The sequence below is a fragment of the Pseudomonas sp. MTM4 genome (assembly GCF_019355055.1).
Classification (GTDB): domain Bacteria; phylum Pseudomonadota; class Gammaproteobacteria; order Pseudomonadales; family Pseudomonadaceae; genus Stutzerimonas.
In genome coordinates this window covers 4470473-4585815 of record NZ_CP048411.1, presented here as the reverse complement: position 1 = coordinate 4585815, position 115343 = coordinate 4470473, and the positions used below count along the sequence as shown (strand labels likewise).

The window sequence follows — 115343 nt, the reverse complement described above, 5'->3', positions numbered from 1 at the left end:
ACGAACTGCAGCGCGTCGTTGAACATCGGCAGGGTTTTTTCGAGGTTGATGATATGGATCTTGTTGCGCGCACCGAAGATGAACTTGTTCATTTTCGGGTTCCAGTAACGGGTCTGGTGGCCGAAGTGCACACCGGCCTTCAGCATGTCGCGCATGGTGACTTGAGTCATGATACTTCCTCGGATAAGTCGGGTTAGGCCTCCACGCGCCCCGATATCCAACTCTTGCGAGCACCCAGGATACCGTGTCGACACGTGTGTGGGGTTAAGCGCAACGGGCCTCCCCGTTGAGCGGCGCGTTTTATAGCACAAAGACAGTCTGGAAGGCTAGACGGAATTCTCGAGCGCCCTGTTCGTTGAGCCCTCTAGCCTCCAGCGCTTTTATCAGCTTCTCATTCATTTGGTTTATCATTTGCGCTTTCGTTTTTCGCAGCGCTCCCCGGCGCCAATGAGGTTTGCATGACTGTCACCATCAAGACGCCCGAAGATATCGAGAAGATGCGCATTGCTGGGCGGCTCGCCGCCGAGGTGCTCGAGATGATCGGCGAGCACGTCAAGCCGGGCGTCACCACCGACGAGCTGGATCGCCTCTGTCACGACCATATCGTCAACGTGCAGCAGGCCGTACCTGCCCCGCTCAACTACAAGGGCTTCCCTAAGTCGATCTGCACTTCGATCAACCACGTGGTCTGTCATGGGATTCCCAACGACAAGCCTTTGAAGGATGGCGACATTCTCAATATCGACATCACGGTCATCAAGGATGGTTACCACGGCGACACCAGCAGGATGTTCATCGTCGGCAAAGCGCCGGAATGGGCCGAGCGCCTGTGCAAGGTGACTCAAGAGTGCCTCTATAAAGGTATCGAGATCGTCCGTCCCGGCACGCGTCTAGGCGATATTGGCGAAGTGATCCAAAAGCACGCCGAGAAAAATGGATTCTCCGTGGTCCGTGAATACTGTGGTCATGGCATCGGCAAGGTTTTTCACGAGGAACCCCAGGTGCTTCACTATGGCCGCGCGGGAACCGGTCTTGAACTTAAGGAAGGCATGACCTTCACGATCGAGCCAATGATCAATCAAGGCCGTTCGGAAACCCGCCTGCTCGGCGATGGTTGGACAGCCATCACCAAGGACCGCAAGCTGTCCGCTCAATGGGAACACACGATCGTGGTCACCGCTGACGGCTATGAAATTTTCACACTGCGCAGCGATGACACCATAGCTCGCACATCGCCATGATTGCTTACCGATTTGATGTTTGACGGAGGGCGGCGGCATGCCTCAGGTTGATCCGGAGTTATTCGACCGCAGCCAGTTCCAAGCAGAACTGGCACTCAAGGCCAGCCCCATCGCCGCCTTCAAAAAGGCCATTCGCAATGCGCGAGAAGTGCTTGATGCACGCTTCCTGGCTGGCCGTGATATCCGCCGTCTGATCGAAGACCGTGCATGGTTCGTGGACCAGATCCTCAGGGCCGCCTGGGGCCGCTTCGACTGGAGCAGCGATGCCGAAATCGCACTGGTTGCCGTTGGGGGCTATGGCCGCGGCGAGCTACACCCCTATTCCGATATCGATTTGCTGATCCTGCTCGAAGATAACAGTCACGAGAAATTTCGTGATTCCATCGAAGGCCTTCTGACCCTGCTCTGGGATATCGGGCTCGAGGTCGGCCAGAGCGTGCGCTCGGTCCGGGAGTGCGCCGAAGAGGCACGTGCGGACCTGACGGTTATAACCAATCTCATGGAAAGCCGCACCATCGCCGGCCCCGAGCACCTACGGCAAAACATGCTGAAGGTCACCAGCCCGTCGGAAATGTGGCCGAGCAAGGAATTCTTTCTCGCCAAGCGTAACGAGCAGGCGGCACGCCACTCCAAATACAACAACACCGAGTACAACCTGGAGCCGAACGTCAAAGGCTCACCTGGCGGGTTGCGCGATATTCAGACGATCCTGTGGATCGCACGCCGGCAGTTCGGCAGCCTGAACCTGAATGCGATCGTGGACCAGGGGTTCTTGACCGAAGGTGAATTCGCATTGCTGGTTTCCGGCCAGGAGTTCATCTGGCGTGTCCGTTACGGGCTGCACATGCTGGCTGGCCGCGCGGAGGATCGCCTGCTATTCGACCATCAGCGCAGCCTCGCCGCCCTCCTCGGCTATAAGGATAGCGACGCCAAGCTGGCGATCGAACGCTTCATGCAAAAGTACTACCGCGTGGTCATGAGCATTTCCGAGCTCAGCGATCTGGTGGGGCAGCACTTTGCGGAAGTTATTCTTTGGGAAGGCGACAGCGGTGATGCCGTACCGCTCAATAGCCGCTTTCTGGTACGCGACGGTTATCTCGAAGTAACTGACGACTCGGTGTTTCAACGCAGGCCCTTCGCGATTCTCGAAATCTTCGTACTACTGGCGCAGCACCCTGAAATTCAAGGTGTTCGGGCCGAAACCATTCGTCTGTTGCGTGACCATCGTCACCTCATCGATGACGAGTTCCGCAGCGACATTCGCAACACCAGCCTGTTCGTCGAGCTGTTCAAGTGCAAGGAAGGCATCCACCGCAACCTGCGTCGAATGAACCGCTACGGCATCCTGGGGCGTTATCTGCCCGAGTTCGGCCATATCGTCGGGCAGATGCAACATGACCTGTTCCATATCTATACGGTCGATGCCCACACGCTCAACGTGATCAAATACCTGCGCAAGCTCAGCAAGCCCGGCGTGGCGGAGAAGTACCCGCTGGCCAGCAAGCTGGTCGAGCGTCTGCCCAAGCCTGAACTCATCTACATCGCAGGGCTTTATCACGATATTGCTAAAGGCCGCGGCGGCGACCATTCGGAACTTGGCGCAGTGGACGCCCAGGCATTCTGTGAGCGCCACAAGCTTCCCGCCTGGGATACACGCTTGGTGGTCTGGCTGGTAGAAAACCATCTGGTCATGTCCACCACCGCTCAGCGCAAGGACCTATCAGACCCGCAGGTCATCAATGATTTCGCCCAGCTGGTCGGCGATGAGACCCACCTCGATTACCTGTACGTGTTGACGGTGGCGGACATCAACGCAACCAACCCGACCCTCTGGAATTCCTGGCGCGCCAGTCTGCTGCGCCAGCTATATACCGAAACCAAACGAGCCCTCAAACGTGGCCTGGAAAACCCACTAGGTCGCGAAGAGCAGATTCGCCAGACCCAGCGCGCCGCACTCGACAACCTGGTGCGCAACGGCACCGATCCCGACGACGCAGAACAGCTGTGGTCGCAGCTGGGCGACGATTACTTCATGCGCCACAGCTCCACGGATGTCGCCTGGCATACCGAAGCCATCATCGAGCACCCAAGCGACGGCGGTCCGCTGGTTTTAATCAAGGAAACCACTCAGCGCGAGTTCGAAGGCGGCACGCAGATTTTCATTTACGCACCGGATCAACACGACTTCTTCGCGGTGACCGTAGCGGCTATGGATCAATTGAATCTGAACATTCACGACGCCCGCATCATCACTTCAAGCAGCCAGTTCACCCTGGACACCTACATCGTGCTGGATGCCGATGGCACACCTATCGGCAACGATCCGAAGCGCACCGAAGAAATCCGCCAAGGCCTGATCGATGCGCTGCGCAATCCGGACGATTACCTGACGATCATCAAGAAGCGCGTACCTCGTCAGCTGAAGCATTTTGCATTTCCGCCGCAGGTCACCATCCATAACGATATGCAACGCCCGCAGACTATTATCGAAGTGATTGCGCCCGACCGCCCCGGCCTGCTGGCACGTATCGGCCAGCTGTTCCAGGACTTCGATCTGTCCGTGCAAAACGCCAAGATCGCCACGCTCGGCGAGCGCGTCGAGGACGTGTTCTTCGTCACCAACGCAGACAATCAGCCACTATCGGATCTGAAACTTTGCGTTCAGCTACAACAGGCGATGATCAAGCAGCTGTCCCAGGAAAATGAGCACCAGCCCTCCCCAAGCAGCATCGTCATCTGACGTGCCGCTTGAGTAAATGAAAGCTCAAGCACGCGACAAAGAGCGAGGCCCTACGCAGAGGCCGGACTCAATGCATAACGCCTTCAGTCCCAAGGCTTGCCACGGGTTCGCTCGGTGCAGCTCAGCTTCTGCTGCATGGCAGCCTTCGCCAGTATGTGCGCGCTGACCGGAGCGGTGATGAAGAGAAACATGGTGATCAGCAATTCATGCAGGCTCAGGCCGTCGTTCCTGCTGCTGAAGAAAATCATCGAGGCGATGACGATGCCGCCAACGCCGAGCGTCGTAGCCTTGGTCGGCCCATGCAGGCGCGTATAGAAATCGGGTAGACGATACAGGCCTATCGCACCGATCAATGCAAAGATACTTCCGATGATCAGGCAGGCGCTGACCAGCAACTCAATCCAGAACGGCATGCGCTTTCCCTCAATCGATGATGTCGCCATGCAGCAAATGCTTGCCCACCGCGACGGTACTGACGAATCCCATCACCGCAATCAGCAGTGCGGCTTCGAAGAACAGATCGGAAGCCAGCCAGATACCGAACAGCACGATCAGCGCCAGGCCGTTAATGTACAGCGTATCCAGCGCCAGTACCCGATCAGGCATGTCCGGCCCCTTGATCAGACGAATGACATTGAGCAAAGCCGCCACACCCAACAGGCCCATACAAAGCGGAATTACATAGGCTAGCATTCAAAAATCTCCAGCAGCGGCGCCTCGTAGCTGCTCTTCACATCAGCGACCAGCGTCTCGATATCGGGTACGTCCAGCGCATGCAGAATCAATACTTTGTGGTCCTCACTAAGGCCGGCTGACACCGTGCCAGGCGTCAGCGAGATAATGCTCGTCAACATTGCCAGCACGAAGTCGTTCTCGATCACCATCGGCACCTCGATGAATGCGGGCCGCAAGTTCTCTCTTGGCCCAAGTACCAGCTTGGCCACATGCATATTGGCGATGACGATGTCATAGAACACTTTCAGCATGAACAGGCACAGCTTGACGGGCTTGCGTACAGGCGGCACCTCAATCAGAAAACCAGAGATCAGCAGCGGAATCGCCCAGCCAAGGAAGAGGCCCAGCAGGATATGGCCCACTCCTAAGGTGTTGTTAAGCAAAAGCCATAGCGCGGTCAGCAACAATGTAAGAGCAGGATTCGGCAACAGGCGGGACTTCTTCATGCACCAGCTCCCTGAATAATCTCCAGATAAGGCCCAAGGTCGAACAGCTGGGCGGCTGTGGCCTGGACGTAGGCCTGGATCGGTTGCGCGGCAATAACCAGCAGCACACTACCCAGCAACAGCCCGAAGGTTGCGAGCATGCGCAGCGAATCGGCTGGCACGGCCACGACTGCCGCCTCGCCCGATCTCCAGAAAACCAGACTTCCAGCGCGGCTCAGCGCTATCACCATACCCAACCCACCAATCAGCACCACCGACCAGAGCAGCGAGGCACCGCTACCGGGAGAGACCGCCTGCAGCAGCATCACCTTGCCCAAAAAACCGGAAAACGGTGGCAATCCCGCGACTGAAATCGCGCCGGCAAAAAACAGCGCACCCAGCATAAGAGGCTGCCTCAATGCTGGCGCCGAAACCAGATCCGACGCCATCTCGCCCCGCTGACGAGCAATCACATCCGCCAGTAAGAACAGACCACCTGTCACCAATGTGCTGTGCAGCAGGTAATAAAGCGCAGCGCTCAGCCCTTGTTCAGTGCCCAGTGCAACACCTGCCAGTAGGGTGCCCACCGAAACCACCACCAGATAAGACAGGAGTATCTGCAGGTTACGGGCTGCCAGCGCGCCCAGCACGCCGGCTGCGAGCGTGAGCATTGACAATGGCCATAGCCAGTCGAGCACCATGTTATTCAGGATGCCCGCTTCGCTGCCGTAAATGAGCGTGAATACTCGGACAATTGCATAGAGACCGAGCTTGGTCATGATCGCAAACAGGGCCGCAACCGGTGCCGTCGCTGATGCATAAGCACGCGGAAGCCAAAAGTACAGTGGCAGGATTGCACCCTTGAGGCCGAACACCACCAGTAGCAGATAACCCGCCGCCGCGAGAAGCGGTGCATCGGCAGATTCAGCCGCACCGACTCGGATGGCCAGATCGGCCATGTTCAGCGTCCCGGTGAGCCCATAAAGCATGCTGACGCCAACCAGGAACAGTGCTGAGCCCAGCAGATTCAGCACGACATAGTGAATACCGGCCTGTACGCGCTTGGCACCATTGCCGTGCAACAACAGCGCATAGGATGAAATCAGCAGAATTTCAAAGAACACGAAAAGGTTGAACAGATCACCGGTCAGAAACGCACCGTTGATCCCGGCCAGTTGGAACTGAAACAACGCATGGAAATTCGGCCCGCGCTCATCATCACCGCGCGACGCGTAAAGCACTACAAAACCGGCAAGCACCGCCGTCACCAGCAACATCAGTGCGCTCAGGCGGTCGAGCAGCAATATGATGCCGAACGGCGGCAGCCAATCTCCCAGCTGGTAAACGAACAGAGTGCCAGTGTTTGCCTGTAGCAGAAGCCATAGGGCCAGCGGCACCAGCAGCCAAGTCGCCAGCAAAGACACCAGACGTTTGAAGGGCAACGCCTGCCTGTGGGTCAGCAGCAACAAACTACCGACGAACAGCGGAAGCAAGATCGGGAGGATCAACGCATGATTCATTCGCGCGGCTCCCTGCCATCCACATGGTCGGTGCGCAACTCACCCAGGCCGCGCAGTGACAGCACCACAATGAACGCAGTCATGGCGAAGCCGATGACAATGGCGGTTAGCACCAGAGCCTGCGGAAGCGGATCACCGTACTCGGCGCTTCTGCCTATTACGGCCGGCACGCCCGTGGCAAGCCTACCCATGGAGAAAATGAACAAGTTCACCGCGTAAGAAATTAGCGTCAGCCCCATCACCACAGGAAATATTCGCGCGCGAAGCAGCAGGTACACACCACTTGCCATCATGACTCCCAGCGTTATCGCCAGTACAGCTTCCATCAGAGCACCTCCTTGCACGATTGATCCTGACTGACGTGGCCGATGTTGGACAAAATCAACAAAGTCGCGCCTACCACCGTCAGATACACGCCCAGGTCGAACAGCATGGCCGTAGCCAGCTCGAACTCACCAATCAGCGGAAGATGGAAATGACCGAAAGCCGAGGTCAGGAACGGCCGTCCGAACAACCAACTACCCAGCCCGGTCAGCCCGGCGATCAGGACACCCAGTCCCGCGATGCCGTGGTAGCTGAACGGCTGCCGCTGTTGTGCCCAGATAACACCGTGTGAAATGTATTGCAGGATTAGTGCGACTGCGGTGATCAGGCCGGCAATGAAGCCTCCCCCCGGCAGGTTGTGGCCACGCAGGAAGATGAAAACAGAAATCAGCAAGGCCATCGGGAGCAGCGTACGTGACAGCGTATCCAGAACCATCGGATGACTATCGGTACTCCATAAACGTCCACGGTAATCCCGAAGCGGATGAGGCAGATGCAGCCCATAGAGCAACCCATAGATGCCCACCGCAGCGATGGCCAGCACCGCTATCTCCCCAAAGGTGTCGAAGCCGCGGAAGTCGACCAGTATGACATTGACCACGTTGGTTCCACCGCCGCCGGAAACGCTATTCTCTAGGAAGAACGATGCGATGCTGTCGTAAGGACGCGTCAACACTGCATAAGCGAGCAAGGCGATCATGGTGCCGAAGCTGCCGGCCAGAACCAGATCACGGAAGCTGCGCAGGCTGCTCGACTCTGTGGGCGTGCGGTCAGGCATGAAGAACAGCGCCAAGATCAACAAGATAATGGTCACCACTTCGACCGAAAGCTGTGTCAGCGCCAGGTCGGGTGCCGAGTAGCGGGCGAACGCCAGCGCTACCATCAGGCCGACGACGCTCAGTACCATCAACGCCACCAGACGCCGGCGGTGGAAAAATACCGTCAGCAGCGACGCCAGGCAAAGGACCAGCATCCCAAAAACAGTGATAGCGTCCGGCGGAGTGAGCGCAACCGGACCGCTCAACGCTTTCAATGGCGTCAGGGCATACACCACCAGCAACAGGGAACTAAATAGAACCAGCATCAGATAGCGTTGCAATGAGCCAGTTTCCAAGCGCTCGGTTAACCAGCGCGCGCTCCCGGCAAGATCGCTGATCACTCGCGTGAAGACCTGCAGCGAATCCACTCGGGGAAGCCCCTCGTACCAGCGGAACGCCCACTTGCGTAGCGAATAAATGAGCAATCCACCCGCCAGCGCGACAAAGCTCATCAGCAACGGCAGGTTGAAACCGTGCCAGATCGACAGACTGTATTCAGGAACCGGGCCATTCAGGCTTCCGGCAACCGCAGCCGCCAGCAGCGGCGCTACGGTGTAGGCCGGCAACATTCCAACCAACAGGCAGAGCAGTACCAGAATCTCCACCGGAATCTTCATGTAGCGAGCCGGTTCGTGTGGAGGATATTTAGGCAGGTCGATCGGCTCGCCGTTGAAGAAGACGTCATGTACGAAGCGCAGCGAATAAGCCACCGAAAAAGCACTTGCTAGGGTCGCCAGTGCCGGGATCGTCCAATAGAAGCTGCCCAGCAGGTGCTGGTCGAGGGTTTCGGCGAAAAACATTTCCTTGCTGAGGAATCCATTGAGCAAGGGCACCCCGGCCATGGCCAGCGAGGCGATCATCGCCAGCGCCGCCGTGTGCGGCATGTATTTCAGCATGCCGTTGATGCGCCGCATGTCGCGGGTCCCGGTTTCATGGTCGATGATGCCGGCAGCCATGAACAGCGACGCCTTGAAGGTGGCGTGGTTGATGATGTGGAAGATCGCCGCCACTGCACCCAGCCGCGAATCCAGACCGAACAGCAAAGTGATCAACCCCAGGTGGCTGATGGTCGAGTAGGCAAGCAGGCCCTTGAGGTCGTGCTGGAACAGCGCCATGACCGCGCCGATCAACAGTGTTGCCAGCCCGGTCAAGCTGACCAGATAGAACCACCACTCCGAATCCGAAAGTGCCGGATACAGCCGCGCCAGCAGAAACACCCCGGCCTTGACCATAGTTGCCGAATGCAGAAAGGCCGAAACTGGCGTCGGTGCCGCCATCGCCTGCGGCAGCCAGAAGTGAAACGGAAACTGTGCGGATTTGGTGAAAACCCCAAGCAGCACCAGGATCAGCGTCAGCGGATATAGCGAATGCGCCCGAATCAGGTCGCCCGAAGCCAACACAGTGGTCAGCTCATAGCTACCGACGATATGTCCGATCAGCAGGATGCCCGCCAGCAGCGCCAACCCGCCCCCGCCAGTCACCGCCAACGCCATGCGCGCGCCCTGACGGGCTTCGGTCCGATGATTCCAGAAGCCGATCAGGAGAAACGACGAGAGGCTGGTCAGCTCCCAGAACATCAGCATCAGCAACAGGTTTTCAGCCAGCACCACGCCGAGCATCGCACCCATGAAAAGCAGGAAAAATCCATAAAAGCGCCCCATCGGCTCATGCTTGGATAGGTAATAACGCGCATAAAGGATGACCAGCAGACCAATGCCTAGAATCAGCAACGCAAACAAAAAGCCGAGTCCGTCGAGCCTCAGGCTCAGGTTCAACCCGAGTTCTGGCAGCCAGGGCATCATCTGTACGTCTATTTCGCCACCAAAGACAGCGGCACGTTTGGATAACAGAAGAACCAGAGCCGCCAACGGAGCCAACCCAGCACCAAACGCACAGGCGGATCTACCAAAACGTTCGAGCAGTAGCGGTAGACAAATCCCTAAAAATGGCAGAGCGATTATCAGCGCAAGCGCCATGAGCAAAAACCCCTTAAGCCGCGCATGCGCGCGGCAGTTATGTTCCCTGTCACGGATCTAAGCCCGAAGAGACATGGCGGTGTGGGCCGATTATCCATACCGGTCGAAGCAACGTCATGGACTCAAGTATTTCGAAAAACAAAAGGCGCAGCCCAACACCGAGCCAGACGCTGCTCAGCTTGGGCGCTAAAAGCCCACGCAACGCGCATAGCTTCAGGCCGGCATGCTTATAGCAAAATCACGATGCGCGGCGACAGCGATCGTTCAGCCACAGCAGATTGCCTACTTCAAGGTGCAATGCGACTCGTGCCATTGACCGTCATGATGCGTACGCGCTGACCGACACGAAAGACTTGGTTGGGCTCAACTTCCTGTACATAGGCGCGCATGTTCCCATCGTCCTCCCGTACCGTGATTTCAACCCCCTGTGCACGGGTGATGCCCTCCTCCGCCGCGGCGCCGAGCATGCCGCCTGCCACCGCGCCGATTACCGCTGCAACCGCACTGCCACGGCCACCGCCGACGCCACTGCCGGCAATACCGCCCACCACGGCACCCGCACCGCTACCGATAGGCGTTTTGGTGCCCTCGAGCTTGACTGGACGTAGTGATTCGATAGTTCCGTAACGGACGGTCTGAACCGTTCGTGCTTCGTCGCGGGAATAGGAATCCCCGGTGAGGTTCGATGTACAACCGCCGATGGTCAGCGCTATGGCGGTAAACGAAGCAACAAAGATGGAGTTGCGCATGAAGTACTCTCCTCGAAACGGGTTGGCATTCCCGACCGCATCGCCTGAGTGCCTGCGACGAACAGACACTTGGCAGCGGTCTCGACCTTACTCAGCATTCCTGAACTAAGACCTTACTTTACCCGAGGCGATCCCGCCCCGCATGTAAGCTGCTGTTCAAGCTGTTTCACGAGACGATCCAATGGATTATTTCATCATCACCGTTGTCACGCTCGCCGGACTGGTTTTTCATGCCTGGCTGTTTGTGCGCTTCAGGCGCTGGGCGGACCGGGATCTGGCGTTATCCCTGGCGGGAAACGATCCAAAAAAGCGAGAGTGGGCATTGCAGCGCCTCGCAGCAGCGAAGGGTGCCGTGTGAAAAGGAAGGATTTGCAGATTTGGCTGGAGCGAGAAATGGGGCGCTACGATGCCGAATGACTCATGGTGGAGCCGGTTATACCGGCCTCCGCCATAGTCGCAGTCATGCTCCGAATGTAACAGCGGTCAGGGCGCCAGACGCTCGCGCTGCCAGTTATTGGAGACGCACCGATAGTTGAGACGATCATGCAGACGGCTGGGCCGCCCCTGCCAGAATTCCATCCGCTCCGGCAGCAAACGGTAACCTCCCCAATGGGGAGGACAATGAGGCGCCTGATCGAGAAAACGTTGCTCGGTCTCGGCGAGCAGCCGCTCGAGCTCGGCCCGATCACGAATCGCTCGACTTTGCGGTGAAGCCCAGGCCCCCAAGCGGCTCCCCAGCGGCCGCACCTGGTAATAGGCGTCCGACTCGGCAGCACTGACTTTCTCGACCCGCCCCTCGATTCGCACCTGACGTTCCAGGCTAGGCCAGAAGAAGGTCATTGCAGCAAACGGACGAGCCGCCAGCTGCTCGGCCTTGGCACTGTCATAGTTGGTGAAGAACGTGAAACCCCGACCATCCAGCGCCTTGAGCAAGAGCACACGGCAATGCGGGCGACCTTCGGCATCGACCGTAGCCAGCGTCATGGCGTTCGGCTCGACTGGCAACTGCTCCGTCTGCACCGCGTCAGCGAACCACTGGCGAAAGAGTGCAAAAGGTTCGTCCGGCGCATTCGCTTCGCTGAGCCCTTCGCGCGTGTAGTCGCGCCGCATGTCGGCCAAGGTCTGGGTCATCTCGGAATCCTGGAAACAGTCGAAGCTAAAAGTTTATCGATTTGCTATTGGGTCCCGCTTGATTCAACACAACAAGGCCAAACAAGAACTCGCTTTAGCGGCTTGGTTATTTGGCCTTGGTCACTTCTGCAACCGCAACCTGGGTCTCTTTGGTGGGCGCCTCGCTGTACTGGGCGACCAGCGACAGCAACGTCGGCTGAGGTGCCAGCACCATTTCGACTCGACGATTCAGAGCACGGCCTTCCTCGTTTTCATTGGACGCGCGCGGCATATCCGAGCCCAGCCCTCGAATGCGCAGACGGTCGTGCTTCAAGCCGCTGAGACGAAAGATCGCCGCAACGGCACCGGCACGCTGGCGGCTGATGTCGCGATTGATTTCTAGCGATCCGGTGCTATCAGCATGACCAAGCACGATGACGGCGGTTTTCTCGTCACCTTCGACCAGTTTCGCCACGCGGCTAAGGGGGCCAAGTGTCACAGGCAGCAACATGCCAGGGCGGTCGGGGTTGAACGATGCATCGACCGGCGCAGTGACCACCAGCACACCCTCACGCCGCTCGAGTTCGAAGCGACTGTCTTTCAATGCATCGCGTAGCCGCGGCTCGTAGCCATCCAGCCAGGCATGATCGATAACAGTCTCCGGCACAACGACCGTCTCTTTTGGTTTCTCGCTGTTGGAGCTACAGCCACCAATGACCATGCAGAGAATGAGGAAGGTGCTTTTCGGCAAGTTCATGAGCCAGGTTCCGTGAGGTGAGTTGGCGAATACAGGTTGCGTTGGATCTACACGTAGCTTAAGCAAGGATTTGTCTTAAATTGTGGACGCAGGTCATTGTTATGAAAAGCTCTGGCATGGCGAACAGACGAGCGGTTCAAGCCAAACAAGCGTTCACGGCACGAGCCAAGGTCTGCGCACGTGGGTCCATCAAGACATAGGGACCTAGCGTATTGGTGACATAGCCGAACGCCAAGTCGCGTTGCGGGTCGGCGAAACCGACGCAGCCACCCGCACCCGGATGGCCAAAGGCGCCGGCCCCCGTGCCGAACGTTGCGTTCTCCACATCCGGCTGATCCAGCCAGCAACCCAGGCCGAAACGGGTGCGACTCAGCAGCGTACGGTCTTCACCGATGCAATGCTCGCGGGTCATCTCGGTCAACAACTCATAATCGAGCAGCTCACCTCGCAGCAATCCGTCATAAAAGCCGGCCAGTGCCCGAGCATTGCCGTGTCCGTTAGCGGCGGGCTGAACCATTCGGCGCCACTCCGGCTTGTTGGCACTGTTCATGATCGATGGCGGGTTGGTGAACGCGCGGGCGGTCAGCGACTGCGGATCGCCCGTCAACGCCTTGAGCATGCGCTGAGCAGCCGCATCGCCGAAATTGTTCTTCTGCCTGGTCAAGTAACCGACCCGGTCGAATTCGGCGTCGGCCAGTCCCAGATGAAAATCCAGCTCCAAAGGTCGGGCAGTACGCGCGACGATCGCTTCGCCCGGCTCACGGCCGTCGGCGCGGCGGATCACCTCGCCGAGCAGCCAGCCGTAGGTAATCGCGGCATATCCATGACCATCACCTGGCGTCCACCACGGTGCCTCCGCCGCCAAAGCCTTGATCATCGCCTCCCAGTCGTACAACGCCTCTGGGGGCAGCGACTGTCGGATAGCAGGCAGCCCGGCCTGATGGCTGAGCAGCTGCCGCAAGGTGATTGCCTGCTTGCCGTTGGCGGCGAACTCCGGCCAAACACGTGCGATAGGTTCGTCCAGCTGCAGCTTGCCTTCGCCTACCAGTTGCAGGGCGGCGACCGCAGTAAAGGTCTTGGTGCAGGAAAACAGATTGACCAGGGTGTCGCTTTGCCAGACTTGCTCACCGGCATTGTCGGCTACGCCGGCCCAGAGATCCACGACGGTTTCGCCGCCAACCTTCACACAAACCGCCGCTCCGCGCTGCTGGGTCTGCTCGAACAGATCGCTGAACGCGTCTTTGACGGCCTCGAAACGAAGATCGAAATATCCTTGAACCTGCACGTTCGCGCCCCTTGGTTATTAACTATCCGGCGCATTGTTCCAGCCGCGCCGACGCAAGAAAACAGACTCGACGTCGATTACCGAACCATCAGCCGTTTGAATAAGCCCCCATGCGGCGTACCGGATCGCCGCGAAAGGAGTTAGCTGATTTCTCTTCGAAACGGGGGCAATGCATTGAGGATGGCCTTGCCGTAGCGTTGAGTGACGACCCGACGGTCAAGCAAAGTAATCGTGCCGCGGTCCTCTTCGGTTCGCAGCAATCGGCCACAGGCCTGGACCAGTCGCAATGACGCATCGGGCACGGCAATTTCCATGAAGGGATTGCCGCCCCGCGCCTCGATCCATTCGGCAAGTGCAGCTTCTACCGGATCATCGGGAACGGCAAACGGGATCTTGGCGATCACCACCTGCTCGCAATAGGCGCCCGGCAGATCGACGCCTTCGGCAAAGCTCGCCAGCCCGAACAGCACACTTTTCTCCCCGTCATCTACGCGCGCTTTGTGCTTGTTCAGCGTTTCCTGCTTGGACAAATTCCCTTGGATCAGTACCCGACGGCGCCAGTCACGGTCCAGCCCATCGAATACGTCCTGCATCTGCTTGCGTGACGAGAACAGCACCAGCGTTCCGCGCGAGGCTTCTACCTGCGCCGGCAGGTCACGCACGATCGCGGCCGTATGCGCGGTCGCATCACGAGGGTCGGCGTTGAGGTTGGGAACGCGCAGCACGCCGGCATCGGCATGATGAAACGGGCTCGGCACCACCGCAGTCACTGCGCAACGCGGCAGACCGGCACGCATGCGGTATCGATCGAAACTGTTCAGTGCAGTGAGGGTTGCCGAGGTCACCAGCGCGCCGTAGCAGACATTCCACAGATTACGCCGCAGCGTCTCGGCGGCCAGGATCGGGCTGGCGTTGACCTCGATATCGAATAGCGCGCCGCCTTCGGCCAGCGTCAGCCAACGTGCCATTGGCGGGCTATCTTCCGGGTCGTCGACAGTAAATGCCGTCCATAGCTCCCAGTTGCCTTGAGCGCGGGTCAACAGGCTGCCGAATAACGGGTACCATTCTTCGGCCTGATGACTGGCGATGCCGACACCCGCCTCGCCATCCATCGCTTCCTTCAGCAGCTCGGTCAACCGCGTGAACAGATCGTTAAGCTTGGCGAAGCCCTTTTTCAGCTCGATGCCCAGTTCGATCAGGTGTTCTGGCACCACGCCCCCGACGAAACGGTGTCTCGGCCGTTCGCGCCCTTCCATGTCTTCGCCCGCCTTGAAATCCGCCAATTGCTCGCAGGCGCTGAACATGAATTGCTGCTGACTGCGCAGGTCCCGGGCGATCTCCGGCACCGCCTCGATCAACCGACCCAGATCACCCGGTAGCGGATGCTGGGCGAGCAATTTGGTCAGGTTCTTTTCGATCTGCGCGAGCCAGTCGGCGGTGGAGCGCAGACGGGTAAAGTGTGCGAAATGGCCGATGGCCTTGTCTGGCAGATGATGACCTTCATCGAAGACATAAAGCGTGTCACGCGGGTCCGGCAGCACCGCACCGCCACCCAACGCCAAGTCGGCAAGCACCATGTCGTGGTTTGTAACGATGACGTCGACCTTGGTCATGCCTTCCCGCGCCTTGTAAAACGCGCACTGCTGGAAATTGGGGCAGTGACGACCGGTGCACTGGCTGTGGTCTGTGGTCAAGCGCGCCCAGTCCGGATCGGCCAGCTCTTCCGGCCAGCTGTCGCGATCACCGTCCCAGCGATTGCCGGCCAGCTTCTCGATCATGCTGCCGAATAGCTTCTCGCTGCGCTCATCCACGTCGATGCGAAAGCCTTCTTCCTCGAAGAGCTGAGCGGTAGCGCTCTGCGCCTGGCCTTCCTGAAGCAGGACGTCGAGCTTGGATAAACACAGGTAACGGCCCCGCCCCTTTGCGAGCGCGAAGGAGAAATTCAAACCACTGTTGCGCAGCAGGTCCGGTAGATCCTTGTTTACGATTTGCTCCTGCAACGCGACGGTAGCGGTCGCGATCACCAAACGCTTGCCCGCTGCCTTCGCCGTCGGAATGGTCGCCAGACTGTAGGCAACCGTCTTGCCGGTACCCGTTCCAGCCTCGACCGCGACGACCGCAGGCTCACCGTCCCGGCGACCCTCGTCATCAACCTTGATCGCGCCCAGAACCTTCGCCACTTCGGCGATCATCAGGCGCTGGCCGTAGCGGGGCTTGAGGCCTTTGGCTTCGAGGAATCGCGAGTAGGCGCCCTGGATCTGGGACTTGAGTTCGGTGCTGAGCATGGGCGCGTGAGCTGTATATATTTTCAGTATTTCGGAGAGGTGGCTATGATAGCGCGCGTTTCTTCAATCGCCACCGGAGATTTACCGTGACCGCCTTCGCCCTACCCTATTCGCTCCACGTTCTGGCCGCCATGATCTGGGTTGGCGGTATGTTTTTCGCCTGGATGATAGTGCGCCCTGCCGCTGTCTCCGAACTGCAGGCTCCCGAGCGGTTGAAGTTATGGGCAGAACTATTTCGCCGCTTCTTCAAATGGGTCTGGATTACGGTACTGGTATTGCCGATCAGCGGTATCGGCATGTGGCACATGCGCTTCGACGGGCTGGCGGCGGCGCCCCGCTATGTACACATCATGGCTGGCATTTTTCTGGTGATGCTGGCGCTGTTTCTGCGTATCCAGTTGTTGCAGCTGCCTGAACTCAAGCGCGCTATCGCCGCTCAAAACTGGCCGGAGGGTGGCGCGGCGCTCGGAAGAATCCGCCGGCTGGTGGGTATCAATCTGCTGCTGGGACTGCTGGTCATCGCGCTGGCCAGCGCTCGTCCATTGTTCTGAACCAGACGAATCGACTCGACGGCATGAAAAAGCCGGGCGCAGTGCCCGGCTTTTTCATTTCAGCCGCGCCTCAAGGGCGTGCTTCTACTTCCGCTTCTACACGGCGGTTGATGGCCCGCCCTTCATCGGTCGAGTTGTCGGCGACCGGACGAGACTCTCCATAACCCACTGCGTCGACTCGACTACCATCCAGGCCATGCTGATTGACCAGCACGTCGCGCACGGCGTTAGCACGGCGCTCGGACAGACGCTGGTTGTACGCATCGGTACCAACCGAGTCGGTATGCCCCTCGACAACGGTCGAGGTCTGACCGTACTGCTTCATGAAGTCAGCCAGATCCTTGATGTCGGCCATGCTGTCCTGCTTGACTTGCGCACGGTCGAAGTCGAACTTGACGTCCAGCTCGACACGCACGGGCTCGGCCATGGGCTCTGGTTCAGGCTCGGCAACCGGCGTTGGCTCGACGGTCTCGACCACGGCGACTGTTTCCTGTTCGGTACCGTTGGCCCAGCAGTACGCCGCAGCCACACCGCCACCGATCAAGGCACCGTACCCAGCGTAAGTGCTGCTTTCTATCGCACCCAACGCAGCACCGGTGACACCGCCGACCGCCGCACAGCTAGGCCAATCCTGCTTTTGCACCCCTGCACAGCCGGCCAGGAAGGTGGTCATTACAATCACGGGTACTGCTGTCCGTAAGCTACTCATCGGTAAAACCTCCTAGTTTGGAATCGGCCAGAGCGCCATGCGGGATGGCAAAGCGGCTCCAGTTATAACGAGACTAGGACGGCGCACGCCGTCGCGCTAGTCTTTACACCTTGGCAAAACATACGAACCGCAATCTGCAGCGTGCAGTACGTAACTTCGAGGATCCCGGCTTGATCGCATCCGGCTCACTACAATCGCCGCAACAGGCACTGGCCGCACTGCTTGAGCAGTACGTGCCGATGCGGCTCCTGCAGGTTGGCCGTAGCGCCATGCCAGCAGTCGATGCGTTCAGCCGCAGCCATCTGAACAGCCACATCGACCACGCCCCGACCGCTCCGCTGCCCGTGGAACTGGCGAGCCAACGTTATGATCTGGCGATCGTCGCCGATTGCCTCGAACATTTGCCCAAGCACGAAGGTCTGCAACTGCTCGGTGGCATCCGCAATCTCAACGCCAACCGAATCGCGGTTCTGATCGACCTCAATGCATGCGACTGGCAGGCCACCGACTTCTTTGCCCTCGCCCTGCAGATCAGCGCGCACTTCGAACGTGACCGCCAGACCCTGACCCTCTTCACCTACGACCTGCTTGCTTACAAGCAGGTTCCGGATTGGCTGAATGCGAAGTTTTGGGCCAATCCCCAGATGTTCGGTAAATATTGGTGGTGAATCGATGATCAGCGACACACAACATGACGCCAATTGCCCTTGCGGCAGCGGCGACTCGCTCAGCGAGTGCTGCGGGCGATACCACGGCGGCCAGCCGGCGCCGAGTGCGGAACAGCTGATGCGTTCACGCTATAGCGCCTACGTCTTAGGGCTCGTCGATTATCTCAAGGCCACGACGCTGCCCGTGCAGCAGCAGTCGCTAGACGTGCAATCGATGAGAGACTGGAGCGCCACAAGCACCTGGCTCGGGCTGGAAGTGGAAGACAGCCAACTCATTGGTGGGCAACCGGAACACGCGTTGGTGACGTTCACCGCTCGCTGGCACGATCCGGCGGGACAGCATGCGCAGCATGAACGTTCGGCTTTCGTTCAGCACGACGGGAAATGGTATTTCATCGATCCGACCGTCCCACTGAAAGCCGGTCGCAACGATCCCTGCCCTTGCCGCAGCGGCCAGAAATTCAAAAAGTGCTGCGCTGCCTATATATGAAAAAGGCCGGCAAACGCATCGCGCCAGCCGGCCTTCTTTCACGATTTCACTGAGCTTACTTCTCGACGAAAGCACGCTCGATCAGATAATGCCCCGGGTCGCCCATGCGCGGCGAAGCCTTGAGGCCGAAACTGTTCAGCACCTCGCTGGTTTCAGTCAGCATGCTCGGACTTCCGCAGATCATGGCGCGATCATCTTCGGGATTTATTGGGGGCAGACCAATGTCAGTGAACAACTTGCCGCTGCGCATCAGGTCGGTCAGGCGTCCCTGATTTTCGAACGGCTCGCGCGTCACGGTCGGATAGTAGATCAGCTTTTCTTTCAGCGCTTCGCCGAAGAATTCGTTCTGCGGCAGGTGCTCGGTAATGAATTCCCGATAAGCGACTTCGTTCACGTAGCGCACGCCATGAATCAGCACGACCTTTTCGAAACGCTCATAGGTTTCCGGATCCTGAATCACGCTCATGAAAGGCGCCAAACCGGTACCCGTGCTCAGCAAATAAAGATGCTTGCCTGGCAGCAGGTCGTCCAGGACGAGCGTACCGGTAGGCTTACGGCTGATCATCAGCGAGTCGCCTTCCTTGAGGTGCTGCAGGCGCGACGTCAGGGGGCCATCCGGAACCTTGATGCTGAAGAACTCTAGATGCTCTTCATAATTCGGGCTGGCGATGCTGTAGGCACGCATCAATGGTCGGCCCTCGACTTCGAGACCGATCATCACGAACTGGCCATTTTCAAAGCGCAGCCCCGGATTACGGGTGGTTTTGAAACTGAACAGCGTGTCGTTCCAATGATGAACACTGAGGACTCGCTCGACGTTCAGGTTACTCATGTTACGGATTCCCCTTCTAGCTCGCGAAGAGCACGCTTTGATATTTACGAGAGTTTACCGGCATCGTTAATATCCGCTAAGTGAATATTAACGATATATGTTATCGGTTATATAGATATGCATTTTACGCTGCGTCAGCTTCAGGTATTTGTCTCCATCGCCCGCCAGGAAAGCGTTTCCCGCGCAGCGCAAAGCCTCGCGCTGTCCCAATCGGCTACTAGTACTTCGTTGGCCGAACTGGAGCGGCAATCGGGCTGCCAGTTGTTCGACCGCGCCGGCAAGCGCTTGTGGCTCAATTCACTAGGTCATCAACTGCTGCCGCAAGCGGTGAGCCTGCTGGATCAGGCCAAGGCCATCGAGGACCTGCTGGCCGGCAAGACCGGATTCGGCTCACTCAACGTCGGCGCAACCCTTACGATTGGCAACTATCTCGCCACCTTGCTGATTGGCAGTTTCATGCAGCGTCACCCCGAGTGCCGAGTGAAGCTGCATGTGCAAAATACGGCGCATATTGTCCATCAGGTCGCACAACATGAACTTGACCTGGGTCTGATCGAAGGCGATTGCCAGCACCCCGATATCGAGGTGTTGCCTTGGGTAGAAGATGAGCTTGTGGTCTTCTGCGCACCGCAACATGTCCTGGCGGGACGCACCGAAGTAAGCATGGAAGAGCTTTCGCGTGAGGCGTGGATCCTTCGTGAACAGGGTTCTGGCACTCGGCGGACATTCGACCACGCGATGCGCCATCATCCCGCCAAACTGAATATCCGACTCGAACTGGAACATACCGAAGCGATCAAGCGCGCCGTCGAATCAGGTTTGGGGATCGGCTGCATATCACGGTTGGCACTGCGCGATGCGTTTCGGCGCGGCAGTCTGGTTGCGGTGGAAACACGCGAGCTGGATCTGACTAGGCAGTTTTATTTCATCTGGCATTCGCTGAAATACCAGACTGCCGCGATGCGCGAGTTCATCGAACAATGCCGGGCACTGACTGCGGGAGTGCAGCGCAGTGACGAGATCGTCCTGCCATCGATCGCCTGATACGTAGATCGTCTCGGTATAGATCCGTTACGGCCTGCCTCTCTTCGGCGAACCGTGACGTAGCCAGCCCTGTATCAGCTGCCCGGAATCGAACCCATCTGTTGCAACAGCAACGCCGCCTGTGTCCGGGTACGAACGCCTAGCTTGCGGAAGATCGCTGTGACATGCGCTTTGATGGTCGCCTCGGACACGCTCAGCTCATAGGCGATTTGCTTGTTCAGCAGGCCGTCACACACCATGGTCAATACCCGGAACTGCTGAGGCGTGAGGCTGGCGAGACCCTCACTGGCCGCCTTGGCCTCGGGGCTAACATGGGCGACGTCCTGAATATTGCTGGGCCACCAGACGTCGCCGTCCAGCACCATTCGCACCGCTTCCTGAATGGTTTCCAGCGAGCTGGATTTAGGAATGAAGCCACTGGCACCGAATTCGCGAGAACGGGCGACAACCGCCGCGTCTTCCTGAGCGGAAATCATCACTACCGGCAGCTGAGGATACTGCCCTCTGAGCAGGACCAGTCCTGAAAAGCCATAAGCGCCCGGCATATTCAGATCCAGCAGGACCAAATCCCAATCTACGGCCCGGGTCAGCTGAGCTTCCAGCTCGGCGATGCTCGCCGCTTCGGACAAATGCACGCCGTCGCCCAGACCAAGCGTCAAGGCTTGCTGGAGCGCACTGCGGAATAGGGGATGATCGTCAGCGATAAGGATTTCGTAAGCAGCCATGGCAGACCTATGATTTTTTTATTGGCGCTTTCACCGGCCTGAGCCGGATGCCGACTTCAGGTCGAAGAACCCGAGGCGTTCCTGATGGACCGCGGTGATGATATCGCGCCACCACTCGAAATTCGATCACCGTTCCGCATTTAATCAAGGCCCCAGCCTAGTGGGCCGATGAATCTATGGCCAATCGCATCGCTTTGATGCACAGTTCGCAGGTTTCCCCAGACGAACTCAAACATGCGTAACCAAGCCCTTCGCGCTGATTTCCTGATGCTCATTACGGCCATGATCTGGGGCAGCGCTTTCGTCGCACAGCGGGTCGGAATGGATAACATCGGCCCCTTCCTTTTTACCGGCCTGCGCTTCGCCCTGGGCGCCATCGTTCTTTTGCCTCTGCTACTGCATCAGGGCCGTGGAGCGGCTCGGCACGAGCCTTTCTTTCAGCGCAGCCTGCTGTTGGGCGGCCTCTGCATGGGGCTTGCGCTAACACTGGGCATCAATCTGCAACAGGTCGGCCTGCTCTTCACCAGCGTGACCAATTCCGGCTTTATCACCGGCCTGTACGTCATCGTCGTACCTCTGCTGGGGCTGATCATCGGCCAGCGAACCGGGGCAGGCACTTGGTTAGGTGCGATTCTGGCAGTGTTCGGCATGGCCCTGCTCAGTATTGGCGAAAACTTCCAGGTCGCCTCAGGCGACTGGATACAGCTGGCCGGCGCTTTCGTCTGGGGCGTACACGTATTACTGGTGAGTTTTTTCGTCGGGCGCCACGACGCCATCCGCCTGGCCTTTCTGCAATTCGCCACCTGCGCGGTGGTCAGCCTGGTGCTGGCGGCGGTCTTCGAGGAAGCCAGTCTGAACAGCATCTGGCTGGCGGCCCCCGCGTTGATCTATGGCGGTCTATTTGCAGTGGGTGTGGGCTACACCTTGCAAGTAGTGGCGCAGAAGCACGCAATTGCCTCGCATGCGGCCATCATTCTGTCGCTCGAAGCGGTATTCGCCGCGATCGCCGGTGCGGTGTTTCTCGATGAAAGCCTCAGTATGCGCGGCTATCTCGGTTGCGCGCTGATGTTCGTCGGCATGCTCGCCGCGCAGCTTTGGCCGCGTAAGCCCCTGTCTATGGCTGTCGATAATGAAACTCCACAGACAGCCAGGCACTGATCGCAGCGACCCGATCAGCGCTCCCCGAACGCCGCCAGTGTTCGATGCGTGGCGTCATCCGGATCGGGCGTACGGTGATGCTTGGCACCCAGATAATGATCGGTGAATGCATCGAGCCAGACATCCAGTGCACAAGCGGCCTGAGCATCACCCGCCAGGCCCAGGCACAAAGCGGCAACTTCGGCAGTGCAAAGGTGTTCGCTACGCGTCGAGCGGCGCAAACGATAGCGTGACACCACTTCGGCCTGCAGACTCAACACGGGCAGGCCATTCAGATAAGGACTCTTGCGAAACATCTTGCGCGCTTCAGTCCAGGTCGCATCGAGCAGGATGAACAGCGGGCGCTTGCCTGAGGCCACTTCCACTTCTGAAACCACCCGCTCGGGCTCGGCATATTCGCCGGGAAATGCCACGATCGGCTGGTAGCGGGGATCGGCGAGCAGCGTCAGCAGGGCTGGATCCACCCCGACCCGCTGCCAGGTGAAGGCGTAGGTATCGGCGACGATATCGGCGATCAGCCAGCCGGTATTGCTCGGTTTCAGAGGCTCGATGTCATGCATGATCAGACACATTGCACTGTTCGCCGCCACTTGCGGAAGCCAGTCGCATAGGCAATGGCTACTAGCGACACGACAACGCGGACAGCGCGACGTACGCGATCCACGCGCGACGAAAGGCTTGGCGCTACGGGCCAGGCGCGCTTCGCGCAAACGGGCTACAGCATGTGGCATGAGCGTTTCGATCTGTCTGGGCGGGGCGGCAGTTTAGCAGCCTGGCCGGAAACCATGGCAGCAGCTGAACCGTGCCGGCGGAGACCGGTCGAACGACGGCAGTCACCAGGAGATCACCATGCACCGTCTGACCACTCTATTCACGCTCTGCCTCGCCCTACCCTTCGCTCACGCCGCCACGGCACAGGATCCGGCACTCGGCCCGTTACTCGAGAAAGTTGCGAGCGAAAGCAGCGTCGGAACACCGCGGGCAATCAACTCCGACCTCCTCGACGAAGGGTACAGCGTCGACGGCAATGAGCTGGTCAACCATTTGAGCGTCCAGCCCCGCCATGCCGCGCAGATGCGTGACAATCCCGAGCAGGTCCGCACGCAGCTGGCTGCAAGTGTTTGCAGCAATGATGGCCTACGTCAGCTGATGGATCAGGGCGCGGTGTTGCGCTTCGAATTCAGCGAATACGAAAACAAGAAGCCGATCACAACCGAAAGGTACCGTGCTAGCGATTGCTGAAAGCCCCTAAATTGCTGAAAGCTCCTTAAAAGGGCAACTGCATGCTGCCCTGCCGCCTGGCAAAAAAATCGTGCTCGCTTGCTTGTTACTGCTATGTCTTTATTCGATGAACAAGGCGGTTCGCAGCACCAAGCAAGCACGCGGCTGATATCGATCTCCGCGATGGGCTACCGTTAACATCAAAGGCACAAAGCATCGCCCAATCTTGGTCTGTTCCAAAGATTACTGGCAAGCTTAAGCACACCGCGCGAACCCCTCGCGCAAGGCGGCCTAGAGCAACGCCGCAGGAATGCAAGGGAGACGTAGTATGCCTTTCGAACCGAACGACGACTTATCACAACATTTCGCGACCAGCGGTGCCGGGCTGTCGAAAAGGGTTGATGACTTGGTAGCCTCGGTTGTACCGGCAGACAGCCCGAACCTCCCCCTTTACCGCGAAATGCTGATCACCGTTATGCGCATGGCGCAAGCGGATCGAAGCCGTTGGGATGCCAAGATAATGCTGCAGACCATGCGCGAAATGGAGCATGCCTTCAGCCGACTCGAACCGTTCAAACGGCGCCGCAAGGTCACGGTGTTCGGCTCGGCACGTACGCCCGTCGAGCATCCGCTGTATGCGCTGGCACGCGAACTGGGTGAAACCCTGGCGCGCTACGACCTGATGGTCATTACTGGAGCCGGCGGTGGCATCATGGCGGCTGCCCATGAGGGCGCCGGTACAGACAACAGCCTCGGGCTGAATATCACCCTACCCTTCGAGCAACGCGCCAACCCCACGGTGGACGGTACTGAGCATTTGCTGTCCTTCCACTTCTTTTTCGTGCGCAAGCTGTTCTTCATCAAGGAAGCCGATGCCTTGGTCCTGTGCCCCGGTGGTTTCGGCACGCTGGACGAAACATTGGAAGTACTGACGCTGATACAGACGGGAAAGAGCCCATTGGTCCCTGTCGTTCTGCTGGACGAGCCCGGCGGCTCCTTCTGGAAGGACGCGCTGGACTTCATGCGCCGCCAACTTGAAGGCAATCGCTACATACTGCCTACCGATATGCGCCTGATGCGGCTGGTTGATAACGCCGAAGACGCCGCCGTGGAAATTGACAAGTTCTACAGCAACTTCCATTCGAGCCGCTGGTGGAAAGACCGCTTCGTCATGCGCTTGAACTACCAGCTGACCGGCGCTGCGCTGGACGCTCTGAACACCGAATTCGCAGATCTTTGCTTGAAGGGTTGCTTCGAACAGCAGCCATGTTGCGCGATGGAACTGGATGAGCCGGAGTTGCGACAGTTGCCGCGGCTGAGCTTTGTATTCAATGGCCGCGATCACGGTCGCTTACGCGAGCTGACCGACTTCATCAATGAGCGGCAGAACTGGGCAGTTTCGCATGAGTGAACGACTGAAACACGGATAGGCTTGTCTATCCACCACCCAGACCCGGACATATGCTGCGAAAAGAATCAGCCGCGCCTCAACTATCGAGCGATCCGCGCTGCAAAAGCCGGCCTATCATATCCAGAGGGTAACCGCGGTAACTGAGGAATCGGCCCTGTCGAGCGCGTTCCCGCTGATCGCTCGGCAGCTCGCCGGCGAATTTGCGTATCCAGACCTCATGTAACTGCGCACCCCAATCGAAGCCGCTGTCACGCAACGCCTGCTCGATATCGTCACGGGCCAGCCCTCGCTGGGACAGCTCCTCACGGATACGCAAGGGGCCGTACCCCGCGTTTGCGCGCATGCGGACGAAGCTTTCCAGATAGCGTGTTTCGCTGAGTAGCCCCTCCTCGCTCAACCGATCCAACGCCGGCTCAATGAGTTCGGGCAGCGCGCCGCGCGTACGTAGCTTGCGGCTGAGCTCGATGCGCCCATGCTCGCGACGGGCCAGAAGATCCATGGCTGCCCGCCGCACGGCGGCGGGATTATCGAGCACAACCGGCATACGGATCAGAGATCGGCTTCAGCCAGATCTTCAGCAACCGGGTTGGCCTTGGTGTTCGGTGCGACTACCAGCAATTTGTCGCGGATCTGTTGTTCGATCTCGCGGCCAATTTCCGGATTTTCTTCCAGGTATTTAGCGGCGTTAGCCTTACCCTGACCGATCTTGTTGCCTTTATAGGCGTACCAGGCACCGGACTTCTCAACCAGGCCCTGCTGCACACCGAGGTCGATGACCTCGCCGTTGCGGTAGATGCCTTTGCCGTAGAGGATCTGGAACTCGGCCTGGCGGAACGGTGGAGCCACCTTGTTCTTGACCACCTTGACGCGGGTTTCGCTGCCCACCACCTCATCGCCTTCCTTCACCGCGCCGGTACGGCGGATGTCCAGGCGAACCGAAGCGTAAAACTTCAGCGCGTTACCGCCGGTTGTGGTTTCGGGGCTGCCGAACATCACGCCGATCTTCATGCGGATCTGGTTGATGAATATCACCAGGCAGTTGGCGTTCTTGATGTTGCCGGTGATCTTGCGCAGCGCCTGCGACATCAGGCGAGCCTGCAGGCCGACGTGGGTGTCACCCATTTCGCCTTCGATTTCCGCCTTGGGCACCAGCGCCGCCACGGAGTCGACGATGATCACGTCAACGGCATTGGAACGCACCAGCATGTCGGTGATTTCCAGCGCCTGCTCGCCGGTGTCCGGCTGGGAAACCAGCAGATCATCGACATTGACACCGAGCTTGCCGGCGTAATCGGGATCCAATGCATGTTCAGCATCGACGAAGGCGCAGGTAGCACCCGCCTTCTGCGCCTCGGCAATCACCGACAGCGTCATGGTGGTCTTGCCCGATGACTCGGGACCATAGATCTCGACGATACGGCCTTTCGGCAGACCGCCAATGCCCAGTGCGATATCCAGCCCCAGCGAGCCGGTAGAGATAGAAGGAATAGCCTGGCGATCGTGATCGCCCATACGCATGACCGCACCCTTACCGAACTGCTTTTCGATCTGGCCCAAGGCGGCGGCCAAGGCGCGCTTCTTGTTCTCGTCCATTACAATCCTCACTTGATCAAGAGGGCCAGAGGCCACGACAACTGTATAAGTAGACAGTATTAGAGCATAGGCAAAATAAAGCGCCTAGCCCTAAACCGATTTTTCTCCCGCCACGAGCCGGATCAATCCGACGAGCGCGGCGTCCACGCTCTGCTGACGTACGGCCTGCCGGTCGCCGTCGAACTGGAAGCGCTTGGCAACGATCTGGTCACCTGCCGCCCAAGCCAACCAAACGGTGCCAATCGGTTTCTCCGGCGAACCACCGCCTGGGCCCGCAATACCGCTAACGGCGACGCCGTAATGCGCTCTGCTGGCATGCAGTGCACCACGCACCATCGCTTTTACAACCTCCTGACTGACTGCACCGACCTGGGCGAACAAGTCGGCTGGCACGCCCAGCTGTCGTGTCTTCTGCGCATTTGAGTAAGTGACGAAACCCGCCTCGAACCAGGCCGAACTGCCAGCGATGCGAGTAATGGCTTCGGCGATGCCGCCGCCGGTACAGGACTCGGCAGTGGTGACCTGTGCACTGGCAAGCTGCAGCGCGCGACCCAGTTCGGCGGCGAGTGCTTCGGTCGGGTTCATCGCGATGTCCTCAGAGCAACGAAAAGCTACAGCCTACCTCAGCCAAAGGCGCCGTACAGCCGGTCTTCTCGTCGGCTAACTGGAATCAGCACGCAGTCCAAAGCTGTTCCGGATAATAAAAACAGCCCCGCCGAAGCGGGGCTGATTATCTTCAAGCGGAAGCTTTTCAGACCGTCGGAATGTCTGGATCGTCCTCGAACAGCTCGACGTCCTCGTCGGTCAGCTCGCCGTTGTCCGGATCCGACATGGGTGCGTCGTCGATGCCGGCGCCTTCCGGGTCACCGGGCAGCTGCGCAGACGAATCGGGATCGTTAGGGTCGCGTTGGTCTTGCATCATCCACCTCCAACGAGGCCGCCTGTGGCCTCCTGTCATTCGAGCGGCACAGCGATGGATCGTGCAGACCGCCAGTCAGGACCAGCCCGACGTCTCCCGCCGACATTCGCTTCCGACCGCGCCTAGCCCAGGCTGCTGGCCGTGATAACCTTGCGTCCGCCAAAAGGACGAGCCGCGGCTTCGAACCATTCGGCGCGAATGCAACCCGAACTGCTTGGCCTCAATCCTGCCCCACCGCAAACACTCGAACAGCTCTAAGCCATTGATGAAAAAAGATATTCAGGATCTTTCCAAACATACGCCCATGATGCAGCAATATTGGAAGCTCAAGCGCGAGCATCCGGATCAGCTGATGTTCTACCGCATGGGCGACTTCTATGAGCTGTTCTACGAGGACGCCAAGAAGGCTGCCAAACTACTGGATATCACCCTCACCGCGCGTGGCCAGTCGGGCGGTAATGCCATCCCCATGGCCGGGATTCCCTTTCATTCTGCCGAGGGCTATCTCAGCCGCCTGGTGAAGCTCGGCGAGTCGGTGGTGATCTGTGAGCAAATCGGCGATCCGGCCACCAGCAAGGGACCGGTAGAACGCCAGGTGGTGCGCATCATCACCCCTGGCACGGTGAGCGACGAGGCGCTGCTCGATGAACATCGCGACAATCTGCTGGCCGCTGTCGTCGGCGATGAGAGGTTGTTCGGGCTCTCGGTGCTGGACATCACCAGTGGTCGCTTCACGGTGCAGGAATTCGGCGGCTGGGAAACCCTGCTGGCCGAAGTGGAGCGGTTGAACCCCGCCGAACTGATGATCCCCGATGACTGGCCCGCAGGCCTGCCGTTGGAAAGACGCCGTGGCGTGCGCCGTCGCGCGCCCTGGGATTTCGACCGCGACAGCGCCTTCAAGGGCCTCTGCCAGCAGTTCGCGACCCAGGACCTGAAAGGCTTCGGCTGCGAAAAGCTGACCCTGGCCATCGGTGCCGCCGGCTGCCTGCTGACCTATGCCAAGGAAACCCAGCGTACCGCCCTGCACCATCTGCGCAGCCTGCGCCATGAGCGTCTCGACGACAGCGTGGTGCTCGACGGTGCCACCCGGCGCAATCTGGAGCTGGATATCAACCTCGGCGGTAGTCGCGACAACACCCTGCAATCGGTGGTCGATCGCTGCCAGACCGCCATGGGCAGCCGTCTTTTGAGCCGCTGGCTGAATCGTCCCTTGCGCGACCGCCAGGTATTGGAAGCGCGCCAGGACTCGATCACCTGCCTGCTGGAGCACTACCGCTTCGAGCAGATCCAGCCGCAGCTCAAGGACATCGGAGACTTGGAACGCATCCTTGCCCGTATCGGCCTACGCAACGCTCGGCCGCGCGACCTGGCACGGCTGCGCGACGCTCTGGCCGCCCTGCCACAACTGCAAGCGGGCATGCAGGAGCTGGTCGCACCGCACCTGATCGAACTGGCCGCGAGCATCCGCACCTACCCGGAACTGGCCGAGCTGCTGGCCAAGGCGATCATCGACAACCCGCCGGCAGTGATCCGCGATGGCGGCGTGCTGAAGACTGGTTACGACGCTGAATTGGACGAGCTGCAATCGCTGTCCGAAAACGCCGGCCAGTACTTGATGGACCTGGAAACCCGCGAGAAGGCACGCACGGGCTTGGCCAACCTCAAGGTCGGCTACAACCGCGTGCACGGCTATTTCATCGAGCTACCGAGCAAGCAGGCCGAATCCGCGCCCGCCGATTACATCCGCCGACAGACGCTCAAGGGCGCCGAGCGCTTCATCACGCCGGAACTCAAGGAATTCGAAGACAAGGCGCTATCGGCCAAGAGCCGTGCCCTGGCCCGTGAAAAACAGCTCTACGAGGAATTGCTGGAACTGCTGATCGGCCATCTGGCGCCGCTGCAGGACTCCGCCGCCGCGCTGGCCGAACTAGATGTACTGAGCAACCTCGCCGAGCGCGCGCTGACGCTGGATCTGAATCGTCCGCGCTTCGTCGAGCAGCCCTGCCTGCGCATCGAACAGGGTCGCCATCCGGTAGTGGAACAGGTCCTGCAGACGCCCTTCGTCGCCAATGACCTGGGACTCGACGACGACACCCGCATGCTGGTGATCACCGGGCCGAACATGGGTGGTAAATCCACCTACATGCGCCAGACCGCCTTGATCGTGCTGTTGGCACAGATCGGCAGCTTCGTCCCGGCCAAGGCTTGCGAGCTGTCGCTGGTAGACCGCATCTTCACCCGTATCGGCTCTTCCGATGACCTGGCCGGCGGTCGCTCCACTTTCATGGTGGAGATGAGCGAAACCGCCAACATCTTGCATAACGCCAGCGACCGCAGCTTGGTGCTGATGGATGAAGTGGGCCGTGGCACCAGCACCTTCGACGGCCTGTCGCTGGCCTGGGCCGCCGCCGAACACCTGGCCAAGCTGCGTGCGTTCACGCTGTTCGCCACCCACTATTTCGAGCTGACCGTGCTGCCGGAAAGCGAGCCGGTGGTGGCCAACGTGCACCTGTCGGCCACCGAGCACAACGAGCGCATCGTCTTCCTGCACCATGTATTGCCCGGCCCGGCCAGCCAGAGCTACGGCCTGGCGGTGGCACAACTGGCCGGCGTGCCGGGCGAAGTGATCCAGCGCGCCCGCGACCATCTGTCGCGCCTGGAAACCACCAGCCTGCCCCACGAAATGCCGAAAATAGAGCCCGGCCAACCCGCGCCGCCGCTGCAGAACGACCTGTTCGCCAGCCTGCCGCACCCGGTCATCGAGGCGCTGGGCAAGGTCCAGCCCGATGACCTGACCCCGCGTCAGGCGCTGGAGCTGCTATACAAGCTGAAAACGCAAATCTGACGGGCCGCAAAAAGCTGCTAGAATCGCGCGCATTTTTGGACATGAGCGGCATTTGCCTGGTGCCGCTGAGCCTGCCGAACCGGGGGCATCACTGCAACGCCACCCGAAACGCCTGAGGAGATAATAGAAATGACCTTCGTCGTCACCGACAACTGCATCAAGTGCAAGTACACCGATTGCGTAGAAGTCTGTCCGGTGGACTGTTTCTACGAAGGCCCGAACTTCCTGGTCATTCACCCGGACGAGTGCATCGATTGCGCGCTCTGCGAGCCGGAGTGCCCAGCGCAGGCGATTTTCTCCGAAGACGAGGTGCCGGAAGACCAGCAGGAGTACATTGAGCTGAACGCCGATCTGGCCGAAGTCTGGCCGAACATCACCGAGAAGAAGGACTCGCTGCCTGACGCCGAAGAATGGGACGGAGTGAAAGACAAGCTGCAGTATCTGGAGCGCTGAGTCGCTACCGATAACAAGGACAAAGGGATGCTTCTGCATCCCTTTTTTCGTTCAATCCTTGGCAGTCAACTCAACCGGAAAGTAGCGGGCTTCAGCAGGTCGGCTAGATAACGTTCGGCTCTATTTCCAGCTGCACACCGAAACGCTCGCCGATATCCCTCTGAATGCGCCGAGCAAGCTCCAGAATCTGCCGCCCGGTGGCCTCACCGTAGTTGACGAGAACTAGCGCCTGCAGTTTATGCACGCCAGCATCACCTTCCCGATAACCTTTCCAGCCGGCCCGTTCGATCAGCCAACCAGCCGCAAGCTTGACCTGCCCATCCCCCTGCGCAAACGCGACGAGGTCCGGAAAGCGCTCGCGCAAGGTGTCAGCTGCCGCCTGAAACACCAAGGGGTTCTTGAAGAAGCTGCCGGCGTTGCCCAAGACTCTCGGATCGGGCAGTTTCTCGCTGCGAATCGAACAGATTGCACGGCTTACATCCCTCGGCGTCGGGGACTCGATAGCATGCTGTTGCAACCAATGCCGAAGCGGTCCGTATTCGAGCTTGAGATTCGGTGTGCGCTGCAACGCGAAGCGCACCCGCAGAATGATGTAGCGCTCGGGCTGGCGCTTGAACACGCTGTCGCGATAACCGAATTCACACGCCTGCAGACTAAACTCAACGAGCTCCCCGGTTTCCCGATCCAATGCCGTCAGCCCCGCGAAGACATCCTTGATCTCGACGCCGTACGCTCCGACATTCTGAATGGGCGCGGCGCCGACGGTGCCTGGAATCAGACTGAGATTTTCCAGCCCGCACAGGCCGCACGCCAGACTGTGCAGCACGAAGGGATGCCAGGGTTCTCCCGCCTCCGCCTCGATCACCACTTGCTCTCCGTCATCCTCGATAATCCGAATGCCTCTGCTGGCCATACGCAGCACCAGCGCATCCACATCCCCGGTCAGCACCAAGTTGCTGCCGCCGCCGAGCACCCACGGTCGAACGCCGAGACGCCGAGCCTCTGCGAGGGCTTCGATGACCTCTTGATCGTCATGCGCCTCGGCAAAGCGCGTCGCGCGTGCCTCGACGGCGAAGGTATTGAATGGTTTAAGCGAGCGATTCTGTTCGATGAGAAGACTCACAGACGCCCCCGGATTTCGTCGAGCAGCGCCGCGGATGCTTTCTCCACCAACTCAAGCACCCGCTCGAAGCCCTCGTCGCCACCAAAATACGGATCGGGCACTACGTCCTCGCCCAGCTTGTAGCGGCGCAGGAACAGGTCGAGTTCACTGCGCGAATCAGCAGGCCGCAGCGCCTGCAATCGCTCCAAGTTGTCATGATCCATCGCCAGAATCAGATCGAAGCGCCGGAAGTCATCCCCTACCACCTGCCGCGCTCTCAGCGCACTGATATCGTAGCCTCTTCTGGCGGCAGCCTGGCAGGACCGCTGATCCGGCCCCTTACCAACATGCCAGTCACCGGTTCCAGCCGAGTCAATGCTGATCCGATCATCCAGCTGCGCGTCCTGTACGCACTTGCGAAACACGGCCTCAGCTGTGGGGGAACGGCAGATATTTCCCATGCAAACGAACAGAACCTTCACCTTCAGGCTCCTAGCAACTTACGGACGCGCTCGAGATCCTCGGCGGTGTCGACCCCTGCCGGAGGCGCCTCGACCGCATCGGCTACGTGAATACGCTGGCCGTGCCAGAGGGCACGCAGCTGCTCAAGACACTCAGTATTCTCCAGCCAGCAGGGGCCCCAAGCTACGAAGTCAGCCAGGAACCCGGCCCGGTAAGCATAGATACCGATATGTCGGCGATATGGAACGCCGGACGGCAAAGCATTCCGGTCCTGTGCAAATTCGTCCCGCGCCCAAGGCAGTGGTGCACGGCTGAACGTCAGCGCCAAGCCATTGATATCGCTGAGCACTTTGACCACGTTCGGATTGAACAGCGCCTGAGAATCACTGATCGGCTCGGCAAGGGTAGCGATTGCCGCTTCGGGATGCGCGGCCAGGTTGAATGCGACCTGATCGATCACCGAAGGGGGAATCAACGGCTCGTCGCCTTGCACATTGACCACTATCGCATCTGCCGCGAGGCCCAGCTTTTCCGCTACTTCGGCAAGGCGATCCGTCCCCGAGTTGTGCTCGACCCGGGTCAGCACGGCGTCCGCACCAAAGTTTTCGCAGGCTTTCAAAATGCGCGGATCATCGGTCGCCACCACCACCCGTTGCGCACCACTCTTGCAAGCCTGTTCCCAGACGTGGCGGATCATCGGTTTGCCTGCGATGTCTTGCAGCGGTTTGCCAGGCAAGCGGCTGGACGCGTAACGCGCCGGGATCACAACGGTATAAGCGCTACTCATTTGTCCAGACGCTCATCCACTTCGAGGGTGCGGGCTTCACTCTCCAACATCACCGGAATCCCGTCTCGCACAGGAAAGGCCATGCCGTCAGCCTTGCAGATCAGTTCGGACTTGTCGTCGGCCAGCTTCAGCGGTCCCTTGCAGAGGGGGCAGGCGAGAATATCGAGCAGTTTGGTATCCATGCGCAGTCCTTGGATCGACCGCACCAGGCAAGTCGAGCGGCTTAGGGGTGTTCGGGCAGCAATCGGTCCAGCTGGGCATCGAGCCAGGTCACGAACGCCGCCGAAGGCTCGGCCTGTACCTGCAGATAGCACCAACCCGGCAAAGCGAATGCCCGGCATTTGACCGCATCCTTCTCCGTCATCACCAAGGGTAGCTCGGGACAGAAACTCAGCTGCTCCAGGCTATAACGAGCGTGATCGGCGAAGGGATGCGGAATCGGTCGCCAGTGTAGCGCCTCGAGCGTGGTGAAGAAACGCTGCGGATTGCCGATTCCGGCGACCGCATGCAGCTGCTGGCCCGGTGGGAAATGATCGAGCGGCCAGCTCTGTCCACTGACCAACTCGACCAAACGTGATGGCTGCAAGGCGAAGGCGAAACCGGAGGAACTGTCGGCCAGCGCTCCATTGAAAAGCACCGCATCGACCGACTCCAGCCGCTCCACAGGCTCACGCAATGGGCCGGCCGGCAGGCAGCGGCGGTTGCCGAGCCCGCGGGCGGCATCGATAAGTACCAGCTCAAGATCCCGCGCAAGCCGGTAGTGCTGCAACCCATCGTCGGAAAGAATCAGGTCGAGTGATTCGAGCTTGAGCAGCTCGCGAATCGCACGGGCGCGATCCGGATCGATCATCACCGGCACGCCTGTCCGTTGCGCGATCAGTAGCGGCTCGTCGCCCGCCTCGGCCGCCGTCTGCTCGGGCATTACCCGCCACGGATGGGCCGGTGGCGTGGCGCCGTAACCCCGACTGACCACGCCGACCTTGAGGCCGCGCTGGCGACAATGCTCGATGAGCCAGAGAATTAGGGGCGTCTTGCCAGTTCCACCAATGGTGATATTGCCCACCACCACCACAGGTACCGGAGCCCGATAACGGTCGGTCGAGCCACTGAGAAATTTCTGTCGTTTGGCGACGACCACCCGCCGATAGAGCGCCTCCAAGGGGGCGAGCAAGGCCAGCGCCGGGTGCCCTTCATACCAGGCTCGCTGTAGACGTTCGGTAAAGGACATCAGGGTTCCGGCTGGGCCTCGACGGTAGTGATGCGCAGCTGTGCAAAGCCCAATTTGCCCGCCGCATCCATGGCCGTGATGACCGCCTGGTGTGGAGTCTTACCGTCGGCGCTGATCACCATCGGCAGATTGGTGTCGCCCTCCGACTCCTTGCTGAGTGCTGCCATGAGCGTGCTCAGGTCATGCTTGATCAAGGTCTTGCCATTGAGTGTGAATTTGCCTTCGACATCGATGACCACTTCCAGCCGCTTTGTCTCGGCTTGCTGTGGTGGCGTACCGGTGGCCGCTTCAGGCAGATCAACCTGGAGTTGAGTTTCACGGGTGAAGGTTGTCGTCACCACGAAGAACAGCAGCAGGATAAACACTACATCGATCAGCGGTGCCAGGCCGATATCGACGTTTTCCCGCGCCTTGCGTCGAAATTTCACGCCTTGCCCTCACCCAGATCGACGTCACGGTCACCCTGTACGACCTCGACCAGCTTGATCGCTTCCTGCTCCATACCGACCACCAGTTCTTCGACGCGGCGTAGCAGGAAACGATGGAAAAACAATGCCGGGATGCCGACCATCAGACCTGCTGCAGTGGTGATCAACGCCTTGGAAATGCCCGCTGCGAGCAACGGTGCGTTGGCCATGCCGGAGCCCATGAAGGCACTGAAAATCTCGATCATCCCAAGCACTGTACCCAGCAACCCGAGCAGTGGCGCGATCCCGGCGATGGTGCCCAGTGCATTGAGGTAACGCTCAAGGTCATGGACGACACGCGCCGCAGCCTCCTCGATGCACTCTTTCATGATCTCCCGGCCATGTTTTGAGTTGGCCAGGCCTGCTGCCAGAATCTCGCCTAGCGGCGAATCGGCGCGCAACTCCTTGAGCTTCTGATTACTGAGCTTCTTGTCCTTGATCCATTTCCACACCTGGCCGAGCAGATGCGGCGGGGTCACGCGAGCAGGCCGTAGCGTCCACAGCCTTTCGGCGACGATACCAGCGGCAGCGATGGAACAGAAAATGATTGGCAGCATTATCCAGCCGCCCGCTTTAACCAGCTCCCACACGAGATGAATCCCCCTCGAAAAAGTGGCGCCACTCTAGCATAGGGTCGATAGGCAGCCGACGGCCTCGGTTCTCATTTTTCCCGCCAGAATCGCCGTTCGGCGCGCAATCCCTGCGCGGATTCGAAACGTCCAAGAAGGATTCGTATGGCACCCTGCTCGGCGGTGTCGTAAAGCTGCGTATTGGATGCTTGCAGACGCTGCACGACGTCCGGGTGTGGATGGCCGAAAGCATTGTGAAGACTGCGCGAGACCAGCGCCCCCTCAGCACTCGCCGCCTCGATGAACGCTGCGGAAGACGAGCTGCGACTACCGTGGTGCGGCACCAGCAGCCATCGCACCTCGAGTGGCATATCGCTCGCTATCAGCGCCTGTTCCGCTGCCGCATCGATGTCCCCGGTGAGTAACAGCCGCTCGCCAGCCGCTTCAACCAACAGTACGCAAGAAGACTGGTTGCTATTTTTGCTTTCTGGCCATTGCCAAAGCGTGAAACTGACCTGATCCCACTCCCAACGATCTCCTGAACGGCACCACTCGGCGCCCAACGTAGCAGGTAGTCGCTCCGGTTCGCCGCTAAGTACCCGTGCTGCCGGTAACAATCGCTGAATTGCCTCGGCGCCTCCCGAATGATCACTATCAGCATGGCTGAGGATCAGCAGATCGAGATCGGCCAGCCCCAACGCCCTTAGCGAAGGAAACACAACACGCTCGCCGATATCGAAGTCCCCGTAACGCGGCCCCGCGTCATATAGCAAGGCATGCTTACGCGTACGCACAAGTACCGCCAGCCCCTGACCGACATCGAATACCCACACTTCCGCTTGGCCCACCGCGGGTTCGTTCGTCGGTGGGAATAGCAACGGCGCGAAGAACACCCACCCCAGCGCCCGGAACGGCACTCCGGAAGGCGACAAGATCAACAGCATGCCCAGCGCAACTAGCAACCAACTCCACAGCGGCAAGGACGTTGACAGCCATGCCGGTTGCCACCCAGCGAGCCATTGCAGCGCATCGAACAGAAACGCCAGCAGTCCGCCAGCCAGCCATAGCAGCAGCTCGCCGACATCCGGTAGCCACAACAGCGAGGTGCCTAATAATGACAAGGGTACGATCAGCGCACTGACCAGCGGCACGGCAAACAGATTGGCGATCGGACCGCTCAGGCTTACCGGCAAGCCCAACGCAAGCAATACTGGTAACAAGCCGAACGCCATACCCCATTGAGCGCGACCCAACGCCCGCCACCAGACCCAGCTGCCGAGCCGACCACGAAAAATCAGGACGAGTAATGTCACCGCCAGGAACGACAGCCAGAACCCCGGTTGCAGGCTTACCAACGGATCCAGTAGCAGGACACCATCGAGCGCGATCAACAGAGGCAGCCAGACACCGAGATGTCGAAAGCGCAAGCGCCACAGAAGCACCAGCGCGACCATCATGCAAGCGCGTTGCACCGGCACTTCGAAGCCCGCCAACCAGCCGTATCCAAGCGCACCTACCAAAGCGAAGCCACACGCCCAAGGTAGCCAGGCGACCCGTGGTGGCCAGATACCCCAGCGCGCCATCAGCGCGACCAGGCCATAAAGCAGACCGGCCAGCATCCCTACATGCTGTCCCGAGATCACCATCAAATGCACGGTTCCGGTGTCTTGAAGTATCCGCCAGTCGGACGTAGACAAACCACTGTCGTCACCAACCACCAGCGCTGCGATTGCGCCCGAGCGCCCCTGCGCATCGACTGCCAACAAGCGTTGGCGCAGCCGATCGCGCCACGACTGGTTTCCTTGCGCGAGCGGCACGCGCTCGCCGGCCTTGATCGTGCCGCTGGCACCGATCCGCTGCGCCAAAAGCCAGGCCTCGTAATCGAACGAGTTCGGATTGACCAGACCACGCGGTCGTTTCAGTTTGGCTGCGAGCCGCCAGCGCTCGCCAGCCTGCAATGTCGGCCCACCGTACCAGGCTAACCGCACCCGCGAAGGCAGCCCGGCATGGCGCGACGAAATATCCACCAGTTCGAACCGCACCACGCCATCACTGATGTCCGGCAGTCCGGTAACGCGTCCTTCCATCCAGAAGGTGCGCCCGTCGAGGTCTACCGGCAAGCGATCATCCAGCGCCCAATGAGCACTCAGGCAGGCCCAGCCAAACCCAAAGCAGAAAAAAGCGCCCGGCCAAACGCGCAACGGCAGCAATGCCAGGCCTGTTATGAATATGAGGGGCAGCGCCCACATTGGTGGTAACTGCGGTAGAAAGCGCAGCAGTAGGAGGCCTGCCGCCAGCGCCAGCATCGCTGCACGCATTACATCTCCCGGATTCCCTTCCAAAACAATAAACGCGACCCGAATAATCGGGTGGTCTACTACGAAGCTCGACATCCTGTCGGCCGGTGCAGTGTATACCTAATGTCACAAACTCTAGCAGTGCCGGGTCTCGTTTCAGGCATAATCGCCGTGCTTACGCCTGCCAGAGAAACGCCATGCCGCGTCGCTTTTTCAAACGCTACATGCCGCACCCGGATCGCATAAAAGAGGACAAGTCCCTGCGCTTTCTTGGCGCGCTGATTCACGATCCCAACCTGCTGCACCTCAACCGGCATTCCGTTTCCAGGGCGATGGCTATCGGCCTGTTCTGGGCCATGATCCCCATGCCCATGCAGATGCTCGTCGCCGCAGTTTGCGCAGTGCCCGCCAGAGCCAACCTGCCAATTGCCATAGGCCTGGTATGGCTGACCAATCCTCTGACCATGCCGCCGATTTTCTATTGCAACTACAAGATTGGTGCCTGGCTTATGGATACTCCGGCCTCGCCAATGCCGGTGGAATTGAGCCTCGCCTGGGTGCGCCAGATGCTCAATAGCCATTGGCAACCGCTTTATCTAGGCTCCTTCGTCGTCGCTATAGTGCTATCGGTATTGGGCTACGTTGCCACCCAGGCATATTGGCGCTGGTGGGTTGGCCGCAGCTGGCGCAAACGCCAGCAGAATCGCCGCTGACCTTTACCCATTTCCTACGGCTGGCAGGCCGTTGAATACACGAGCATGGCGAGCCAAGGCGCACCGACATTGAATTGATTACAGCCACAGACGGGCTCGACGGTTGAGCGCAACGCTCAACGGATCAATGTCTTTTACCGCCGTAGTGATTGATCGGCCCGCAACAGGGCCGGTTCGATACGGCATTGCCAACGTGCAGCACTACTCGTAGCGCAGTGCTTCGGCGGGCTGTGTCTGTGCAGCGCGCCAGGCGGGATAGAGCGTTGCAAGAAAACTCAGCACAAGTGCCGCAAGCGTCACCAAGACGACGTCTTCGAACCGCAATTCGGACGGCAACGTGCTGATGAAATACACATCGGAGCTAAAGATATGCTGTCCCGATACCTTTTCCAGCCAGGCCACTAGAGCGCTGACGTTCAACGCGCCAAGGATTCCTAGAACAGTACCTATTAGTGTACCGGTCAGGCCGATGATGCTGCCCTGCACCATGAAGATCGCCATGATCTGACGGGGCGTTGCGCCCAGGGTACGCAGAATCGCGATGTCGGCACGCTTATCGGCGACTACCATGATCAAGGTCGCGATGATATTGAACGCGGCAACCGCCACGATCAGCAGAAGCAGCAGGCCGATCATGGTTTTTTCCATCTTCATCGCACTGAACAGACTGCCCTGGGTCAGCGACCAATCCTCGCCGCGATAGTCCCCATCGAGCCTGGCAATGATCTCAGCCGTCGTTTCAGGCGCACGGTACAGATCCGCCAGCCTGACCCTCACGCCTTCGACTTGATCAGGCTGCCAACGGAGCATCCGCGCCGCATCGGCCCGATGAATCATGGCCAGACTGCCGTCCAGCTCGGCACCGACCTTGAACACTCCTACCACATTCAGGCGCTGCATGCGCGGCGTGACACCTCCGGGCGTATCGCTGAGCTCCGGCACGATCAGCGTGAGCTTGTCGCCCAGTTTCAGGCCGAATCGACGCGCGGCCATCAAACCGAGAATGACCCCGGACTCGCCCGGCTTGAGGTCGTCGAGCCTGCCAGCCATCATTTTCGAGCCGAGGATCGATACCTCCCCTTCCGTCTGCGGATCGATACCCTTGATCTCGATAGGCTGCATGGCCCCTTTGAAGGAAAGCATGCCTTCGAGCTGTGTAATCGGCGCGGCGCCGAGCACTTCAGGATGCGCCATTACCTGGTCAGCCAACGCTTGCCAATCATCCACTGGCTGTCCGTCGCCTGCGATAACGGCATGCGGGACCATTCCGAGAATGCGATTGCTCATCTCGCGCTGAAAACCGTTCATGACCGAAAGCACCATGATCATCGCCAGCACACCCAGCGAGAGGCCGATCATGGACGTCAGGGAGATGAACGAGATGAAGTGGTTACGACGCTTGGCCCGCGTGTAACGACTGCCAATGAAGATGCTGAGCGGCCTGAACATCAATCAGCCACCAGCCGACCGTCTTCCAGACGCAGTATGTGATCCATCTGCCCCGCCAGTTGCGGGTCGTGGGTCACGACAAGAAAGGCTGTGCGCAACGAGCTGCTCAGCTCCAGCATCAGGTCCTGAATACCCTGCGCAGTATGGTGATCCAGGTTGCCAGTGGGCTCGTCGAGTAGCACCAATGCCGGGCGATTGGCCAAGGCACGAGCGATCGCCACACGCTGGCGTTCGCCTCCCGACAGCTCCGAAGGCTTGTGAGCCAACCGGTGGCCAAGCCCGACCCGTTGCAACAGTTCGGTGGCCCGCGTGCGCGCTTCGGGTATCGGCACCCTGCCGATCAGCAGCGGCATGCATACATTCTCCAGCGCAGTGAACTCCGGTAACAGATGGTGGAACTGATAAACGAAGCCCAGCGCGCGGTTACGCAGCAACCCGCGATCCTTTTCGCTCAATGCCGAGAGTTCTTCGCCGGCCAGCCAGACGCTGCCTTCGCTAGGCGTGTCGAGGCCTCCGAGCAGGTTCAGTAATGTACTCTTGCCCGACCCGGAACTGCCGACGATAGCGACCCGTTCTCCCGGAAAAAGCTCCAGCTGCAATCCGGACAGCACGCTGACCGACTCCGGGCCTTCCTCGTAGCGCTTGCCCAGGTTGCGGCAACTCAGTACCGCGCGGTCGTTCGAAGACCTTTCGTTCATAACCAGCTCACTCATAACGTAACGCCTCGGCCGGTTGGGTACGGGCCGCTCGCCAAGCCGGGTACAGGGTGGCGAAAAAGCTCAGGACGAGCGCCGCGATACAGACCTGCACCACGTCGGCAGCCATCAGCCGAGACGGCAGGTAATCGATGAAATACACCTCGGCACTGAGAAACTTGTGCCCGATCAAGCGCTCCAGCGCTGCGATCCAACTGCTGACATTGAGCGCGGCGAAGATGCCGAGCAAGGCACCTACCAAGGTACCGACAACGCCGATTACCGTGCCTTGAACCATGAAGATCGCCATGATCTGACGGGGCGTCGCGCCGAGCGTACGCAGGATGGCGATGTCGCCACGCTTGTCCGTCACGACCATGACCAGCGTGGAAATGATATTGAAGGCGGCTACCGCGACGATGAGCAACAACAAGAGGCCGATCATGGCCTTTTCCATGCGTATCGCCTGATAGAGATTGCCGTGCGTGCGGGTCCAATCGCGGGAATAGAAGTCGTCGCCCAATTGGCCGGCCAGCTCCCAGGCGATACGCGGAGCCTGGAACAGATCGGCGAAACGCAGGCGCAGCCCTTGAACCTGATCCGGCTTCCATCGATGCAGCCGTGCGAGATCGGAAATATTGGCCATCGCCACGTAGCCATCGATCTCACCCGCCCCGACATGAAAGATGCCGCGCACGGTAAAACGCTTCATGCGCGGGAAAACGCCAGCCGGAGTGACCGACACTTCCGGCGCGACGAAGGTGACCTTGTCGCCGACGCCGACGCCGAGCTTGGCCGCAGCCCTGTCGCCGATGACGATGCCGAACTCGCCTGGCTGCAAACTATCCAGCGACCCTTGACGGAAGAACTGACCGATGATGGATACATCCGGCTCGAGTGCCGGGTCCACCGCATTGATGAGAATCTTGGTGACCTGGCCACGATTGGTCAGCAGACCCTGCATCTGGATGAACGGCGCTACCGCCACGACTTGCGGATGCTGCTCGAGTCGCTGACCCAGCGTTTGCCAGTCGTCGATCGGCGTCGCGCTTTCGACCGTGGCGTGCGGAACCATGCCCAGCACACGGGTGCGCATCTCATGGTCGAAACCATTCATCACCGACAGCACGACGATCATGACCAGCACACCCAGCGCGAGCCCGATCATGGAGGTGAAGGATATGAAGGAGACGAAGAGGCTGCGACGTCTGGCGCGTGTGTAACGCGCCCCGATATATACGGACAGCGGTCTGAACATAAATCGATGGGTTCGCTTTCGCTGGCGGAAATAACAAGCTGAATGACGTTGCCAGGCGGCCTGATACACTCAAACCATCACTGCAGCCCAGGGAACGACATGCCCATAGAAGATACTGAAGATCGCCGCGAATACTACCGTATCGAGGACGTGATCGCACTGGAAATCCTGTCGCTGGAACACCCAGCAACAGTCAAGGACAGCGGCGCAAACCAGCTGTTCGACCTGCTTGGCGAGCTGCACCAACTCGACTTCGAAGCGCAACATCTCCTACGTCAGATAGCCGAGGGCAACCGCACACTGGCCAACTATCTGAAGGTACAAAACAAACGCATCGACCTGATCGGCCAGGCACTGGCGCAAGACTTGGTGAAAAATCTCGCCCCAGCGCGCACGGTCGTGCTGTCGGAAGGCGGCATCAGCTTCGTAAACGATCAGCCTCTCGAAGAGGGTTCGGCCTGGATGCTCAAGCTGGTGCTGATGCCGCAGGGCCTGGGTATGTTGCTCACCGCACGCATCGCCAGCTGCCAGGCACTCGACGAGAATCGGTTTGCAATCGGTACGTCCTTCGAAGCGCTGACTGATGCACAACGGCAACTGCTCGCTCGACATATCCTTCAGAAACAGGCGACTGAACGACGCCTGGCCCGTGAGAGCCTGCAAGGAACTTGAAATGCCTCGGTTAGTGATCCCTTTCCTGACAATCGCACTCTGCATCCCGGCACATGCCGACATCATCCGTATTCCCGTTGGCCATCAGGGCTCTGCCGAGCTAGCCATGCCCATTCGGGGCGACTCCAAGAATCTGGTACTGGACCGCTTCGGTCTCGCCGACGAGGAACACCCTGCCGTGGGCCAGCCGCCCATCACGCGCTGGGATTACCGTGAATTTTCCGTCTACTTCGAGGGCAATCGGGTCATCAACAGCGTCCAGCATCATCAACGCATCACGCCGCTACAGCGAGGCATACAACCGTGACTCTGATCTACGGACATCGAGGCGCTAAGGGCGAAGCCCCGGAAAATACCTTGGTCAGTTTCCAGCAGTGCCTCGACCATGGCGTGCGTCGCTGCGAACTGGATCTGCATCTGTCCAAAGACGGCGAACTGATGGTCATCCATGACCCGACGCTCAAGCGCACCACCGGGCAGCGCGGCAAGGTCGTGGAGCACGACGCCGAAGAACTGACTCATTACGATGCACGCCAGGGTGGGCCTGGCTGGAAACACCCCTGCCCTATTCCGCGCCTGTCGGAGCTGTTCGAGAAATGCGCGTTCGACCACTGGCAGCTGGAAGTCAAAAGCGCCTCCAGAGTCCGTGCCGCACGCTCGGTGCTGGCGATCCGCGAGCTGGCCGAACGTCACGGCCTGCTTGATCGAATCACGGTCACGTCCGGATCGCGGGAAGTGTTGCGGGCGCTGAAGCGACTGACGCCGGAAATCTCTTGCGGTCTGGTGGCCGAATACGCCTGGCTCGACCCGCTGAAAGTGGCCAAGCAATACGACTGCGATCTGCTGGCACTGAAATGGACGCTATGCACACCCGAGCGGATCGCGAAAGCTCGCCAGCAAGGCGTGCACGTATCGGTCTGGACGGTGAACGAACCGGCGCTGATGCGCCGGCTCGCCGATTTTGGTGTGGACAGCCTGATTACCGACTTTCCCGGTTTGGCGGTTGAAACACTGGCCAAGCGATAAGCTGGTGTGCTTGGCGCAGAAAAACCGTCAAGCGCTCTTCCTGCTTTTACTTCCACCGTCCACCTTCCAGCTGCTTCTACCTGATCAAAAACTCTCCCGATTTGGCCAGCGCCAATTTCGGGTAACCTCTCCGACCGGCTCAGGCCACCGGTCGGAGCCGCTCAAAAAAGCCGGTTTAGTCCGTCAAATGCAGCGACGCGATAGGCTTCGGCCATGGTCGGGTAATTGAACGTGGTGTTGATGAAGTACTTGATCGTATTCGCCTCACCCGGCTGATTCATGATCGCCTGGCCGATGTGGACGATTTCCGAAGCCTGATAGCCAAAGCAATGCACGCCAAGCACCGCCAGCGTCTCGCGATGGAAGAGTATTTTCAGCATACCGACCGGTTCGGCTGAGATCTGCGCCCGCGCCATTCCTTTGAAGAACGCTTTGCCCACTTCGTAGGGGACCTTCGCCTCGGTGAGTTCACGCTCGTTCTTACCGATCGAACTGATCTCCGGAATGGTGTAGATGCCGGTCGGCACGTCATCAACGAAGCGCCAGCTGTCGTTCTCGACGATGCTGCCAGCGGCCGAACGCCCCTGGTCATACGCAGCACTGGCCAGCGAGGGCCAGCCGATCACGTCTCCAGCCGCGTAGATGTTGCCCACGTCGGTACGGTAATGCTCGTCTACTTTTATCTGCCCGCGGCTGTTGACCTTCAGACCAATGTTTTCCAACGCAAGCTTGTCGGTGTTACCGGTCCGCCCATTGCACCAAAGGAAGGCATCTGCCTTGATCTTCTTACCTGACTTGAGGTGCAGGATGACACCATTGTCAACACCCTCAACGCGCTCGTACTCCTCGTTATGGCGGATCAGCACGTTGTTGTTGCGCAGGTGATAGCTGAGCGCATCGGAGATTTCATCGTCGAGGAAGCTCAGCAACTGATCGCGATTGTCGATCAGGTCGACCAGCACACCCAGTCCACTGAAAATCGACGCATACTCGGATCCGATCACGCCGGCGCCATAAATAATCAGCCGGCGCGGTGTATGGCTCAGGGTCAGAATGGTGTCGCTGTCGTAGACGCGCGGGTGCGAGAAGTCGACGTCGGAGGGACGATAAGGGCGCGAACCGGTGGCGATGATGAACTGGCCGGCCACCAGCTTTTCCACCATGCCGTTGGCACTGACGACTTCCACCGTTTGCTCATCAGCGAAACTCGCGGTGCCGAAGAAGATGTCGATGCGGTTACGTGCGTAATAGCCGGTGCGCGAAGTCACCTGCTTGGCGATTACGCTCTCAGCACTCTTCAGTACATCGGGGAACGAAAACCAGCGCGGCTCGCCAATCTGGCGAAACAACGGATTGGTGTTGTATTGCATGATCTGCCGCACCGAATGGCGCAGCGCTTTGGAAGGGATGGTACCCAGATGGGTAGAGTTGCCACCGACGTGCGGTCTGCTATCGATTACGGCTACCTTGCGCCCCGCTTTGACCGCGTTCATCGCCGCGCCTTCGCCGGCTGGCCCCGAGCCCAATACCACTACATCGTAATTGTAGACAGCCATATTCCCCCCTGAACACGCAGCAGGAACCCTGCTGCTTTAACGAATTGGTCGACCAGCAAGATCGCTTGCGCATCGGTGCCTTGAGTCATGCGCCGAGAATCCGTGCGGCATCGACGCGAAACCCAGCACCTTGGAGTCCGATGGCTGAAGCCGGCAGTCCGATCAACGCCCACTGTCAGCGTCTGGTCGCGTCGTATGCGAGATCCGCTTCTGCACCCTGGCTCGTCTCCTTGTTGACCTCCTCGCATTTCTCGCGGCTTCCGCCGCAGATCGAGCACTCCTTCTCGATGCCAAGGTTGGCGATACCGCCACAGGAACCAGCAATGGGCTTGCGCCCCATGATCACACCGATGGACATGCCGAACACGACCAACAACATGACGAGAAAAACAATTAACCAAGTCATTGCTCTACTCCCGCACCGAACAGTTCATCGAACGCCTCGGTACTTCTGCTTACGAATTTCCGCCCTTCGCGAATGACGAAGAGCGCTGCGATTTTACGCTCTGCCGCATACGCTAACCCCCGGTCGGGACCCAACACCATGAGCACAGTAGACAAGCCATCGGCCCGCAATGTCGAGGGATCGACAACCGTTACAGCTGCCAGGTGATGATCGATAGGGAAACCGGTCTGCGGATCGAGCGTGTGGGAATAACGTTTGCCGTCACGCTCGAAATAGTTGCGATAGTCGCCGGAGGTGGAAACGGCATAGCCATCCAGCTCGATGATCCGTTGAGCGACGCGCTCATCATCATGCGGCGCTTCGATAGCGATGCGCCAAGGCGCGCCGTCCGGCTTACGGCCTCGAGCCTTGAGCTCACCAGTGATTTCTACCAGATAGCTGCTAACGCCAGATGCCTCGAGCGTTTCCGCCACCTGATCCACCGCGTAGCCTGCGGCGATACTGTTAAAATCGACCTGCACGGCCCTGATCTTGCAAAGTTGCTCGCCTTCGACCCGCAGATGCTGCTGGCCGACATCCTGTCGAACCCTGGCGATCTCTTCCGCCGACGGAACCCGCTCGCCTCGTCCCTGAGGACCAAAGCCCCAGAGGTTGAGCAGCGGCTCGATGGTGAGATCTAGAGCACCGTCGCTTTCCTCCGAAAGCCGCTGTCCTGCCATGACCAACTCGCGCACGCCGCTCGGCATGGCCATGCATTCACCGGCAGGCAAGGCATTGAAAACTTCGATATCCGAATCAGAGCGATAGGTCGACAGTTGCTTGTCGATCTCCGCCAGTATCGACTCGGTGTCACGCTGTAGCTGTGCCTTGTTGGCCTGGTCGCCCGCCACGTACTTCACCGAATAGGTGCTGCCCATGGTCGGGCCGCCGAAGCTTTCCACTTTGTCCTGAAAAAGACAGCCCGTCAGGGCTGCCGCCAAGGCGGCAACGATGACGGGCTGCAATAACGCGTGGGTCATGCTAGCCGCCGAAGTCGTCGAGCAGGATATTCTCCGGTTCCACGCCCATGTCGGTAAGCATCTTAATGACCGAGGCATTCATCATCGGTGGGCCGCACATGTAGAACTCGCAATCTTCCGGCGCCGGATGATCCTTCAGATAGTTCTCAAACAGCACGTTGTGAATGAAGCCGGTCGGGCCTTCCCAGTTATCTTCAGGCTGAGGATCGGATAGAGCCAAGTGCCACTCGAAGTTTTCATTCTCGGCCTGCAGCTGATCGTACTCCTCGACGTAGAACGCTTCGCGCATGGAGCGTGCGCCATACCAGAAGGTCATCTTGCGCTTGGACTTCAAACGCTTGAGCTGATCGAAGATGTGCGAACGCATCGGTGCCATACCGGCGCCGCCGCCGATGAAGACCATTTCGGCATCGGTATCCTTGGCGAAAAACTCACCGAAGGGCCCGTAAACGGTGACCTTGTCACCCGGCTTGAGATTGAATACCCACGACGACATCTGCCCCGGTGGCAAGTGATCCTTACCCGGAGGCGGCGAAGCAATGCGGATATTGAATTTCACAAGGCCGACTTCTTCGGGATAGTTGGCCATGGAATAAGCACGAATCACCGTTTCCTCAACCTTGGAAACGTATTTCCACTGGTTGAACTTGTCCCAGTCGCCGCGATATTCCTCTTGAATATCGAAATCCTTGTAGGCCACCGTGTGCGGTGGGCACTCCAGCTGCACGTAACCGCCGGCACGGAAGTCGACGTTTTCGCCTTCGGGCAGCTTAAGGGTCAACTCCTTGATGAAGGTGGCCACGTTGGGGTTGGACTCCACCGTGCATTCCCACTTCTTCACGCCGAAGACTTCTTCCGGCACCTCGATCTTCATGTCTGCCTTGACCGGAGTCTGGCAGGACAGACGCCAGCCCTCCCCTGCCTCGCGACGGGTGAAGTGCGACTCTTCGGTGGGCAGCATCTCGCCACCACCGCTCTCGACGATGCACTTGCACTGCGCGCAGGTGCCGCCACCACCACAGGCGGACGAGAGGAAGATGTTATTCGACGCGAGAGTCTGCAACAACTTGCCGCCGGCAGGCACGGTAATAGTGCGTTCGCCGTTGATCTCGATGTTGATATCGCCGCTGGAAACCAGCTTGGCGCGTGCCGCCAGGATGATCACCACCAGCGCGAGCACAATGGCGGTGAACATACCGATGGCGAGGAAAATTTCGTAACTCATCTGTTCATCCCGTCCTTAGAGCTGTACGCCAGAGAATGACATGAAGCCCAGCGACATCAGGCCGATGGTGATGAAGGTGATGCCCAGACCCTGCAGACCATCCGGTACATCGCTGTACTTCAGCTTCTCGCGGATGCCCGCCAGCAAAGCGATGGCCAGTGCCCAGGACAAGCCCGAACCAACGCCATAGACAGTACTTTCCGCCAAGTTGTAATCACGCTCGACCATGAACAAGGTGCCGCCCATGATGGCGCAGTTCACGGTGATCAGTGGCAAGAACACACCCAGCGCGTTGTAGAGGCTGGGCACGTACTTATCGAGGGTCATCTCGAGAATCTGAACGATGGCCGCGATCACGCCGATGTAGCTGAGCAGCCCGAGAAAACTCAGGTCCACTTCAGGCAAACCGGCCCACGACAGCGCACCCGCCTTGAGCAAATAGGTGTAGATCAGGTTGTTGGCCGGCACGGTGATGGCTTGGACCACGATAACCGCGATACCCAAGCCAATCGCCGTTTCCACCTTCTTCGAGATCGCGATGAAGGTACACATGCCGAGGAAGAACGCCAGGGCCATGTTCTCGATGAACACGGCACGGACGAACAGGCTGATGTAATGCTCCATTAGTAAGCCTCCTTGTTCGAGACTTGCGGCGCCATCTTGAAGGACGGCTTCTCGACCTGCTCCCTCTTCCAGGCACGGATGCCCCAAATGAACAGACCGATCAGGAAGAACGCCGAAGGAGGAAGCAGCATCATGCCGTTGGGTAGGTACCAGCCACCGTCGTTGACCACAGGGAAGATGGTATAGCCCATCAACTTGCCCGCACCGAACAGCTCGCGAATGATGCCAAGCGCGATCAGCATGGCGCTGTAGCCCAGACCGTTACCCAATCCGTCGAAGAACGACAGCATCGGCGGGTTCTGCATGGCGAACGCCTCGGCACGTCCCATCACGATGCAGTTGGTGATGATCAGACCGACAAAGACCGACAACTGCTTTGATAGCGAGAATGCATAAGCCTTGAGCACCTGATCAACCAGGATCACCAGCGAGGCAATAATCACCATTTGCACGATCATGCGGATCGAGCTCGGGATCTGGCTTCGGATCATCGAGATGAACAAGTTGGAGAACGCAACCACAAGCGTCAGCGCGACAGACATCACTAACGCAGTATTGAGGTTGGAAGTAACCGCCAGCGCCGAGCAGATTCCGAGAATCTGCAGGCCGATGGGGTTGTTGTTGAAAATCGGATCGAACAGGACTTGCTTGATTGTAGGTTGCGACATGCTCATGCCTCCCCTGCGCGCAGATTAGCGATAAAGGTGCCGAAGCCATTCTCGCCTAGCCAGAAGTGCAGCAGGTTGTTTACACCGTTGCTGGTCAGCGTTGCACCTGCTAGGCCGTCGACTTGGTGATTCGCCTTCGGGCTCTGCGGATCCACGCTGCCCTTGACGATTTGCACAGCAAGGTTGCCGTTGTCATCGAACAGCTCCTTGCCGGGCCACTGACCTCGCCATATCGGATTATCGACCTCACCACCCAGGCCGGGAGTTTCGCCATGCTGGTAGAAACCAAAGCCGGCAATGGTGTCGAGATCGCCTTCGACCGCCATAAAGCCGTAGAGAGTTGACCACAGGCCGTAGCCACGAACAGGCAGGATCAGTGTATCGATCTCGCCCGCACTCTCCCCTTCAACGATATAAACGGTGCTGTAACGCTCGCGGCGCTTGATCGAGGCGATGTCCTCGTCGCTCGGTAGCGCTTCGGACAAAGCTGGATCCTTGGCAGCAACCAGCGGATCGAAAGTCGTGGCATCAAATTCATCACTGAACTTGCCAGTTTCCAGATCGACTAGGCGGGCAACGATACGCTCGTTAAACAGCTGCTTGACCTGGTTGCCGGACATTCCAGCCTCACCCAGGCCGGCGATGGCCAGAATGCTGCGTTGTTTGTCCAGCAAGCGATTTTCCAGCTGCGTCGGGCGCAGCGCCACAGCGGCGCCCGCAACGAAAATAGAGCACACCAGGCAGACCAACAGGGCTACCGTCAGCGTACGAACGGTCGATTCTTTCTGACTAGACATTACGTGCCAGCCTCCGCTTGATATTGGCCTGAATGACAAAATGGTCAATCAGCGGTGCACACAGGTTGGCGAACAGAATCGCCAGCATCATGCCTTCCGGGAAGGCAGGGTTGACCACGCGGATCAGCACGACCATCACACCAATGAGGATGCCGAATACCCACTTTCCGGTATTGGTCATGGAGGCCGAAACCGGATCGGTCGCCATGAAAATCAGACCGAAGGCGAAACCGCCCACCACCATATGCCAGTACCAAGGCATGCCGAACAGCGGATTGGTGTCGGAACCGATCAGGTTGAACAGGTAGCTCAGCACAATCATGCCAATCATCACGCCGGAAACGATGCGCCAAGAGGCAATCTTGGTCAGCAGCAGCACCGCGCCGCCGATGAAGATCGCCAACGTGCTGGTTTCTCCGACCGAGCCATGCACGGTGCCGATGAATGCATCCATCCAAGTGATGCCGTTGCCGATGATATTCTCGATACCGCCGACGAAGCCGAGGCTGAGTGCGGTCGCACCAGAGAAACCATCCACGGATGTCCACACCGCGTCACCGGACATCTGCGCCGGATAGGCGAAGAATAGGAAAGCACGAGCGGTCAAAGCCGGGTTAAGGAAGTTCTTGCCGGTGCCGCCGAAGATTTCCTTGCCGATCACTACGCCGAAGCTGATGCCCAGCGCCACCTGCCACAGCGGGATGCTCGGCGGCAGAATCAATGCGAACAGCACCGAAGTGACGAAGAAGCCTTCGTTGACCTCATGTTTGCGAATGGATGCGAACAGCACTTCCCAGAAACCGCCGACGATGAAGGTCACCGCGTAGATCGGCAGGAAGTAGGCCGCCCCCTGGATGAAGTTATCCCACAAGCTGGTCGGATCGAAGCCGGCCAGAGCGCCGATCAGCGCGAAGCGCCAGCCTTCCTGCGCAGCCAGCAGATCGGGGCTCTGCGCGAAGATCAGGTTGGCCTGATAACCCACGTTCCACATGCCGAAGAACATCGCCGGGAAGGTGCACATCCAGACGGTGATCATCATCCGCTTGAGGTCGATGCCGTCACGCACGTGCGCAGTGGTCTTGGTGACGCTGCCCGGACGATAGAGGAAGGTATCGGCGGCTTCGTACAGTGCGTACCACTTCTCGTACTTGCCGCCCTTTTCAAAATGATGCTCGATCTTGTCGAGGAATGCGCGAATGCCCATGCCTTACCCCTCCTTCTCGATGCGGGTCAGATTGTCCCGCAGGATCGGGCCGTATTCGTATTTGCCAGCGCAGACATAGCTGCACAGCGCCAGATCCTCTTCGTCGAGTTCCAGGCAGCCAAGCTTCTGCGCCACCTCGGTGTCGCCTACGATCAGCGAGCGCAACAATTGAGTCGGCAGGATATCGAGCGGCATCACTTCCTCGTAGTTGCCAACCGGCACCATTGCGCGCGGGCTGCCGTTGGTGGAAGTAGAGAACGCGAATTTCTTACCGGCGTTGAGCTTGGAAATGAAGATATTGAGCACCGAGTGCTTGGTTCGTCCCAGACGCATGTAATGCAGCATCTCGCGCTCCTTGCCCTCGCGCAGGCAGGAAACCTGCTGATGGTAGCGACCGAGATAGGCGAAGGCGCCATGGGCGGTACGACCGCCAAGCAACGAACCGGAAACGACGCGATTGGCTCCTAGCTGCAATTCGCCTGCAGTCAGTTCATCCAGGTTGGCGCCCAGACGGGTGCGCACCAGGCGCGGTTGTTCAACTACAGGGCCGGCAAGCGATACCACTCGCTCAACCGACAGGCGACCGCTCGTAAATAGCGCACCTATGGCAATGACATCTTGATAGCCAATGGTCCAGACGCTTTTACTGGCGCTGACGGGATCAAGGAAGTGGATATGCGTACCAGCGAGACCCGCAGGATGCGGCCCGGCAAAACTCTCGGTCTTGACCTTGGCGAGCTGTTCGCCTGGCAGCGAGGCGCCATCGGCCTTGCAAAGAAACAGCTTGCCCAGATTGCCGAGAACCTTGAGGCCAGCTTCGAAATCAGCTGCACGTTCAGCAATTATGATCGATGGATCGGCTGCCAACGGATGGGTGTCGATTGCCGTGACGAAAATGGAATTGGGCACGGCATCGATCGCCGGCACTTTACTGTATGGACGCGTGCGCAGGGCAGCCCAGAGGCCCGACTGCTGGAGATTCTCACGAACCTGCACATCGCTGAGCCCTTCGAGTTCGGCTGCACCATACTGGCTGAACGTCACTTCGTCCGTTCCGTCCAAGTCGATGACCACCGACTGCAGGACCCGCTTCTCACCACGATGAACTGCACTGACAACGCCGGCGCCAGGCGCCGTGAAAACGACTCCAGGCGTCTTTTTGTCCGAGAACAGAACCTGCCCCAACTTGACCCGATCACCCACCTGAACGTCCATGGTCGGCTTCATGCCCGGGTAGTCAAATCCCAAAACCGCGACGCTTCGCACGGGCCTTGCAGCCTCGATACGCTGCGCCGGCGCACCTGCAATGGGCAAATCAAGCCCACGTTTTATATTGATCATCGGTTCGCTAACCACTGATTGAAGGCTTTTTTACGAGCCTGCGACCTAGCTCAAAGTCGAATTGCACGACACGCACTGATGATTTATCAGCGCGACGCCATGCCGCAGGTCCCAAGTAGAAATCCGCCCGATTATAGAGGTCGCGGACCAAGACTGGCCACCCAAGAGCTTTCAATTTTTTGACTGCGGACAAGCGCGCCTTGTAACCAACTATTGACGCGAGCCGCTACATGGCTTGATACGGCGGAAATCTGTTTACGGTCAAAATGAAAAACGGGAGCCGAAGCTCCCGTTCATTATCTGCGCAGACTCAGCGCGGGAAGGCTGGCGGATTGACCCCTGCCATATCTTCCATGACGCGCACTACCTGGCAGCTGTAGCCGAATTCATTGTCATACCAGACATACAGCACGACGCGGTTATCGCTACAGATGGTTGCCTCGGCATCTACAACGCCGGCATGGCGCGAGCCGACGAAATCCGTGGAAACCACTTCCTGTGAATTGACGAAGTCGATCTGCTTCTGCAGATCCGAATGCATGGCCATCTGGCGCAGGTATTCGTTGATCTCGTCGCGGTTGGTGGCCTTTTCCAGATTCAGATTCAGGATCGCCATAGAGACGTTCGGCGTCGGAACGCGGATAGCATTGCCAGTCAGCTTGCCCTTCAGCACCGGAAGCGCCTTGGCCGCCGCAGTTGCAGCGCCGGTCTCCGTGATGACCATGTTCAGCGCGGCACTACGACCACGACGACTGCCTTTATGGAAGTTGTCGATCAGGTTCTGGTCGTTGGTGTAAGAGTGCACGGTCTCGACGTGACCGTTGACGATGCCGTACTGGTCGTTGACCGCCTTGAGCACCGGCACGATGGCGTTGGTGGTACAGGAGGCAGCGGAGACGATCTTGTCGTCTTCGGTGATATCGGCATGATTGATGCCATGCACGATGTTCTTCAGCTCGCCCTTGCCAGGCGCGGTCAGGACGACGCGGGCAACGCCAGGACACTTGAGGTGCTGGCCAAGGCCTTCGGCGTCACGCCACTTGCCGGTGTTGTCCACCAGCAACGCGTTCTCGATGCCGTACTGGGTGTAGTCCACCGAAGCCGGATCGTTGGAGTAGATCACCTGGATCAGGTTGCCGTTGGCAGTGATGGTGTTGTTCTCGGCATCGATATGAATGGTGCCGTCGAACGGGCCGTGCACCGAGTCGCGGCGCAGCAGGCTGGCGCGCTTGACCAGGTCATTCTCCGCCCCCTTGCGCACGACGATGGCACGCAGGCGCAGACCGTCGCCGCCACCGGTTTTTTCGATCAAGATGCGCGCCAGCAGGCGGCCGATACGGCCAAAGCCATAAAGCACGACGTCGGTGCCTTTATGGACGCCAGTCGTATTGCGCTTGCCAGCGACTTCAGCCAACTCATCACGCACGAACTGGTCAAGGCTGCGGCCGTTGCCCTCGGCCTTGAACTTGGCGACGACCTTGCCCAGATCCACCGAGGCGGCGCCCAGGTCCATGCTGCTCATGGTCGTGAGGATCTGATGGGTTTCGTTGACACAGAGTTCGGCTTCGTCAGCCTGGCGGTGACGAGCGAAACGATGCGCTTTGAGCAATGCGATGACCGAACGGTTGATCAACCCGCGGCCATAGATGGAAGTCACCACGTTATTGTTACGATACAGCTGACCAATCAGCGGAATCATCGCTTCGGCGAGGGCTTCTCGATCAATCCATTCACCAAGACACTGGTCGGGCTTCTGAGTCACGGGCAGTTCCTTCCAACATGTAGGGGCTGAGAAAAAGGGCTACATTATGCCGGCGCACCCTAGCGCCGGCAATCTGTGCAGCGGAAACACTGACAGCGTCCCGCTCGGATAGTTACAATCCGGGCGGTCCATTTTTCGACCGGAGTCACGTCCACTCGTGTCCGTATTGCGCCTTCCGCCCATGCCTGCCGCCAGCGGCAAGCAAACCTGGGGCAACCTTCCCGGAGCCGCGCTAAGCCTGGCCATCGCCGAATCCGCCAGCCGCGCAGAATGCTTCACCCTTCTTCTCACCGCCGACAGCCAGAGCGCCGAGCGCCTCAAGGAAGAACTGGCATTCTTCGCGCCGAGCTTGCCGGTTTTGCATTTTCCCGACTGGGAAACGCTGCCCTACGATGTGTTCTCGCCGCACCAGGACATCATCTCCCAGCGCATCGCGGCGCTCTATCAGCTGCCTGAACTGACCCACGGCGTACTGGTAGTTCCGATCACCACCGCGCTACACCGCCTCGCACCCAAGCGCTTCCTGCTGGGTTCCAGCCTTGTGCTGGATGTCGGCCAGAAGCTCGACGTCGAACAGATGCGCTCGCGGCTGGAAGCGGCGGGCTACCGCTGCGTGGATACGGTGTACGAGCATGGCGAATTCGCCGTGCGGGGCGCGCTGATCGACCTCTATCCCATGGGTAGCGCACTGCCCTATCGCATCGACCTGTTCGACGACGAGATCGAAACGCTGCGGACCTTCGACCCGGAAAACCAACGCTCCATCGAAAAGGTGGATTCGGTGCGCCTGCTGCCGGCCCGCGAGTTTCCAGTGAAAAAGGAAGCGGTCACCGGTTTCCGCGCGCGCTTCCGTGAACGCTTCGACGTGGATTTCCGGCGCTGCCCGGTCTACCAGGACCTGTCCACCGGCATCACCCCGGCGGGCATCGAGTACTACCTGCCGCTGTTCTTCGACGAAACCTCGACGCTGTTCGATTACCTGCCCGAGGACACCCAAGTGTTTTCTCTGCCTGGCATCGAGCAGGCCGCCGAGAACTTCTGGAAGGACGTACGCAACCGCTACGAAGACCGCCGCGTCGATCCCGAACGGCCTCTGCTGCCGCCTGCCGAGTTGTTCATGCCGGTAGAGGATTGCTTCGCCCGTTTGAAGCTATGGCCACGCGTAGTCGCCAGCCAGGAAGATGTGGAAACCGGCATCGGCCGCGAACGCTTCCCGGCCAGTCCGCTGCCGGAGCTGGCCATTGAAGCCAAGGCCAGCGAGCCGCTGGGGGCGCTGCGGCGCTTTCTCGATGAATTCCCTGGCCGTGTACTGTTCACCGCCGAATCCGCTGGGCGCCGCGAAGTGCTGCTGGAACTGCTGGCCCGCCTGAAACTGCGCCCGCAGGAAGTCGAGGGCTGGCCGGCATTCCTTCAGGGCAAGGAACGCCTGGCGATCAGTATCGCGCCGCTGGACGAGGGCCTGCTGCTGCAACAGCCGCAACTGGCACTGATCGCCGAAAGCCCGCTGTTCGGCCAGCGCATCATGCAGCGCCGCCGTCGCGAGAAGACCCGCGATGCAGGCGAGAACGTCATCAAGAACCTCACCGAGCTGCGCGAAGGCGCGCCGGTGGTGCATATCGACCACGGCGTGGGCCGCTACCAGGGCCTGATCACCCTAGAGATCGAAGGCCAGTCGGCCGAATTCCTCCAGCTGCAGTACGCCGAGGAAGCCAAGCTCTACGTGCCCGTCGCTAGCCTGCACCTGATCGCCCGTTATACCGGCAGCGACGACGCCCTGGCACCGCTGCATCGGCTGGGTTCGGAAACCTGGCAGAAGGCCAAGCGCAAGGCCGCCGAGCAGGTCCGCGACGTCGCTGCCGAACTGCTCGACATCTACGCCCGCCGCGCCGCCCGCGAAGGTTATGCCTTCCAAGACCCGCAGCTGGACTACGACACCTTCAGCGCCGGCTTCCCCTTCGAGGAAACGCCGGACCAACAGGCCGCCATCGAAGCCGTGCGCAGCGACATGCTCGCGCCCAAGCCAATGGACCGGCTGATCTGCGGCGACGTCGGCTTCGGCAAGACCGAAGTGGCCATGCGCGCCGCATTCATTGCCGTTCACAGTGGCCGCCAAGTCGCCGTATTGGTGCCCACTACATTGCTCGCCCAGCAGCACTACAACAGTTTCCGCGACCGCTTCGCCGATTGGCCGGTGAAGGTCGAGGTAATGAGCCGCTTCAAATCCGCCAAGGAAATTCAGGGCGCAGTGGACCAGCTCGCCGAAGGCAAGGTGGACATCCTCATCGGCACCCACAAGCTGCTGCAGGACGACGTCAAGTTCACCAACCTGGGCCTGGTGATCATCGACGAGGAACACCGTTTCGGCGTGCGCCAGAAGGAACAGCTGAAGGCGCTGCGCAGCGAGGTGGACATCCTCACTCTCACCGCCACGCCGATCCCGCGCACGCTGAATATGGCGGTGGCGGGCATGCGCGACCTGTCGATCATCGCCACGCCGCCGGCGAGGCGGCTGTCGGTGCGCACCTTCGTCATGGAGGCTAACAAGCCGACCATCAAGGAAGCCCTGCTGCGCGAGCTGCTGCGCGGTGGTCAGGTCTACTACCTGCACAACGATGTGAAGACCATCGAGAAATGCGCCGCGGACCTTGCCGAACTGGTGCCCGAGGCGCGTATCGGCATCGGCCACGGTCAGATGCGCGAGCGCGAGTTGGAACAGGTGATGGGCGACTTCTACCACAAGCGCTTCAACGTGCTGGTGGCCTCGACCATCATCGAGACCGGCATCGACGTGCCCAGTGCCAACACCATCATCATCGAGCGCGCCGACAAGTTCGGCCTGGCCCAGCTGCACCAGCTGCGTGGCCGCGTCGGCCGCAGTCACCACCAGGCCTACGCTTATCTGCTCACCCCGCCGCGCAAGCAGATGACGCCAGACGCGGAAAAGCGCCTGGAAGCCATCGCCAACTCCCAGGATCTGGGTGCCGGTTTCGTGCTGGCCACCCACGACCTGGAAATCCGCGGCGCCGGCGAGCTGCTCGGCGACGGCCAGAGCGGGCAGATCCAGGCGGTGGGTTTCACCCTCTATATGGAAATGCTCGAACGCGCGGTCAAGGCCATCCAGAAGGGCGAACAGCCGAACCTGGACCAGCCACTGGGCGGCGGTCCGGAGATCAACCTGCGCATCCCGTCGCTGATCCCCGAGGACTACCTGCCGGACGTGCATGCGCGCCTGATCCTCTACAAGCGCATCGCCAACGCCGCCGACGAGGACGGCCTGAACGAGCTGCAGGTGGAGATGATCGATCGCTTCGGCCTGCTGCCGGACCCGGCCAAGCACCTGATCCGCCTGACGCTGCTCAAGCTGCAGGCCGAAAAGCTCGGCATCACCAAGATCGACGCTGGGCCCCAGGGCGGACGCATCGAATTCGCCGCCGATACACCGGTCGATCCGATGGCGCTGATCAAACTGATCCAGACGCAGCCCAAGCGCTACAAGTTCGAAGGCGCGACGGTGTTCAAATTCCAGGTGCCCATGGAACGACCGGAAGAACGTTTCAATACGCTGGAAGCCCTGCTCGAACGTCTGACACCGGCGGCTGGTCAGTGAGACCATTCGCCGTTGTGCCGACTATCCCTCCTTGCACCTGAGCCATGTCCGAGACTTTTTTCGATCACCTTCCCGAACCCTGGACGACCTATTTCTCACCACTGGCCTTGAGCCGTGGTGAGCAATACGCCGCCGAAGGACGGGTGCGGATCATCGAGCAGTCGGCGCAGCGGGTCGCGGCGAGTTGCCAGGGCTCGGGGAGTAATAGCTACCGGCAAACCCTGACCCTCGGCCCGCGCGGCGAGCTGCACTGCCTCTGCACCTGTCCGGTGGGCTGGGCCTGCAAACACGCGGCGGCCGTGCTGTATGAGCTGGAGCGACAACAGCAACAGCCACGATCCACCGCTCCAGTGAGCGATTCCCAAGACGGTTTGCACGGCGCGCTGCAAGCCTGGCTTTCACACCTGCCTCAGGCCCTCGGCGAGGCACCGACGGCGCCAGCGCAGCACTGCCTACACTATCTGCTCGAACCAGATCTCACCGTCACCGTATATAAAGTGCGGCAACTCAAGGATGGCAGCTTCAGCACTCCTCAGCTCTATTTCGCAATGCGCGAGGCGAGCTTCCGGCAACCACGCTTCATGCTGCCGATCGATTTGCGCATCGCCGCCCTGCTGAACCTGTGCGCAGGCGGCAGCAACACGTTCCAGCTGGAAGGCCCGAATGGCGGCGAGGCGCTGCGGCTCGTGCTTGAAAGCGGGCGCGCCTTCTTGAGTTTCGACCGGCCCGCCTTGCAACCTGGCCTCTGCCGCGAGGCACAGCTGCAATGGCGCACCAATCGCAACGGAACCCTATACGCCAGCCTCGTTCCGGAGGATGTCGAATTGATCGAAGCCATCGACCCTCTCTACTACCTGGACGAGGCGAAGAACGAGTTGGGTGTGATCGCTCACGGCCTCGGCGATGCGCTGGCCCGGCATCTGCTCAAGCTGCCCGAAGTGCCTGCCGCGCAGGCCACATTATTCAGCCTCTCGCTGAACGATATCGCCCCCAAGCTACCCGCACCGAGCAAACCGCAGGAAAAACGTATCGACGACCTGTCGCCCCGACCACGCCTGGCGCTGGGTAGCCATCAGTTCATGAACTACCACCCCGGCAGCGGGCGCATGGTCAATGAACAGCAGCACCGCGCCGGCCTCAGCTTCGTCTATGACCGCACGGCGGCCCATGGAAAGAGCAAGGCTGACGAACGCATACGCCAGGTCGGTGACCAGGGCATCCTCAGCATTGCCCGCCAGCCCAAAGCCGAACAGGCACTGCGCCAGCGCCTGCAGCAATTCGGCCTGCGCCCCGCCCTGCGCCAGAGTCAGGCATTGCCCAAGGACTCGGCAGAGATGTACGAGCTGCCCAACGAGGCCGCCTGGCTGCAGTTCGTTCAGCAGCACCTGCCGCAGCTGCTCGACGAAGGTTGGGAGATCGTCATCCAGCCGGGCTTCGCCTACGACCTGGCGCAGGTCGAGCAATGGTACGCCGAGGTCGATGAATCGCCGGAACACAGCTGGTTCGAGCTGGAACTGGGCATCGTCGTCGAAGGCGAACGCATCAGCCTGCTGCCGGTGCTGTTGGATGTGATCCGCAAGACGCCGGCGCTGCTGGCCCCGGAACAACTGGCCCAGCGTCGCGATGATGAGATGCTGCGCATCACCCTCGCGCGCCGCGACGACGGTCATCCACTTCAAGTGTTGCTGCCCTTCGGTCGGCTCAAACCGATTCTCGCGACCCTTGGCGATCTGTATCTGCAACAGCCCTTGGCCATGAGCGACAGCCTGCGCTTGGACCAGGCCGACGCCGCGCGTCTGGCCCAGCTCGACGCGCTCCCGCTGGAGTGGCACGGCGGCGAGCGCCTTCGCGATTTCGCTCAGCGCCTGCGCGACTATCGCCAGCTCCCCTGCCCACCGCCCGCAGGACTGAACGCCGAGCTGCGGCCCTATCAGCTGCAGGGATTGTGCTGGATGCAGACGCTGCGCGAATTGGAGGTAGGCGGCATTCTTGGCGACGACATGGGTCTGGGCAAAACCCTGCAGACCCTGGCCCATCTGCTTATGGAAAAACAAGCCGGCCGCCTCGACCGCCCCGCTCTTGTGGTGATGCCCACCAGCCTGATTCCAAACTGGCAGGACGAGGCGGCGCGCTTCGCACCCGACCTCCGGGTGCTCACCCTGCACGGCCCGGCCCGGCAAAAACACTTCGGCGAACTGGCCGATTACGACCTGCTGCTGACCACCTACGCGCTGCTACCCCGGGACGTCGAGCGCCTGGCCGAACAGCCGCTGCATGTGCTGGTCTTGGACGAGGCGCAGAACATCAAGAACGCCGGCAGCAAAGCCGCCCAGGCCGCTGGCCAGCTGCAGGCGCGACAACGCCTATGCCTGAGCGGCACCCCACTGGAAAACAACCTCAGCGAGCTTTGGTCGCTGTTCCACTTCCTCATGCCCGGCTGGCTGGGCAACGCCAAGGAATTCAACCGCACCTATCGCACACCCATCGAGAAACACGGCGACCCCGTGCGGCTGCAACACCTGATCGGCCGCATCCGCCCCTTCCTGCTGCGCCGGCACAAGGAAGAGGTGGCGCACGAGCTGCCGCCCAAGACCGAGATATTGCATTGGGTAGAGCTGACCCCGGCGCAACGCGACCTCTACGAGACGGTGCGGCTGGCCATGGATCGCAAGGTACGCGACGAGATCGACCGCAAGGGGCTGGCGCGCAGCCAGATCATCATTCTCGACGCCCTGCTCAAGCTACGCCAGGTCTGCTGCGACCTGCGCCTGGTCAAGGGTGAAACGGCGCGCGCGGTTCGCGGCGGCAGCTCAGGCAAGCTGGACAGTCTGATGGAGATGCTCCAGGAACTGCTCGCAGAAGGCCGCCGCGTGCTGCTGTTCTCGCAGTTCACATCGATGCTGGCGCTGATCGAGGAAAGCCTGCAGCAGCGCGGCATCGATTACGTGCAGATCACCGGCGACACCCGCGACCGTCGCACCCCAGTGCAGCGCTTCCAGAACGGCGAGGTGCCGGTGTTCCTGATCAGTCTCAAGGCCGGCGGCACCGGGCTCAACCTCACCGCCGCCGATACCGTGATCCATTACGATCCCTGGTGGAACCCGGCCGTCGAAAACCAGGCCACCGACCGCGCCTACCGCATCGGCCAGGACAAGCCCGTGTTCGTCTACAAACTCATCGCCCGCGGCACGGTGGAAGAGAAGATCCAGCAACTGCAGGCCCGCAAGGCCGAGCTGGCAGCCGGCGTACTGCAAGGCAGCGGCGAAGCCGACTGGACGCTACAGGAAAGCGATATCGAGGCGCTGCTGGCACCGTTGGAAAGGTGAAAGCAGAAGCCAAGCCGTTGGACTGCGACTTCCGATGGGCACCGACCTCAGAGCCGTCTCCGTCACCGGAGACGGCTGCGTGGATGCAGGAGATCGGCCATTGCGAGAGGGGCCGTACACATCAATATTCCCTTCACACCCAAGCTGGATGACGACCTGCTTTTAGTCCAAGCTTTCCACCACTAACTGTAAACCGCCATCGAACCAGACAAGGACATGCCGATGAGCCTCTATGAAATCGCGTTTTCCGGCCAGTTGCTCCCTGGCGCACGGCTCGAGCAGGTCGAAGCCAACCTGAGCAAGTTGTTCCAGGCCGACGCCCAGCGCATCGCGCAGTTGTTCTCCGGGCGGCGCATGGTCATCAAGCAGAACCTGGATTTCGCCGCCGTGGAGAAGTATCGCCAGGCTTTGGAGCGCGCCGGCGCGCAGGTCGAAGTCAGGCCGATGCCGGTCGCCGTCGAGGAAATCGAACTGGCACCGCCGCCTGCCGAGGAGCCGCCCGCACCGCAGGCATCCACGACCGCGCCTAAGCCGCTGAAGGTCGCACCTCGCGATGAATACATGGCTGCTTTCGTCGATGTCGAGGCCCCGGATTTCGGCATCGCGCCGGTCGGTGTCGATCTGCAGGATGCCCGCCCTACAACCCCTCCGCCGACACTGAATCTATCGCAATTCAGCCTGGCGCCGGTGGGCAGCGACATGAGCGAACGCCGCCGCGCCAGCGATGCCCCCGTTCCAGATACCTCGCATCTGAAGTTGGTGGAGTAACGCGCCACATCGGACGGGCTGCGCTGCGTTTCAGCCCACCAAGTAGTTGGCTGGGAGAATTGGTGGGCTGACGCGGAACGCCGCCCGGCCCACCCTACTCCACCAGCCAGCCGAACTCCCGCCGCTCCGGCAGGCTCCAAGACTACAAGCCCTCACAGTGCCTGTACTCATGGACCTAGTCGTCGCCCGCCCCGAAGGCCTCTACTGCCCTCCCGGTGATTTCTACATCGATCCCTGGCGTCCCGTTGAACGCGCCGTCATCACCCACGCCCACGGCGATCATGCGCGCTGGGGCATGGGTCACTACCTGGCTTCCAGCGACAGCGAAGGCATCCTGCGCTCGCGTATCGCCGCCGACATGCCACTGCAGACGCTGGGCTACGGCGAAACCATCAACCATCACGGCGTAACGCTCAGCTTCCATCCCGCCGGCCATGTGCTCGGCTCGGCACAGATTCGCCTGGAATACCGCGGCGAAGTTTGGGTCGCCTCGGGCGACTACAAGGTAGAACCGGACGGCACCTGCGCGCCCTTCGAGCCGGTGCGCTGTCATACCTTCATCACCGAATCCACCTTCGGCCTGCCCATCTATCGCTGGCCCGCGCAAACCGAAGTGTTTCGCGGCATCAACGACTGGTGGCGCGCCAATGCCGCCGCTGGGCGCGCCAGCGTGTTGTTCTGTTACGCCTTCGGCAAGGCGCAACGGATTCTCCATGGCCTCGATGAAAGTATCGGCAGCGTGGTGGTGCATGGCGCGGTCGAGCCACTGAACCGGGTCTATCGCGACGCCGGCGTGTATCTGCCGCCAACGCTGTACGCCGGCGACCTGAAGAAAGGCGATCCACGCCTGAGACAGGCAATCATCTTGGCCCCGCCTTCGGCCGGCGGTAGCACCTGGATGCGCCGCTTCGGCGACTATGCCGATGCCTTCGCCAGCGGCTGGATGATGCTGCGCGGCACCCGTCGGCGTCGTGGCGTCGACCGTGGCTTCGTGCTCTCCGACCATGCCGACTGGCCCGGTCTGCTATGGGCCATCGAACAGACCGGCGCGGAGCGAGTCATGGTGACCCACGGCTCGGTGCCGGTACTGGTGCGCTACCTGCGCGAGATGCGCGGCCTCGACGCCCAAGCCTTCGAGACAGAATACGGCGAAGAGGACGACGCAGCCACACAGGAGGCCGAATGATCCGGCGCTCAACCTCGCGGAATTGTAAGAGCGCGTTTGCTCACGAACAGGCTGCGCCGGGACATGACGGTGGTACGAAATGAAAGCATTCGCCACCCTGTACAGCCGCCTCGACGCGACCACCTCCAGTAACGCCAAGCTTGCTGCGATGCGCGACTACTTCCGCGAAGCAGATCCCGCCGACGCCGCCTGGGCGGTCTACTTCCTGTCCGGGGGCCGACCGCGCCAGCTGGTGCCGACCCGCGTGCTGCGCGATACGGCCATGCAAGCGTCCGGTTTACCGGAATGGTTGTTCGAGGAAAGCTACCAAGCCGTCGGTGACATGGCCGAGACCATCTCGCTGCTGATGCCCGAAGCCGAGCACAGTTCGAACGAAGGCTTGGCGGTGTGGATGCAGGACAAGCTGTTGCCGCTGCGGGGCCTGCCGCCCGAGATATTGGCCGAGCGTTTGCCGGCGCTCTGGTCACAACTTGATCGGATCAGCCTCATGGTGTGCATCAAACTGATCACCGGCGCCTTCCGCGTCGGGGTATCGAAGCTACTGGTCACGCGAGCGCTGGCCTCGCTGGCCGATCTCGATCCGAAACGAGTGGCGCAGCGCCTGGTCGGTTACACGGATCTGTCACACCGTCCTAGCGCCGAAGGCTACCTGGCGCTGATCGCCGACGAATCGGAACACGAACATGCCCAGCGCGGCGGCCAGCCTTACCCGTTCTTTCTTGCACACCCGCTGCAAGCGCCGACGGAAGACTTCGACACGCTGCTGGGCGCGCCGGAGAATTGGTTCGTTGAATGGAAGTGGGATGGCATCCGCGCCCAGCTGGTCAAGCGCGACGGGCAGATCTGGATCTGGTCGCGCGGTGAGGAACTGGTCAGCGAGCGCTTTCCCGAGCTGTGCGAGCTGGCCGGCTGTCTACCGGACGGAACGGTGATCGATGGCGAGATCCTGGTCTGGAAACATCCGCCCGAGCATCCAACCACTGCGCTACCGGGCCTTGATGCCGCAGCGCCCACGCCTGAAGGATTCGGCGTACAACCCTTCGCCCTGCTGCAGCAGCGCATTGGTCGCAAGAACCTCACCGCCAAGGTGCTGCAGGATGCGCCCGTTTCCGTCCTCACCTATGACCTGCTGGAATGGCAGGGCGAGGATTGGCGGCAACGACCGCACCGCGAGCGCCGACAACAGCTCGAAGCGGTGGTCGCACAATGCCCTAACCCACGGCTGATGCTGTCGTCACTGGTCACGGGCGCCGACTGGCAGGACCTGGCCCGCCAGCGCGAGGCCTCCCGCGCCCTAGGCGTCGAGGGCATGATGATCAAGGCCCGCGCCGCGCAATATGGCGTCGGTCGCACAAAAGATGTGGGCCTCTGGTGGAAATGGAAGATCGACCCCTACTCGGTCGATGCAGTGTTGATCTATGCCCAGCGCGGCCACGGCCGCCGCGCCAGCCTCTATACCGATTTCACCTTCGCCGTGTGGGACGGCGAGCCGGGTGATCCCGAACGCAAGCTGGTGCCCTTCGCCAAGGCCTATTCCGGCCTGACCGACGAGGAGATGCGCAAGGTGGACGCCATCGTGCGCAAGACCACCGTGGAGAAGTTCGGCCCAGTGCGCAGCGTGACACCGACGCTGGTGTTCGAGCTGGGCTTCGAAGGCATCGCCGCCAGCAGCCGGCACAAAAGCGGCATCGCCGTGCGCTTCCCAAGGATGCTGCGCTGGCGTCATGACAAACCAGTGGATGAGGCGGATACGCTGGAGACGCTCAAGGAATTGTTGGGATGACCGTTCTAGCCTGCCCCCACGGCCGAACAAGTTCGGTCCTACAAGCACAATCGCAGTCTCACTCCCGTCGTTGTAGGACCGAATTTATTCGGCCGCACCACAATCGGGCGCAATAAAGAAATTGCACGCTTCAAGCACCAAACCGGTGCAAGCATTGGTTTCCAAAGCATCGAGCCCTAGCTATGAGCAAGGCGTAACGGTTTGGCGCTCTACCAAGGCACGACTATTGCTGAGTGACGGTTCAACTATCGATGAACCCTTCGGCAATGACTGCGCTGACTTCCCTGTTTACTCCTCACTGGCACGCCGAACTGGAACTCGGCTATGCACGTTTCGGCGAGACGACGCGCCCGGTGTACCGACGCCACAGCGGTCCGCTGCGGGTGCAGAAGCATCTGTATGCCGAAGGCCCAGAAGTCTGCCAGCACATCATCGTGCACCCACCAGGCGGGATTGCCGGCGGTGATCGCTTGGACATCAGCGCCACGGTCGGCGCCGACGCCTGGGCACAGCTGACCAGTCCCGGTGCAGCCAAGTGGTATCGCGCCGCCGCCCCGGCGTTCCAGCAATTGGCACTGCATGTCGAAGCCGGCGCCACGCTCGAATGGCTGCCGCAGGAGACCATCGTCTACTCCGCTGCGCAGGCCGAGTTGTCTACGGCTATCGAACTGGAAGGTGACGCCAGGCTGTTCTACTGGGACATGGTCGCTCTGGGCCGCCCCGCTGCGAGCGAACGTTTCGACGCTGGGCATTTTCAGGCGCAACTGGATATCCGTCGTGACGGCGAACTGCTCTGGCACGAATGCCAGCGCGTTGTCGGCGGTGACGGTTTGCTGGATTCGCCGATCGGTTTCGATGGCCAACCGGTGTTCGCCACCCTGATCGCCACGGGAGAAATCGACGCGGGTTTGATGGAGCGCTGCCGCGAACTACCGAACCGGGTTCGCGGCGACCTGACACAACTGCCGGGGCTGATCGTCGGCCGCTGCCTGGCCCGCGAAGCGCTGCACGCCCGTGCCTGGCTGATCGAGCTGTGGCGCCTGCTGCGCCCGGAGCTGCTGGGGCGTGAGGTCGTACCGCCGAGAATCTGGAGCACGTAGCGATCCCCGCCGAAAACCGGTGGATGTGAAGAAGACATCCACCCTACGAATGGAGCACCAATGGACCTCACCCCTAGAGAGAAAGACAAGCTGCTGATCTTCACCGCTGGCCTGGTCGCGGAGCGCCGCCTGGCACGCGGCGTGAAGCTCAACTACCCGGAGGCAATGGCCTACATTTCTGCGGCATTGCTCGAAGGCGCCCGTGATGGCCGGACGGTCGCCGAGCTGATGCATTACGGCACCACTCTGCTCAGCCGCGAGCAAGTGATGGAAGGCGTGCCGGAAATGATTCCGGAAATCCAGGTCGAAGCGACGTTCCCTGACGGCACCAAGCTGGTCACGGTCCATCAACCGATCGCCTGACAGCAGCCATAAATCTAACACTGCAAACCAGAGCGATTCCCAGCGGCTTTCGCTTCCGACTTCTGTCCAAACGTACCGCTAAATTACGGAGTGATTGTCATGATCCCTGGCGAATACCGGATTCAGAACGGCGACATTGAGCTCAATGCCGACCGCCACACCCTGACCCTGAGCGTGGCCAACAGCGGCGACCGCCCGATCCAGATCGGCTCGCACTATCACTTCTTCGAAGCCAACGACGCCCTCACTTTCGACCGCGCCGCCGCGCGAGGAATGCGCTTGCACATCCCCGCAGGTACGGCAGTACGCTTCGAGCCCGGCCAGAGCCGCGAGGTAGAGCTGGTCGATCTGGCCGGTGATCGCCGAGTGTTCGGTTTTGCCGGGCGGGTGATGGGGGCGCTCTAGAGCGCAGCCGCAAGCTGCAAGAGAGCAGTCCGGCATTCATTTTTACTTGAGGCTTGCAGCTTGACGCTTGCAGCCTGAATCCGAGGAACGAGGATGAAAATCTCCCGCCAAGCCTACGCCGACATGTTCGGCCCCACCATTGGCGACAAGGTGCGCCTGGCCGATACCGAGCTGTGGATCGAAGTGGAAAAGGACTTCACCGTCTACGGCGACGAGGTGAAATTCGGCGGTGGCAAGGTCATCCGCGACGGCATGGGCCAGAGCCAGCTGTGCGCTGCCGACGTGGTCGATACGGTGATCACCAATGCGCTGATCGTCGATCACTGGGGCATCGTCAAGGCCGACGTCGGCCTCAAGGACGGGCGTATCGCCGCCATCGGCAAGGCTGGAAACCCGGATATTCAGCCCGGCGTGACCATCGCTATCGGCGGAGCCACCGAAGTCATCGCTGGTGAAGGCCTGATCCTCACCGCGGGCGGCATCGACAGCCATATCCACTTCATCTGCCCGCAGCAGATCGAAGAAGCCCTCATGAGCGGCACTACTACCATGATCGGCGGCGGCACGGGCCCGGCCACCGGCACTTACGCCACCACCGTGACACCCGGCCCGTGGCACATGGCGCGCATGCTCCAGGCCGCCGAAGCCTTCCCGATGAACATCGGCTTCACCGGCAAGGGCAATGTCTCGCTGCCCGAGCCGCTGATCGAACAGATCCAGGCTGGCGCCATCGGCCTCAAGCTGCATGAAGACTGGGGGACCACGCCGGCGGCCATCGACAATTGCCTGAGCGTGGCCGACCAGTACGACATTCAGGTGGCGATCCATACCGACACGCTGAATGAATCCGGCTTCGTCGAGACCACGCTCGGCGCGTTCAAGGGCCGCACCATTCACACCTACCACACCGAAGGCGCGGGTGGCGGTCATGCACCAGACATCATCAAGGCTTGCGGTTTCCCCAACGTGCTGCCCAGCTCGACCAACCCGACCCGGCCGTTTACCCGCAATACCATCGACGAGCATCTGGACATGCTCATGGTCTGCCATCACCTGGACCCGAGCATCGCTGAGGACGTGGCGTTCGCCGAGTCACGCATCCGCCGCGAGACCATCGCCGCCGAAGACATCCTCCACGACCTCGGCGCCTTCTCGATGATCAGCTCCGACAGCCAGGCCATGGGCCGCGTCGGCGAAGTCATCACCCGCACCTGGCAAACCGCCGACAAGATGAAGAAACAGCGCGGCGCCTTACCGGGCGACGGGCCGGACAATGACAACTTTCGTGTCAGGCGCTACATCGCCAAATACACCATCAACCCGGCAATCACCCACGGCATCAGCCACGAAGTCGGCTCCATCGAAGCTGGCAAATGGGCCGACCTGGTGCTCTGGCGGCCGGCATTCTTCGGCGTCAAACCGACCCTCATCCTCAAGGGCGGCGTCATCGCTGCCAGCCTGATGGGCGATGCCAACGCCTCGATCCCGACCCCGCAGCCGGTTCACTACCGGCCCATGTTCGGCAGCTACGGCGGCTCACTACACGCATCGAGCTTCACCTTCATCAGCCAGGCCGCAGCCGAGGCCGGCGTGCCCGAGCAGCTCGGGCTGAAGAAAAAAATCGGCGTGGTGAAGGGGTGCCGGGCGGTGCAGAAGAAGGATCTGATCCATAACGATTACACGCCACAGATCGACGTCGACCCGCAGAACTACCAAGTGAAGGCAGACGGCCAGCTGCTTTGGTGCGAGCCCGCGGAGGTATTGCCGATGGCGCAGCGGTATTTCCTGTTCTGACCCAACGTGCAGCACCACGGCGGAAACATTTCCGCCCACCGCTCATGTCGACATTCGACATATGCGCTAGACGCGGCACACCGTAGGGCGGGTTTTTAACCCGCCATTGGCGCTCAGCTCAGCTCATCTCAACGCCACGCCACGCCACGCCACGCCGAGAGAATCCCACTTCAACACCACCAGGGCATCGCGCGGTTTTCTTGCGAGCTATCGGTGCATTACAAGAGGCGATTCGCGACCGACCGCCCCAGTTCTTCATTTGTCGCATGTATACAAAGCGCGTAGCGAAACGTGCCGGACGGTCTAAGCTCCTATCATCAAGCAAGAGCCTAATCGGTCGACATTGCTCGATACTCGCGGGCTGAGCCGTACGCGGAACAAGAACTGCATAGATCTATGCCACCTTGTCTTGCATACAGAGCGCACGCCATGAACCACGACGATTTCAATATCAAGCGGATCGATACCAGCCTGCACAACGCCGACCTTGCGCCCTTGCCCCCCGGGCAGCGCAAATGGGGCTGGTTCGAAATATTCAACGTCTGGTCCAACGACATTCAAAGCCTGTTCGGCTATACCCTCGCCGCTACCCTGTTCATCAGCTATGGCCTGAACGGCTGGGCGGTGCTTGCGGGAATCGTACTGGCGGGGTTCATCGTCATGGGGCTGGTGCAGTTGACCGGCAAACCCAGCGTCAAGTACGGCATCCCATTCCCGGTCATGGCACGCGCCAGCATGGGCGTACGCGGGGCAAATTTCCCAGCCGTGGTGCGCGGCATCGTGGCGATCTTCTGGTACGGCGTGCAGACCTACTTCGCCTCAACCGCCGTGGCGCTGCTGATTCGCACACTAGCGGGCCCCGGCTCGGAGGCAACGCTGCTGGGCCTGACCTCAATCGACTGGATGGCCTATGTGATCGTCTGCGTATTCCAGGTGGCGTTGTTCGTGCGCGGCGTGGATTGGGTCACACGATTTCTCAACTGGGCTGGCCCGCTGGTCTATCTCGTGATGATCGCCATGATGGTCGCCATCTGCTTCAAGGCCGGGCCGGGTCTCGTCGGCGCGCTTGGCAGCATTTTCAGCGGCACGGGCAGCTATACCGGCGGCCCCATAGCTGCATTTGCTGCGGTGGTCGGAACCATGGTGGCCTACTTCGCGGCCGTGGTGATCAATTACGGGGACTTTGCCCGCTTCGTAAAAAACGAGCGGCAGATGCGCATCGGCAATTTCCTGGGGCTTCCGGTGAGCCTTGCAATCTTCTCCATGATCGCTTTGGTGATTACTGCCGGCACCGTGGTGGTATTCGGCGAGACGCTGACCAACCCGACCGATATCGTCGCGCGGATCGACAACGTCGGCCTGACCCTGATTGCGGCGCTGACCTTCTTCGTCGCCACGGTGGGCATCAATCTGGTCGCCAACTTCATCCCGCCGGCCTACGACATCGCCAACCTCGCGCCCGCCCGCATCAGTGCCCGCACCGGCGGTTTCATCACCGCGGTCATCGCCTTCTTCATCGGCGCACTCTGGGTATCGTTCATCAGCGCCGTTGGTATCGCCGCATTCGTCGACACGCTGGGCGCCGTGCTGGCGCCGCTGTACGGCATCCTCGTCGCTGACTACTACCTGATCCGCCGTCAGCAGTTGAACGTGCAGGAACTGTTCTCGGCCGAACCGGGTTCGACCTACTACTTCAGCGCCGGCTGGAATCGAAAGGCGATCATCGCATTCGGCATCAGCTCGCTGTTTTCGGTCGCATCGGTATGGACGCCAGGACTGGAAAGCCTGTCGGGCTTCGCATGGTTGCTCGGGGCGCTGTTTGGAGGATTTGTGCATTACCTGCTGATGCGTAAACACCCAGTGGCTTCAGGTGTAGCACCCGCTGTGACTCCGTAAAGGGAGCGGATCCGAACGGACCGATCACAAAAATCGGTTCGTTCGGTTGCATCCCCCCGACAGCCGATTCGCTAAGCGCGCCTCCGCACGGCTCGGTCACATCTTCGCGATCAGCATTAATCACTACCCAATCGCAAGTGATGGTCCTTACTGCCGCAACGGCAGCGCACCAATGTGATGCGCGAAGCTCTTCAGCGCACCACGACGACACCAGATCAAGCTCCATTTTCAGGCACACCGGCCACCGCAGCCCGCACGACACGTCTATTAGGAAGGTTGGCAAGGGCCTTGCTCTGCTTGGTCATCACACAAGCGGAACTGCACCATGCTGGTCATCCATCGACGCACCACCACGCAGGCCAACGGCGACGCCGAGCTGGAACTCACCTACGAGGCTCGCAGCAAATCGCGGCTGCGCTGCTTTACCACCGATGGCGAGGACGTTGGGCTGTTTCTGGAGCGCGGCCAGCCGCCACTGCATGACGGTGAATGCCTGCAGGCCCAGGACGGCCGCATCGTCATCGTGCGTGCCCGCGCCGAACAGCTGCTCCACGTAACCTGCGCCAGCAGCTTCGAACTGACCCGGGCTGCCTACCACCTGGGCAATCGCCATGTAGCCCTTCAAGTCGGAGATGGCTGGCTGCGCTTGCTCGACGACTACGTGCTCAAGGACATGCTGCTGCAACTGGGCGCCAGCGTCGAACACATCGAAGCGCCCTTCCAGCCGGAACACGGCGCCTACGGCGGCGGCCACCATCATTCCCACGCTGGCGAAGCCGAATTCAGTTACGCGCCGCGGCTGCACCAGTTCGGCGCGCGCAGGTGAATCCGGCTGCGTTCGCGCTGCTGCGGTTGGCCAGCCCCCAGCTGCCGATCGGCGGCTACAGCTATTCGCAGGGCCTGGAAATGGCAGTGGAGCAAGGATTGGTACAGGACGAGGCCAGTGCCCGATGCTGGCTCGGCGACCAGATGCAGCTCAATCTGGCGCGCTTCGAAATGCCGCTGCTGCTAGCCCATTGCGAGGCAGCCGCCGCCGAAGACTGGTGCGAACTGGAGCGCCTGGCCGCACGTCATCGCGCCAGCCGCGAAACCCGGGAGCTGCGCTTGGAAAGCCGGCAAATGGGCTACTCGCTCAAGCAACTGCTGAGCAACCTGCCGGAACTGGACGAACCTGCCCGCGTCCTGTTTGCACGCATCGACGAACCCGGCCTTGCCCTGGGCTGGGCGCTGGCCGCACGTGCCTGGGGCATATCGCCCGAAGATGCGCTCAGCGCCTGGCTCTGGGGCTGGCTGGAAAACCAGTTGGCGGTGTTGATGAAAACCCTGCCGCTGGGCCAACAGGCTGCCCAACGGCTGACTTCCGAGTTGCTGCCAGCGCTAGAGCAGGCTCAGCGCGCCGCGCGCGAGATCGATCCCAAGCACTGGGGCAGCGCCCCCTTCGGCCTGGCGCTGGCGAGCATGGCCCATGAGCGCCAGTACAGCCGTCTGTTTCGCTCATGAGCGCTACAGCATCGGCACGCAGTCATCCCATTACCGCAACAGAGGAAATCACCATGAACACCCAACCCTTGCGTGTCGGCATCGGCGGCCCGGTCGGCTCCGGCAAGACCGCGCTGACCCTCGCCCTGTGCCTGGCGCTGCGCGAGCGCTACAACTTGGCCGTGGTCACCAACGACATCTATACCCAGGAAGACGCCCAGTTTCTGGTGCGCAACGAAGCCCTCGCGCCGGAACGCATCATCGGCGTGGAAACTGGCGGCTGCCCGCACACGGCGATCCGCGAGGATGCTTCGATCAACCTCGAGGCCGTCGAGCAGCTCAACCGGCGCTTTCCGGGGCTGGATCTGATCATCGTGGAATCCGGCGGCGACAACCTGTCGGCCACCTTCAGCCCCGAACTGTCGGACCTGACGATTTATGTGATCGACGTGTCGGCCGGCGACAAGCTGCCGCGCAAGGGCGGGCCAGGCATCTGCAAGTCCGACCTGCTGGTGATCAACAAGATCGACCTGGCGCCGATGGTCGGCGCCTCGCTGGAGGTCATGGACCGCGACACGCGCAAGATGCGCGGCGACAAGCCCTTCGTCTTTAGCAACCAGAAGGTTGGCCAGGGTCTGGACGAGATCATCGCCTTCATCGAACGACAGGGCATGCTTGCCAGTGCCTGACCGGACACATCCCCGCAGGAGCGCCGAGTCCCTGCTCGCGTACTGCCCTAAGGCCACGCGGAAAACACCCCTGAGCAAGCGGGCTCATCGGCAAACCGCAATCAGACCTCGACGATTCGAGACCGCCATACACAACCAGAGGTAATCGCATGAACCTGCACAGAACATTCTTCTTCGCTTCCGCCTTACTGCTCAGCCCAGCACTGGCCTTCGCCCATCCGGGGCATGACCATGCCGGCGTGATGTCCGGCATCGCCCACCCGATTTTGGGTCTCGATCATCTGCTGGCAATGCTTGCCGTCGGCCTGTGGGCTTCGCAGCAACAAGGCACTGCGCGGCTGGCACTGCCGCTGACCTTCGTCGCCACCATGCTGATCGGCGGCCTGCTCGGCTTCGCCGGCGTCCAGTGGCCATTCATGGAAACCGGTATCGCAGGCTCGGTCCTGGCACTCGGCCTGCTGGTTGCCCTGGCGGTGCGCCCACCGCTGTCGCTCGCGGCAGGCCTGACCGCACTGTTCGCGCTCAGCCACGGGATGGCCCATGGCCTGGAACTACCGGAACTGGCCAGCCCCTGGGGGTATGCAGCCGGTTTCATCGCCGCCACGGCTGCGTTGCATGCGGTCGGTTACGTGCTGGCGCGCAGCCTGCCGCAAGCCGCTGCCCCACTCATCCGGGTCGCTGGCGCCGCCTCGGCACTGGCTGGCGCCTGGCTGCTGGTCAGCTGAGCAAAGAGCAAACCAGCCTCTGGCCTTCGCACCACGAGCGTGCAAAGCACCGCTTCATCACATCCCCGCCGCCCCTTTTTCGCACCACACCGCCGCGCCGCACAATTGCGGCGCATGGTGAAGACGGCGGCAAAGCCCCGCCCCAGGCGGCTCCCGCAAAGCTGGCACGGATGCTGCGATAGCGCTCCACGTCCCCAAGGACCCACCCATAGTTGCGCATGGACAGCCAAGGAGCCGCCCACCATGAAACGCCGTCCCCTACTGAAGTCCACCCTTGCCGCCAGTGCCCTGATGCTCAGCGGCCTGTTCCCGTTCACCCTGCAGGCCGCCGAGACCATCAAGGTCGGCATCCTGCATTCGCTGTCCGGCACCATGGCCATTTCGGAAACCTCCCTGAAAGACATGGCGCTGATGACCATCGACGAAATCAACGCCAAGGGTGGCGTGCTCGGCAAGCAGCTCGAGCCGGTTGTGGTCGACCCCGCATCCAACTGGCCGCTGTTCGCCGAAAAGGGCCGTCAGCTGCTGACCCAGGACAAGGTCGCGGTGACCTTCGGTTGCTGGACCTCTGTGTCGCGCAAATCCGTGCTGCCGGTCTATGAAGAGCTCGACGGCCTGCTGTTCTACCCCGTTCAGTACGAAGGCGAAGAACTCTCGCCCAACGTCTTCTACACCGGCGCCGCGCCAAACCAGCAAGCCATTCCGGCGGTCGAGTACCTGATGAGCGAGGACGGCGGCAGCGCCGAGCGCTTCTTCCTGCTGGGCACCGACTACGTCTACCCGCGGACCACCAACAAGATTCTGCGCGCCTTCCTGATCAGCAAAGGCGTGCCGGAAGCGAACATCGAAGAGGTCTATACCCCCTTCGGTCACAGCGATTACCAGACCATCGTCGCCAACATCAAGAAGTTCTCCGCGGGCGGCAAGACCGCAGTGGTGTCGACCATCAACGGCGACTCCAACGTGCCCTTCTACAAGGAACTGGCCAACCAGGGCCTGGAAGCCACCGACGTTCCGGTGGTGGCCTTCTCGGTCGGCGAAGAAGAGCTGCGCGGCATCGACACCAAGCCGCTGGTCGGCCACCTGGCCGCCTGGAACTACTTCCAGTCGGTGGAAAATCCTGTCAACGAACAGTTCGTCAGCAAGTGGAAGGCCTACGCCAAGGAAAAAGGCCTGCCGGGTGCAGACAAGGCCGTGACCAACGACCCGATGGAAGCCACCTACGTGGGCATTCATATGTGGGCGCAGGCGGTCGAGAAAGCCGGCACCACCGACGTCGGCAAGGTGCGCGACGCGCTAGCCGGCCAGACCTTCGAAGCACCGAGCGGCTACACCCTGACCATGGACGAGAAGAACCATCACCTGCACAAGCCGGTGATGATCGGCGAAGTCCAAGATGATGGGCAGTTCTCGGTGGTCTGGGAGACCGAAAGCCCGCTCCGCGCTCAGCCGTGGAGCCCGTACATCCCCGGTAACGACAAGAAGCCGGACTACGCGGTGAAGTCGAACTGATTGGCGCCCATACGGCTTTTGTAGGGTGGGCCGGGCGGCGCTCCGCTTCAGCCCACCAGCAGATGTCGCACAGTCCGTAGGGTGGGCTTCAGCCCACCAGTAACGTCATCGGTGGGCTGAAGCCCACCCTACGACACTGCAGCTCATTCACCTACGACAGCCGCCAGCTCCGTCAAGAGAGCACGTAGCGCCCCTGGGAAATGCATAGATGAACACTGCCCTGTATCGAATTACTCTACTGCTCCTGCTGGCCCTGCCCTGGGCAGCGCACGCCGGAGACGCAGCCGATTACGCCAAGGCCAGCCCGGCCAAACAGGCCAAGCTGCTGAAAAGCTGGGCCGTCGCGCCCATACCCGAGCGTTTGGAGCTGATCGAAGCCCTGCGCGCCAGCCGCGTGGTGATCGACAAGAACAAGACGCCTTTTATCGAGGAGAACGGTGACTACCGCGCCCTCGAAGGCGACGCCGCGCCAGTCGGCACGCCGAAGAAGCTGCGCCTGAACAACCGTTTGCGCGGCTTGCTCAACACCGCACTCGCCAGCCACAAGCTGTTTTCCGACGATCCCTCGCAACGCGTCAGCGCTGCCAAGCGCCTACAGCGCAGCGGCCAGCCGGAACAGCTGCCGCTCCTGCAACAGCGCCTCGAAGCCGAAGACGACCCGGCCGTGCGCGAAGCCCTCACCCTGACCCTGGCCAATCTGCAGCTGAGCGCTACAGACCCCGCCGTACGCCTGGCTGCCGTCCGCCTGCTTGGCGAAACCGGCGCGCCGCTGGCCCGGGTTCGCCTGGAAAACCTACTGGCCGATGAAGCCGAAACCAACCCCGGCGTGCGCAAGGCCGCCGAGACCAGTCTGGCGCAGGTCAAACGCAAGCTGCTGATCGGCGAACTGCTCGGCCAGGCCTTCAGCGGTTTGTCGCTGGGTTCGATTCTCTTGCTTGCTGCGCTGGGCCTCGCCATCACCTTTGGCCTGCTCGGCGTGATCAATATGGCCCACGGCGAAATGCTGATGCTCGGCGCCTACGCCACTTATATGGTGCAGGTGCTGATGGCACGATTCGCGCCGGAAGCATTAGCGCTTTACCCGCTGGTCGCGTTGCCGGTGGCCTTCTTCGTCACCGCCGCGGTCGGCATGGCGCTCGAACGCACCGTAATCCGCCATCTGTATGGGCGCCCGCTGGAAACCCTGCTGGCGACTTGGGGCATCAGCCTGATCCTGATCCAGCTGGTGCGCGTGCTGTTCGGCGCGCAGAACGTCGAGGTCGCCAACCCCGGCTGGCTGTCTGGCGGGCTGCAAGTGCTGCCGAATCTGGTGCTGCCCTACAACCGCATGGTGATCATCGGCTTCGCGCTGTTCGTGGTGCTGCTGACCTGGTTGTTGCTGAACAAGACCCGGCTGGGCCTGAACGTGCGCGCCGTGACGCAGAACCGCAACATGGCCGCCTGCTGCGGCGTGCCCACCGGGCGCATCGACATGATGGCCTTCGGGCTGGGCTCCGGCATCGCCGGGCTCGGCGGCGTGGCGCTGAGCCAGATCGGCAACGTCGGCCCGGATCTGGGTCAGGGCTACATCATCGACTCCTTTCTTGTCGTGGTTCTCGGCGGCGTGGGTCAACTCGCCGGCAGCATCTTCGCCGCCTTCGGGCTGGGTATCGCCAATAAGATTCTCGAACCGCAGATCGGCGCCGTGCTCGGCAAGATCCTGATCCTCGCGCTGATCATCCTGTTCATCCAGAAGCGCCCGCAGGGGTTGTTTGCGCTGAAAGGGAGGGTGATCGATTGAGCCAGCTCTCGCTGAAGCGCGGGCGAATGAATTCGCCCCTACAGATCGACACCACAAAGGTGTCCGTATCCCCTGCCCGAGGCGCACATCCATGAACCAGCCCCTTACCCTGACGGCCGCGCAGAAAGCCGGCCCGAAACTCACCGCCGTCGCCCTCGGTGTGGTGCTCGCCATCCTGCTGGCAATGCCGCTGCTGCACCTGCTACCCGCGGACAATGCCTTTCACGTCTCGGCTTACACCCTGACGCTGGTCGGCAAGATCCTCTGCTACGCCATCGTCGCCTTGGCGCTGGACCTGGTCTGGGGTTACGCCGGGCTGCTGTCGCTCGGCCACGGCCTGTTCTTCGCGCTCGGCGGCTACGCCATGGGCATGTACCTGATGCGTGAAAGTGCCGGCGACGGCTTGCCCGCGTTCATGAGCTTCCTTGCCTGGACCGAGCTGCCCTGGTACTGGTACGGCACCTCCAGCTTCCTTTGGGCAATGTGCCTGGTGGTGCTGGCGCCCGGGCTGCTGGCCTTCGCCTTTGGCTTCTTTGCCTTCCGTTCGCGGATCAAGGGCGTGTACTTCTCGATCATGACCCAGGCGCTGACCTTCGCCGGTATGCTGCTGTTCTTCCGCAACGAAACCGGCTTCGGCGGCAACAACGGCTTTACCGACTTCAAGACCATCCTCGGTTTCTCGATATCGGCCCCGGCCACCCGCGCCACGCTGTTTCTCGCCACCGTCGCGCTGCTGGCAGGCAGTTTGTTTCTCGGCTGGCGCCTGGCCCGCAGCAAGTTCGGCCGGGTACTGACCGCGCTGCGTGACGCGGAAAACCGGCTGATGTTCTGCGGCTACGATCCGCGCGGTTACAAGCTCTTCATCTGGACGCTGTCGGCGGTGCTCTGCGGCCTGGCCGGAGCGCTCTACGTGCCACAGGTAGGCATCATCAACCCCAGCGAAATGGCGCCGACGCAATCCATCGAAGCCGCCGTCTGGGTTGCCCTGGGCGGTCGCGGCACCTTGGTCGGCCCGCTGCTGGGCGCCGGCATCGTCAACGGCATGAAGAGCTGGTTCACCGTGGCCTTTCCCGAGTACTGGCTGTTCGCCCTCGGCGCGCTGTTCATCGTCGTCACCCTGTATCTGCCGAAAGGCGTCATCGGATTGCTGCGCCGGAGGGGCGAACAATGAAAACCGCACCCGTACCTGAACTCATCGAGCCCCTCGACCAGTCCGATATCAACGGCAGCGGTCGCGACGCCATAGGCCTCGGCCGTGTGAAAAGCGACGGCCTGGATGCTCGCCACGGGACCATTCTCAGCCTCGAAGACATCAATGTGAGCTTTGACGGCTTCAAGGCCCTAACCAATCTCAGCCTCTATATCGGCGTCGGCGAGCTGCGTTGCATCATCGGCCCCAACGGCGCCGGCAAGACCACCATGATGGACGTCATCACCGGCAAGACCCGCCCCGACAGCGGCACGGCGTTCTTCGGCGACACCCTCGACCTGACGCGCATGAGCGAAGTCGAGATCGCCCAGTCCGGCATCGGGCGCAAGTTCCAGAAGCCGACCGTGTTCGAGGCGCTGAGCGTGTTAGAGAACCTGGAACTGGCGCAGAAGACCGACAAGTCGGTATGGGCCAGCCTGAAAGCGAAACTCAACGGTCAGCAACGCGATCGCATCGATGAGGTGCTGACCACTATCCGCTTGCAAAACTCGCGCAATCGGCCGGCCGGCCTGCTTTCTCACGGCCAGAAGCAGTTCCTGGAGATCGGCATGCTGCTGATGCAGGAGCCGCATCTGCTGCTGCTCGACGAGCCAGTGGCCGGTATGACCGACGCCGAAACCGAGTTCACCGCCGAGCTGTTCAAGAGCCTGGCGCGCAAGCACTCGCTAATGGTGGTCGAGCACGACATGGGCTTCGTCGGCTCCATCGCCGATCACGTCACCGTGCTGCACCAGGGCCAGGTGCTGGCCGAAGGCTCGCTCGAAACCGTGCAGAGCGATGAGCGGGTGATCGAGGTTTATCTGGGGCGCTGAAGCGTCCGAGACCCGCACGGTGGATCGATAAACGTGATCTGCCCTACGTATGAACAAGGACATCGACATGCTGCAAGTCCAACAACTGCATCAATACTACGGCGGCAGCCACATTCTTCGCGGCCTGTCGTTCGAGGCCAGGATCGGCGAAGTGACTTGCCTGCTCGGCCGCAACGGCGTCGGCAAGACCACCCTGCTCAAGTGCCTGATGGGCCTGATCCCGGCCAAGGAAGGCGCGGTGAACTGGGAAGGCAAGCCGATCACCGGCTTCAAGCCGCACCAGCGCGTGCAAGCCGGCATCGCCTACGTACCGCAGGGCCGCGAGATATTTGGTCGCCTGACCGTCGAGGAAAACCTATTGATGGGCCTGTCTCGTTTCAGCGCCAAGGAAGCGAAAGAGGTGCCCGAGTTCATCTACGAGCTGTTCCCGGTCCTCAAGGAAATGAAACACCGCCGGGGCGGCGACCTTTCCGGTGGCCAGCAGCAACAGTTGGCCATCGGCCGCGCATTGGCGAGCAAGCCGCGTCTGTTGATCCTGGACGAGCCCACCGAAGGCATTCAGCCCTCGGTGATCAAGGAGATCGGCGCAGTGATCAAGAAACTCGCCACACGTGGCGACATGGCGATTCTGTTGGTGGAGCAGTTCTACGACTTCGCCGCCGAGCTGGCCGACCAGTACCTGGTAATGAGCCGCGGCGAAATCATTCAGCAGGGCCGGGGCGAGACGATGGAGGCCGAAGGGGTGCGCGGGCTGGTAGCGATCTGAAGGACGCGGTATCGATTGGCGTTCTGCCAAAACCAAGCCCGCTTCGGCGAGCCGGATGCCGCTGCGTTCCACCGGCACACCTCGCCTCCAAGATAGAGTGAGCTCATACGCTGTCAGAGCAATTGGTGCTTTCGAACAGGGTCAGTGCAGCGAACGGCGAATGCAACGCGGTGCTGACCTGAGCGGCCGCGACACATCTGGTCGCTGACCCAATCGCAAGCAGCAATCGCGCCTACGGGCACCGTTTCACCCGACGGTATGGCACATGAGCAAGGCTCCACCATCGCAAACCGGCAATCTCGCCGAGATCTGGTTCGCCAGCCGTGGCTGGCAGCCCTTCCCATTCCAGCAGGACGTCTGGCAAGCCGTGCAGAACGGCGAATCCGGTCTGCTCCACGCCACCACCGGTTCGGGCAAGACCTATGCCGTCTGGCTAGGCGCACTGAACCGCTTTGCGCCTGCACAAGCCCTGCCGGCGAACGAATCACACGCCCAGCCCAGACCATCCGATAAACCCGCCCCGCTCACCGTCCTCTGGATTACCCCCATGCGCGCGCTGGCGGCCGATACCGCACGGGCCCTACAGGCTCCGCTCGACGAGCTCGGCATCAATTGGAGCATTGGCCTGCGCACCGGCGATACTGCCGGCGCCGAGCGTGCTCGGCAGAATCGTCGCCTGCCCAGTGCGCTGGTTACCACGCCGGAAAGCCTGACACTGCTGCTGACCCGCGCTGACGCGCGGCAGGCTTTCGCCCATCTGCGCATGGTGATCGTGGACGAATGGCACGAGCTGCTGGGCAACAAGCGCGGCGTCCAGCTGCAACTGGCGTTGGCCCGGCTCCGCAGCTGGATGCCAGAGCTGATGGTCTGGGGCCTTTCGGCCACGTTGGGGAATCAACCGCATGCACTGGAAGTGCTGCTGCATCCGGGCACGGGTCGGTTGGTGCAAGGCAGGATCGACAAGCAACTGCGCGTCGACACGCTGCTTCCGCCAAGCATCGAACGCTTTCCCTGGGCTGGGCACCTCGGCCTACGCATGCTGCCGCAGGTGGTCGAGGAGATCGAATCGGCGGCCACTTCGCTGGTCTTTACCAATACCCGGTCGCAATCCGAACTCTGGTATCAGGCCATCCTCGAAGCGCGGCCGGACTGGGCCGGGCTGATCGCCCTTCACCATGGCTCGCTGGCCCGCGAGGTGCGCGACTGGGTGGAACTGGGCCTTAAGCAAGGTGCGCTGAAGGCGGTGGTCTGTACGTCGAGCCTGGACCTCGGCGTAGACTTCCTGCCGGTCGAGCGTGTGCTGCAGATCGGTTCTCCAAAAGGCGTGGCGCGGCTGATGCAGCGCGCCGGGCGTTCCGGCCACGCACCGGGTCGGACGTCCAGGGTCACGCTGGTGCCGACGCACAGCGTAGAAGTGGTCGAAGCCGTCGCCGCTCAGGTCGCCATCGCCGAACGCCGCATCGAGGCCCGTAGCGCACCGCATCGACCTCTCGACGTGCTGGTCCAGCACTTGGTCAGCATGGCTTTGGGCGGCGGTTTTCGACCGGACGAGTTACTCGCCGAAGTCCGCCAGGCCTGGTCGTACCGCAATCTGGACGAAGACCAGTGGCAATGGGCGCTGGCGTTCGTCCGCCACGGCGGGCATTCGCTGACGGCCTACCCGGATTATCAACGCGTCGAGCCGGACGAAACCGGCCTGTGGAAAGTACCGAGCAAACGCGTCGCTCTGCGCCATCGCATGAGCATCGGCACCATCGTCAGCGATGCCAGCCTGACGGTGAAATTCTGGGCCAAGGGTGGCAGCGGGCGCTCGCTGGGCACCATCGAAGAAGGCTTCATTGCCCGTCTGCGACCGGGTGACAACTTTCTGTTCGGCGGTCGCCTGCTGGAGCTGGTGCGGGTCGAGAACATGACCGTCTACGTCAGCCGCGCCACGGGTAAGAAAGCCGCGGTGCCGCGCTGGAATGGCGGGCGCATGCCACTGTCCAGCGAACTCGCCGATGCGGTGGTCGAGCAACTCGGTGCCGCCTCGCGCGGCCAGTTCGCCAGTGCGGAGATGCGCCTGGTCGAGCCCTTGCTGCGCGTGCAGCTGGATTGGTCGGCGCTGCCGACCGAAACCACGCTGCTGGCGGAGGTAATGAAATCCCGTGAAGGCTGGCACTTATTTCTCTACCCCTTCGCTGGCCGCCACGTGCACCTCGGCCTCGCCAGCCTGTTGGCCTGGCGCATGGGCCAGCGACAGCCGCTGACATTCTCCATCGCCGTCAACGATTACGGCTTGGAACTGCTCTCGGCCACTGAAGTGGATTGGCTGCACTGGCTGACGCCGATCTTGTTCAGTCAACAGAATCTGCTGCATGACGTGCTCGCCAGCCTCAACGCGGGCGAGCTGGCGCGCCGACGGTTTCGCGAGATCGCCCGGATTGCCGGGCTGGTGTTCTCCGGCTACCCCGGTGCGCAAAAGAGCGCCCGCCAGTTACAGGCGTCCAGCGGCCTGTTCTTCGATGTCTTCCGCCAATACGACCCGGCCAACCTGCTGCTGACCCAGGCCGAGGAAGAAGTGCTTCGACAGGAACTAGAGGTCGAACGGCTGGAACAGACCTTGAGCCGGCTGCAGCAACGCCAGCTGGACGTCCATGTGGTCAAACGCACCACGCCATTGGCGTTCCCACTGATGGTCGAGCGATTCCGCGAAAGCATGAGCACGGAAAAACTGGCCGATCGTATTCGGCGGATGGTCGCCGAGCTGGACAAGGCGGCGGGACCTGGCGGCTATCAGCCGGAAGCAAACGCCAGCATCGCGGTCGAGCGTGAAACCAGCCCAAAGCGCAAACCGCGCGTGGCTAAGGACGGTACGCCGAGGCTGAAGAAGGCAAAACGCTCCGGTTGAGGATCTTCCACACGGAGCCAGTTCATAGACGCAAGAGCGTCACGGGTGCGTTCCCACGAAAAGCGTCGAACGATCAAACTCTTCGCCCCGAGGGCGGGCATCCAACAAACGCGGCAGGTGCGCCCCGATTCTTTGAGAAGCCTCGCTTGAGATCGTGCCTCCAACTGGGCACTGAGAAGAATCGCACCCCCGCGATACACTACCCCGCATGACCCTGCATCTCTCCATCGAACTGGAACAGACCGAACTCTGGCTGCTTGCCGACAAGGCTATCTACTGGCCGGAACAGCGCGCGCTGCTGATCGCCGATATCCACTTTGGCAAGGCCGCCGCGTATCGACGCCTCGGTCAGCCGGTGCCGCACGGCACTACTCAGGCCAATCTGCAGCGACTGGATGCGCTACTGGCCCGCTATCGGTGCGAGCAGCTGATTTTCCTGGGCGACTTTCTTCACGCACCGGAATCGCAGACGCCAGCCACCCTCGGGCAACTGCATGCATGGCGCGACAAGCACCCAGCGCTCGCCATCACCTTGATCCGTGGCAACCATGACCGCCGCGCCGGCGATCCGCCTGCCACCCTCGGCATGACCGTGGTTCCCGAACCCCTGCTACTCGGCCCGTTCGCCCTGCAACACGAACCCGACCCGCACCCCACCCATCACGTGCTGGCCGGCCATCTGCATCCGGCGTTCCGCCTCAACGGGCGCGGACGCCAGTCGTTGCGCCTGCCCTGCTACTGCATCGGCGAGCGGGTGAGTCTGCTGCCGGCCTTCGGCAGCTTCACCGGCATGATGGAGGTCGACGCCGACCCGGGCCGGCGTCTGTTCGTGGTTGGGGATGACTGTGTGTGGCGGGTGGCTTGAGCCCGGGATTCAGGCCTCGGAAATACCGGTCACGGTAATACCGAAGCGTTCGGCCAAGCGTGTGGCGGGTGTCTCCTCGATATCCGGATCATGCTCATAGGCGTCTTCCTCACCGGCATAATCCTGTTCCGCCTTGCGGGTAACCAGTTCTACGGCCTCGTCGATGTCCGGCTGATGCTCGGATTCGGTACGGAGGATGGAGGTATTGCCGTCTTTGCTGTACGCGATGATCCAGGTCGTCATGAATGCCCCCTTTATTCGTAGCGCCTTCGGCATTGCTCGCCGAAATGGGCGTTGCTTTGTTTAGAGCCTAGCCCTTCGTGTTCAGTTCTGCCGCTCATGCTTGTTCGGACGACCTGCCGAACGGTCTGAACAGGGCAATCGAGCGCCGGTCATCGATAGATAGTCGGAGACGAAACCATGATTCGATCACGCTCAAGAACTACAGAAATGACCGAAGAGCAACTCGTCGAGTTGCTGCGCCAGCACGCGATCCCGCTACTGGCGATCGACGATCAGGCGTTCGCAGACCCCTTCGATCGATTCGCCGATGCCCGAGTGGTATTGATCGGCGAGGCCAGTCACGGCACGTCGGAGTTTTACCGTGCCCGAGCGGCCATTACCCGACGGCTGGTCGAGCGTCACGGTTTCACCATCATCGCTGCCGAAGCGGACTGGCCGGATGCGGCGAAAATCGACCGCTACGTGCGCCATCTGCAGCCGCCGACCTGGGTCGAGGAAGGCTTCAAGCGCTTCCCGACCTGGATGTGGCGCAACCAAGAAGTCGCTGATTTCGCCCGTTGGCTGCGTGGCCACAACGAGGCCCTGGCGCCCAAACAACGGGTCGAGTTTCGTGGCCTTGACGTCTACAGCCTCGGCTCTTCGATCCGTGAAGTGCTCGACTACCTCGATCGCGTCGACCCGCAGGCCGCCAGCGCCGCGCGGGATCGCTACGGTTGCCTCAGCCCTTGGCACGAAGAGCCAGCGATCTACGGTCACAACGTCATGCTTGGCCAGCCGTCCTGTGAAGACGCGGTGGTAGAGCAATTGAGCGCGCTGCTCGATCAACGTCTGGAATACCTGGAAAAGGACGGCGGCAGCTTCTTCAATGCCGAGCAGAATGCCCGCGTCGTGCTCGCGGCGGAACAGTACTACCGGGCCATGTATCAAGGTTCGGTGAACTCCTGGAATCTGCGTGACCGGCATATGTTCGACACCCTACGCGCGCTGCTGGACCACCGCGGCGATGACGCCAAGGCCATCGTCTGGGCGCACAACTCGCATATCGGCAACGCCGCGGCGACCTCGATGGGCTGGGGCGGTGAGTTCAATATCGGCGAGCTGTGCCGTACCGCTTTCGGTAGCGATGCAGTACTGATCGGCATGGCCACGGACCGTGGCGAGGTGGCGGCGGCGGACAACTGGGACGAGCCGATGCAGATCAAGCAGGTTCGCCCGTCTCGTCCGGACAGCTGGGAGCAATTGTTTCTGCGTACCGGCATCGCTGCGTCGCTGACCAACTGGCGCGACAACGCGCAACTACGCCAGACGCTGGCCAAACCGCGTCTGGAACGGGCTATCGGCGTCATCTACCGCCCGGCTACCGAGCGGCAGAGTCATTATTTCCAGGCCATACTGTCGGAACAGTTCGACGCTTTGATCTGGCTGGAACAGACCCATGCGGTGACGCCGATAGGCCCGCAACAGATCGACGACGAAATCGTTCCGGATACCTACCCGTTCGGAGAGTGAGTCATGCGTGCGTTCATTCCTGATTCCTATCTGTTTCGCGACCGTGCCCATGCCGGCCAGGAGCTGGCCGAGGCCCTGCAACACCTGGCCGACGCGAACCCGGTGGTACTTGCGTTGCCGCGTGGCGGCGTGCCCGTTGCTTTCGAAGTGGCACGCCGCCTCAAGGCGCGTCTCGACCTGGTGCTGGTGCGCAAGATCGGCGCACCGGGCAACGAAGAGCTGGCGCTCGGCGCGGTGATCGATGGCGCCGAGCCGAAATGGGTCATCAATCAGGAGTTGTTCAACCAGATCGCACCGCCACCGAACTGGTTCGATGACGAAATGGAACGTCAGCTGGCCGAGCTGGAACGGCGTCGGCAACGCTATTGCGGTGGACGGCCCGCCCCGCTATTGGGCGGTCGTTGCGTCATCGTGATCGATGACGGCGTCGCAACGGGTGCGACTGTGAGAGCCGCATTGAAGGGATTGAAACAGGCGAATCCCAGCCGGATCGTGCTCGCAATTCCGGTGGGTCCGCGCGAGGAAGTCGAAATGCTGAAAACGGAGGTCGACGAGCTGGTGTGCCTGGCCATGCCCGAGCCGTTCATTGGTGTAGGACGTCACTATGGTGATTTCACGCAGACCAATGACGAGCAGGTCATCGGCCTGCTCGCCCAAGCTCAGGATTTTGCGGATGCACCCTAGCCGGCGCTGACCACCTCAGGCCACTGGCGCGGGGGGCGGCTGGTCTGGAATGGTTGGCTCACCGGGTTCGCTCGGCAGATCCGGCACGCCGGGCTCTTCCGGATCACCCGGTACACCGTTGGCCTGCCAGCTGAGCGTGTCGTCCAATTCGAATATGTTTTCCATGTCGCTGTCCTCCTGCTGTAACCGGAACGTCCGGATGCTTCTACAGCAGTAGAGGCTTTGCGGCTGGCAGAAATCCATCCTTCTGTCGGGCTGGCAATAACCGGTCGCGGTACGTCATTCAGCAGCGCGTTACCACATCAAATCGTCAGGAATCTGGTAGGCGGCGTATGGATCGTCCGCATCCGGCGCTTCAGTCTGGGTGTTGAGCTGCACGATGCGGCGCGGATCGCGCTCCTGAATCTTCAGCGCCGCTTCGCGCGGGATTACCTCGTAGCCGCCGCCATGACGGACGATGGCCAGCGAGCCGCTGGATAGCTTGTCGCGCATCAGCTTGTTCACCGACAGGCGCTTGACCTTCTTGTCGTCGACGAAGTTGTAGTAATCCTCGGTCGTCAGCTTGGGCAGGCGGCTGGTTTCGATCAGCTGCTTGATTTGCGCGGTGCGCGCCTTCTGCTCGGCCTTTTGCTGCTGCTGGCGGTTCAGTTCCTGGTCGCGCGCCTGTTTCTCGGCTTGAGCCTTGAGTGCCGCCTCACGCTGGGAATTGTCCTGTTCGGCCTGGCCTTTCTTTACCAGGCGCTGCTGTTTCTGCTGTTGCTTGCCGGCCTGCTTGGCCTGTTTCTCATTGACCAGCCCGGCTTTGAGCAGCTGGTCGCGAAGGGAAAGACTCATGTGTCGGCTCGTTTAGTCGTGAAGTTCAAATTAGACGTAAAGGTGGATTTACTGGATCCACCGAGCGGAGGTTCGTGGCGTAGACAACATCCGTGATTACGCTCCGGCTATCAACCGCAGCTTGATGCCTGCTCGGCTTTTTTGGCCTCGCCCCAAAGCGCATCCAGCTCTTGCAGGTCGCAATTCTCGATGGGCCGACCGGTATCCCGCAAGGCTTGCTCGATGAACCGAAAGCGCCGTTCGAATTTGCGATTGGCGGCGCGCAAGGCGTTTTCCGGATCTACCTTCAGATGACGCGCCAGATTGACCGTGACGAACAGCAGGTCGCCAATTTCCTCGGCGATGGCTTCTGGATCGTTCTCGCTCATGGCTTCGAGCACTTCGTCCAATTCCTCACGCACCTTGTCCACCACCGGCAAGGCATCGGGCCAGTCGAAACCAACCTGAGCAGCGCGCTTTTGCAGCTTGGCGGCACGGCTCAAGGCGGGTAGCGCGCTGGGCACGTCATCGAGCAGTGAAAGCTGCTCCGGCGCGGCCGCTTTCTCGGCGCGCTCCTCGGCCTTGATTTCTTCCCAGCGCTGCTTGATCGCCGCCTCATCGAGCCGTGGCAACTCGGGGGAGCCATAGAGGTCACCGTCGGGAAACACATGAGGATGGCGGCGGATCAGCTTGCGGGTAATGGCATCGACCACCGTGGCGAACTCGAACCGCTCCTCCTCCTTCCCCAACTGGCTGTAGTAGACGACCTGAAACAGCAGATCGCCCAGTTCGCCGGGCAGATGATCGAAATCGCCGCTCTCGATGGCATCGGCCACCTCATAAGCTTCTTCGAGCGTGTGCGGCACGATGCTGGCGTAATCCTGCTGCAGGTCCCAGGGGCAACCGTGTTGCGGATCACGCAGGCGGGCCATCAGATGCAGGAGATCGGGGAGTTGGTACATGGTGTCCTCAAAAAGACTTGGCTTTTCACCGGTTGGTCAGCACCGAGCGTCGCGAGCGAAAAGCTGGCTAGGCGAAGGCCTACCGAAAAAGCGGAGTTGGCGTCTGCCAATGGGCATTTTTCGGTAGGCCTTCAACAACGCCAGATCGAGCGCAGCAGCTCGGAACGGATCAGGAGGCTCTTTGGCGCTTCGCCTCGATAATATTCGGCAGCTGCGATACCCGTCCCAGCAACCGCCCCAGCGCACCCAGCCCCGGAATTTCTATGGTCAGTGTCATCAGCGCCGTGCTGTCTTCCTTGTTCGAACGGGTGTTGACCGCCAGTACGTTGATGCGCTCGTTCAGCAGCACCTGCGAGACATCGCGCAGCAGGCCGGCGCGGTCGTAGGCGCGAATGATGATGTCCACCGGGTAGGTTTTCTCCGGGATCGGGCCCCAGCTGACCTGGATGATCCGCTCCGGCTCGCGCCCGGACAGCTGCAGCACCGAGGCGCAATCCTGACGGTGAATGCTGACCCCCCGACCGACCGTGATGTAGCCGACGATGGGGTCGCCCGGCAGCGGCTGGCAGCAGCCGGCCATCTGCGTCAGCAAGTTGCCGACGCCCTGGATCTGCACGTCGCCACGCTTGCCGGGCTTGGTGCTGGCGGGACGGCGTGGGATCAGCTCGAGCTGATCGGCGGCGTGGCCATCCGGCTCCACCAGTTGCTGCGCGTGATTGACCAACTGAGCCAGGCGCAGATCGCCGGCGCCGAGCGCAGCGAACATGTCTTCGGCGCTCTTCAGATTGGCCTTCTCTGCCACCTTGTCGAAATCCACCGGCGGCAGGTCGAGGCGGCCCAGTTCACGCTCCAGCAGCGCCTTGCCCGCGGCGACGTTCTGGTCGCGAGCTTGGAGTTTGAACCAATGGACGATCTTCGCCCGCGAGCGCGAGGTGGTGATATAGCCCAGGTTGGGGTTCAGCCAGTCGCGGCTTGGCGAGCCGTGCTTGCTGGTAATGATTTCCACCTGCTCGCCGGTCTGCAGGCTGTAGTTGAGCGGCACGATGCGCCCGTTGATCTTGGCGCCGCGGCAGTTGTGGCCAATTTCGGTGTGTACGCGATAGGCGAAATCCAACGGCGTGGCACCCTTGGGCAGGTCGATGGCATGACCGTCCGGCGTGAAGACATAGACCCGGTCCGGCTCGATATCCACGCGCAACTGATCGGCCAGACCGCCGATATCGCCCAGTTCCTCATGCCATTCGAGTACCTGCCGCAGCCAGGCGATCTTTTCTTCGTAGTGGTTGGAGCTGGAATTGACGTCCGTGCCCTTGTAGCGCCAGTGGGCGCAAACCCCCAATTCCGCCTCCTCGTGCATGGCGACGGTACGGATCTGCACTTCCAGCACCTTGCCCTCCGGGCCGAGTACCGCGGTGTGCAGTGAGCGGTAGCCGTTCTCCTTGGGGTTCGCAATGTAGTCGTCGAACTCCTTAGGAATGTGTCGCCACAGCGTATGCACGATGCCGAGCGCGGTGTAGCAGTCACGAATTTCTGGTACCAGCACCCGCACGGCACGAACGTCGTAGATCTGGCTGAATTGCAGGCCCTTCTTCTGCATCTTCCGCCAGATGGAATAGATGTGTTTGGCGCGGCCATCGATTTCCGGATTGATACCGGCGGCGTTCAGTTCGTCCTGCAACTGCTGAACCACGTTATCGATGTACTGCTCGCGATCCAGGCGGCGCTCATGCAGCAACTGGGCGATCTGCTTGTACTGCTCGGGCTCGAGATAACGGAAGGACAGGTCCTCCAGCTCCCATTTGATATGTCCGATGCCCAGGCGATGCGCCAGCGGAGCATAGATGTCGAACACTTCGCGAGCGACACGATGGCGCTTGTCATCGTCGGCATTCTTCACCGCGCGGATGGCGCAGGTCCGCTCGGCCAGTTTGATCAGCGCGACGCGCACGTCGTCGACCATGGCCACCAGCATCTTGCGCAGGTTTTCCACCTGGGTCTGAGTGCCGAGTACCAGCGACTCGCGCGGGTTGAGGCTGGCGCTGATAGCGGCCATACGCAGCACGCCCTCGATCAGCTTGGCCACCACCGGGCCGAACTGCTGATGCACCTCCGCCAGCTGAATCTTGCCTTCACGCACGCCGCGGTAGATCACCGCGGCCACCAGGCTGTCCTGATCGAGCTTGAGATCGGCAAGTATCTCTGCGATTTCCAGACCGGTCAGGTAACTGGAGGTGCCTTCGCTCCACAGATTCTGTGCCGCATTGGCCTGCTGCTCCGCCGCTCGAGCGAATTCGCAGGCCTGCTTGAGTGCGTCGCGGTCGAGTGCCGGGTCCAACCCGAGCACATGATCGAGCCAGCCTTCGAGGTTGATGCTGCCGTCGGTGTTGATCGGCTGAAGCGCTCTGACCTGGACCATCTATTACCTTCCCTCTACGCAGTATTTGCGTCGAATACGCCGACTTTCTGGGAGTCGGTCGGTTGAACCACAGGCCGTTTGCCTGTCAAAAATCTGCTGCTATGCCGAACGCTCGAAGAGCGCCATGGCCTCGACGTGCGCCGTTTGCGGAAACATGTCCAGCACGCCGGCTCGCTTGAGCTGATAGCCCTGGCGAACCAGCTCGGCGGCATCGCGTGCCAGCGTCGCAGGGTTGCACGAAACATAAACCACGCGCCGCGCGCCTAAAGTCGTCATTTGCCGAACGATCTCGAACGCGCCGTCACGCGGCGGGTCCAGCAACACGGCCGAGAAACCTTCTTTGGCCCACTGCGCTTCGACAAGCGGCTTCGACAGGTCCGCCTGATAAAAGTGCGCATTGACCAGACCGTTGTGCGCCGCATTGGTGCGAGCGCGCTCGACCATCTCTTCGACGCCTTCCACCGCCACCACCTGCGCGCCCTCACGTGCCAGCGGCAAGGCGAAGTTGCCCAGTCCGCAGAACAGATCCAGCACCCGCTCACCCGCTTCCGGCGCCAGCCATTCCAACGCCTGCGCCACCATCGCCTCGTTCACCGGCGCGTTGACCTGAACGAAATCGCCCGGCCGCCAGGCCAACTCCAGATTCCAGGCCGGCAATCGGTAGCCCAACGCATACGTATGTTCCAGCGGCTGCGGCTGGCCTTCGCCCTGCAACCAGAGCTGCACGCCATGTGCTTGGGCAAAAGCCGACAGCCGCTGCAGATCGGCCTCGACCAACGCTACGGTATGACGCACCAGCACCGCTTCGGCGGTACCGCTAAACATCTCCACGTGACCGATCGCCTGCGGTTTATCCAGCTCATGTAACACCGCCAGCAACGCCGGCAGCATTGACTGCAAAGGCTGTACCAGCACGTGGCATTCACGAATGGAAACGATGTCCTGACTGGCGCTGGCGCGAAAGCCAACGTCCAGTCGTCTGGCCTTGTTGTCCCAGCGCACCGCCAGCCGGGCGCGGCGACGATAGCTGAATTCGGGCCCGCTCAGCGGTGTCGCCCAGACCTGAGGTTCGATGCCGGCCAGCCGCGACAGCTGCTCGGCGAGACTGCGCTGCTTGAGTTCGAGCTGATCAGTCGCGCCCAGGTGTTGCAGGTTGCAGCCACCGCAAACCCGTGCATGAGGGCACGGTTCTAAGCGACGGCGGGAGCTGGCGCTCAGCACCCGCTCGGTACGGGCTTCGACTATCTGACTGCGCGCCGCCAACACACGCCCCTCGACCTCTTCGTCGGGCAAGGCGCCTTCGACGAACCAGGTGCGGCCGTCAACGAAGCCAATACCGCGGCCGTCGTTGGCCAGGCGCTGAATATTCAGCCGCTGCTTCTTGCCGGTCGGGATCTGTGGCTTCTTCTCGCCACCACTGGGCTGGAAGCGCAAGCCTCCGCTGCGTTTGGCCATCAGAGAACACCGCTCCGAGCGCGCACGAACCGATCAGTTAGGCTGGTCATAAACGCCCGTCGACAGGTAGCGGTCGCCACGGTCACAGATGATCGCGACAATTACCGCGTTCTCGACTTCCTGCGACAGACGCAGCGCAGCCGCTACCGCACCACCAGAGGACACGCCGCAGAAGATGCCCTCTTCGCGGGCCAGGCGCCGCATGACGTCTTCAGCCTCCGCCTGGGACATGTCGACGACACGGTCGACGCGCTCGGCCTGATAAATCTTCGGCAGGTACTCTTGCGGCCAGCGGCGAATACCGGGGATTGCCGCGCCTTCCATGGGCTGCAGTCCGATGATCTGGACGGCCTGGTTCTGCTCCTTCAGGTAGCGCGACACGCCCATGATGGTGCCGGTCGTGCCCATGGAACTGACGAAATGGGTGATGCCGCCGCCGGTCTGCTGCCAGAGTTCCGGGCCGGTGCTGCTGTAGTGCGCTTCGGGGTTGTCGCCATTGGCGAACTGATCGAGCACCTTGCCGCGGCCCTCGGCGGCCATCTTCACTGCCAGGTCGCGGGCACCTTCCATGCCCTCTTCCTTGCTCACCAGAATAAGCTCGGCGCCGTAGGCGGTCATCGCCGCCTTGCGCTCGGCGCTGGAGTTGTCCGGCATGATCAGGATGAACTTGTAACCCTTGATCGCCGCCGCCATGGCCAGGGCGATGCCGGTATTGCCGGAGGTGGCTTCGATCAGGGTATCGCCGGGTTTAATATCACCGCGCGCTTCGGCGCGCGCAATCATCGACAATGCGGGGCGATCTTTCACCGAGCCCGCCGGATTGTTGCCTTCGAGCTTGACCAGAATGGTGTTGGTGGTTTCGCCGGGCAGCCGCTGCAGGCGAACCAGGGGGGTGTTGCCGACGCAATCGGCAATGGTCGGGTACTGAATTGTCATGGCGTCGATGAACCGAGCGGCATTTGGAAGGCGCACATGATACCGACAACCACCGGACACGGGCAGACCGCCCGGCTTGGCCAGCGCATACCGCAATGCGCGAAACGCAGCGATCAAGCTTGGCAGATAGTTGTCAGTGGTCTAGCTCTATACCTATCGCGCTTCCTTAAGGAACTCACTCATGCCCGTCGGACCTGCCGCACTGGTCTTCACCTTTTTACTCGCCAGCCTGACTGCCTGTTCCAGCCCGGACGGCTCATCCAGCCAGACGCCACCTGCACCCGAAGGCGCCAGCGGCTACACCGCCAAACCCGGTTGGGCCACCGAACGCTTTGCCGTGGCCGCTGCCAACCCGCTAGCGACCGAGGCGGGCTACCAGATTCTCAAGGCGGGAGGCAGCGCGATGGATGCTGCAGTGACCGTGCAGATGGTACTGACGCTGGTCGAGCCGCAATCCAGCGGCATCGGTGGCGGCGCCTTTCTGCTGCATTGGGATGGCGAGAACGTGATCGCGCTGGACGGTCGCGAGACCGCACCGGCTGCTGTCGACGAAGCGCTGTTCTTGAAGCCCGATGGCACACCCATGGATTTTCAGCAGGCGGTCGTTGGGGGCCGCTCGGTGGGCGTGCCGGGCATCGTGAAAATGCTCGAGCAGGCACACCAGCAATACGGCAAGTTGCCCTGGCGAGAGTTGCTGCAACCGGCCATCCGGCTCGCCGAGGACGGTTTCGAAATCAGCCCGCGACTGCACCGTTTGCTTGAGAGCGACCCGGCGCTTCGCGACAACCCGCCCGCCGCCGCCTTCTACTACCAGCCGGACGGCTCGCCCTGGCCCGTTGGGCATCGCCTGCGCAACCCGGCGCTCGCCGAGCTGCTGAGCAATATCGCCGAGAACGGCAGCGATGCCTTCTATCGCGGCGCCAACGCCCAGGCGCTGGTGCGCCAGGTGAACGAGCATCAGAACGCCGGAGCAATGACCCTGAGTGACCTGGAGGTCTACGAACCGCGCCAACGCGATCCGCTGTGCAACCTCTGGCAGCAGCGCTATCAGGTGTGTGGCTTTCCACCGCCGTCATCCGGGCATATCACCCAGATGCAGATCCTCGGGATTCTGGAGCAATTTTCGCCGCTGCCGGCGCTGGACCAGGGCGTGCCTTCGGCGGAGTTCCTGCACCAGTACACCGAAGCCGCGCGCCTGGCCTACGCGGATCGCGCCAAATACATCGCCGACCCCGATTTCGCTCCGGTACCGGGGCGGACGTGGAACAGCATGCTCGCGCCCAAGTACCTCAAACAGCGCGCCGAACTGATCGGCACGCGCAGCATGGGGACTGCGCAAGCAGGCGAACCGGGAGCGGTGCCCGTCTCGTTCGCGCCTCAGCCCGAGCAGCCGGAATACGGCACCAGCCACATCAGCATCGTCGACGACCAGGGCAATGCGCTGGCGATGACCACCAGCATCGAGCAGGCCTTCGGCTCACGTCTGCTCAATGACGGCGGCACCGGCCTGCCCGGCGGCTATCTGCTGAACAACGAACTCACCGACTTCGCGTTCGAGCCGCGGGATTCCCAGGGCAAGCCGGTAGCCAACCGCGTCGAGCCGAACAAGCGCCCTCGTTCGAGCATGAGTCCGACGCTGGTGTTCGATGCCGCAGGCGACCGTGTGCTCGCCAGCGTCGGTTCGCCTGGCGGTGCGGCCATCATTCACTTCACGGCGAAAACCCTGCTGGGCATGTATGGCTGGGGCCTGGATGCGCAACGGGCGATCGACCTGCCAAACTTCGGCAGCTTCAACGGCCCGACCGTACTCGAAGCCGGACGCTTCCCGGCCAGCACGGTGGAGTCATTGGAAGCACGCGGCCATGAGGTCAATGAGACAGAGATGACCAGCGGCCTGCAGGCCATCCAGCGCACCGACAGCGGCTGGTTCGGCGGCGCCGATCCGCGGCGTGAAGGTGTGGTGATGGGCGAGTGAGGGCTGACAACGCGCGTGTCGTGGCTTGGGGGGCAGGCCTGCGGCCTGCTTCGCCGCGAGGGCGCGCCTCCTACAGAGGGTCAGTGCGTGCCTGCCGCTTTTGTGGGAGGGGCGAATGATCTCGAGCAGGCAGCAAGCCTTGGTCTGTAGACGTTGGATTGATCGGGGCACCCGCCGGACCTTCGCGCAGGTCCACGCCCTGCATTCGCCGCGAGGGCGCGCCTCCTACAGCGGCTCGGTGCGCGCACCTGCTGCTTTTGTGGGAGGCCCGACCTCGGGGCGAATGGGCCTAAGTGAACGGCATTGCGCTAGACAACTCGGGCAGCGTGCTCCAGCCGCTCGATGGCGCTGTCCAGTTCATCCAGCGCATGCGCGGCGCTTGGGTGGTTCTGTTTCAGCAGCGTCTCGCTGCGCTCGCAGGCCGCGCGTAATTGGGGCACCCCGCAATAACGCGTGGCGCCGTGCAATCGGTGTACGCGGTCGATCATCGCCTGTCGGTCGTTCACGTCACGTGCCGTCCTGATTGCCCGGCGGTCGTCGTCCAGCGATGCCAACAGCATGCTCATCATGTCGGCCGCCAGATCGGCCTTGCCGGCCGCCAGACGCAAGCCTTCCTCGGCATCCAGAACCTTCAGGTTGTTATCCGCTACCGCCATATCGGCTGGCGCGGCGAGAAAACTGCGCGACAGCGGCAAGCCGGTCCACTTCAATATCACCTGAGCCAGCTGGCGTTCGCTGATGGGCTTGGTCAGGTAATCGTCCAGGCCGCTCTGCAGGAGCGAACGCTTTTCGTTGGATAGCGCATGGGCGGTCAGCGCGATGATCGGCATCGGCGGCTGGCCGCTGTCCTCCTCCCACCGGCGAATCGCCTCGGTGGTCTGGCGCCCATCCATGCCGGGCATCTGCACGTCCATGAACACCAGATCGAACGGCTGACGTTTGACCACTTCGAGCGCTTCCTGGCCACTGCTGACCGCCTCGGCCTCACCGCCCATGTCGGTCAGCAGGGTTTCGAGTAACAACAGATTGGCCGGGTTGTCATCGACGCAGAGCACGCGCGGCGGACGTGTTTCGGGCATCGCCAAGCTCTCGACCAATGGCTGTTGCGGACGCAGCAGATCGAGCAGGACCCGCTGCAGCTTGCGCGTGCAGGACGGTTTGCTTTGCAGCTGGGTATGCGTATGGGATTCGGGCAGGGCTTCGTGATACTGCGCCTGTTCGCTGGTCGGGCAGAGCACGATGCATTTGCAGCCCAGCCCTTCGAATTCCCACAACCGCTGGCAGAGTTGCTGAGGCGCGATCTCGCGATGAGTCACGCCAAGCACGGCGATTCCGATGGGCGTTTCACTCGTTTGCGCAGCAGCCACCGCCGCTTGAAGCTGGTCCAGGGAATCGAACGGCAACACGTCCAGGCCGCAGCTTTCCAGTTGATGCTGCAAGGCTTGACGTGCCAGTGGGTGCTGCTCCAGCACGCCGATCTTGCGGCCCAGCAGCGCGGCGCGAGGCAAATCTTCGATGTCGTCGCGGGCCTTGGGCAGGCTCAGGCTGATCCAGAATTCGGAGCCCTCCTCCGGAATGCTATCGACCCCGATTTCCCCACCCATCTGCTCGATCAGACGCTTGGAGATCACCAGCCCGAGGCCGGTGCCGCCCGGTTGGCGCGAGAGCGAGTTATCCGCCTGGCTGAAGGCCTGAAACAGCGCGCGCAGGTCCTGATCGGTCAGGCCGATACCGGTGTCCTGCACGCTGATGCGCAGCTGCGCGCGATCGGAGCGCTCGTCCTCGACCATAGCGCGTACGACGACGGTGCCTTCGTTGGTGAATTTGATGGCGTTGCTGACCAGATTGGTCAGCACCTGCTTGAGCCGCAGCGGATCGCCCACCAGCGACAGCGGCGTGTCGCGATAGACCAGGCTGACCAGCTCCAGCTGCTTGGCATGTGCCGCCGGGCCGAGGATGGTCAGAGTGTCTTCGATCAGGTCGCGCAGGTTGAACGGAACACTGTCGAGCACCAGCTTGCCGGCCTCGATCTTCGAGAAATCGAGGATCTCGTTGATGATGCCCAGCAAGCTGTCGGCGGACTTCTCGATAGTCGACAGGTAGTCCTGCTGACGCGGGGTAAGGTCGCTTTTCTGCAGCAGGTGGGTGAAGCCGAGGATGCCGTTGAGCGGCGTGCGGATCTCGTGGCTCATGTTGGCCAGGAATTCGGACTTGATCCGGCTGGCCTCCAGCGCCTCTTTACGCGCTAGGTCCAGTTCGATGTTCTGGATTTCGATGGTTTCGAGGTTTTGCTGCACGTCCTCGGTGGCCTGGTCGATGCTCTGCTGCAACTCTTCGCGGGCGCTGAACAGTGCCTCGGCCATGCGGTTGATGCCCGCCGCGACCTCGTCCATTTCGTGACTGCCGAGAGCAGGCAGCCGAGTCTCCAGATAACCGTCCTTGAGCTGCGCCACGGCCACCTTGACCTTGTGCAGCGGCTTGCTGATCGCGGTGCTCATGCGCAGCGCCAGCAGCGCGGTGATGATCAGCCCCGCGCCAATCAACAGCAGACTGGTGAACAGGCTGCGATAACCGCGTAGCAAGGTGCCCTGGTGCGACAGTTCGAGCTCCAGCCAACCGATCTGACGGAGGTCGTTGCTGGGATTGTCTTCAGCGAGATTCAGATGTTTACCGAGGACCGGCAGGAGAATGCGCGTGGTGTCGATGCTGCTGACCTGGGTCAGGGCCTCGGGGTCGGTCGGTGGTGATGGGGTGACCATGTTAGGCCCGGCGTGGGCCAGCAGGTTGCGCTCGGTATCGAGGATCGATACGGCGCGGACGTCGGGCTGGTCCAGGACCTGATTGAGGATCCGCTGCAGCCGCTTGCCATATCCCTGCGCCATGGCCGGCGCTGCCAGTGGCGCCAGCTGCCGGGCGATGAGCTGCCCGCGCTCGTCGAGCTGGTGGCGCATTTCCGACAGCTGCATCAAGGTGAAGTAGACGCCAAGCGCAACGGCTAGCACCGTGCTAGGCAGCAGTATCAGCGCCAGCACACGACTCTTGATTCCCAGGTCTCTCAGCACGGTTCCATCCCCTCTATCGCAAGGCCGCTAGTGTAGCGGCTCGCCGTAAGGGAATCTGCCTACCAGAGCCGTCTGGCGACGGAGCGTGCGGCGTTCACCGGATCAGCCCGCCATCAATCCAGACCGCGGATGTCGCGGCCCTGGAAATCGGGAAGCTTCCACTGAAATGTCATCGCCAGGACGCGGAACAGGAAGCCGGCACAGAGCGCAGCAACCGAGGCGATGGAGTTGCCGATACCCAGCCACAGCAGGCCGACGTAGAGCACACCCGTGAACAACGCCACCGTGGCGTACAGCTCGCGCTGCAGCACCATCGGCACCTCATTGCACAGGATGTCGCGCAACAGCCCGCCGAATACGCCAGTGATCACACCAGCCAGCACGACGATCGACATATGCACATCCATTTCCATCGCAACGCCGCAACCGATCACCGTGAAAGCCACCAGACCCAGGCCGTCGACCAGCAGAAATACCTGCCGCAGGTGATGCATGTGCCGTGCAACCATCGCCGTGACGATGGCCGCGCCGACGGTGAAGCCGAGATATTCGGGATTGGCGATCCAGCCGATCGGATAGTGCCCGAGCAGTACGTCGCGCGCCGTGCCGCCGCCCAGCGCCGTCACCGTGCCCAGCACGCAAATACCGAACAGGTCCATGCCGCGACGCATGCCCATGATCGCGCCGGACATGGCTTCAGCAGTGATGGCGACCAGATAGATGATATGCAACAGCGTCACGGGGCAACTCCAACAGGGCGGGACAGGCAGAAGATGCGCAATTATGGGGCAGACGCGAACTTAATTGGCATGGCTAAGTAAAAGTAGGCTATACAAATATTTACTTAATCAGCGAGCCACAGCTTGAATCTTGATCCGAAGCAGACCGAAGCCTTCCGAGCGGTAATCAAGACCGGCAGTTTCGAACAGGCTGCGCTACGCCTGCACCTGACACCACCGGCGATTTCACAGCGGGTTCGCGCTCTGGAAAGCGCACTGGGCAATGCATTGGTGGTGCGCAGCCGACCGTGCCGCCCCACCGAGACCGGCCAGCGATTGCTGCAATACCTCAAGCGCGCCAGCATGCTCGAAGCCGACCTGCTTGCGGACCTGGACGAGCGCAGCGACGCGCCGCTAATGGTGGTCGCCGCGCTCAATTCCGACAGCCTGGGAACCTGGTTCTTCCCGGCGCTGGCCGAGGTGCTGATTCGCGAGCACGTGCTGCTGGACCTGACCATCGAAGATCAGGATCACACTTACAACCTGTTGGAAACCGGCCTGGCGATCGGCTGCATCAGCACCGAACCCAAACCGATGCGCGGCTGCACGGCTAGCCCGCTGGGCAGCATGCGCTATCGCCTGGTGGCGTCCCGCGAGTTTTGCCAGCGGTACTTTCCCAACGGGCTGAATCGCAACGCCGCGCGCAAGGCACCCGTGGTCGCCTATACGCGCAAGGACCGCCTTTCTTCATCTTTCCTGCTGCGCCAACTGGGCTTGCCGGAACGCGCCTATCCCTGCCATTACGTGCCCGGCGCCGAGCCCCACTTCAGCGCGATCCGCTACGGCCTGGGTTACGGTATGGTTCCGGAGCTGCTGCTGCACGATGCGCTGGCGCAAAGTGAAGTAGTCGATCTGGCTGCGGAGGCGCCGCTGGATATTCCGCTGTACTGGCATACCTGGAAAGTGCAGTCGCCACGGATGGAAAACCTGTCGCGGCAGATCATCGAAGCGGCGCCTATGATCCTCGCGCGACCGACCGAGCCACGAGCATGACGCGTCGGCCCTGCGCTCGTATCGACGGTTGAGGCACACTAGCGCCCATGAACTGCCCGCCCCAACATCCCGCCTGCTGCTCCCCGCTGAGCGAACATTGGCCACTCCCGCACCCCCTCCCCGGCGTGCACCTGCTCAGCACCCGCTTCGATCCCGGGCTGCTCGATCCCGAGGACTTTACCCGCTGGGGCTTGCCGGCGATGGCCGCGGTGAGCAAACGCCAGACCGAATTTCTCGCCGGCCGCATCTGTGCCTCCGAGGCCCTGCGCAAGGTGACCGGCGTGCCGGGCATTCCCGCCGTTAGCGAGGATCGATCGCCTTGCTGGCCAACCGGCGTGGTTGGCTCCATTACTCACGGTGCCGGCTGGGCCGCAGTCGTCGCGGCGCGAAGCGATCACTGGCGCGGGCTCGGGCTTGATGTGGAAAAACTGCTGCCGGTCACCCGCGCCGACCGTTTGGCCGGAGAGATCCTCACGCCGCGTGAACTGCAAGGCTATGCAGCGCTGGACGACTCACAGCGGGCGCTACGCGTGACGCTGACCTTTTCCATCAAAGAGAGCCTGTTCAAGGCGCTCTATCCGCTGGTTAAAACGCGCTTCTACTTTCAGGAAGCCGAGCTCATCCATCACGACGCCGACGGTCACGCCCGCCTGCGCCTGCTCAGCGATCTCTCGGATGAATGGAAGGCCGGTGCTGAACTCGAGGGCCAATTCGTGCAGTTCGAAGACTATCTGCTGAGCCTGGTCAGCATCCCCGCCTCGTAGGAGCATCGAGCGCAGCGATACCCTTCCTATCGAGCTTGATCGAATAAATTCGACCCAACAAAAACCAACGATGCGCATGATCCAACTGTAGGGACGAACGTGCTCGTCCAGCGGCGTGAAATACCCGGCCCGAGTGAAATTAAGCGGAGCGATGCCCGTCCCGCGAACGCATTGATCACCTCAGCGCAGCGCTCTGCTAATCCGGCCGCCTGCGCGGCCAGACCAGGCTGAAGCGCGCGCCGCCCAATTCGCTATGCCCGATCTGCGAGCGGCCGCCGTGCCAGTATGAAATTCGCCGGACGATGGATAACCCCAACCCATGCCCGCCGGAAGCACGTGTGCGGCTGTCGTCCAGACGCATGAATGGCGCGAATATCTTCTCCCAGGCCTCTTCCGGCACGCCCGAACCGTCGTCGTCAACCACCAGATGTGCGCGCTGGGCGTCAATGATGAAGCTCACCTGAACCCGCGTTGCCGCGTGGCGCATGGCGTTGGTGATCAGGTTGCTCAAGGCGCGACGCAGATAATGAAACTCGGCCTCGGCGACACTGCTGCCATCCTCAGCCGGCACGCACGGTCCGCGCTCGACCAGAACGTCAGGCCGAAGCGGCGCCAGCTCTCCGATCACTTGATCGACCAGAGCACTCAGATCGACCGATTGGAAGGTGAGATCAGGCGATCCGCGCTCGAGACGCGTATAGACCAGCATCTCGTCCACCAGACGATCGAGGTCGTCGATATCGCCATCCATGTCCGCTAGATACCGCGCCCGAGCATCCGCGGTCGGTGCCGAGCCGGCCATCTCCAAGCCGAAACGCAGCCGCGCGACCGGCGTGCGCAGCTCGTGGGCCACCGCGCTGACCATTTCCCGCTGCACGGCCAGGAGGCGCTGCAGGTGGCTGGCCATGCCGTTGAACGCCTTCGCCAGCCGCCCGACCGAATCCGTCCCGGCACCCGGCACACGTGCCTCCAGATTCCCTCCAGCGATGCGCGAGGCGGCGCTTTCCACTTCACGCAGTCGCCGTTCCAGTTGGCGCACCAGCAAATAGACCATCAGCCCGATCAGCGACAGCCCCAGCACGCCGATCAGCACCAGCAATTGCGGCGGGTAAGGGTTCATCGGGTGCAACGGCCCCAACGCCATGATCCAGGGCGTTCCGGAAATAGCGGCGAACACCCGAACGGCCTCGCCGCCACGGACCAGCGCCATTACGGTGTCGCCTTCGTCCAGTCGGCGACGTTGATCGTCATCGAGGCTGGCATTGTCACGGGTCAGCAGCCGCAACTCGTAGCCGAAGCCGCGCGCGTTCTTCAATTCGGCAAGACGCTGAGGTTGTTCAGCTTCGGGATAGCGGATCAGCTCGTCGATCAGTAGATAAATGGTCGCGCGTGCGAGCTGCTCGCTGAGCTGCTCCACCTCACCGGTCAGCACCAGGCGATCCTCGGCGCTGACCAGGGAATAAACCGTCACGCTGTGCGGGCGCATTTGCTCCACCAACACCTGACCGCGCAAGAGCCGGGCTTCCAGGCGGCTCTCCAGGCTGACGTCTTCCAAGGTACGAACTCGCAGCGGAATTCCCAGCAGGCGCCCCCAGAGATTGGCTGCCTGGCGCCGTTCGATGGGTGTCATGCCGCTCATGTTGTGCGCCATCAGGCGAAAGGTCCCGCTGGCGAGCATCTCGCGGTGCCGATCGGCGCGTGCCTCGTTGAGCAGACTTACGCCACCGACGCCCAGCAGCCCGACGAGCACCAGCACGACGAGCACGCCGCCATAGATGCGCAGGAAAATCGAGTTCACTGCAGCGCTTCAGCCGCTTCGGATACGAACAGATAGCCCTTGCCGCGAACCGTTTTGATTAGGCGTGGGTGATCGGGGTCATCGCCGATCTTCGGACGAATGCGCGAAATACGAACGTCAATGGAACGATCCTGCCCGTCGTATTCGATTCCACGCAATTCGGCGAAGATCTGTTCCCGGGACATGATCCGCCCGGGATTGGAGGTCAGCAGCCAGAGCAGATCGAACTCGGCACCGGTCAGCTCGATGCCCTCGCCTCGCAACCAGGCCTCGCGCAGCGCGCTGTCCACGACCAGAGGGCCGTATTGCAGCCGTTTGCTGCTGGCCGCCGCAGCTACTTCAACGCCTTCGCGTCGGCGCAGCAATGCACGAATCCGGGCCAGCAACAGCCGCGGACGCACCGGCTTGCAGACGTAATCATCCGCACCGATCTCCAGACCGAGCACCTGATCGAGATCATCGGCACGGGCGGTGAGCATCAGGATCGGGCCGTCATAGCGATGGCGCACCTTGCGGCAAATGGACAAGCCGTCTTCGCCGGGCAGCATCAGGTCGAGTACCACCAAGTCGGGGCGTTCATCGATGATGCGTCCGGCCGCCAGGGCGCCATCCCCTTCGATGGAAACCCGCAAGCCGTTACCCTCAAGATAGTCGCGGGTCAGCTCGGCCAACCGCTGGTCATCTTCGACAATCAGGATGTTCCAAGACTCTTGATCCACCAACGCGCCCTCCCCCAGACACCGGCCAGCATTGTAGCGTCAGGGCACTTGCAGATGGCAGCGGCAGACGTGCTCCGCTTGACTGCCCGATCCGCGCATAGCCACTCCCATGAAAACGCCTTCGTTTGGCCGGGCTCCGATCAGCGATGAGCGCTACACGTGTGGTAGCGGCTACTTCGCAGCGGCCTTCACATCTCTGCGCCCACGGAGCCCTAGGCAAAAGGCCAGTATTCACGCCCGCTCCGTCAAATCACCCGCCTCGCAGCCGCTAAACGCAATGAATCCGCCTTTGACAAAACACCACATATAGTGTTTTGCATTCAACAGAGCCAGGCATCTGAAAACACACTTGAGCACGCCTTTCATCCGAACCTTGCGTAGCCCCGAAACGGCGCGGGCTGCGCCTCGATCGCGCACAGTTCACCCACATCTTATCCACAGGTTGTTCATTTTGGGCGCCTTGCGCTGTGCCTGAACCCCCACTATCGTGTCGCTCCAGGCGCTTTTAACCCCATATATTGGGTGTCAAAAGACAAACAGACACAAACGCCGAAAAAAGCAAGCTAAATAATTCGCTCTGTTTTGTACCCGGCTCGCGCCCGCACCTGGCGCGATAGATCGCCGCCGCAGATCGCGATGCTGCCGCGTCCAACGTTGATTTTGCTCAAGCCCAGCGGTAGCGCATGCGCCAAACGCATCACACTACATGTTGTGTTTTGAGGTTGTGAACTTCACAACGCCTGACTATGCTTCGGCACATTCGATTCGCCACCCCTGGTGCCGGATCGTTTCCAGTTTTGGGTCACCCATGGGCCGGTTCGCCGGGGCATGGTTCATGCAATACGAAACATGTAATTCGAGACACTCAGTTCGAGAAAAGGCCGCTCATAAAGCAGGCCTGACACTAACGCGTTAGAGACAGAGAGAATCCGGAGACCCCATGCAGAACGAGTCCATTCGCGAGAACCCACACGCCGACAGCACGCTGGACCTGGCCGCCACCGCGCCGGGCCAGCTGCGCGTGATCAAGCGCAACGGTACAGTCGTCCCCTACACCGATGACAAAATCACCGTCGCCATCACCAAGGCGTTTCTCGCAGTGGAAGGCAACAATGCCTCCGCCTCGTCGCGCATCCACGACACCGTGCAGCGCCTGACCGAACAGGTCACCGCTACCTTCAAGCGCCGCATGCCCTCCGGTGGAACCATCCATATCGAAGAAATCCAGGATCAGGTCGAACTGGCCCTGATGCGTTCCGGCGAGCAGAAAGTCGCCCGCGACTACGTCATCTATCGCGAATCCCGCAGCCAGGAGCGCAAGCGCGGCGCGGTCGACGCCCCGGTCGAAGCCCACCCGAGCATCCGCATCAAGCGTGCCGACGGCAGCATGGCGCCGCTGGACCTGGGACGCCTGAACACCATCATCACCGAAGCCTGCGAAGGCCTCGAAGAAGTCGATGGCGCGCTGATCCAGAAAGAAACCCTGAAGAACCTCTACGACGGCGTTGAGCAGACCGACGTCAACACCGCCCTGGTGATGACCGCCCGTACCCTGGTCGAGCGTGAGCCGAACTACTCCTATGTCACTGCTCGCCTGCTGATGGATACCCTGCGCGCCGAGGCCCTGAGCTTCCTGGAAGTCGCCGAGTCCGCCACGCACCACGAAATGGCCGACCTCTACGCCAAGGCCCTGCCCGCCTACGTGGAAAAGGGCGTCGAGTTCGAACTGCTCGACCCGCGCCTGAAGGAATACGACCTGGCCAAGCTGGGCGCCGCGATCAACCACGAGCAGGACCAGCAGTTCACCTACCTCGGCCTGCAGACCCTTTATGACCGCTACTTCATCCACAAGGATGGCGTGCGTTTCGAACTGCCGCAGATCTTCTTCATGCGCGTCGCCATGGGCCTGGCCATCGAGGAAGAACAGCGCGAAGCCCGCGCCATCGAGTTCTACAACCTGCTGTCATCCTTCGACTACATGGCCTCCACGCCGACCCTGTTCAACGCCGGCACCCTGCGTCCGCAGCTGTCCTCCTGCTACCTGACCACCGTGCCGGACGACCTGGGCGGCATCTACGACGCCATCCGCGATAACGCCCTGCTCTCCAAATTCGCCGGCGGCCTGGGCAACGACTGGACGCCAGTGCGCGCACTGGGCGCCTACATCAAGGGCACCAACGGTAAATCCCAGGGCGTCGTGCCCTTCCTGAAGGTAGTCAACGACACAGCCGTTGCGGTCAACCAGGGCGGCAAGCGCAAGGGCGCGGTCTGCGCCTACCTGGAAACCTGGCACCTGGACATCGAGGAATTCCTCGAGCTGCGCAAGAACACCGGTGACGACCGTCGCCGTACCCACGACATGAACACCGCCAACTGGATTCCGGACCTGTTCATGAAGCGCGTCTTCGACGACGGCAAGTGGACCCTGTTCTCGCCAAGCGAAGTACCCGATCTGCACGACCTCACCGGCAAGGCCTTCGAGGAGCGCTACGAGTACTACGAAGCCCTGATCGAATACGGCAAGATCAAGAACTACAAAACCCTGCAGGCCAAAGACCTGTGGCGCAAGATGCTGTCCATGCTGTTCGAAACCGGCCACCCATGGCTGACCTTCAAGGACCCGTGCAACCTGCGTAGCCCGCAGCAGCACGTCGGCGTGGTGCACAGCTCCAACCTCTGCACCGAGATCACGCTGAATACCAACAAGGACGAGATCGCCGTCTGCAACCTGGGCTCGATCAACCTGCCGCGCCACATCGTCGACGGCAAGCTCGACACCGCCAAGCTGGAGCGCACCGTGCGCACCGCCGTGCGGATGCTCGATAACGTCATCGACATCAACTACTACTCGGTTCCGCAGGCGAAGAACTCCAACTTCAAGCACCGCCCGGTGGGCCTGGGCATCATGGGCTTCCAGGACGCGCTGTACCTGCAGCACATCCCCTACGGTTCCGATGCCGCCATCGACTTCGCCGACAAGTCCATGGAAGCGGTCAGCTACTACGCCATCCAGGCCTCCTGCGACCTGGCCGACGAGCGCGGCGCCTACGAAACCTTCCAGGGTTCGCTGTGGAGCCAGGGCATCCTGCCGCTGGACTCGCAGCAGATCCTCATCGAAGCGCGTGGCCAGAAGTACATCGACGTCGACCTGACCGAGTCCCTGGACTGGGCTCCAGTTCGCGCCCGCGTCAAGAACGGCATCCGTAACTCCAACATCATGGCCATCGCACCGACCGCGACCATCGCCAACATCACCGGCGTATCGCAGTCCATCGAGCCGACCTACCAGAACCTGTACGTGAAATCGAACCTCTCGGGCGAATTCACCGTGATCAACCCCTACCTGGTTCGCGACCTCAAGGCACGCGGCCTGTGGGACGCGGTCATGATCAACGACCTCAAGTACTACGACGGTTCGGTGCAGCAGATCGAGCGCATCCCGCAGGAGTTGAAAGACCTCTACGCGACCGCCTTCGAAGTGGAAACCAAGTGGATCGTCGACGCCGCCAGCCGCCGCCAGAAGTGGATCGACCAGGCCCAGTCGCTGAACCTCTACATCGCCGGCGCCTCGGGCAAGAAGCTGGACGTGACCTACCGCATGGCCTGGTACCGTGGCCTGAAAACCACCTACTACCTCCGTGCCCTGGCCGCGACCAGCACCGAGAAGTCCACCGTCAACACCGGCAAGCTCAACGCCGTGTCCAGCGGTGGCAATAGCGGCAACAGCGCCGCACCGGCGAAAGCCGCGCCAGCCCCAGAAATGTCCGCCGGCCCGGCACCGGTCCCAAAGGCGTGTGCGATCGATGAGCCCGACTGCGAAGCCTGCCAGTGACACCGATACTTATGTAAACGTATACATTCAACCAGATCTACTATCTAGAACCCCTGCAAACGCTATGCATTAGTCGTTTACAGGGGGTATAGACAGAATCTACAATCCTAGCCATTACACCAGATGACTAGGAAACGTATACTTTGCAAGCCTTCTCCATTCGTTCATTCACTGCTTCGGATGGAGTAGAGATGGCTGTCTTGGTTGATGACCAAGGCAGCCCCCTCTTCCTCCCCAACGTCTATGCGACGTTCCATTACCGCGATAACGGTTCTTCTTCAGCAACGATCAAGAAAGCGCTCAGAACGCTTGGCATGGCCTATCTGTGGGCCTCCGCCAGAAAGCTTGATCTGCATGCAGCCATCAGCTCAGAAGCCTTCCTATCCATTGAGCAGTGCGAGGATCTGGCCTTCTTCCTTCGCCTGGACAGACCATCGCAAGACCGCGAGCTGGCCTTGAGTATGGAAGAGTTACCATCGCGGGTTGTTCGGCTTGAGCAGGTGCGTGGTGGGTTCCATCAGAAAGCCTCAGAGCGCACTGCTTGCTCTGCCGAGGAAGGTGCCTATCGAATCCGTATCGTTGCAGCCTTCCTTGAGTATCAGCTGGAAAAGGTTGAGCAAGGCCTGCCACGCCCAGCTCCAGGCACAGCGAAGGATGAGGCTGTACACCCCTCCATACGCCGACTGAAGGCGCTGATTCCCAGCGTCGGCAATGCGGATGAGAGCGACGCACTGGAGGGCATGGATGAGGTCACGATGGCGTTCGCAGACGAGATATTCGACCCTTCCGCCGAGATCAACCCATTCAGCACAGACTTCATCAAGCACCGTAACCACCTGGTGTACCGGATGCTGTCCGACAACGGCATGCGCCGAAGTGAACTGCGCTTCGTGAAGGTCGAAGACGTCAACTACGCCAACAAGCGCGTGCGCATTCGAGTCTCTAAGACCCAAGCCCGCACCGTTCCAATCTCCAGTGCGACTGCGCTCGCCTTTCACCATTTCGTCCTTCAGCACTGGTCGAAAATCCCTGCCAGGCAGCGGGCCCACGGCTACCTCTTTACCACCGCAGAGGGGCGCCACATCTGCGCGGACACGATCAATCTCATCTTCAGGACGGCCAGGAAGAAGGCCCACGAGCTGCCTGAAGACTTTGCACCGCACGCGCTAAGACGGACATGGAATGACAGGTTCAGCACAAAGGTTGATAAGGCCCCGCCTGAGAAGCGCATATCCAAGAACGAAGAGGAGCAGGTAAGGAACCGCCTGATGGGGTGGAAGAAAGACTCTCAGATGAGTGCTCGCTACTCTCGCAGAACCATCAGAGTGAAATCTGACCAAATTGCAGAAGAACTAGCCAACGAAATAGCGGCAGGCAAAAAGAAAGATGATGAATAACGAACTGCTAGCTCAACGAAGTGAAGCCGCAGCCCCCACAGAAAACACGCTGGTTTTACTGGATGGCAGGGTAGTTACTGTAAAGATGGGTGAATCGTTTCGCATACACAACAGCGATGGCGTCCCAGTGCTTCTGCACTTCGAGATTCTTTATGAAGGCAATCCCTTTCATCATTCATTGTTCAAGGTGATGTGCGGAACTCTTTCAACGCACAGCCTGAAATACAACTCTACTATTACGGTTGCACTTCTGCATTGGCTCTCGACAGAGGATTGCGGGCAGGAATGGATCATTCAGCTTAGACATGTCAGCCTAATATCAAAGATACCCACCTACATTGCCTTTATCGTTCCGACACTGCGACGAATTAAAGATCAGCGCCTGAATGGGATGTCACCAGAGGTTATTGACTTCCTAAACAACAACCACAAGTGGGAAGAAAAAAATAATGGCGCCTATTTCACACTCATCACAAACGACCCTGTAAGCGGTGCCTTAACCGATCAAGAGCTGAGCAGCATTCATGGCGAGCTAAACTACGCGTACTCTCAGGGCACAGTAAACCAGGAAGAATATACTCTTGCCTGGTTCTTTATAGGCACTGGCGTTCGTCCTGTGCAAGTTTCGCGCATGGTCAGATCTGATGTGCAGATTTCTGAAGGAGCCGAGGGCAAAGAGGTTACTTTGCGCATCCCTCTTGCCAAAGGTGAAGGCGGTGGCAAAACAGAATACTGGCTGAGACGCGCCCCTACCGTTCTGGCTGAGTGCTTAATCAACTACCTAGAGAGCAAAAACGATGAATCCAACGAATCGAAGCTCTTTGATGGCGCGCCAGACGCTATTGGCAAGCGACTAATTAAAACACTGAGCCGATTGAATACCTATTCAAATCGACTGGAGCAAAGAGTCCCTATCACCCCTTACCGCTTCCGGTACACCCTAGCTACACGAGCCTTAGCCCATGGCGCATCCGACTTTGAAGTGGCAAGGCTCCTGACGCACAGGAGCACAAGCTGCATCCAGTTCTACCGCGCCTCCATGCCTCAGCTCCAGAACCCCATCCGCGAGGCTATTGGGAAGGAGATGGAGTTCTTTGCAAGGGCCTTCCAGGGGCGCCTCATCACATCCCTCGACGAGTCGACGCGAGCTGGTGACGATACCTCAGTCATTGCTGACTTCCTGCGACTTACGGGCCAGACAGTGGGCGCTTGCGGCACCCGCGCTGAGTGTCATCAAAATGCGCCCATTGCGTGCCTGTACTGCCATCACTTTGAGCCCCTGATCGACGCCCCATGGGAGACACTGATGGCCTCGCTGAAGGCCGATCAAGACATGGAAAAGGATGATCGGATTCGCGAGATCAACCACAACGCTATGTCGGCCATTAACGAAATCATTATCGCCCGCGATTCAAAGCGCTCCACGACGGATGACAATAACAATGGGTGAGTTGATTTATTTTTCTGGCAAGGCCGACCTTACAGCCAATCAGAACTTGAGCGACTTCAATCGCCATGCGATAGATAACTGTCCGTTTGTAAACATTGTTTGGGCGGATAATAGCTGGGATATCTCGACCTTTCTGATTGGGCGCAACCAGGGTCGGACTAAGAAGATCGCCCACTTCAAATCGCTAAGGGATGAGTCGGGCAACAAATCCAAGGTCGAGACACCCTTTGATATGCCGTTCCTTGAGTTCGCCAAATCCACCTTTAGCGAAATCATGAGGCGCTTTAAGCTTCAAGAATACAGGCGTTTTCTTTATGCCCTGCAAGCCATCGAGCAAGCTTTGCTTGATGCCAATTTGGAACCATGCGTAACGAGGGTAAACGCCAACATATTGGATGAAGCGTCGAATCTTCTCCGGGATCGCTTTAAGGATGCGTGGACGGTTGGTAGGTGCCTAGAGCGCATTGTCAATGACATCATCATTCCGGCAAGACTGGTTAACCATAACCTCTCTTGGAAGTCGTCGATCCAATACCAGCAACCAACACGAAATGATCGACTTGATCCGACCATGCGAGAGGAGAACACCTCTAAACTCCCTAACATTCAGTCGATTCTGGACTTGGCAAAAATCCACCATGAATCTAAAAGCCTGCCTGACAACATCGTCACAGGGTTTGTTTCGCTGGCAATGTTTGCACCTAGCCGGGTATCAGAAATACTGACACTTCCCGTCGATTGCATTACATCTGCGCAGGGCAATGACGGAGAGATGATGGGGATATCATGGAGGCCCGCAAAAGGCGGCTCTCCAATGACCAAGTTCTCTACTTCGGATGCTTCGGAAGATATCGCCAGAGCGGCTGTGAAGTTCTTCACTGAACTGGGTGCAAGTGCCCGCGTAGCAGCGAAGTGGTATGCGGAAAACCCCGGCCAGCTTTACCTGCCTCCTGGCCTTGAACACCTGCGAGGCCAGCCGCTTACGCTGCGGGAGGCGAGCCTTATCCTAGGCCGGCAAACCACTATCCAGAGCGGCCATGCCAGAAGGGTTGGCCTAGAGCCATTGGGCCAGAAAACCCATGATCCTGAGCGCGTGGATGAGCTGAGCGGCACTCGTGGCACCTCCCTGTTTAGCTGGGACTCCTTGGAGAAAACTGTTCTGACGAAGCTGCCAGCCACGTTCCCAATTCTGGATGGGGAGTCAGGTCTGATGTGGCATGAGGCGCTGTTCCTGATTCCTGAGCACGCACTAAGGCCAAATGTAGAGGCCTTCATGAACGTGCCCTCAACCATTACCACCAACATGCTGAACAACCAGCTGGGAGCCAACCCAGCCGGGGTAACCGTGTTCTCGCGCAATGGCATGACGCACAAGGATGGCAGCCCTATCGCCATCACGACGCACCAGTTCAGACACCTGCTGAACACCCTGGCCCAGTCCAAGCACCTGTCGGAATCCCTGATTGCCTTCTGGTCTGGACGCAAGCACATCACCCAGAACGCCTGGTACGACCATCTGCCACAGGAAGCCTTCATTGAGGCCTACACCAAGCTCGGCGATAACGCTCCTGAATTGAGCGTGCAAGGGCCCATCGCAGATAAAGCTAGGGCCATGGCCGAGAACAACGGCCTAACGCAGAGCCAGGCCCTCAAGATCGAACTGGGAGCCATCCATAGCACCCGGTACGGCATCTGCCGACACGACTACGCGCTGACGCCTTGCCCGAAGGACAAGGACTGCACCATGTGCGGAGAACATGCCGTGGTGAAAGGGGAACCGAAGCATCTGGCTGAGGCGAGATACCAGACGGAGATCCATGAGAAAGCCCTCCAGATGGCCCTGCAAGCCTTGGCGAACGGGGAGCCTGGGGCATCCCGCTGGATCAAGCACAACGAAGGCCGCCTGCAACGCTGGAGGCTTGTCCTGGAGCTCCTGACAGACCCTGATACCCCGGATGGCACGCTCATCACACTTCCCCCTCCTGAGCACTCTCAGTCCAAGACTGGGCTTGCTCAGGCGGTACGTATAGTCAACGCCGTTGAGCCTGACGATGAATCTGCTGACGACTTGAACACCCTGCTTGAATTGGAGTTCTTCTAAATGGGTGCCCCTAAGCTCACCGACAAAGACATTGAGAAGGCTGTCCTGCTGCTTGATGGATGGTCAGGCAAGCTAACCTGGGATCGCTATCTAGCCGTGCTGGCAGTAGAGATAGGACACACCTACACCAAGGTGGCCATGCTGCGTCAGCCAAGGATTAAAGCAGCCTGGGATCTGGCCAAAGACAGGGTGCATGAGAGCGCCCCTCGCGGCGGCTATGGCAATGTCGCCATGTCCCTCTCCGCAGAGCGGGTACGCGAACTAGAGAGGCGCGTAGAGCGCCTTACGCTTGAAAACAATCAACTGCTTGAGCAATTCGTCCGCTGGGCGCACAACGCAACCCGTCGAGGTCTATCCCTGACAGACCTCGACAAGCCTTTGCCGCTCGCTGAGAAGAAGGCCACCAAGTAGGGCTCTTACGCACGCAGAAAGGTCAGGCACGAATATTCCGCAGATTGAGCCCGCTCACATGCTGGCTCAGTGAATAGGCGACGCTTCCTGCCTGATACGACAGCCTCTGAACGGCAAGAAGCTGCCGGTAGACAGCTCCTTGATAAATGCGTCAGCCGGGCGAGATTGACGCTCAAACCCCAGGCGCACGGTCTCTGGCGCCTCGACCTAGCCAGGCTTCCTGCGGCATAAAGATGAGCGATAAAAGCTTCGCAAACTGACGACCTGATCGAGCCTTTAACCACCCCTAAGCTCGTTATGCTCTCTGACAATTTGTTCTAAAAGTTTCTCTGGCATCACTCCTTCGTAGCTACTGAACGAGTCGAGTAGCACTGTGAGGGGATGCACTCCCATTACCTCGGCTATCTCTATCAGCTTCTCGACCGTAATCCCTATCACTCCTCTCTCGAGCTCCGACATGTGCGTCCGGCTGCTGACGGACGTGAACGCCTCTTGAGTGAGCCCGCGAGCTTTGCGAACTCTCCGCAAGCTCAAGCCCAGCGCCTGCCTGTACTCCATCCCAATCTTCCCATTGCACAAAAGGAAGGATGGAGCCAGAATGAGTGCAATTGCACTACAAGGTATTGCACTCATTATCCGGAGCTGTCTAATGTTCAAAACCCACGAGAGCGCCTACTACAACCTAGCGCCCGTGTATGGGCCCGACCATCATCACTGGAGGCTCGTTGAGCGCGAAATCTCGAGCCCGTGGCTTCACGCAACGGTGAAGGTGACAGAGGGTGGCATTGAATACACAAAGACCGTCATGCCCAATGACCTGACTACTTTCCTTGAAATGGCCAACTTGAAAACTCCTGATGCACGCATCGGCGAGCTTCAGCTGATGAGCCCAGCGTGGATGAACGGCGCGGGACGGTGGCTGCTTGAACCTATCAGACAAATTGACATAGCCAGATCAGTCGACAACGAGCTGATCCATATCTATGTGACGCATGAAGGTAAGAACTACTACGACCCTTCGCGGACGCCAGCTGAAATTCTGGAGCTGACAAACCAGAAAACCGTGTATTACACAAATCTCAGCTGACTCGAGCACACATGTTGAACACGACCTTGATTCCAGAGACACATCGGTCGATTTCGCCTTATGCAAAACGACAGCTGGCCTATGCTTTGAAGTCGAGCTATCCGGTTCCGGTGACGGGCTTTCTAGTAGATGCGTTTGTGATAGCTAACGCCGCTGTTGGGATCAGCTATCAACATGCCCGAAGGGAAAGTACGGGGCGGTTTGCCGACGGCCATCTAATACGAACATCCGACATCATCGGCCTGCGCCGTAGTGACGACCGATGGCTTATAAAAACAGTCAACTCATTGTACGTCGTGGTTACCTTTAAGCGGCACGTTGGACTCCCCTCGCTTATGGCTCTTCAGCGCCTGATGAAGTCGAGCATCGTTATGACATCCAGACAGCTTCACTAGATGCCTTTCAAATCACTACGAGATACGCCATGAAGCTCGAATTTCTGGACATTAGTGGAAACCAAAAAGCACTCGAAATCGCAGATTTCCTGTATGGCAAAGCTCCCACAATCAACGGCACCGATCTGAGCCGGGACGAAATCGTGCACGAGTTACACAGGCGAAATACAAAGAAGCAGTACTGCCTGGTCAAGAACTGGACTCTCGTCGAGTTAGAGATGTCGGATGAAGCGCGTCAGCAAATTGAAGCTGACGGATTCGTAGCTCGGCTTATCCACGCTAATGAAGTAGTCGAAGACTCAGCTGGACGTTTTCCACCGGGTTATTGGGTGAGGAGCTCCTTGCAGCAGAGGTATGAAGGCGATGGCTTTTTCGAGACCAGGAGCACCATTTACGTCCTGCTTGGCGTTGGTCGCTACAAGAAAGTGCGCGATGACATCGTCTATAGCATTCGCCCGTAAACCGGAGGCAATGCATGAGCGACACGAACAGGACTGCGGTTTGCCACGACGCAGGTGATGGTAGCGGCGACTTGATCGTGGAGATTCCTCCAGAGGTGCTTGAGGCAATGGGATTGCGGCTTGGAGACAAGCTAAACCTCGAGCTTGTCGGGAAGGATTTAGTGCTTACACCCATTCGGGATAGTTCTCAGGGCGCCTGAAGGTGCATTGCAGAGAGCTTGAGACTGGCCTCCCCTACAGCGAGTGAACGCACTATGAGCACACCAATTCAACTCTGTAGTGTCTGCGATGCTCCTGTCGTGAGCACCAAGGACATGCCATGTGGCGCTCTTGTCTCGAGTCCGCTCTACTCTGGGGAGGGCTACAAAGTCGTACTTTGCTCTGGATGTTTTGGTCGATGCCTTTCAGGTCTTCGCCGCGAGCGGCTAGTGCACACGATGTTTGATGACGTTCAGGAGGAACTGGACAACTTTGGTCAAACCTCACCCAGAGATGAAAGCTAATGCTCGAAGCCGGGATTGTTTACCGAGTTACCGACTTGGTGATTGAAGCTGGAGCTTTCATCCTCGCTGAGCTTCAAAGGCCGGGTGGGCCGCGTGGAAGTGGCTACAAGGCCGAGGTCGATGTTGAGATCGAGGTCATGCTGCGTCGAGGTCTTGAACAGATTCTTAACTGCGATTTCGTAGGGGAAGAGACCGGGCGCCATCAGACAGGGCATCGCTATTGTTGGGTTGTTGACCCCAATGATGGAACTGCAGATTTTCTCGCTAGACGACCAGGCTCCGCAGTCTCGGTTGGGCTTCTGGACGAGGGAGAACCGGTGCTTGGTGTTGTATATGCACCTGCCACTCCTCGTGGGCCAGACTGCATTGCTTGGCAGCAAGGAATGCGATTGCTCCTTCGTAACGGCCAAGCCATTGAGCCGTGCGGTGCGAATCGCGTCCTTCAAGGTTCGGTTGTGTTTGTCAGTACGGCGGCAGCCTCCAAGCGCGCTGAGAACGACATCCTATGCACCCCCGCAATCTGCGAACCGATGCCTAGCATCGCCTATCGGCTTGCTCGAGTCGCAGCTGGTGATGGGGCCGCAGGCGTTTCTTTATACCCCGTCTCGCCCCATGACGTTGTCGCAGGCCAGGCTCTACTCAAGGCAGTAGGTGCCGATATCTTCGATCAAGACGGGAAGCCTATTCGCTATACCGCATCAGCTGAATTCACCTACCCCGTGGAGCAGTGCTTTGGCGGTCAGAGTGAGGCATGTCGAACTCTGTTGGCCCGTCCATGGCTCAACTTGCTCCAACTCCGCCCCGAAGTATCAGCACCAGCACTTCTAGCCACGATTTGGATGGACGCCGCCTCTGTCAGCTCCCGGCCGATTCTGTTGAAAAAGTAGCTTCAGCGGCAGCCTGCCGATCAAGTGTGCCTGCTGTCGAAGTGGCTGCAAGCCACTTCAAGTTGTCTTCCGGCGTTTCGCTGAGCGTCCTTGCTCAGGTTTGGGGGTTAATTTGAGGGTTTCTGCTTGCAGCAGGCGTACCTATCCCGTTAATGGTGGCCCTTGAGGCAAAAGCTTGGCCATGCGTCGCAGGTTCTGCACCGTCGCCGCCAAAGTGAATTCGTCAGTGGCACCTGTCAGGCCACGCAGTCGTAAACGGTCGAGTTTCATGATCCGTTTGAGGTGGGCGAAAAGCATCTCCATCTTCTTTCGTTCGCAGCGAGAGACGAGGTACTCCGGTGTCTTGGCGATGCGTCGAGCCACGTCGCGGGCAGCCTCATGGATGCTGCGGACGATCTTCCGATTTGGCGTGTTGGGACAGCATTTCGCTTTCAACGGGCAGGTGGCGCAGTCGGTTTGGCTGGAGCGATAAATGATGGTGTTGCCTTGGTCACCCGCGATCTTTTATGGGTGAAGGCGCGCCATTCACTGCGTAGTGGTTTACCGGCTGGGCAGCGGTATTCATTGGCTTCCTGATTCCAGTGAAAGTCGTTACTGGAGAGGCTGTCGTCCTTGCGCTCGGTCTTGTCCCACACCGGCACATGCGGCTCGATGTCCTTTTCTTCGACCATCCAGGCCAGCATCGGGGCGGTGCCATAAGCGGTATCGCCGATAAGGCGTTCCGGTGTGAGATCGAACTGCGCTTCGACACGTTCGACCATCGTCCTGGTCGAATCGACTTCGGCGGTACGGTGCGCCGGGGTAGCTTCCACGTCCATGATCACACCGTGATCAGTGTCGATCA

Annotated in this window: 103 protein-coding genes and 3 pseudogenes (2 of these 106 running past the window's edge); 51 read left to right on the top strand and 55 right to left on the bottom strand. The window is 60.5% G+C overall.

Annotation, left to right across the window (positions count from 1 at the left end; all coding sequences use genetic code 11):
- Window positions 1-170, bottom strand: the start of a protein-coding gene (gene rpsB, locus GYM54_RS21165; protein ID WP_131648241.1) for a 30S ribosomal protein S2. Its footprint begins 571 nt before the window's first position; the window shows 170 of its 741 coding nt (coding positions 1-170); the start codon lies at window positions 168-170; its stop codon lies off the left edge, out of view.
- Between the two features lie 288 nt (window positions 171-458).
- Here rpsB and map point away from each other — a divergent pair, with 288 nt between their 5' ends.
- Both map and GYM54_RS21155 read left to right on the top strand, forming a co-directional pair.
- Window positions 459-1241, top strand: a complete 783-nt coding sequence (map, locus tag GYM54_RS21160) for a type I methionyl aminopeptidase (RefSeq protein ID WP_131648240.1) — start codon at window positions 459-461, stop codon at window positions 1239-1241.
- A gap of 37 nt (window positions 1242-1278) precedes the next feature.
- Window positions 1279-3981 (top strand): [protein-PII] uridylyltransferase, encoded by a 2703-nt coding sequence (locus GYM54_RS21155; protein ID WP_181102688.1) that lies wholly within the window; start codon window positions 1279-1281, stop codon window positions 3979-3981.
- 83 nt (window positions 3982-4064) lie between these two features.
- Here the strand turns inward: GYM54_RS21155 and GYM54_RS21150 are convergent, their stop codons facing one another.
- The 7 genes from GYM54_RS21150 to GYM54_RS21120 form a co-directional block, all read right to left on the bottom strand.
- Window positions 4065-4394 carry a Na+/H+ antiporter subunit G gene (locus GYM54_RS21150; RefSeq protein WP_131648238.1) on the bottom strand — a complete coding sequence of 110 codons (330 nt, stop codon included), beginning with the start codon at window positions 4392-4394 and terminating at the stop codon, window positions 4065-4067.
- A 10-nt stretch (window positions 4395-4404) separates the two neighbouring features.
- Complete coding sequence (locus GYM54_RS21145) at window positions 4405-4674, bottom strand: K+/H+ antiporter subunit F (protein WP_131648237.1); 270 nt, start codon at window positions 4672-4674, stop codon at window positions 4405-4407.
- Window positions 4668-5162, bottom strand: a complete 495-nt coding sequence (locus GYM54_RS21140) for a Na+/H+ antiporter subunit E (RefSeq protein WP_197444528.1) — start codon at window positions 5160-5162, stop codon at window positions 4668-4670. Before GYM54_RS21140 ends, GYM54_RS21145 begins: the two co-directional genes overlap by 7 nt.
- On the bottom strand, window positions 5159-6661 hold the full coding sequence (locus GYM54_RS21135; protein ID WP_131648235.1) for a monovalent cation/H+ antiporter subunit D: 1503 nt from the start codon (window positions 6659-6661) through the stop codon (window positions 5159-5161). The genes GYM54_RS21140 and GYM54_RS21135 overlap by 4 nt, the downstream gene beginning before the upstream one ends.
- Window positions 6658-6987 (bottom strand): Na+/H+ antiporter subunit C, encoded by a 330-nt coding sequence (locus GYM54_RS21130; protein WP_131648234.1) that lies wholly within the window; start codon window positions 6985-6987, stop codon window positions 6658-6660. The genes GYM54_RS21135 and GYM54_RS21130 overlap by 4 nt, the downstream gene beginning before the upstream one ends.
- A complete protein-coding gene (locus GYM54_RS21125; RefSeq protein WP_131648233.1) occupies window positions 6987-9779 on the bottom strand; it encodes a monovalent cation/H+ antiporter subunit A in 2793 nt (930 codons plus the stop codon). Before GYM54_RS21125 ends, GYM54_RS21130 begins: the two co-directional genes overlap by 1 nt.
- A gap of 287 nt (window positions 9780-10066) precedes the next feature.
- A complete protein-coding gene (locus GYM54_RS21120; RefSeq protein WP_131648232.1) occupies window positions 10067-10528 on the bottom strand; it encodes a glycine zipper domain-containing protein in 462 nt (153 codons plus the stop codon).
- Between the two features lie 181 nt (window positions 10529-10709).
- Between GYM54_RS21120 and GYM54_RS21115 the strand changes: the two are divergent.
- Window positions 10710-10945 (top strand): annotated as a pseudogene (locus tag GYM54_RS21115) (hypothetical protein).
- A 66-nt stretch (window positions 10946-11011) separates the two neighbouring features.
- Here GYM54_RS21115 and pdxH read toward each other — a convergent pair.
- The 4 genes from pdxH to dinG all read right to left on the bottom strand — a co-directional run bounded on the left by pdxH (window position 11012) and on the right by dinG (window position 15965).
- Complete coding sequence (pdxH, locus tag GYM54_RS21110) at window positions 11012-11659, bottom strand: pyridoxamine 5'-phosphate oxidase (RefSeq protein ID WP_197444527.1); 648 nt, start codon at window positions 11657-11659, stop codon at window positions 11012-11014.
- Between the two features lie 106 nt (window positions 11660-11765).
- The gene (locus GYM54_RS21105) at window positions 11766-12395 is read right to left on the bottom strand and encodes an OmpA family protein (RefSeq protein WP_197444526.1); all 630 of its coding nucleotides are present in this window, start codon (window positions 12393-12395) and stop codon (window positions 11766-11768) included.
- Between the two features lie 136 nt (window positions 12396-12531).
- Window positions 12532-13680 carry a serine hydrolase domain-containing protein gene (locus GYM54_RS21100; RefSeq protein WP_197444525.1) on the bottom strand — a complete coding sequence of 383 codons (1149 nt, stop codon included), beginning with the start codon at window positions 13678-13680 and terminating at the stop codon, window positions 12532-12534.
- Between the two features lie 140 nt (window positions 13681-13820).
- Window positions 13821-15965 (bottom strand): ATP-dependent DNA helicase DinG, encoded by a 2145-nt coding sequence (gene dinG, locus GYM54_RS21095; protein ID WP_197444524.1) that lies wholly within the window; start codon window positions 15963-15965, stop codon window positions 13821-13823.
- 86 nt (window positions 15966-16051) lie between these two features.
- On the opposite strand from dinG, the gene GYM54_RS21090 reads away from it, so the two are divergent.
- Entirely contained in the window at window positions 16052-16516 is a 465-nt protein-coding gene (locus GYM54_RS21090; RefSeq protein ID WP_197444523.1) for a CopD family protein, read from the top strand.
- A 70-nt stretch (window positions 16517-16586) separates the two neighbouring features.
- On the opposite strand, the pseudogene GYM54_RS21840 reads toward GYM54_RS21090, so the two are convergent.
- Window positions 16587-16943: pseudogene (locus GYM54_RS21840) on the bottom strand (OmpA family protein); the annotation flags it as partial.
- Window positions 16944-17395: 452 nt separating this feature from the next.
- Between GYM54_RS21840 and GYM54_RS21080 the strand changes: the two are divergent.
- Both GYM54_RS21080 and GYM54_RS21075 read left to right on the top strand, forming a co-directional pair.
- The gene (locus tag GYM54_RS21080) at window positions 17396-17893 is read left to right on the top strand and encodes a DUF6231 family protein (RefSeq protein ID WP_197444522.1); all 498 of its coding nucleotides are present in this window, start codon (window positions 17396-17398) and stop codon (window positions 17891-17893) included.
- 4 nt (window positions 17894-17897) lie between these two features.
- Window positions 17898-18383, top strand: coding sequence for a YchJ family protein (locus tag GYM54_RS21075; RefSeq protein WP_197444521.1), 486 nt, complete (start codon window positions 17898-17900; stop codon window positions 18381-18383).
- 55 nt (window positions 18384-18438) lie between these two features.
- On the opposite strand, the gene fpr is transcribed toward GYM54_RS21075, so the two are convergent.
- Entirely contained in the window at window positions 18439-19215 is a 777-nt protein-coding gene (gene fpr, locus GYM54_RS21070) for a ferredoxin-NADP reductase (protein WP_131648222.1), read from the bottom strand.
- A 117-nt stretch (window positions 19216-19332) separates the two neighbouring features.
- Here fpr and GYM54_RS21065 point away from each other — a divergent pair, with 117 nt between their 5' ends.
- Window positions 19333-20259 carry a LysR family transcriptional regulator gene (locus GYM54_RS21065; protein ID WP_197444520.1) on the top strand — a complete coding sequence of 309 codons (927 nt, stop codon included), beginning with the start codon at window positions 19333-19335 and terminating at the stop codon, window positions 20257-20259.
- 74 nt (window positions 20260-20333) lie between these two features.
- Here GYM54_RS21065 and erdR read toward each other — a convergent pair whose 3' ends face one another.
- Window positions 20334-20984 (bottom strand): response regulator transcription factor ErdR, encoded by a 651-nt coding sequence (erdR, locus tag GYM54_RS21060; protein ID WP_131648220.1) that lies wholly within the window; start codon window positions 20982-20984, stop codon window positions 20334-20336.
- 234 nt (window positions 20985-21218) lie between these two features.
- Between erdR and GYM54_RS21055 the strand changes: the two genes are divergently transcribed.
- Window positions 21219-22142, top strand: a complete 924-nt coding sequence (locus tag GYM54_RS21055) for a DMT family transporter (protein WP_131648219.1) — start codon at window positions 21219-21221, stop codon at window positions 22140-22142.
- Window positions 22143-22156: 14 nt separating this feature from the next.
- On the opposite strand, the gene GYM54_RS21050 is transcribed toward GYM54_RS21055, so the two are convergent.
- Complete coding sequence (locus GYM54_RS21050; protein WP_197444519.1) at window positions 22157-22873, bottom strand: tRNA-uridine aminocarboxypropyltransferase; 717 nt, start codon at window positions 22871-22873, stop codon at window positions 22157-22159.
- Between the two features lie 118 nt (window positions 22874-22991).
- Here GYM54_RS21050 and GYM54_RS21045 point away from each other — a divergent pair, with 118 nt between their 5' ends.
- On the top strand, window positions 22992-23384 hold the full coding sequence (locus GYM54_RS21045) for a PA3611 family quorum-sensing-regulated virulence factor (RefSeq protein ID WP_181102708.1): 393 nt from the start codon (window positions 22992-22994) through the stop codon (window positions 23382-23384).
- Between the two features lie 307 nt (window positions 23385-23691).
- Window positions 23692-24774 (top strand): LOG family protein, encoded by a 1083-nt coding sequence (locus tag GYM54_RS21040; RefSeq protein WP_181102710.1) that lies wholly within the window; start codon window positions 23692-23694, stop codon window positions 24772-24774.
- 76 nt (window positions 24775-24850) lie between these two features.
- On the opposite strand, the gene recX is transcribed toward GYM54_RS21040, so the two are convergent.
- The 4 genes from recX to GYM54_RS21020 all read right to left on the bottom strand — a co-directional run bounded on the left by recX (window position 24851) and on the right by GYM54_RS21020 (window position 27286).
- Window positions 24851-25318, bottom strand: a complete 468-nt coding sequence (recX, locus tag GYM54_RS21035; protein ID WP_181102712.1) for a recombination regulator RecX — start codon at window positions 25316-25318, stop codon at window positions 24851-24853.
- A 5-nt stretch (window positions 25319-25323) separates the two neighbouring features.
- Window positions 25324-26367 (bottom strand): recombinase RecA, encoded by a 1044-nt coding sequence (gene recA / locus GYM54_RS21030; RefSeq protein WP_181102714.1) that lies wholly within the window; start codon window positions 26365-26367, stop codon window positions 25324-25326.
- A gap of 90 nt (window positions 26368-26457) precedes the next feature.
- Complete coding sequence (locus GYM54_RS21025) at window positions 26458-26952, bottom strand: CinA family protein (RefSeq protein WP_181102716.1); 495 nt, start codon at window positions 26950-26952, stop codon at window positions 26458-26460.
- Between the two features lie 166 nt (window positions 26953-27118).
- Entirely contained in the window at window positions 27119-27286 is a 168-nt protein-coding gene (locus GYM54_RS21020; protein WP_165914191.1) for a hypothetical protein, read from the bottom strand.
- A gap of 277 nt (window positions 27287-27563) precedes the next feature.
- Between GYM54_RS21020 and mutS the strand changes: the two genes are divergently transcribed.
- Together mutS and fdxA are read left to right on the top strand one after the other, a co-directional pair.
- Window positions 27564-30131 (top strand): DNA mismatch repair protein MutS, encoded by a 2568-nt coding sequence (gene mutS, locus GYM54_RS21015; RefSeq protein WP_181102884.1) that lies wholly within the window; start codon window positions 27564-27566, stop codon window positions 30129-30131.
- 129 nt (window positions 30132-30260) lie between these two features.
- Complete coding sequence (gene fdxA, locus GYM54_RS21010; RefSeq protein WP_014851990.1) at window positions 30261-30584, top strand: ferredoxin FdxA; 324 nt, start codon at window positions 30261-30263, stop codon at window positions 30582-30584.
- A gap of 103 nt (window positions 30585-30687) precedes the next feature.
- Here fdxA and murB read toward each other — a convergent pair whose 3' ends face one another.
- The 8 genes from murB to GYM54_RS20970 all read right to left on the bottom strand — a co-directional run bounded on the left by murB (window position 30688) and on the right by GYM54_RS20970 (window position 37517).
- Complete coding sequence (gene murB, locus GYM54_RS21005) at window positions 30688-31707, bottom strand: UDP-N-acetylmuramate dehydrogenase (RefSeq protein ID WP_181102718.1); 1020 nt, start codon at window positions 31705-31707, stop codon at window positions 30688-30690.
- Window positions 31704-32168 carry a low molecular weight protein-tyrosine-phosphatase gene (locus GYM54_RS21000; RefSeq protein ID WP_181102720.1) on the bottom strand — a complete coding sequence of 155 codons (465 nt, stop codon included), beginning with the start codon at window positions 32166-32168 and terminating at the stop codon, window positions 31704-31706. Before GYM54_RS21000 ends, murB begins: the two co-directional genes overlap by 4 nt.
- Before the next feature lie 2 nt (window positions 32169-32170).
- Window positions 32171-32935: a 3-deoxy-manno-octulosonate cytidylyltransferase gene (gene kdsB / locus GYM54_RS20995; RefSeq protein ID WP_131648209.1), complete on the bottom strand. Its 765-nt coding sequence runs from the start codon at window positions 32933-32935 to the stop codon at window positions 32171-32173.
- Window positions 32932-33117 (bottom strand): Trm112 family protein, encoded by a 186-nt coding sequence (locus GYM54_RS20990; RefSeq protein ID WP_131648208.1) that lies wholly within the window; start codon window positions 33115-33117, stop codon window positions 32932-32934. Before GYM54_RS20990 ends, kdsB begins: the two co-directional genes overlap by 4 nt.
- A gap of 41 nt (window positions 33118-33158) precedes the next feature.
- Window positions 33159-34163: a tetraacyldisaccharide 4'-kinase gene (gene lpxK, locus GYM54_RS20985; RefSeq protein WP_181102722.1), complete on the bottom strand. Its 1005-nt coding sequence runs from the start codon at window positions 34161-34163 to the stop codon at window positions 33159-33161.
- On the bottom strand, window positions 34163-34591 hold the full coding sequence (locus GYM54_RS20980) for a biopolymer transporter ExbD (RefSeq protein WP_131648206.1): 429 nt from the start codon (window positions 34589-34591) through the stop codon (window positions 34163-34165). The genes lpxK and GYM54_RS20980 overlap by 1 nt, the downstream gene beginning before the upstream one ends.
- Entirely contained in the window at window positions 34588-35220 is a 633-nt protein-coding gene (locus tag GYM54_RS20975; protein ID WP_131648205.1) for a MotA/TolQ/ExbB proton channel family protein, read from the bottom strand. Before GYM54_RS20975 ends, GYM54_RS20980 begins: the two co-directional genes overlap by 4 nt.
- Window positions 35221-35291: 71 nt before the next feature.
- Window positions 35292-37517, bottom strand: a complete 2226-nt coding sequence (locus tag GYM54_RS20970; protein ID WP_197444518.1) for a DNA internalization-related competence protein ComEC/Rec2 — start codon at window positions 37515-37517, stop codon at window positions 35292-35294.
- A gap of 176 nt (window positions 37518-37693) precedes the next feature.
- Here GYM54_RS20970 and GYM54_RS20965 point away from each other — a divergent pair, with 176 nt between their 5' ends.
- On the top strand, window positions 37694-38209 hold the full coding sequence (locus tag GYM54_RS20965; protein WP_131648204.1) for a DUF2062 domain-containing protein: 516 nt from the start codon (window positions 37694-37696) through the stop codon (window positions 38207-38209).
- Between the two features lie 201 nt (window positions 38210-38410).
- Here the strand turns inward: GYM54_RS20965 and GYM54_RS20960 are convergent, their stop codons facing one another.
- From GYM54_RS20960 to GYM54_RS20950, 3 genes are read right to left on the bottom strand one after another with little or no spacing between them, the layout of a single operon-like run.
- The gene (locus GYM54_RS20960; protein ID WP_197444517.1) at window positions 38411-39658 is read right to left on the bottom strand and encodes a lipoprotein-releasing ABC transporter permease subunit; all 1248 of its coding nucleotides are present in this window, start codon (window positions 39656-39658) and stop codon (window positions 38411-38413) included.
- A complete protein-coding gene (lolD, locus tag GYM54_RS20955; protein WP_131648948.1) occupies window positions 39658-40356 on the bottom strand; it encodes a lipoprotein-releasing ABC transporter ATP-binding protein LolD in 699 nt (232 codons plus the stop codon). The genes GYM54_RS20960 and lolD overlap by 1 nt, the downstream gene beginning before the upstream one ends.
- A 7-nt stretch (window positions 40357-40363) precedes the next feature.
- The gene (locus GYM54_RS20950) at window positions 40364-41611 is read right to left on the bottom strand and encodes a lipoprotein-releasing ABC transporter permease subunit (RefSeq protein ID WP_197444516.1); all 1248 of its coding nucleotides are present in this window, start codon (window positions 41609-41611) and stop codon (window positions 40364-40366) included.
- A gap of 99 nt (window positions 41612-41710) precedes the next feature.
- On the opposite strand from GYM54_RS20950, the gene GYM54_RS20945 reads away from it, so the two are divergent.
- Genes GYM54_RS20945 through GYM54_RS20935 form a run of 3 tightly spaced genes read left to right on the top strand, consistent with a single transcriptional unit; the run spans window position 41711 to window position 43309 of the window.
- Window positions 41711-42283 carry a PilZ domain-containing protein gene (locus GYM54_RS20945; protein WP_131648201.1) on the top strand — a complete coding sequence of 191 codons (573 nt, stop codon included), beginning with the start codon at window positions 41711-41713 and terminating at the stop codon, window positions 42281-42283.
- Between the two features lies 1 nt (window position 42284).
- A complete protein-coding gene (locus tag GYM54_RS20940; RefSeq protein ID WP_131648200.1) occupies window positions 42285-42590 on the top strand; it encodes a phosphodiesterase in 306 nt (101 codons plus the stop codon).
- Window positions 42587-43309, top strand: coding sequence for a glycerophosphodiester phosphodiesterase family protein (locus tag GYM54_RS20935; RefSeq protein ID WP_131648199.1), 723 nt, complete (start codon window positions 42587-42589; stop codon window positions 43307-43309). Before GYM54_RS20940 ends, GYM54_RS20935 begins: the two co-directional genes overlap by 4 nt.
- 161 nt (window positions 43310-43470) lie before the next feature.
- Here the strand turns inward: GYM54_RS20935 and sthA are convergent, their stop codons facing one another.
- From sthA to GYM54_RS20885, 10 genes are all read right to left on the bottom strand, one after another.
- Window positions 43471-44865 (bottom strand): Si-specific NAD(P)(+) transhydrogenase, encoded by a 1395-nt coding sequence (gene sthA, locus GYM54_RS20930; protein WP_131648198.1) that lies wholly within the window; start codon window positions 44863-44865, stop codon window positions 43471-43473.
- A 175-nt stretch (window positions 44866-45040) separates the two neighbouring features.
- Window positions 45041-45271 (bottom strand): (Na+)-NQR maturation NqrM, encoded by a 231-nt coding sequence (gene nqrM, locus GYM54_RS20925; protein WP_131648197.1) that lies wholly within the window; start codon window positions 45269-45271, stop codon window positions 45041-45043.
- The gene (locus GYM54_RS20920) at window positions 45268-46290 is read right to left on the bottom strand and encodes an FAD:protein FMN transferase (RefSeq protein ID WP_181102726.1); all 1023 of its coding nucleotides are present in this window, start codon (window positions 46288-46290) and stop codon (window positions 45268-45270) included. The genes nqrM and GYM54_RS20920 overlap by 4 nt, the downstream gene beginning before the upstream one ends.
- A 1-nt stretch (window position 46291) precedes the next feature.
- The gene (gene nqrF, locus GYM54_RS20915) at window positions 46292-47515 is read right to left on the bottom strand and encodes an NADH:ubiquinone reductase (Na(+)-transporting) subunit F (RefSeq protein WP_131648195.1); all 1224 of its coding nucleotides are present in this window, start codon (window positions 47513-47515) and stop codon (window positions 46292-46294) included.
- Between the two features lie 15 nt (window positions 47516-47530).
- Window positions 47531-48139, bottom strand: coding sequence for an NADH:ubiquinone reductase (Na(+)-transporting) subunit E (gene nqrE / locus GYM54_RS20910; RefSeq protein WP_131648194.1), 609 nt, complete (start codon window positions 48137-48139; stop codon window positions 47531-47533).
- Window positions 48139-48813: an NADH:ubiquinone reductase (Na(+)-transporting) subunit D gene (locus GYM54_RS20905; RefSeq protein ID WP_177493019.1), complete on the bottom strand. Its 675-nt coding sequence runs from the start codon at window positions 48811-48813 to the stop codon at window positions 48139-48141. The genes nqrE and GYM54_RS20905 overlap by 1 nt, the downstream gene beginning before the upstream one ends.
- Window positions 48810-49604: a Na(+)-translocating NADH-quinone reductase subunit C gene (locus GYM54_RS20900; protein ID WP_181102728.1), complete on the bottom strand. Its 795-nt coding sequence runs from the start codon at window positions 49602-49604 to the stop codon at window positions 48810-48812. Before GYM54_RS20900 ends, GYM54_RS20905 begins: the two co-directional genes overlap by 4 nt.
- Complete coding sequence (locus tag GYM54_RS20895) at window positions 49597-50808, bottom strand: NADH:ubiquinone reductase (Na(+)-transporting) subunit B (RefSeq protein ID WP_131648191.1); 1212 nt, start codon at window positions 50806-50808, stop codon at window positions 49597-49599. Before GYM54_RS20895 ends, GYM54_RS20900 begins: the two co-directional genes overlap by 8 nt.
- 3 nt (window positions 50809-50811) lie before the next feature.
- On the bottom strand, window positions 50812-52149 hold the full coding sequence (locus GYM54_RS20890) for a Na(+)-translocating NADH-quinone reductase subunit A (RefSeq protein ID WP_181102730.1): 1338 nt from the start codon (window positions 52147-52149) through the stop codon (window positions 50812-50814).
- 310 nt (window positions 52150-52459) lie between these two features.
- A complete protein-coding gene (locus tag GYM54_RS20885) occupies window positions 52460-53911 on the bottom strand; it encodes a glyceraldehyde-3-phosphate dehydrogenase (RefSeq protein WP_181102732.1) in 1452 nt (483 codons plus the stop codon).
- 157 nt (window positions 53912-54068) lie between these two features.
- Between GYM54_RS20885 and mfd the strand changes: the two genes are divergently transcribed.
- From mfd to pdeM, 21 genes are all read left to right on the top strand, one after another.
- The gene (gene mfd / locus GYM54_RS20880; RefSeq protein ID WP_181102734.1) at window positions 54069-57518 is read left to right on the top strand and encodes a transcription-repair coupling factor; all 3450 of its coding nucleotides are present in this window, start codon (window positions 54069-54071) and stop codon (window positions 57516-57518) included.
- Window positions 57519-57562: 44 nt separating this feature from the next.
- On the top strand, window positions 57563-60844 hold the full coding sequence (locus GYM54_RS20875) for a DEAD/DEAH box helicase (RefSeq protein WP_181102737.1): 3282 nt from the start codon (window positions 57563-57565) through the stop codon (window positions 60842-60844).
- Window positions 60845-61066: 222 nt separating this feature from the next.
- Window positions 61067-61612 carry a hypothetical protein gene (locus tag GYM54_RS20870; RefSeq protein WP_131648186.1) on the top strand — a complete coding sequence of 182 codons (546 nt, stop codon included), beginning with the start codon at window positions 61067-61069 and terminating at the stop codon, window positions 61610-61612.
- A 169-nt stretch (window positions 61613-61781) separates the two neighbouring features.
- Complete coding sequence (locus GYM54_RS20865) at window positions 61782-62798, top strand: ligase-associated DNA damage response exonuclease (RefSeq protein ID WP_131648185.1); 1017 nt, start codon at window positions 61782-61784, stop codon at window positions 62796-62798.
- A 79-nt stretch (window positions 62799-62877) separates the two neighbouring features.
- Window positions 62878-64581, top strand: coding sequence for an ATP-dependent DNA ligase (locus GYM54_RS20860; RefSeq protein ID WP_181102739.1), 1704 nt, complete (start codon window positions 62878-62880; stop codon window positions 64579-64581).
- Between the two features lie 266 nt (window positions 64582-64847).
- Window positions 64848-65681, top strand: a complete 834-nt coding sequence (locus GYM54_RS20855) for an urease accessory protein UreD (protein ID WP_181102740.1) — start codon at window positions 64848-64850, stop codon at window positions 65679-65681.
- A gap of 60 nt (window positions 65682-65741) precedes the next feature.
- Window positions 65742-66044, top strand: a complete 303-nt coding sequence (ureA, locus tag GYM54_RS20850; protein WP_131648182.1) for an urease subunit gamma — start codon at window positions 65742-65744, stop codon at window positions 66042-66044.
- A 99-nt stretch (window positions 66045-66143) separates the two neighbouring features.
- Complete coding sequence (locus tag GYM54_RS20845; RefSeq protein WP_181102753.1) at window positions 66144-66449, top strand: urease subunit beta; 306 nt, start codon at window positions 66144-66146, stop codon at window positions 66447-66449.
- Window positions 66450-66542: 93 nt separating this feature from the next.
- On the top strand, window positions 66543-68243 hold the full coding sequence (ureC, locus tag GYM54_RS20840) for an urease subunit alpha (protein WP_181102756.1): 1701 nt from the start codon (window positions 66543-66545) through the stop codon (window positions 68241-68243).
- Window positions 68244-68672: 429 nt separating this feature from the next.
- Window positions 68673-70139 carry an NCS1 family nucleobase:cation symporter-1 gene (locus tag GYM54_RS20835; protein WP_181102759.1) on the top strand — a complete coding sequence of 489 codons (1467 nt, stop codon included), beginning with the start codon at window positions 68673-68675 and terminating at the stop codon, window positions 70137-70139.
- A 325-nt stretch (window positions 70140-70464) separates the two neighbouring features.
- On the top strand, window positions 70465-70965 hold the full coding sequence (gene ureE, locus GYM54_RS20830; protein WP_181102762.1) for an urease accessory protein UreE: 501 nt from the start codon (window positions 70465-70467) through the stop codon (window positions 70963-70965).
- Window positions 70962-71639, top strand: a complete 678-nt coding sequence (locus GYM54_RS20825; protein ID WP_181102764.1) for an urease accessory protein UreF — start codon at window positions 70962-70964, stop codon at window positions 71637-71639. Before ureE ends, GYM54_RS20825 begins: the two co-directional genes overlap by 4 nt.
- A gap of 53 nt (window positions 71640-71692) precedes the next feature.
- Window positions 71693-72307 (top strand): urease accessory protein UreG, encoded by a 615-nt coding sequence (gene ureG / locus GYM54_RS20820; protein ID WP_181102766.1) that lies wholly within the window; start codon window positions 71693-71695, stop codon window positions 72305-72307.
- A 149-nt stretch (window positions 72308-72456) separates the two neighbouring features.
- Window positions 72457-73032: a HupE/UreJ family protein gene (locus GYM54_RS20815; protein ID WP_131648175.1), complete on the top strand. Its 576-nt coding sequence runs from the start codon at window positions 72457-72459 to the stop codon at window positions 73030-73032.
- Window positions 73033-73275: 243 nt separating this feature from the next.
- Window positions 73276-74544 carry an urea ABC transporter substrate-binding protein gene (gene urtA / locus GYM54_RS20810; RefSeq protein WP_197444515.1) on the top strand — a complete coding sequence of 423 codons (1269 nt, stop codon included), beginning with the start codon at window positions 73276-73278 and terminating at the stop codon, window positions 74542-74544.
- A 208-nt stretch (window positions 74545-74752) separates the two neighbouring features.
- A complete protein-coding gene (urtB, locus tag GYM54_RS20805; RefSeq protein ID WP_197444514.1) occupies window positions 74753-76324 on the top strand; it encodes an urea ABC transporter permease subunit UrtB in 1572 nt (523 codons plus the stop codon).
- Between the two features lie 91 nt (window positions 76325-76415).
- Window positions 76416-77495, top strand: coding sequence for an urea ABC transporter permease subunit UrtC (gene urtC, locus GYM54_RS20800; protein WP_181102773.1), 1080 nt, complete (start codon window positions 76416-76418; stop codon window positions 77493-77495).
- On the top strand, window positions 77492-78346 hold the full coding sequence (gene urtD, locus GYM54_RS20795) for an urea ABC transporter ATP-binding protein UrtD (RefSeq protein ID WP_181102776.1): 855 nt from the start codon (window positions 77492-77494) through the stop codon (window positions 78344-78346). The genes urtC and urtD overlap by 4 nt, the downstream gene beginning before the upstream one ends.
- A gap of 67 nt (window positions 78347-78413) precedes the next feature.
- Complete coding sequence (gene urtE / locus GYM54_RS20790) at window positions 78414-79112, top strand: urea ABC transporter ATP-binding subunit UrtE (RefSeq protein ID WP_181102779.1); 699 nt, start codon at window positions 78414-78416, stop codon at window positions 79110-79112.
- 265 nt (window positions 79113-79377) lie between these two features.
- A complete protein-coding gene (locus GYM54_RS20785) occupies window positions 79378-82002 on the top strand; it encodes a ligase-associated DNA damage response DEXH box helicase (RefSeq protein WP_181102782.1) in 2625 nt (874 codons plus the stop codon).
- Between the two features lie 208 nt (window positions 82003-82210).
- Window positions 82211-82867 carry a ligase-associated DNA damage response endonuclease PdeM gene (pdeM, locus tag GYM54_RS20780; protein ID WP_181102790.1) on the top strand — a complete coding sequence of 219 codons (657 nt, stop codon included), beginning with the start codon at window positions 82211-82213 and terminating at the stop codon, window positions 82865-82867.
- A gap of 9 nt (window positions 82868-82876) precedes the next feature.
- On the opposite strand, the gene GYM54_RS20775 is transcribed toward pdeM, so the two are convergent.
- The gene (locus GYM54_RS20775) at window positions 82877-83110 is read right to left on the bottom strand and encodes a hypothetical protein (RefSeq protein ID WP_131648167.1); all 234 of its coding nucleotides are present in this window, start codon (window positions 83108-83110) and stop codon (window positions 82877-82879) included.
- A 177-nt stretch (window positions 83111-83287) separates the two neighbouring features.
- Between GYM54_RS20775 and GYM54_RS20770 the strand changes: the two genes are divergently transcribed.
- Window positions 83288-84619, top strand: coding sequence for an erythromycin esterase family protein (locus GYM54_RS20770; RefSeq protein WP_181102793.1), 1332 nt, complete (start codon window positions 83288-83290; stop codon window positions 84617-84619).
- Window positions 84620-84622: 3 nt separating this feature from the next.
- Entirely contained in the window at window positions 84623-85303 is a 681-nt protein-coding gene (locus GYM54_RS20765) for a phosphoribosyltransferase (protein ID WP_181102795.1), read from the top strand.
- A gap of 15 nt (window positions 85304-85318) precedes the next feature.
- On the opposite strand, the gene GYM54_RS20760 is transcribed toward GYM54_RS20765, so the two are convergent.
- From GYM54_RS20760 to cysM, 6 genes are all read right to left on the bottom strand, one after another.
- On the bottom strand, window positions 85319-85468 hold the full coding sequence (locus GYM54_RS20760) for a hypothetical protein (protein ID WP_165914190.1): 150 nt from the start codon (window positions 85466-85468) through the stop codon (window positions 85319-85321).
- Between the two features lie 129 nt (window positions 85469-85597).
- Window positions 85598-86137, bottom strand: a complete 540-nt coding sequence (locus GYM54_RS20755) for a DUF2058 domain-containing protein (RefSeq protein WP_131648164.1) — start codon at window positions 86135-86137, stop codon at window positions 85598-85600.
- Between the two features lie 110 nt (window positions 86138-86247).
- Entirely contained in the window at window positions 86248-87078 is an 831-nt protein-coding gene (gene mazG / locus GYM54_RS20750) for a nucleoside triphosphate pyrophosphohydrolase (RefSeq protein ID WP_181102797.1), read from the bottom strand.
- Between the two features lie 169 nt (window positions 87079-87247).
- A complete protein-coding gene (gene relA, locus GYM54_RS20745; RefSeq protein ID WP_131648162.1) occupies window positions 87248-89494 on the bottom strand; it encodes a GTP diphosphokinase in 2247 nt (748 codons plus the stop codon).
- 99 nt (window positions 89495-89593) lie between these two features.
- Complete coding sequence (gene rlmD, locus GYM54_RS20740) at window positions 89594-90949, bottom strand: 23S rRNA (uracil(1939)-C(5))-methyltransferase RlmD (RefSeq protein WP_181102805.1); 1356 nt, start codon at window positions 90947-90949, stop codon at window positions 89594-89596.
- Between the two features lie 33 nt (window positions 90950-90982).
- A complete protein-coding gene (gene cysM / locus GYM54_RS20735; RefSeq protein WP_181102807.1) occupies window positions 90983-91885 on the bottom strand; it encodes a cysteine synthase CysM in 903 nt (300 codons plus the stop codon).
- 181 nt (window positions 91886-92066) lie between these two features.
- On the opposite strand from cysM, the gene ggt reads away from it, so the two are divergent.
- On the top strand, window positions 92067-93860 hold the full coding sequence (gene ggt / locus GYM54_RS20730) for a gamma-glutamyltransferase (protein WP_197444513.1): 1794 nt from the start codon (window positions 92067-92069) through the stop codon (window positions 93858-93860).
- Between the two features lie 308 nt (window positions 93861-94168).
- Here the strand turns inward: ggt and GYM54_RS20725 are convergent, their stop codons facing one another.
- Together GYM54_RS20725 and GYM54_RS20720 are read right to left on the bottom strand one after the other, a co-directional pair.
- Window positions 94169-96922, bottom strand: a complete 2754-nt coding sequence (locus GYM54_RS20725; RefSeq protein WP_197444512.1) for a response regulator — start codon at window positions 96920-96922, stop codon at window positions 94169-94171.
- Window positions 96923-97035: 113 nt separating this feature from the next.
- The gene (locus GYM54_RS20720; protein ID WP_197444511.1) at window positions 97036-97662 is read right to left on the bottom strand and encodes a trimeric intracellular cation channel family protein; all 627 of its coding nucleotides are present in this window, start codon (window positions 97660-97662) and stop codon (window positions 97036-97038) included.
- Between the two features lie 123 nt (window positions 97663-97785).
- On the opposite strand from GYM54_RS20720, the gene GYM54_RS20715 reads away from it, so the two are divergent.
- Window positions 97786-98694, top strand: coding sequence for an HTH-type transcriptional regulator ArgP (locus GYM54_RS20715; protein ID WP_197444510.1), 909 nt, complete (start codon window positions 97786-97788; stop codon window positions 98692-98694).
- A gap of 47 nt (window positions 98695-98741) precedes the next feature.
- Window positions 98742-99458: a 4'-phosphopantetheinyl transferase gene (locus tag GYM54_RS20710; RefSeq protein WP_197444509.1), complete on the top strand. Its 717-nt coding sequence runs from the start codon at window positions 98742-98744 to the stop codon at window positions 99456-99458.
- A 196-nt stretch (window positions 99459-99654) separates the two neighbouring features.
- On the opposite strand, the gene GYM54_RS20705 is transcribed toward GYM54_RS20710, so the two are convergent.
- Both GYM54_RS20705 and GYM54_RS20700 read right to left on the bottom strand, forming a co-directional pair.
- Entirely contained in the window at window positions 99655-101256 is a 1602-nt protein-coding gene (locus GYM54_RS20705) for an ATP-binding protein (RefSeq protein ID WP_197444508.1), read from the bottom strand.
- Entirely contained in the window at window positions 101253-101975 is a 723-nt protein-coding gene (locus GYM54_RS20700) for a winged helix-turn-helix domain-containing protein (RefSeq protein WP_197444507.1), read from the bottom strand. Before GYM54_RS20700 ends, GYM54_RS20705 begins: the two co-directional genes overlap by 4 nt.
- A gap of 940 nt (window positions 101976-102915) precedes the next feature.
- On the opposite strand from GYM54_RS20700, the gene GYM54_RS20695 reads away from it, so the two are divergent.
- From GYM54_RS20695 to GYM54_RS20675, 5 genes are all read left to right on the top strand, one after another.
- The gene (locus GYM54_RS20695) at window positions 102916-105807 is read left to right on the top strand and encodes a ribonucleoside-diphosphate reductase subunit alpha (protein ID WP_197444506.1); all 2892 of its coding nucleotides are present in this window, start codon (window positions 102916-102918) and stop codon (window positions 105805-105807) included.
- A 191-nt stretch (window positions 105808-105998) separates the two neighbouring features.
- Window positions 105999-107204 carry a tyrosine-type recombinase/integrase gene (locus GYM54_RS20690; RefSeq protein WP_197444505.1) on the top strand — a complete coding sequence of 402 codons (1206 nt, stop codon included), beginning with the start codon at window positions 105999-106001 and terminating at the stop codon, window positions 107202-107204.
- A complete protein-coding gene (locus tag GYM54_RS20685; RefSeq protein ID WP_197444504.1) occupies window positions 107197-108654 on the top strand; it encodes a site-specific integrase in 1458 nt (485 codons plus the stop codon). The genes GYM54_RS20690 and GYM54_RS20685 overlap by 8 nt, the downstream gene beginning before the upstream one ends.
- Window positions 108647-110755 (top strand): hypothetical protein, encoded by a 2109-nt coding sequence (locus GYM54_RS20680; RefSeq protein ID WP_197444503.1) that lies wholly within the window; start codon window positions 108647-108649, stop codon window positions 110753-110755. The genes GYM54_RS20685 and GYM54_RS20680 overlap by 8 nt, the downstream gene beginning before the upstream one ends.
- Window positions 110756-111166 carry a hypothetical protein gene (locus GYM54_RS20675; protein ID WP_197444502.1) on the top strand — a complete coding sequence of 137 codons (411 nt, stop codon included), beginning with the start codon at window positions 110756-110758 and terminating at the stop codon, window positions 111164-111166.
- A gap of 276 nt (window positions 111167-111442) precedes the next feature.
- Here the strand turns inward: GYM54_RS20675 and GYM54_RS20670 are convergent, their stop codons facing one another.
- A complete protein-coding gene (locus tag GYM54_RS20670) occupies window positions 111443-111724 on the bottom strand; it encodes a helix-turn-helix domain-containing protein (protein WP_125862778.1) in 282 nt (93 codons plus the stop codon).
- 91 nt (window positions 111725-111815) lie between these two features.
- On the opposite strand from GYM54_RS20670, the gene GYM54_RS20665 reads away from it, so the two are divergent.
- From GYM54_RS20665 to GYM54_RS20655, 3 genes are all read left to right on the top strand, one after another.
- The gene (locus tag GYM54_RS20665) at window positions 111816-112253 is read left to right on the top strand and encodes a hypothetical protein (RefSeq protein WP_197444501.1); all 438 of its coding nucleotides are present in this window, start codon (window positions 111816-111818) and stop codon (window positions 112251-112253) included.
- Window positions 112254-112677: 424 nt separating this feature from the next.
- Entirely contained in the window at window positions 112678-113109 is a 432-nt protein-coding gene (locus GYM54_RS20660) for a hypothetical protein (RefSeq protein WP_197444500.1), read from the top strand.
- 14 nt (window positions 113110-113123) lie between these two features.
- Entirely contained in the window at window positions 113124-113309 is a 186-nt protein-coding gene (locus GYM54_RS20655; RefSeq protein WP_219232603.1) for an AbrB/MazE/SpoVT family DNA-binding domain-containing protein, read from the top strand.
- A 299-nt stretch (window positions 113310-113608) separates the two neighbouring features.
- Here the strand turns inward: GYM54_RS20655 and GYM54_RS21835 are convergent, their stop codons facing one another.
- Window positions 113609-113815: a hypothetical protein gene (locus GYM54_RS21835; protein ID WP_231752146.1), complete on the bottom strand. Its 207-nt coding sequence runs from the start codon at window positions 113813-113815 to the stop codon at window positions 113609-113611.
- On the opposite strand from GYM54_RS21835, the gene GYM54_RS20650 reads away from it, so the two are divergent.
- Window positions 113750-114499, top strand: a complete 750-nt coding sequence (locus tag GYM54_RS20650; RefSeq protein ID WP_231752137.1) for an inositol monophosphatase family protein — start codon at window positions 113750-113752, stop codon at window positions 114497-114499. The two genes, GYM54_RS21835 and GYM54_RS20650, sit on opposite strands and share 66 nt — an antisense overlap.
- Before the next feature lie 141 nt (window positions 114500-114640).
- Here the strand turns inward: GYM54_RS20650 and GYM54_RS20645 are convergent.
- Window positions 114641-115343: pseudogene (locus tag GYM54_RS20645) on the bottom strand (IS1182 family transposase); it runs 667 nt beyond the window's last position.

What these genes read in the sequence shown, in the direction of transcription:
- GYM54_RS20650 (WP_231752137.1), top strand. Translation starts at nt 113,750, where the DNA reads ATGCTGCGTCGAGGTCTTGAACAGATTCTTAACTGCGATTTCGTAGGG.
- cysM (WP_181102807.1), bottom strand. Translation starts at nt 91,885, where the DNA reads ATGACAATTCAGTACCCGACCATTGCCGATTGCGTCGGCAACACCCCC.
- GYM54_RS21835 (WP_231752146.1), bottom strand. Translation starts at nt 113,815, where the DNA reads ATGGCGCCCGGTCTCTTCCCCTACGAAATCGCAGTTAAGAATCTGTTC.
- GYM54_RS20660 (WP_197444500.1), top strand. Translation starts at nt 112,678, where the DNA reads ATGAAGCTCGAATTTCTGGACATTAGTGGAAACCAAAAAGCACTCGAA.
- GYM54_RS21135 (WP_131648235.1), bottom strand. Translation starts at nt 6,661, where the DNA reads ATGAATCATGCGTTGATCCTCCCGATCTTGCTTCCGCTGTTCGTCGGT.
- GYM54_RS20655 (WP_219232603.1), top strand. Translation starts at nt 113,124, where the DNA reads ATGAGCGACACGAACAGGACTGCGGTTTGCCACGACGCAGGTGATGGT.
- map (WP_131648240.1), top strand. Translation starts at nt 459, where the DNA reads ATGACTGTCACCATCAAGACGCCCGAAGATATCGAGAAGATGCGCATT.
- rlmD (WP_181102805.1), bottom strand. Translation starts at nt 90,949, where the DNA reads ATGGCCAAACGCAGCGGAGGCTTGCGCTTCCAGCCCAGTGGTGGCGAG.
- nqrF (WP_131648195.1), bottom strand. Translation starts at nt 47,515, where the DNA reads ATGAGTTACGAAATTTTCCTCGCCATCGGTATGTTCACCGCCATTGTG.
- recA (WP_181102714.1), bottom strand. Translation starts at nt 26,367, where the DNA reads ATGGACGAGAACAAGAAGCGCGCCTTGGCCGCCGCCTTGGGCCAGATC.
- nqrM (WP_131648197.1), bottom strand. Translation starts at nt 45,271, where the DNA reads ATGACTTGGTTAATTGTTTTTCTCGTCATGTTGTTGGTCGTGTTCGGC.
- urtE (WP_181102779.1), top strand. Translation starts at nt 78,414, where the DNA reads ATGCTGCAAGTCCAACAACTGCATCAATACTACGGCGGCAGCCACATT.
- GYM54_RS20765 (WP_181102795.1), top strand. Translation starts at nt 84,623, where the DNA reads ATGCGTGCGTTCATTCCTGATTCCTATCTGTTTCGCGACCGTGCCCAT.
- fdxA (WP_014851990.1), top strand. Translation starts at nt 30,261, where the DNA reads ATGACCTTCGTCGTCACCGACAACTGCATCAAGTGCAAGTACACCGAT.
- GYM54_RS21055 (WP_131648219.1), top strand. Translation starts at nt 21,219, where the DNA reads ATGCGTAACCAAGCCCTTCGCGCTGATTTCCTGATGCTCATTACGGCC.
- GYM54_RS20890 (WP_181102730.1), bottom strand. Translation starts at nt 52,149, where the DNA reads ATGATCAATATAAAACGTGGGCTTGATTTGCCCATTGCAGGTGCGCCG.
- urtB (WP_197444514.1), top strand. Translation starts at nt 74,753, where the DNA reads ATGAACACTGCCCTGTATCGAATTACTCTACTGCTCCTGCTGGCCCTG.
- pdxH (WP_197444527.1), bottom strand. Translation starts at nt 11,659, where the DNA reads ATGACCCAGACCTTGGCCGACATGCGGCGCGACTACACGCGCGAAGGG.
- GYM54_RS20670 (WP_125862778.1), bottom strand. Translation starts at nt 111,724, where the DNA reads ATGGAGTACAGGCAGGCGCTGGGCTTGAGCTTGCGGAGAGTTCGCAAA.
- GYM54_RS20905 (WP_177493019.1), bottom strand. Translation starts at nt 48,813, where the DNA reads ATGAGCATGTCGCAACCTACAATCAAGCAAGTCCTGTTCGATCCGATT.
- GYM54_RS20970 (WP_197444518.1), bottom strand. Translation starts at nt 37,517, where the DNA reads ATGCGTGCAGCGATGCTGGCGCTGGCGGCAGGCCTCCTACTGCTGCGC.
- GYM54_RS21025 (WP_181102716.1), bottom strand. Translation starts at nt 26,952, where the DNA reads ATGAACCCGACCGAAGCACTCGCCGCCGAACTGGGTCGCGCGCTGCAG.
- GYM54_RS21075 (WP_197444521.1), top strand. Translation starts at nt 17,898, where the DNA reads ATGATCAGCGACACACAACATGACGCCAATTGCCCTTGCGGCAGCGGC.
- urtC (WP_181102773.1), top strand. Translation starts at nt 76,416, where the DNA reads ATGAACCAGCCCCTTACCCTGACGGCCGCGCAGAAAGCCGGCCCGAAA.
- GYM54_RS20815 (WP_131648175.1), top strand. Translation starts at nt 72,457, where the DNA reads ATGAACCTGCACAGAACATTCTTCTTCGCTTCCGCCTTACTGCTCAGC.
- GYM54_RS20695 (WP_197444506.1), top strand. Translation starts at nt 102,916, where the DNA reads ATGCAGAACGAGTCCATTCGCGAGAACCCACACGCCGACAGCACGCTG.
- urtD (WP_181102776.1), top strand. Translation starts at nt 77,492, where the DNA reads ATGAAAACCGCACCCGTACCTGAACTCATCGAGCCCCTCGACCAGTCC.
- GYM54_RS21145 (WP_131648237.1), bottom strand. Translation starts at nt 4,674, where the DNA reads ATGCTAGCCTATGTAATTCCGCTTTGTATGGGCCTGTTGGGTGTGGCG.
- GYM54_RS21155 (WP_181102688.1), top strand. Translation starts at nt 1,279, where the DNA reads ATGCCTCAGGTTGATCCGGAGTTATTCGACCGCAGCCAGTTCCAAGCA.
- GYM54_RS20690 (WP_197444505.1), top strand. Translation starts at nt 105,999, where the DNA reads ATGGCTGTCTTGGTTGATGACCAAGGCAGCCCCCTCTTCCTCCCCAAC.
- GYM54_RS20960 (WP_197444517.1), bottom strand. Translation starts at nt 39,658, where the DNA reads ATGTTCAGGCCGCTCAGCATCTTCATTGGCAGTCGTTACACGCGGGCC.
- ggt (WP_197444513.1), top strand. Translation starts at nt 92,067, where the DNA reads ATGCCCGTCGGACCTGCCGCACTGGTCTTCACCTTTTTACTCGCCAGC.
- GYM54_RS20680 (WP_197444503.1), top strand. Translation starts at nt 108,647, where the DNA reads ATGGGTGAGTTGATTTATTTTTCTGGCAAGGCCGACCTTACAGCCAAT.
- GYM54_RS20845 (WP_181102753.1), top strand. Translation starts at nt 66,144, where the DNA reads ATGATCCCTGGCGAATACCGGATTCAGAACGGCGACATTGAGCTCAAT.
- GYM54_RS20865 (WP_131648185.1), top strand. Translation starts at nt 61,782, where the DNA reads ATGGACCTAGTCGTCGCCCGCCCCGAAGGCCTCTACTGCCCTCCCGGT.
- sthA (WP_131648198.1), bottom strand. Translation starts at nt 44,865, where the DNA reads ATGGCTGTCTACAATTACGATGTAGTGGTATTGGGCTCGGGGCCAGCC.
- urtA (WP_197444515.1), top strand. Translation starts at nt 73,276, where the DNA reads ATGAAACGCCGTCCCCTACTGAAGTCCACCCTTGCCGCCAGTGCCCTG.
- GYM54_RS21120 (WP_131648232.1), bottom strand. Translation starts at nt 10,528, where the DNA reads ATGCGCAACTCCATCTTTGTTGCTTCGTTTACCGCCATAGCGCTGACC.
- kdsB (WP_131648209.1), bottom strand. Translation starts at nt 32,935, where the DNA reads ATGAGTAGCGCTTATACCGTTGTGATCCCGGCGCGTTACGCGTCCAGC.
- GYM54_RS21105 (WP_197444526.1), bottom strand. Translation starts at nt 12,395, where the DNA reads ATGAACTTGCCGAAAAGCACCTTCCTCATTCTCTGCATGGTCATTGGT.
- GYM54_RS21125 (WP_131648233.1), bottom strand. Translation starts at nt 9,779, where the DNA reads ATGGCGCTTGCGCTGATAATCGCTCTGCCATTTTTAGGGATTTGTCTA.
- GYM54_RS20775 (WP_131648167.1), bottom strand. Translation starts at nt 83,110, where the DNA reads ATGACGACCTGGATCATCGCGTACAGCAAAGACGGCAATACCTCCATC.
- GYM54_RS20760 (WP_165914190.1), bottom strand. Translation starts at nt 85,468, where the DNA reads ATGGAAAACATATTCGAATTGGACGACACGCTCAGCTGGCAGGCCAAC.
- recX (WP_181102712.1), bottom strand. Translation starts at nt 25,318, where the DNA reads ATGCCGGTTGTGCTCGATAATCCCGCCGCCGTGCGGCGGGCAGCCATG.
- GYM54_RS20770 (WP_181102793.1), top strand. Translation starts at nt 83,288, where the DNA reads ATGATTCGATCACGCTCAAGAACTACAGAAATGACCGAAGAGCAACTC.
- mazG (WP_181102797.1), bottom strand. Translation starts at nt 87,078, where the DNA reads ATGTACCAACTCCCCGATCTCCTGCATCTGATGGCCCGCCTGCGTGAT.
- GYM54_RS21140 (WP_197444528.1), bottom strand. Translation starts at nt 5,162, where the DNA reads ATGAAGAAGTCCCGCCTGTTGCCGAATCCTGCTCTTACATTGTTGCTG.
- GYM54_RS20920 (WP_181102726.1), bottom strand. Translation starts at nt 46,290, where the DNA reads ATGACCCACGCGTTATTGCAGCCCGTCATCGTTGCCGCCTTGGCGGCA.
- GYM54_RS20855 (WP_181102740.1), top strand. Translation starts at nt 64,848, where the DNA reads ATGACTGCGCTGACTTCCCTGTTTACTCCTCACTGGCACGCCGAACTG.
- lpxK (WP_181102722.1), bottom strand. Translation starts at nt 34,163, where the DNA reads ATGTCCTTTACCGAACGTCTACAGCGAGCCTGGTATGAAGGGCACCCG.
- relA (WP_131648162.1), bottom strand. Translation starts at nt 89,494, where the DNA reads ATGGTCCAGGTCAGAGCGCTTCAGCCGATCAACACCGACGGCAGCATC.
- GYM54_RS20895 (WP_131648191.1), bottom strand. Translation starts at nt 50,808, where the DNA reads ATGGGCATTCGCGCATTCCTCGACAAGATCGAGCATCATTTTGAAAAG.
- dinG (WP_197444524.1), bottom strand. Translation starts at nt 15,965, where the DNA reads ATGCTCAGCACCGAACTCAAGTCCCAGATCCAGGGCGCCTACTCGCGA.
- GYM54_RS20860 (WP_181102739.1), top strand. Translation starts at nt 62,878, where the DNA reads ATGAAAGCATTCGCCACCCTGTACAGCCGCCTCGACGCGACCACCTCC.
- GYM54_RS20940 (WP_131648200.1), top strand. Translation starts at nt 42,285, where the DNA reads ATGCCTCGGTTAGTGATCCCTTTCCTGACAATCGCACTCTGCATCCCG.
- erdR (WP_131648220.1), bottom strand. Translation starts at nt 20,984, where the DNA reads ATGGCTGCTTACGAAATCCTTATCGCTGACGATCATCCCCTATTCCGC.
- GYM54_RS20710 (WP_197444509.1), top strand. Translation starts at nt 98,742, where the DNA reads ATGAACTGCCCGCCCCAACATCCCGCCTGCTGCTCCCCGCTGAGCGAA.
- GYM54_RS21130 (WP_131648234.1), bottom strand. Translation starts at nt 6,987, where the DNA reads ATGGAAGCTGTACTGGCGATAACGCTGGGAGTCATGATGGCAAGTGGT.
- GYM54_RS20990 (WP_131648208.1), bottom strand. Translation starts at nt 33,117, where the DNA reads ATGGATACCAAACTGCTCGATATTCTCGCCTGCCCCCTCTGCAAGGGA.
- ureC (WP_181102756.1), top strand. Translation starts at nt 66,543, where the DNA reads ATGAAAATCTCCCGCCAAGCCTACGCCGACATGTTCGGCCCCACCATT.
- GYM54_RS20900 (WP_181102728.1), bottom strand. Translation starts at nt 49,604, where the DNA reads ATGTCTAGTCAGAAAGAATCGACCGTTCGTACGCTGACGGTAGCCCTG.
- GYM54_RS20665 (WP_197444501.1), top strand. Translation starts at nt 111,816, where the DNA reads ATGTTCAAAACCCACGAGAGCGCCTACTACAACCTAGCGCCCGTGTAT.
- ureG (WP_181102766.1), top strand. Translation starts at nt 71,693, where the DNA reads ATGAACACCCAACCCTTGCGTGTCGGCATCGGCGGCCCGGTCGGCTCC.
- nqrE (WP_131648194.1), bottom strand. Translation starts at nt 48,139, where the DNA reads ATGGAGCATTACATCAGCCTGTTCGTCCGTGCCGTGTTCATCGAGAAC.
- GYM54_RS20875 (WP_181102737.1), top strand. Translation starts at nt 57,563, where the DNA reads ATGTCCGAGACTTTTTTCGATCACCTTCCCGAACCCTGGACGACCTAT.
- GYM54_RS21045 (WP_181102708.1), top strand. Translation starts at nt 22,992, where the DNA reads ATGCACCGTCTGACCACTCTATTCACGCTCTGCCTCGCCCTACCCTTC.
- GYM54_RS20950 (WP_197444516.1), bottom strand. Translation starts at nt 41,611, where the DNA reads ATGTTCAGACCGCTGTCCGTATATATCGGGGCGCGTTACACACGCGCC.
- ureE (WP_181102762.1), top strand. Translation starts at nt 70,465, where the DNA reads ATGCTGGTCATCCATCGACGCACCACCACGCAGGCCAACGGCGACGCC.
- pdeM (WP_181102790.1), top strand. Translation starts at nt 82,211, where the DNA reads ATGACCCTGCATCTCTCCATCGAACTGGAACAGACCGAACTCTGGCTG.
- GYM54_RS21150 (WP_131648238.1), bottom strand. Translation starts at nt 4,394, where the DNA reads ATGCCGTTCTGGATTGAGTTGCTGGTCAGCGCCTGCCTGATCATCGGA.
- GYM54_RS21040 (WP_181102710.1), top strand. Translation starts at nt 23,692, where the DNA reads ATGCCTTTCGAACCGAACGACGACTTATCACAACATTTCGCGACCAGC.
- GYM54_RS20675 (WP_197444502.1), top strand. Translation starts at nt 110,756, where the DNA reads ATGGGTGCCCCTAAGCTCACCGACAAAGACATTGAGAAGGCTGTCCTG.
- GYM54_RS21020 (WP_165914191.1), bottom strand. Translation starts at nt 27,286, where the DNA reads ATGCAAGACCAACGCGACCCTAACGATCCCGATTCGTCTGCGCAGCTG.
- GYM54_RS21065 (WP_197444520.1), top strand. Translation starts at nt 19,333, where the DNA reads ATGCATTTTACGCTGCGTCAGCTTCAGGTATTTGTCTCCATCGCCCGC.
- lolD (WP_131648948.1), bottom strand. Translation starts at nt 40,356, where the DNA reads ATGAACGAAAGGTCTTCGAACGACCGCGCGGTACTGAGTTGCCGCAAC.
- GYM54_RS20685 (WP_197444504.1), top strand. Translation starts at nt 107,197, where the DNA reads ATGAATAACGAACTGCTAGCTCAACGAAGTGAAGCCGCAGCCCCCACA.
- GYM54_RS20965 (WP_131648204.1), top strand. Translation starts at nt 37,694, where the DNA reads ATGCCGCGTCGCTTTTTCAAACGCTACATGCCGCACCCGGATCGCATA.
- GYM54_RS20755 (WP_131648164.1), bottom strand. Translation starts at nt 86,137, where the DNA reads ATGAGTCTTTCCCTTCGCGACCAGCTGCTCAAAGCCGGGCTGGTCAAT.
- GYM54_RS20945 (WP_131648201.1), top strand. Translation starts at nt 41,711, where the DNA reads ATGCCCATAGAAGATACTGAAGATCGCCGCGAATACTACCGTATCGAG.
- fpr (WP_131648222.1), bottom strand. Translation starts at nt 19,215, where the DNA reads ATGAGTAACCTGAACGTCGAGCGAGTCCTCAGTGTTCATCATTGGAAC.
- GYM54_RS20870 (WP_131648186.1), top strand. Translation starts at nt 61,067, where the DNA reads ATGAGCCTCTATGAAATCGCGTTTTCCGGCCAGTTGCTCCCTGGCGCA.
- ureA (WP_131648182.1), top strand. Translation starts at nt 65,742, where the DNA reads ATGGACCTCACCCCTAGAGAGAAAGACAAGCTGCTGATCTTCACCGCT.
- GYM54_RS20785 (WP_181102782.1), top strand. Translation starts at nt 79,378, where the DNA reads ATGAGCAAGGCTCCACCATCGCAAACCGGCAATCTCGCCGAGATCTGG.
- GYM54_RS20835 (WP_181102759.1), top strand. Translation starts at nt 68,673, where the DNA reads ATGAACCACGACGATTTCAATATCAAGCGGATCGATACCAGCCTGCAC.
- GYM54_RS21050 (WP_197444519.1), bottom strand. Translation starts at nt 22,873, where the DNA reads ATGCCACATGCTGTAGCCCGTTTGCGCGAAGCGCGCCTGGCCCGTAGC.